Raw genomic sequence first — 112,388 nt, forward strand, 5'->3', positions numbered from 1 at the left:
CACCGTGGCGTAGGCGCGGCCGTCGCCGGCGTCGAGTCGGGCCACGAAGGACCGGTCGATCTTCAGCTCGGTGGCCGGGATGCGGTGCAGATAGCTCAGCGAGGAGTAGCCGGTGCCGAAGTCGTCGATGGCGATGTGGACGCCGAGCTCGCGGAGTTGGGCGAGGCGTTCCAGCACCGTCTCGCTGCCGTCGATCAGCGCGGATTCGGTGAGTTCCAGGGTGAGCGCGCGCGGTGGCAGGCCGGCGGCCCCGACCGCCCCGGTGACGGTGGCGATCAGGTCGGGGCGACGCAGGTGGGCGGCGGCGATGTTGACCGCGACGGTGACCTCGGGGCAGTGCTTCCGCCAGGTCGCGGCGGCGTGGCAGGCCTGCTGGATGACCCACCGGTCGATCGTCAGGATCAGCCCGGTCTCCTCGGCCAGCGGCAGGAACTTGGCCGGGGTGAGCACCCCGAGGCGGGGGTGCCGCCAGCGGACGAGGGCCTCGGCGCTGCGGACCGTGCCGGTGGCCAGGTCGACGATCGGCTGGAATTCCATGAGCAGTTGGTCCTCGTCGACCGCGCGGCGCAGGTCGGCGATGAGCTCGGCCCGGCTGACCGCCGATTCGCGCAGCTCGGCGGTGCAGGTCCGGTACGCCGACTTGCCGGCCGCCTTGGCCGCGTACATGGCGATGTCGGCGTCGCGGAGCAGGTCGGTGTGCGAGGCGTGCTGCGGGCCGTACTCGGCGATGCCGATGCTGGCGGACGGGTGCACGCCGAGGTCGTCCTCGCCGGGCAGCGGCTGGAGGGCGGCGAGCAGCCGCTCGGCGAGCCGCTCGGGGGGCACCGGCCGGCCCCGGTCGACCAGCACGGCGAACTCGTCACCGCCGAGCCGGGCGATCATCCCGTCGGCGGCGACGGCCTCGCGCATCCGGTCGGCGATGGTGGTCAGCAGCCGGTCCCCGGAGGCGTGCCCGAAGCGGTCGTTGACCTGTTTGAAGCCGTCCAGGTCGAGCAGCAGCACGGCGACCGGGCCGCCGTCGCGCAGGGCCCGGCGCAGCCGGCGGGTGAAGGTCAGCCGGTTGGGCAGGCCGGTGAGCTGGTCGCAGAACGCGAGCCGGCGCAGCCGGGCGACCAGCCGCAGGTTCTCGTTGGCGGCCAGCCCCTGCCGCAGCGCCAGGACGCCGAGCAGGGTCATCATGCCGATGAAGATGAGGTGCGGGGTCTGGCCGGTGGGCCGCCGAGCGAGCACGACGGCGACGATCGCCCCGCCCACCGGCAGGTACGGCATGGCCACCCGCCACCAGGGCGGCAGCGGCGACTCCGCGGTCTCCTCGTCCCCGTCGGACTCGGCGGGCGGCCGGCATCCGGTGGCGGCGCCCAGCAGCAGGTAGCTGAGCGGCCAGCAGACGTCGATCGGGTGGCCGGGGGCGTAGGAGCCGCGCGCGACGAGGGAGACGTAGATCGCGTCGGCGACGGCCCGGGTGGCGAGGCTGGCGCCGATGAGGGTGAGCGGCCGCCACATCGGGCGGGCCGGCCCGGAGACCGCCACCAGGATGGTGAGCTGCATCAGGTCGAACATCGGGTAGAGCAGCCCGAAGGTGCGCAGCGGGTCGGCCAGGTCGGCGGCGGCGATGTCGCGGAACACCACCACCCAGCCCATCGGGATGAGGGCCAGCGCGACGATCACCCCGTCGAGCAGGGTGCGGGCCTGCTTGACCAGGCTGCGCGGGGCGGCGAGGGAGCAGAGCAGCGCGGCCGTCCCGGTGACGATGCCGGCGGTGAAGAGCCCGCCGACCAGCGGGGTGTGCGGCAGCGCGTCCCCGGCCAGCCGTTCGATCGTCCACACCGTGCGGCCGAGCGCGGCGAGCGCCATGGTGACCGCGAGGAGGACCCAGAACCGCTGCAGCGACGCCGGGTGCCGGCGGGTCACCCGGACGCAGGACACCGCCGCCCAGCTGGCTACGGCCACCGCGCCGAGGTCGCTGATCAGGGCGGCGTGCGGCAGGCCGGCGTTCAGCCAGCAGGCTTCGGCGAGTACGACGAACGCGGCCGCGACGAGCCCGACGCGGCCGGAGAGCGGGGAACGGACCCGCGCCGTGACGGCCCGGTTCACGTCCTGCTGGGGCACAACGATTCGCTCCGGCTCTCTCTGAGCGCACCCTCGACGAGGCGGACCGGTTGCGGACGGCGAACGGCGCCAGCCTAGGCCAGCGCGGGGGCCACCGCCAGAGGCGATCGGCGTACGTCGCCGGCGGATCAGGTGGCCGCCGGCGCGTCGCCCCCGCGGTAGAGGGCGACCAGGACGCCGTAGCGGGGCTCGTCGGGGCCGGCTTCCTGGGCGTCGCCGACCAGGTCGTCCAGGGTGGCCCGGAGCCGGTGCGCCTGCGCGGGGGTGAGCCGGAGGTGGCGCAGGTGCAGCAGCGGGTCGGGGTCGACCGCCAACTCCTCGGCGACCGCGCCGAGCAGCGCGGCGGTGGCGTTCGCGTCGCCGGCCCCGCCCACCAGCCGGCGGAACGCGCGTTGGTGGTACTGCTCGGTGCCACCGCGGACGTGCCGGGTGTGGGCGGTGCGGACCATGCCGGCCTCGGTGAGGACCTTGAGGTGGTGGGCGACGGTGCCCTTCGCCGCGCCGAGGCCGGTGGCGAGCTGGCTGATGGTGGCGGGGCCGGCGCCGAGCGCGAAGAGCAGCCGGTGGCGGAACGGGTGCGCGAGCGCCTTGAAGTGGGCCGCGGTGCGGACCTCCAGCGCATCGGGGATGTCGTCGGTCACGACGAAAGCGTCCAACTCTCTTGACGCTTTGTCAATCGGCTGCTCTACTGCCCTCACTCACAGTGGACAACCGGACGGGGGCACTCCGATGCGACAGGACGAGATCACCGGGATCGTCGAGCGGTCCGCGAAACTGGTCGCCGAGCACTACGTCTTCCCCGAGGTCGCCGAGCGGATCGCGGCCCACCTGGGCGACCGCCTGCGCGCCGGCCGGTACGCCGAGGTCACCGACCCGGCGGCGCTGGGCGCGCTGGTCACCGAGGACCTCCAGTCGGTCAACCGCGACCTGCACCTGCGACTCAAGCATCACCCGACACCGCTGGCCGAGGTCGACGACGACCCGGCCGACGAGCAGTTCACCCGGCTCGCCGAGACCACCATGGGCGGCATCGCCCGGGTGCAACGCCTCCCCGGCAACGTCGGAGTGCTGGACATCAGCCCGTGCCTCTTCCCGCCGCAGCTGGCCGGCGACGCCATGACGGCGGCGCTGCGGCTGCTCGTCGGCACCGACGCGCTCCTGCTCGACCTGCGCGGCAATCAGGGCGGCAGCCCCGACATGGTCGCCCTGATCTGTGGCTGGTTCTTCGTCGAGCCGGTGCACCTGCACACCATGTACGACCGGGCCGGTACCGGCCGCCAGTTCTGGAGCGCCGCCCACCTGCCGGTCCCCCGGTACGCCCCCGACAAGCCGGTTCACGTGCTGACCGGCCCGAAGACGTTCTCCGGCGGCGAGGAGCTGGCGTACGACCTCCAGCAGCTCGGCCGGGCCACGGTGGTCGGCGAGCGGACCGGCGGCGGCGCGCACCCCCGGGTCGGCTTCCGCACCCATCCGCACCTGGAGCTGACCGTGCCGGTGGCCCGGCCGGTGCACGCGGCGACCGGCACCAACTGGGAGGGGTGCGGGGTGGTGCCCGACGTCGAGGTGCCGGCGGCCGAGGCGCAGGACACGGCGTACCGGACGGCCCTGGAGAGCCTGCTCGCCGCGGACCCGCAGCGGCCCACGGCGGACGAGGCGCGGGAGGCCCTGGCGACGCTCTCCTGACCCGAGCCTCAGGACCATTCCTCGGCCGGGTCGCCGTCGACGACCGGGACCGGTTCGGCCGCCGCGGCGGCGGGCGGGCCGCCGTGCGTCCACGGGGTCTCCTCGGGGGCGGGGAAGTTCCCGGCCGGCAGGTACGCGTCCGACAGGGTGGTGAAGCAGAGCCGCTCCCCCACCTCGGGCACGCTGCCGGGCGCCGCGGTCAGCCCGCGGCCCATCCCGCCGGAGAGCTCGAGGACCACCTCGGTCTTGCCGTCCGCGCCGGGGGTCACGAAGACCACCTTGGCCTTCTGGCTCGGCCGGGCCGGCGAGTACAGGGTCGCGCCGACCGGCACCAGCACCGGTTCGGTGGTGACCACCTGGATGCGGGGGCGCAGCACCGGCCGCTTGCCGGTGTCGTCCACCCGCTTCGGGTCGGCCAGGGTCACCTCGCCGACGAACGCCTCCCCGGTCAGCCGGTGCTCGGCCATCACCAGCGGGTCGTCGTAGGCGCGCTGGACGGCGTACGAGGCGAGGGCCCGCTCCAGCCGGTGCAGCCGCACCGCCGCGGCCACCGCCCCGTCCCGGCGCGGCTGCGGCGCACCCCCGGCGTCGACGTGCTCGGCATAGCCGGTGAAGGCGTCCCGGTCGCCGTCCCAGCGGCCGGCCACCCGGGCCCCGGGCGGCAGCGCGCGCAGCAATCCCACGCCGCGCCACATCAGCTCCCAGGTGGGCGCGAGCTGGTCGCGCAGCAGCCCTTCCAGCTCCGCGTACGCCCCGGCGCGGGCGACCGGGTCCGCCTCGGCCTCGGCGTACGCGGCGACGGCCGGGGCGAGCCGGCGGTTGTCGAAGTCGGGGTCGGTGGCCGGGCCGGCGGGCGGGCAGACGTCCGGGTCCTCCGCGCGGGCGGCCGCCTCGGCGCCGGTCAGCCCGGCCGGCGGGTCGATCCAGCCGAGCAGCGCCGGCAGGTGCAGGTCCTCCACCGCGCTCTGCCCGGTCGCCCAGTGCAGGGTCAGCGCCTCGGTCATCGCCAGCAGCGCCGCCGCGCCGGGATGTTCGGCCCGCTCGGCGAAGAAGGTCAGCCAGCGGCCGAGCAGCGGCACCGACGGGTGCACCGGGTGCTCGCCGTCCGGGCGGCGGAACCGGGTGGAGCGGCCGAACAGCCGCAGGAAGGTGATCCCGGCCGGGTTGGGCACCAGCAGCTGCGGGGCGTCGACGTAGCGGTGGCGCACGTCCCGGCCCCGGTCGACCGGCACCGCCTCGGTCGCCCCGCGGAACTCGTCCAGGTAGGGCAGCACGATCCCGGCCAGCTCGGCGGCGAAGCGGAACCGCTGGTCGCGGTTGCGGGGCTGCGGCACGATCAGCAGCCGCGGCTGGTCGGCCGCGGTGCCGACCATGGCGGCGAGCGGGGCGTTCGCCTCGCCGGCCAGGGCGAGGGGCACCAGCACCAGCGGGCGCTCGGACAGGTGCAGGTGCCGGACGGTGGCGACCGGCTGGGCCACCCCGGCGGCGAGCGCCTGCGCCTTGGCGAGGGCGCGCAGCGTGCTCACGAGCTGCTCCCGGGAAGGCCGGCGGGTCGGGGCGTACTCATGCGGGGTGTCCGGCGAGGGCGTCGGCGCGCAGGCGCGCGGCGGCGCGCAGCAGCGCGGCGGCCTCCGCCTGCTCGGGCTCGGGGGCCCGCTCGCCGGCGGCGAGGGCCAGCACCTCGTCGACCTCGGCGACACCGCCCAGCGCCTCCCGCACCGGCCGGCCCAGCGCGGCGGTCTGGTCACGCGCCTCGTGCCGGCAGAAGTACGCCAGCTCGCAGGCGGCCAGGCACTCCGGCGCGTAACGGGCAGCCACGGTGGACAGCGCGGCGGTCAGGGTCGCCGGGTCGGCGGCCAGGTCGGCGGTGAAGTCCGCCGGCACCGAGGCGAGCAGGTCGTCGATGCGGGCCATCCGGTCGAGCTGGCGGCGCAGCACCAGCAGCTGCCGGCGGACGTCGACCAGGCTGGCCACCGGACGGTTGGCGAAGTCGCGCGGGCAGACCAGCACCACCTCGGGCGACACCAGGTCCGGGTCCCGCCCCTCGGCGGCCAGCAGCTCGCGCAGGGCCAGCACGTAGACGGCGGACTGGATGGCGGCGGCGGAGACCTTCGCCGGGTCGGCCTGGCCGTCGATCACGGGGAAGGACTTGATCTCCACGACGTGGAACCGGCCGCCGAGCCGGGCGGCGACCAGGTCCGGTTCCAGGTACACCCGCCGGCCGGCCACCGCCAGGCCGAGCAGCGGGTGGTCGAAGAGCGCCGCGCCGTCACCGGCGGCGGTGAGCACCGCCCGGGACCGCTCCTGGCGGTCCGGCAGGTCGTCCGCGCCGCCCAGGTCCGTCCAGCTCGCGCCTGCCGGCACCGGTACGCCCAACCGCTCCGCGACCAGCCGCAGCAGCTCCGCCCCGCCGTCGGCCTTCACCTGCGCCTCGAACGCGTTGCCCCGGGTGATGGCGAAGCGGGACTGGCCGAACCGGGCCGGGAAGCCGATCCGCTCGGCCAGCTTCGGCTTGTCCACCCCGGCGCCGTCCAGCACGGCCCGGCGGGTGCAGCCCGGGTTGCCGGTCAGCGCGGCGATGGTCCGGGCGTTGTGCCGCCGGGGCGGCACGCCACCCCGGATCTCGGCCAGGCGGTGCGCGGTGTCCGTCACGACAGGCCACGATAGCGGCCCTCATCGCGAAGCCGACCGGGCGACGCTGTCAGGGGCGCACGAGGAGCCGGATCGGTTTCAACCCGCCGGAGCTCCTTCCGGTTCGCGGACCCTGGCCCGCCGGACCAGCACCGCGGTGGCCGCGGCGGCGGCCGCCGCCAGCCCGGCCATCGACCAGAGGACCGTACGCAGCCCGCCGGTGAAGCCCGGGTCGGCGAGTCGACCGGCGGTGGTGCTGGCCAGTACCGCCCCGACCACCGCGATGGCGACCGTCTCGCTGGTCAGGCGTGCCGTATTGATCATCCCGGCGCCGGTGGCCGCCCGGGCCGGCGCGACGCTGCCGATCGCGATGGCGTCCAACAGCCCGATGGACAGTCCCACCCCGACGCCGATGGTGAGCAGCGGCCCGGCCAGGGTGGCGGTGTCCGCGTCCGGGCCGAGCACGGTGGCCCAGGCCGCACCGACGGCGACCACGGCCACCGAGACGACGGTGACCGCCGTGGCCGGGACCAGCCGGGTCAACGCCCCGCTGAGCAGCGGAAGCACCAGGGTCGGGGCGGTCAGCAGGATCAGCGTGGCACCGGCCGCGCCTGGGCTGAGTCCGACCACGGTGGTCAGGTACGCCGGGAGGTACACCAGCAGCGGTACCAGCACCGCGACGATGGTGGCCGCCGCCAGGCAGATGCCGAGGAACCGGGGGCTCGCCAGCAGGGTCAGGTCGAACATGGGGTCGGCCCGGCGGCGCTCCACCCGGACGAAGGCCACCAGCAACGCGACGGCGGCGGCGAACGCGGCGAGGATGACCGGAGCGCTCCAGCCGTACGCGGGGCCCTGCACGAAACCGAAAATGAGCAGCAGCAGCGCGGCGGTGAACGAGACGGTGCCCGGCCAGTCGAGGCGCCCGGGATGCGGCTGGCGGGACTCCGGCAGCAGCGGGACGAGGGCGAGCACCGCACAGGTGGCCAACGCCGGGGCGGCGAACACGGCTCGCCACCCGAAGCCTTCGATGAGCAGCCCGGCGATCGACGGGCCGAAGGCCAGGCCGACGCCGATCGCCGTACCGAAGAGGCTGAACGCGCGGGCCCGGGCGCGACCCTGGAAGGCCCCGGCAAGCAGAGCGGAGGCGCTGGTCGCGGCAGCGGCCGCGCCGACACCCGCGAGCGCCCGGGCCAGGTCGAGCAGCAGCACGTTCCCGGCGAACGCGGCAAGCAGCCCGCCGACGGCGAAGACGGCGACGCCCACGGCATACACCCGGCGGCGGCCGAGCAGGTCGGCGAGGGCACCGGTGGCGAGCATGAAACTGGCGAAGGTGGCGTTGTAGGCGTTCACCACCCACTGCACGCCGGCCAGGCTGGCGTGCAACTCCCGACCGATGTCGGGCAGCGCGACGGATGCGCCGGTCAGCGAGACCGGCAGCGCGATGGTGGACAGCAGGACGGCCACCAGCACAACAGCCGGGTGATTGCGCACGATTCTCCCCGTTCGGACGGCGGCCCCAGCGTAATTGCCGCAGGTGGGGACGGGTCCGATAGCGGGGTGAAGATCACACGGTCAGCGGCCGGCGGAGCGGTTCCAGGGCGAGCGGGGAGACAGGGCGCCCGCCGACGGCCGGCGGCGGCGACGGTGCCTGCGGCCGGGCGTGCAGGGCGGGCGGGAGACGGAGTGCAGCGGGGCGGGCGGCACAGTGGCCGGCTGGCGGCCGATCAGCCAGCACAGGAAGCGGGCCATGCTCAGCCGACCGGGAGGCGCTCGGCCTCGGCGCGGGAGAGGTCGTACTGGGCCCCGCAGAAGCTGCACTGCTTCGTCCAGCGGGTACGCACCGGGATCAGCGGGACGAAGAAGAGGGTGAATTTCGTGGCCCGCCGGGTGATGACCTGGGCCGCCTGGCTGCCGCAGGTGCGGCAGACCTCGGTGACGACGCCGGACCGGGCGACCTTGGTCCGGAGCCCGAAGATGAAGAACATCGCCCGGCAGTACCCAATGACGCCGCGAATATCACCTGCCACTTCTTCACCTTCCTGCCACCATGGCCGCGTGCCCGACCTGCCCTCCGTACATCCGCCGTTCCGCTGGGACCTGGTGACGCCGGCCAATCTCGGCACGCTGCTGGACGGCTGCGGGGAGCCGAACCTGCCGTACCTGGACGACCTGGTGGAGTGCGCGGCCAAGGTGGTCGCCCGCTCCGGCGGCGGCGACCTGGTCTTCGTGGGGCGCTCGGCCGATTCGCTCTTCGACCTGCTCAGCGGAGTGTTCGCCGACGACGAGCGGCGTGGGCGGCTGCACCGCCTCGCCTTCTCGGCGCGCTTCCCGCTGGGGCGGCTCCCGCACCGGGAGCTCACCGCAGCCCGCGAGTTGCTGCGCGGGGTCGGCCTCACCCCGCACCGGCTGGCCCGTGCCGCCGAGCCGGTCGCCCTGGTCGACCTGGTCTACGAGGGCGGCACCTTCGGCAATCTCTTCCACCTGCTCCGCCGCTGGGTCGACGAGGAGCGGGAGCCGTGGGACGTGGTCCGCCGCAAGCTCCGCTTCGTCGGGGTCACCGCCCGCCGCAAGACCAGCCCGCACGCCTTCCGCTGGCAGCAGGAGGCCGAGTGGACCCGGGAACTTCCCACGCCGGCGGTGGTGAACGTGTCGCTGCCGGCGTGGTGGAGCTACTTCGCCGACCAGCAGCGCAAGCTGACCAGGTCGTTCCGGCTGGCGGAGTGGACCGCCGAGGAGGGGGCGGGGCCCGGGCACGACGAGGAGACCCGGGCCGCCCTGGCGGAGGCGGTGTCGTTGGTCGCGTACGGACGGGAGCCGTCGACCCGGCGCCGGGTGGCCGCGCTGATGGCCACCGAGCCGGCGTACGCGCACCGCTGGTTGCGCAGCCTTGTGGGCCGGCTCTGAAAATTCTGCGAGATTGTCCGCACCGGGCTGTCCGGATCCGGGTCGGCTGTTCGTCAGGCTGGACAGGACCACGACAACGAGGAGCGCCCCATGAAGTACATGATGCTCGTCTGCACCGACACCGAGCCGGACAAGAACCCTGACGCCGCGCCCGACATCGAGAAGTGGGTGGCCGAGCGGGACGGCAGCGGCCAGCGCGTGACCGGCAGCCGGTTCGCGCCCCCGGCCGCGGCCACCACCGTCCGGGTACGCGACGGCGAGCTGCTGCTCAGCGACGGCCCGTTCGCCGAGACCAAGGAGGTGATCGTGGGCTTCGACCTGCTGGAGTGCGCCGACCTCGACGAGGCGATCGAGGTGGCCCGCGCCCACCCGATGGCGTACGCGGGGCGCATCGAGCTGCGCCCGCTGGTGGACTGACCGGATGACGGACGCGGTCGGGGTGGTCGCCGCCGCGGGTGCCGAGGCGTACCCGCGGATCGTGGCCACCCTGATCCGCGTCACCGGCGACTGGACCCTCGCCGAGGACTGCGCCCAGGAGGCCCTGGCGGCGGCGCTGGAGCGGTGGCCCCGGGACGGCGTACCGGGGAATCCCGGCGGCTGGCTGATGACGACCGCCCGGAACCGGGCCGTCGACGTGCTGCGCCGGGCCACCGTGGAACGCCGCAAGCTGCGCGACCTGGCGCTGCTCACCGACCCGGAGCCGACGCCGACGGAGGGGGACGTGGTGGACGACCGGTTACGGCTCATCTTCACCTGCTGCCACCCGGCGCTGGCCCTGGAGGCCCGGGTCGCGCTGACCCTGCGCACCGTGGCCGGCGTCCCCACCGCCGACATCGCCCGCGCCTTCCTGGTCAGCGAGTCGACCATGACCCGCCGGCTCACCCGGGCCAAGACGAAGATCGCCGCGGCCGGCGTCCCCTATCGGGTGCCGACCGGGCCCGCGCTGGTCGAGCGCCTCCCGGGTGTCCTGGCCGTGCTCTACCTGCTCTTCACCCGGGGGTACGACGCCGACGGCGAGCCGGCCTTCGCCGCCGAGGCGGTCCGGCTGGCCCGGCTGCTCGACCAGCTCATGCCCGAGCAGCCGGAGGTGGCCGGCCTGCTCGCCCTGGTCCTGCTGCACCACTCCCGCCGGGCGGCCCGCCGCGACGCCGACGGCAACCTGCTCACCCTCGACGAGCAGGACCGCGCCCGCTGGGACCGGACCGCCGTGGCGGAGGGCGTCGCGCTGCTGGACCGGGCCGGCCACGGCCCGTACGCCCTCCAGGCCCGGATCGCCGCCTGCCACGCCACCGCCCCGACCGCCGCCGACACCGACTGGCCGGCCATCGCCGGCTGCTACGACGAGTTGGCCCGACTCCGTCCCACCCCGGTCGTCCGGCTCAACCGGGCGGTGGCCCACGGGTACGCGTACGGTCCCCGGCCCGGCCTGGCCCTGCTCGCCGAGGCCCGGGCGGGCGGCGCGCTGGACGGCTACCCGCCGGCCCTGGCTGCGGAGGCCGAGCTGACCGCCCGCCTCGGCGACCGGGTACGCGGCGCGGCGCTGTTCCGGTCGGCGGCCGAGGCGGTGCGCTCCGAACCGGAACGGCGGGCGCTGCTGCGCCGGGCCGCCGACCTGGCGTGACGGGTCAGCCGCCGGAGCCGCTGGCCGCCACCAGTCGGCGCTGCCACGGCCGGCCGGTGGCGGGCGGAGCGCCCGGGTCGTCAAGCTCGGTCCGGGACCGGCGGGACGGGCGCGAAGGCTGGGACCGGCGGGTGGGCCGAGCCGCCGGACGGCTGCTGATCGGCGGGAACGGGCGGCGCGGCCGGGACGGGCGCGACGCCGGTGGGGCGGCTCATCATGTCGGTCATCGGGTCACCGCCCGGGCGAGCCGGTCGGCGCCGGTGAGCAGGGTCGCCCGTTCGTCCTCGACCGGCGGGGATGGCGGCCGGGTGCGCCGGCGGTGACAGGCGACGAGGTGGCTCGCCAGGATGGTGGTCGAGCCGGCCCGGACGCAGACGTCCGCTCCGGCCTGGAGCACGTCGGCGATGGTGGCGGCGTTCGCGTCCTGGTCGACGAGGACCGCCAGGACGCACCCCGCGGGCATCCGCCGGTGGGTACGCCGCACGGCCGCCACGTCCGGGCCGACCAGCAGCACCAGCTCGCCGGCCTGCACGTACTCGATGCCGGGCGTGTGCAGCACCCGCCAGGCGGCCGGCAGCTGGCGGGCGAGCCCGGTGACCCGGGTGGCGTCGCCGAGCACGGCGACGGCGGGGGCGGTCAGGTCGATGGTGGGCTGCATGGATCCCTCCTCGCTTCGGTGACGCATCCACCGTCGCGCGGGGATCTGGGGCTGGCTTGTGCCCTTCCTGTGGAAATCCGGGGAAGCCGTCGCCGCCCGTCGACCGGTCGGCCGGCGGCGGCCGATGCGAGCACCGCCGCCGGCGCGGGCAGGTCGAGGTCAGGCGCTGGTCGGTAGCTCCTCGGACAGCCAGATCGGCTGCCAGTCCGGCACCTCGTGGAAGCGGCGCAGCTCGTACAGCCCGGCCACGGTGCCGGTCCACGCCGCGTACGGGGGGTTGCCCTCGTCGAACCCGCTCTGCACGAGGGTCAGCCGCGTCTTCCCGCCGGACCCGGCCAGCTCCCAGTTGCTGACGCCGGTCGGTCCCCAGTCGACGGAGATCTTCCGGCCGGGCTCCAGGTCGATCACCTTGGCCGCGTACCCGGACTCGAAGCCGCCCATGGCATATCGGCCGCCGACCCAGGGCTCGATGCCGATCGGGAACCCGAACCAGGCGCTGGCCTGCTCCGAGTCGGTCAGGGACGTCCACACCCGCTCCACCGGAGCGTCGATCAGCAGCTCGGCGCGCAGCTCGGCGGAGGTGAAGTCGGTGCGGGGCAGCAACGGCTTGCCCTCGACGTGGGCGGCGAGGTTGGCGATCGACAGCGCCCAGAAGGTCTGCAGCGCGCCGCGGATGCTGCTGCCGCTCATCGCCTCGGCGAAGTCGAAGTGGCTCTGCCGCAGGGTGAGCACGGTGTCCTCCCCGCCGGGCGTCAGCTCGAACTCGGTGGTGGTCTCCACGCCGTCGAGCGTCCAGGCGAAGCGCAGCGTGCGCTCGTCGGCGTGGCGCAGCCGCTGGTGCGGGGCGTCACCCTCGGGGGTGTAGCGGCCCCAGAACTCGTAGCGGTCCGGCAACTCGACCTCGGCATGCTCGGCGAGCCAGACGCGCAGCTCGGCGGGGTCGGTCAGGGCGCGGCGTACGGCGTCCACCGGGGCGGCGAGACGGGCACGGACGGTCAGCGGTTCACTCACGGTCGTCACCTTTCGGATAGCACGCCACGGCGAGTTTGAAGGCGTCCCCCTCGGCGCCCCCGTAGCGCGTGAACAGGTCCTGCAGCGTCGTCTGCAGGTCGTGCAGGAACTCCTGCCGGCGCTCGGCCGGCACCCGGATCTCGCCGGACACCCCGATCGAGGGCAGTTCCGGCGCGCTGCGGTCCAGCGCGGCGATGTCGGCCTGGACCTCCTCCATCAGGTCGAGCAGGTAGCCCAGGCTCAGCTCGTCCTGCGCGCGGCGGGCCCCGCCGATCCGCCCGACGAGGCGGGGCGAGAGCCAGTACGACCGGGCGGCAGCCTGGTAGATGCCCTCGCTGATGCCGCGCACCTTGCGGGTCGAGACCTGCTCGACCAGGCCGGCCGCGACCAGTTGCTTGACGTGGTAGTAGACGCGCTGCGGCGTCTGGTCCAGCCGGGCGGCGATCTCGGTGCAGGTGCGGGGCTCGGCGAGCTGCCGCAGCACCTCGATGCGCTGCGGCTTGAGCAGGGCTTCGGCCTGCTGGCGCTCTTCCAGGTACAGGACGTCTCTCATGGCAAAATCAGTTTGTACGTACAAAACTTCTTTGTCAATGGGTTCGACGAAAGGCCGCGCGATGGCGCGGCCTTTCGTCATCGGTCAGCGGTCAGGGCGTCCAGTCGGGCCGCAGCGGGTAGCCGTTCACCCCCTGCGGGCCGTTCTGGGTGGCGAGCACCTGGTGCAGCTGGATGTCGTTGCGCTCGAAGGCCATCCGGGAACCCGCCATGTAGAGGCCCCACACCCGGGCGGTGCCCGGCCCGACCTCGTTGACGCAGAAGTCCCAGTGCTCCACCAGGTTGCGACACCAGCCGGCCAGGGTCAGCGCGTAGTGCTGGCGCAGGTTCTCCTCGTGGTGCACCTCCAGCCCGGCGTCGTGGATCTCGCTGATCAGCCGGCCCGGCCCGGCCAGCTCGCCGTCCGGGAAGACGTACCGGTCGATGAACGCGCCGGACCGGTGCGGGGCGCGGTTGTCGGCGCGGGTGATGCAGTGGTTGAGCAGCCGCCCGCCCGGCTTGAGCCGGCCGCGCAGCGCCCCGAAGTACGCCGGGTAGTTGCGCACCCCGATGTGCTCGGTCAGCCCGATCGAGGAGATCGCGTCGAACTGCTCGCGCGGGGCGTCCCGGTAGTCCAGGTGCCGCACCTCGGCCAGGTCACCCAGCCCCTCCCGCTCGATGGCCGCCCGCGCCCACTCGGCCTGCGCCTTCGACAGGGTCACGCCGAGCGCCTTGACGCCGTACTCGCGGGCCGCGTGCCGGACCATGCCGCCCCAGCCGCACCCGACGTCGAGCAGCCGCATCCCCGGCTTGAGCGCGAGCTTGCCGGCGACCAGGTCGTACTTGGCCCGCTGCGCCTCCTCCAGGGTGTCGTCCGGGCTGTGGAAGACCGCGCAGGTGTACGTCATCGACGGGCCGAGCACCTTCTCGTAGAAGGCGTTCGAGACGTCGTAGTGGTGGGAGATCGCGCTGCTGTCCCGGGACCGGGAGTGGCGCAGCCCGTTCAGCACCCGCTTCCACCGCGGCGCGGCCTCCTGCGGCGGGGGCGCCGGCGGCATCAGCCGCTCCCAGCCGAGCCCCCGGACCAGGGTCAGCGCCTCGCCCACCGACGGCATGCGCAGCTGCAGCTCGTCCTTGAGCACCTTGAACGCCTCGTACGGGTCGCCCGGGTGCACGCCCTCCAGGCCCAGGTCGCCGCTCACGTACGCCCGGGCCATGCCCAGGTCACCCGGGGCGGTGAGCAGGTAGGACAGGCCCCGCTCGGAGTGGATCGCCAGGGTGATCCCGGCGTCGGCCGGGCCGACGGCGCTGCCGTCGTACCCGGTGATGCGAATGGGGAGGTCGCGGGTGGTGACCGCGCGGACCACGTCCGCCACGGTCGGCCCGCTGCGCCGGCCGCCCGCCGGCGGGGTGGCCGGGGCGCCGGCCGCCCCCTGTTCTCGGTCGGTCAAACTCATTGTCGCGCTACCGCCTTCTCGTACAGTCCCGTGAGCCGGTGGTCCGGGTCGCAGCGGTCCTTCACGGCGCGCCAGGTCTCCCCGCCGTAGAGCCGGTCGAACGCCTCCCGGTCGTAGTACGCGTCGGAGTAGAGCGACTTGTGCCCGCCCACCTCCGACACCGCGCGCTCGATCTCCCGGTTGACGTCGCCGTCGGCGGCGCCGTCGGCGATCGGCACGCTCCCCCAGAAGCCGATGTTCACATAGGTTTCGCCCGGTTGGAGGGGATACAGCGGCCAGGCCCGGGCGGATCCGGGACCGGCCGGCTCGCGCAGCCGCAGCGGGCAGAGCCACACCGGGGTCATCCCCACCCGCCCCGCGAACCAGCGCAGGAACTCGGCGGTGCCGTCGAGCGGGATCTCCACGTCCTGCACCACCCGCTCCCGGGCCGGCCGGCCCCGCCAGCGGTCGATCCGGGCGGCCACCTGATGCCGGTGCTCCAGGCGGACCAGGCGGTGGTAGAAGTCGCTGCGCCGGTAGCGCTGCGGCCACAGCCGGCGGACCACCGGATGCTGCACCCCGAACGCCGCCGAGCACCAGAACCAGTCGGTGTCCCAGCGCCACAGGTAGTCGTACCCGGTGAGCACGTCGTGGGTGCGGCGGCGCAGCGAGCGGTAGTAGATGTCCTGGCCGGTGTAGTCGCTGGGCTGTCCGGCGGCGTCATCGGTGAAGGTGCCGAGCACCAGGTACGCCTCGCCGGGGCTGAACATCACCCCGTCCATCGTGTCGACCGGGTCGCCCTCCCAGGAGCCCTTGGCGACCACCTCGGCGACCGCGTCGGTCAGCTCCGCCAACCGGCTGAACCGGATGTTGCGCAGCGCCACGTACCGGCGGATCGGCTGCAGCTCGATGCGCAGCCGGGTCGCGTACCCGAGGCTGCCGAGCGAATTGGGGAAGGCCCGGAACAGCTCGGCGTGCTCCCCCACCGGCCGGGCCGTGACGATCTCCCCGGCCCCGGTGAGGATGTCCAGCTCCTGAACGGACTCGTGCGGCAGGCCGTTGCGGAACGAGGTGGACTCGATGCCCAGCCCGGTCACCGCGCCGCCGAGCGTGATGGTGCGCAACTGCGGCACGACCAGCGGCATCAGCCCGTGCGGCAGGGTCGCGTCGACCAGGTCCTCGTAGGTGCACATGCCCTGCACGTCGGCGGTCCGGGCGTCGGGGTCGACCGACAGCACCCCGGTCAGCCCGCTGACGTCCAGCCCGGGCGCGCGGGGCGCGGCCCGGGGACGGAACAGGTTCGAGGTTTGCTTGGCCAGCCGTACGGGCTCACCGGCGGGCACCGCGGCGTACGACCGCCGCAGCGTGTCCACCGCCCGTTCATGATCACGGACAGCGCGCATGAGATCACCTTACGCCTGGGCACGACGGTTCGTGGGATCACCACAGTGGCGGTTTCGCGTCCGGTCCACGACAACCGGGTTACCGTGGCGGGCATGTCCAGCCCCGCCATCGCCGCCCTCGACACCGCCGGACTGCCCTACCGGGTGATCCGGCACGGCCCGGTCCGCAGCCTCGCCGAGGCCGCCGAGGCCCGGGGCGTCGCGGTGCCCGACGTGGTGAAGACCATCGTGGTCCGCCGGGGCGAGGACGACCACCTGTTCGTGCTCACCCCCGGCGACCGGGTCATCTCCTGGCCCAAGCTGCGCGCCCTGCTCGGGGTGAGCCGGATGTCCATGCCGGACGCCACCGCCGCGAAGGCGGCCACCGGCTACGAGCGCGGCACCATCACCCCGTTCGGCTCGACCACCGCCTGGCCGGTCATCGCCGACGAGCGGCTGCGCGGCCGGGAGATCACCCTCGGCGCGGGCGAGCACGGGGTGGCCGTGGCGGTCGACGCCGACGCCGCCATCGCCACGCTCGACGCGACCATCGCCGACGTCACCGACCCGGAGCCCGACCGCTGAGCGCTGGCCGACGACTCGCCGGCGGGCATAGCGTGGGGGACATGCCGAAAGCCGTCTGGAACGACCTGATCGTCGCGGAGAGTGACGACACCGTGGTGGTCGAGGGCAACCACTACTTCCCCCGTACGGCGTTGCGCGACGACCTGATCCGCGACTCCGCCACCCACACCGTCTGCCCGTGGAAGGGCACCGCCTCCTACTACAGCCTCGAACACGCGGGCGGGACCAGCGAGGACGCCGTCTGGTACTACCCGGACCCGAAGCCGGAGGCGGAAATGGTCCGCGACCGGGTGGCCTTCTGGAAGGACGTCCGGGTCGTCGACTGAGTCACCCCGGCGCCGGGGCGGCTGGCGATCGACCATCGCCGTGGGTCAGGATGCCCCCATGTCCGACCCGCGCACCGACCCGCCCGGCACCGTCTACGCTGCCCGCCGTACCGGCCGCCCCGGCCTGCCGCAGGACCCGCTGATGCGGATCGCCCTGGGCGTGGCGGTGCTCGGCGTACTCCTGGGGGTCTTCTTCGCCACCGGCGTGCTCGGTGGCGGCAGCGACCAGCCGGTCGTGCCCGCGGCGGCCGTGCCCACCCCGGCGGCGAGCGAGTCGAGCGCGGCCGCGCCCACGACGGCGGCCGGCCCGACCACGCCGACCGCGCCGTCACCGACCGCCGCACCCACCACCCCGCCGGCCCCGGTGAACGGGCCGAAGGTGTTCCACTCGGTGCCCTCCGGGCTCTGCCTCGGCCTGGAGAGCGACCAGCAGCAGGCGAAGGCGCAGCTCGCCCCCTGCACCGGCGGTCCGGAGCAGCAGTGGGTGGCCAGCCAGCTCGGCCCGGACGTGGTGGCGCTGACCGTCGCCGCCTACGGCCAGTGCCTCGACGTCGAGGGCGCCAGCACCGACGACGGCGCGAAGCTGCAGCAGTACCCCTGCCACGGGCAGGGCAACCAGCAGTGGCGGCTGACCCCGGTGGGCAACGGCGCGGTGCTGCTGGTCGCCGGGCACAGCGGCAAGTGCGCGCAGGCCGAGGGGGCCGGCACCCAGCCCGGCACCAAGCTCGTGCAGGCCCCCTGCACCGGCGCCCCCGAGCAGCAGTGGAACCTCGGCTGACCGGTCAGCCCCGATAACTCCAGGCCCGGCCGCCGGCGGCGACCGGAACCGCGAACGACGGCTCTTCCTCCCGGCGGCGCAGCAGCAGGGAGAGCCCGGCCGCCCCGATCGACAGCGCGCCGGCCGCGTACCAGGCCGGCGCGTAGTCGCCGAGCTGGTCCCGGACCAGGCCGGCGCCGGTCGCCGCGAGGGCCGCGCCGACCTGGTGGGCGGCGAACACCCAGCCGAACACCACCGCGCCGGAGGCCCCGAACCATTCCCGGCACAGGGCCACGGTCGGCGGCACGGTGGCCACCCAGTCGAGGCCGTAGAAGATGACGAAGACCAGCATGCTCGGCTGGGCGCTGTCGGCGAAGAGGCTCGGCAGCACCAGCAGCGACCCGCCGCGCAGGGCGTAGTAGGCGCCGAGCAGCAGCCGGCTGTCCACCCGGTCGGTCAGCCATCCGGAGGCCACGGTGCCGGCGATGTCGAAGAGCCCCACCAGGGCGAGCAGCCCGGCCGCCGTGGTCTCCGGCATGCCGTGGTCGTGCGCGGCCGGCACGAAGTGGGTGCCCACCAGGCCGTTCGTCGTCGCGCCGCAGATCGCGAAACCCCCGGCGAGCAGCCAGAACGGCCGTGTCCGCGCGGCCGCGGCGAGCGCGCCGATCGCCCGGGCCGCCGCCCCGCCTGCCGGCGGCGTCGCGGGCACCACCTCGGTCGCGCCGTAGGCGGGCAGGCCGAGATCCGCCGGGTGCTCGCGCAGCAGCCATCCCACCAGGGGTACGACGGCCAGCGCGGCCCCGGCGACGACCAGCGCCGCGACCCGCCAGCCGTGGTCGCGGACCAGCACGGCGACCAGCGGGAGGAAGACCAGCTGCCCGGCCGCCCCGCCCGCGGTGAGCACCCCGGTGACCAGGCCACGGCGGTGCACGAACCAGCGCCCGGTCACCGTCGCCACGAACGCCAGCGCCATCGAGCCGGTGCCGAGCCCGACCAGCACGCCCCAGCAGAGGACGAGCTGCCAGCTCGCGCTCATCATCACGGTCAGCCCGCTGCCGAGGGCGACCAGGACCAGCGCGGCGGTCACCACCCGGCGGATGCCGAAGCGGTCCATCAGCGCGGCGGCGAACGGCGCGGTGAGCCCGTAGAGCATGAGGTTGACCGAGACGGCGGCGGAGATGGTCGCGAGCGGCCAGCCGAACTCGGCGTGCAGGGGGTGCAGCAGCACGCCGGGAGTGGCGCGGAAGCCGGCCGCGCCGACCAGCGCGACGAAGGAGACCCCGGCCACGAGCCAGGCCGGGTGCAGACGCTGTCGGGTCACGCTACGAGTCTCCGGGGCCCGGCCCGCCACGACGAGTGGCCGGAAAGCCATCATGCGCAATAATCGAGCCATGACTGTCGTGCCGCACCGGATCGCGGTGCTCGCCCTGGACGGAGTGGTCGGGCTCGACCTGGGCACCCCGGCCCAGGTCTTCGGCACCGCCCGGACCGGCGACCTGACCCCGCTCTACAGCGTCGCGACCTGCACCCCCGGCGGTCGGCCGATCCGCTGCACCGCCGGCTTCCAGGTCCTCCCCGACCACGGTCTGGAGCTGCTGGAGTCCGCCGACACGGTGATCGTCCCCGGCGTCCACGAGGGCCCGGCGCTGACCGACGGGACGGTGGACCCCGAGGTGGCGGCGGCGCTGCGGGCCGCCCACGAGCGCGGCGCCCGGGTCATGTCGATCTGCACGGGCGCCTTCGTGCTGGCCGCCGCCGGCTTGCTCCACGGCCGCCGGGCCACCACCCACTGGGCGTACGCGGACCGCTTCCGGCGGCTGCACCCGGGGGTGGACCTCGATCCGGAGGTGCTCTTCCTCGACTCCGGCGGGGTGCTCACCTCGGCCGGGGTGGCCGCCGGCCTCGACCTCTGCCTGCACGTGATCCGCACCGACCACGGCAGCGAGGTGGCCAACCGCTCCGCCCGCCGCTGCGTGGTCCCGCCCTGGCGCGACGGCGGGCAGGCCCAGTACATCGAGCGCCCGGTGCCCCGGACGGCGGACACCGGCACCGCCGCCACCCGCGAGTGGGCCCGGCAACGGCTGCACGAACCGGTCGCCCTGCGCGACCTGGCCGCGCACGCCCGGATGAGCGTACGGACCTTCACCCGGCACTTCCGCTCGGAGACCGGGCTCAGCCCGGCGCAGTGGCTGCTCCAGCAGCGCACCGAACACGCCCGGCTGCTGCTGGAGACCACCGGCCTGACCGTCGACCAGATCGCCCGCCACGCCGGCTTCGGCACCACCGCCGCGCTGCGGCAGCACTTCCACCACCGGGTCGGCGTCGCCCCGACGGCGTACCGGCGTACCTTCCGGCGGTCTCCCGACCCTGCCTGAACGAGTAGCTGCGAAACTGCCGGAGTAGTGGATCCGCCCTAACGGAGGACGGCTTCGCCGAGGGGCGTACGCCGATAGCGGATCTCGTGCCGGTGTCGTTCCCCGGCAACGAACCCGGCGTCGCGCAGCACCGACAAATGCTCGGAGACCGTCCCGGCTGCCAGCGCGTGGCGGTGGGCCAGCGTCGTCGTGCTGGCCGGCTCGTCGAGGCTGAGCAGCAGCACCGCCCGGGTTTTGCCGATCAACCGGCCCAGAGCCACATGCCGATCGGCGGAAAGGGGCTGCCAGAGCGTGCCGAGCCCGCGCGCCGGATAGATCACGGTGGGCTGCCAGGGCGGGTCCACGATGACGACGACCTGATCCCACTTGAATGCGCTGGGCACCAGGACAAGCCCCTCGCCGCGCAGATCGCGGCGCTCGTCGTCGCCGTACTCGCGGGTCAGCACGCCGTTGTTCCAGCGGAGTCGTGGATGCAGCTCGGCGAACAACCGGTCCAGACCGCCTTCGGCGAGACGTCGGGTCTGGAAGCCCACATCGGCGTCGAGCAGCCCGCGTACCTGCGGCCAGACCGGTTCGACCAGGACCTCCCACGCCCGCTTCACGAGTGAGACCAGCGTCTGAAGAACAACAGCCGGGTCGCCCAGCAGGAGCCGTCCGGTCGCCGACTCGGCCGCCCCTGGGTTGTCCGCCAGGGACCGTCGCAGCTCTGCGCGTACCCGATCGTGGTCAGTGGCCGCCACCGCCGCGAGCTCGTCCTCGAACCGGACGTGCGGGCTGACCGGAGGCGGCGAGAGGAAGTCGGGGGTGTAGCCGCGACGCGGCTGGAGCAGGGTGATCGGCCGCAGGTCGAGTTCCCGCGTGTCGATGGTGTCGAACCAGCGGCGGTGCGGGCCGACGCCTTCGCGTGGGGAGAGCAGGCGCACCGCGGACAGCGTCTCGAGCATGGGCGAGATGGCGAAGCGGCAGCGCAGCAGGTCGGCAGGGCTGAATCGCAGCGCGACCGGCATCCGCACCACCTTCCCAAGGAGAAGAGATTCGGCCGTTGCCGAATCACTGGCGGCCACGGTACCCGCGCTCGCAGAGTGTCTCCCGTCTGAACCGACGATCATGAGGAGAACAAGATGAACCCGAACGCCGACTGGGAGCAGCGCAGCGCGGACCTGTGGGCGGCCTTCAACGCGGCACCCGACGACTGGGACGGAGCGGACTTCCGCGAGCGGGTCGGCGCCCTCGCCGACGAGTTGGGGGCGGATCATCCGGTGGCGGCGTTCGAGCGGGCCTCCGCCTGGGACTCGACCGGTCACTCGGACAAGGCGCTGCCGCTCTACCGCAAGGCGCTGGAGCTGGGCATCGACGGCATCCGCCGGCGGCGCTCAGTGATCCAGATGTCCAGCTCGCTGCGGAACATCGGGCAGCCCGGGGAGAGCGTCCGGCTGCTGACCGAGGAACGTGAGCGCGGCTCCGACGAGCTCGACGACGCGGTCAGCGCGACGCTCGCGCTGGCTCTGACCAGCGTCGGCCGGGAGCGGGAGGCAGTGTCGATCGCCGTCGGGGCGCTCGCCAAGCACCTGCCCCGCTATCAGCGGTCGATGGCCAACTACGCCCGGCTCCTGGTCCAGCCCGACTGATTCGTCGACTGGACGGGTGCCTGCGCTCAGGCGAGGTGCGGCTGCCGGCGCAGGGCGCGGAGCTGGGCCAGGTGCATGGGCAGGTGGACGCGGGTGTGCAGGTCCATCACCCGCCCCCAGGGCAGCGAGTCGTCCACGTCCAGGTCGAAGCCCTCCCGCAGCACCGTGTCGACGGAGGTCTCGGCGGCCGGTCCGAGCCGCTCGGCAAGCGTGCAGAGCTTCTGGCTGGTCCCCCGGAGCAGGGCGGCGAGCCCGTCCAGCCCGCCGCACTCGGCGACCAGCGCGTCGAGCTGCGGTCGGTGGATGGTCTCCAGGTCGTAGTAGGCGAACGGCGAGCCGGCCAGCACCGCCTCGGTCGCCTCGCTCATCAGCTCGTCGTTGGCGGCCAGGTGCGCCACGATCTGGTCGGCGCCCAGCTCCCCGTCCTCGGGTGGCCCGAACCCGCCCGCGTCCACCTCCGCGAGCACCGTTTCGTACGCCCGCCGCAGCGCCGCGGCGTCCACCTCGTCCATGCCCGCATCCAACCCCCGCGCCCGGCGACCGCACCGCGACTACCCCGCCCGGTTCACCCGGACGGGGTCCTGTCCAGGATCCGGAGACGCCGCTGGCCGGCACCCGTGTTCGGGTGCCGGCCAGCGGCTTGTTCACGCTTTGCGTCAGCTGTTCCAGTGCTGGGCGACGAGGTCGGCGGCCTGCTGCTCCCACTGGGCGTAGGCGTCCGGGTAGGCCGAGACCTGCACGGTCTGGGCGGCCTCGGTCAGCGGCATGTCCTGCCACCCGTCGACCTGCTTCAGACCCTTCTCGAACGCAAGCGTCGAGTACTCGGGGTTGGTGATCTGCTCCGGCGTACCCCAACCACTGGACGGGCGCTGCTGGAACAGACCCAGCGAATCGTGGTCGTTGGCGTCACCCAGGTGGCCCAGGTTCTCCAGCTTCGACTCCTGCAGCGACGTGGCGATCGAGATGACCGCGGCCCGCTCCGGCAGACCCGCCTTCTTCGTCGCCGCAATGATCGCCTTCGCATTCGCCACCTGCTCATCGTTCAGAGCGATGCGCGACTGCTTGCCCTGCACACCGTGCGGGATCAGCTTGCTGGTGTCCGGCTTGTCGGCCTGCACCGCGACCGGCTTGCCCTCGACGGGACGGGCGTCGGCGTGGGCGGCGATCGGACCGGCGAACACACCACCGGTGAAAGCCAGACCAGCAATACCCAGCACGCTCTTACGCAGCATCGTGTTCATGACAAAGCTCCATTCGGGGGTCGACGCCCGCGCCGATGGGGGTCAGCAGCAGACGCAAGCACCGTCAGGCGCTCAAAGGGGGGAAGTCTTGTCCGGCTCGCGGGGCTTGGCCTCTTCGCGGCGCCGGGACCATGTGTAACGACCCGCGACCCACCCACATTCCGGGGGCCCGCACCCCGCCGAGCGGGGCGTCTTCCTCGGCCGTTCACCCGTGTTCAACGACCCCGACCCACCCACGATTCCGCCACCCGGATGCCGCCGGTCACACCCCGAAACCGGATATCCGGTCGCACAGAGGACGCCAACGGGCAGGGCCCGCACGGCCCGGGCGACGGCGAACGCCAACCGGACAGCCCGGCGTATCCGGGACGCCGACGGGCGCAGGCCGTACGGCCCGGGCGACGTCGGGACCATGCGCGAAAATGAGCCGGTGCCGGCGGGCGACTAGACTCGCACTCTCCAAACGGCGTGGTGACGGCCCGATGCGGCAGCGACTAGCGGTGGCGGTGTGGATGGCGGGCGTGCGGCAGCGGCGCGGCTACGGCGATCTCGCCCAGGCGGCCCTGGACGTCCTGGGAGAGGCCTCCGAGTCGATGACCCCTGCACAGGTTCGCGACGTTCTCGGTGGCGACCTCGCCTACACCACGGTGATGACGGTGCTGGTGCGGCTGTGCGACCAGGGTCTGCTGAGCCGCAAGCGAATCGGTAGGGCGTACGAATACACCCTGGTCCGGGATCCGGCGCAGATCACCGCCCGACGGATGCACCGACTGCTCGCTGTCGATGCGGACCGAGCCGGGGTGCTGGCCCGCTTCGTGGACGGCCTGACCGGCGAGGATGAGCAGGTGTTGCGGGACCTGCTGGGCCAGATCATCGCGACCCCTGAGCCACGATCCGACCAGTCTTGAGCCGGGTGGGGGTGCGACCGTGGACGCCGCAGTGATCGGCACGCTGCTCGCGTGTGTTGCGCTGGCCGCTGCCGGCCCGCCCCTGGCCGACCGGCTACCTCCGGCGAGCGCGGTGCGGCTGCTGGTTCCCGCGGCGCTGCTGGGCGCCGTGGCGACGGTCTTCGTGCTGGCGACGGTGACCTTCACCTGGCTGGGCCAGCTCGGCGTGGTGGCGAGGTTGGGTGCCTGGTCGCCGCGGGCGCTCCGCCTGCTGGACCCGATCCCGGTGCCGGCAGCCGTCACGGCTGGGGCGCTGCTGGTGCTGGCCTGCCTGTGGGGGGCGATCAGTGGGGTACGCATCGCCCGGGCGCTGGTGGCGGTTCGGCGCGCGGACCGCGACCTGACCCTGTATGCCTCCCACGACGCGACCCAGACCTACGGCGGATCGCCGGTCGTTGTCGTCGACAGCGAAACCATCGAGGCTTTCACCACGCCCGGCCCGCATGCGCGGATCGTGGTTACCACGGGCATCCTGCAGGCCCTGGATGCCGAGGGTCGGCAGGTGTTGCTGGCCCATGAGCAGTCCCACCATCGCCACCGCCATCCCTGGTGGAATTTGGCCGCCGACCTGGCTGCCGGGCTCAATCCGCTGCTCCGTCCCACCGCCGTCGCCGTCCGGCAGGCCACCGAACGGTGGGCCGACGAGGACGCGGCGCTGACGTGTGAGCGGCGGTGTGTGGCGGCAACGATCGCTCAGGTCGCGCTGCTGAGCATGGAGTCGAGGAGACCTGCGGCGGCCGCGGCTGCCGGAGGGCTGGTGCCGGCGCGAGTTCAAGCTCTGCTGCGTCCGCCGCCCCGACTGCGGGTCCGCCACCTTGCCCCGGCGCTCACGCTCGTGCTCGCCGTCGTCGTCGGCTCGCTCACCGTCTGGCACGACGGGGAATGCCTCTTCGAGCAGGCCGCACAGGCCCCGGATGCGGTCCGGGTCGTCTCGCCTGCGGCACGTTAGCTCTAGGGAACTACGACGTCTCAACGTAGGATTATTTGCGTGGCGTTCACTCTCGCGTTGGTTGCGCGCCCAGTCGCCGGGTGCCATCGCGGTTAGCGTCAGCCAGTCCACTCATCTCGCTCATGGAAGCAGTTGACATGCGACGCACCGCTATCGTCAGCGCCGCCACCGCCCTTGTGGTGGTCGGTGCAATCACCCTGTCCGCCGGCTCGTCGCCGGCGGCTGCGGGCGAGATGGCTTCCCGGCCGCTCGGCCGGTACCAGCATCTCGTCGTGATCTACGAGGAGAACCACAGCTTCGACAACCTGTACGGGCTGTGGGGCAAGGTCGGCAACCAGAAGGTCAACGGCCTGCCGCAGGCGTCCGCCGGCACGACCCAGGTGGACCAGTCCGGCAACCCGGTCGCCTGCCTCGTGCAGAACGACGCCAACCTCGTCACGACCACCACCCAGGTCAAGTGGCTGGACGGCACGAGTCATCCCGGTCTGCAGTCGCCGTCGTGCTCGAGCACGACCTCCCGCGGCGCGACCTTCGACAGCCACTTCTCGTCGAGCTCCCCGTTCTCGATCAACGACTACATCACGCCTGGGGACAAGACCTGCGCACCGCCCACGGCATTCGCCGCGAACGGTGTCGAGAAGGGTGACCCGCAGGGGCTGCCGGGCGGATGCACCCGGGACATGGTGCACCGCTTCTACCAGGAGCAGTACCAGCTCGACTCCGGCAAGCAGGACCGCTACTCCACCGGCAGCGACTCCGCCGGGCTGACCCAGGGGTACTACGACACCACGCAGCTGCCGGTCTACCAGTACCTGCACGGCTCCGGCGCGCCCAACTACGTGGTCGCGGACAACTTCTTCCAGGCGGCGTTCGGCGGATCGTTCCTCAACCACCAGTTCCTCATCGCCGGGCAGGCACCGCAGTGGGACACCGCGCAGAAGCCGGTGCCGGCGGGTAAGAACAGCGTCCTCGACGCCGCGGGCTTCCCGAACAAGACCTATCCGCTGTACCAGCCGGATCCGGCGGTGGCCTACAACGACGGGGTGCTCACGCAGGCGTGCGGCCAAGCCACCACGGTCGCCGGTTTCGCCTGCGGCAACTACGCGGTCAACACCATGCAGCCGTCATGGCAGCCGAGCGCCGGTGGTGCGAACGTGCTGCCGGGCATCAACGACGTCGACCCGGCGAAGCCGTACTACGAGACCAACATCGGTGACGAGCTGTCCGCGAAGAACGTCTCGTGGAACTGGTACGCCGGCGGTTGGGATGCCGCGAACGCTGGTCACCCGGATCCGCTGTTCCAGTACCACCACCAGCCGTTCAACTACTTCCAGAACTACGCGCCGGGTATGCCCGGTCGCCAGCACCTCAAGGACGAGAAGGACTTCCTCGCCGCGGCGGGCGCAGGCACGCTGCCGGCGGTGTCCTTCGTCAAGCCGGCCGGCGAGGAGAACGAGCACCCGGGCTACGCCAGCACCGACAACGGTGAAAGTCACCTCGTCGACCTGCTCAAGGCCATCCTCGATGGTCCGGACGGCAAGGACACCCTGGTGGTCGTCACCTACGACGAGTTCGGTGGTTCGTGGGACCACGTCGCCCCGCCCGGCCAGGGCACCAACGGCGCTGAGGGCCCGTCCGACCAGTACGGTCCCGGCACCCGCATCCCGGCGCTGATCATCGGCGGTGGCTTCGAGCGTTCCGGCGTCGACCACCAGGCGCACGACACCACGTCGATTCTCGCCACCATCGAGCGCAGCTACGGGCTTGCCCCGCTGAGCGGCCGGGACGCGCAGGTCACCGACCTGCGGCACGCGCTGCTCGTCGGCGGTGACCGTCCGGGCAACTGACAGCACAGCGTTCTGACGTTGGGGGCCGCTGACTCGATCGGGTCGGCGGCCCCTCAACGCTATGCGGAAGCCTCCGCCGAGCCGTGACCCGACCGAGAACCCCGAGGGGCCGTTCTCACCCGGTCGCTCGGGCATTACGGACTGTCCGGCTGGCCGTGGCGATGAGCGCGAGCAGCACGAGCCAGGCAGCCAGGGCGTACGTCAGCGTGCGGGCGCCGAGAAGTGCGATGAGCGCGCCGCTGCCGATGGTGCCGACGGCGGAAGCGCCGGTGGTGAGCGTGTTGATCGCGCTGGTCACCCGTCCTCGGAGGGCATCCGGGGTCACGGTGAGCCGATAGGTGTCGAGGGCGACGTTGTAGATCGGTGAGACGACCGACTCGGCGAACGCGACGACCAGCAGGAGCCACCACGTCGGGGCCAGGGCGTAGCAAGGGAAGGCCAGCCCTTCCACCCACAGCATCACGATCGACAGGCGGCCGAGGGGAAAGCGTCGAGCCAGCGCCGGCGCGGCGAGGCTGCCCAACAGCGCGCCGCCACCTGCGCCGCTGAACACGATGCCGACCTGGGTCGGGTTCGCGTGCAGCTGCTGAGCCAGCATGATGATCAGGAGGTAGCCGGCACCGAAGCGCAGGCTGTCGCCGGCATCGAGCAGCGCCAGAACCCGGATCACCCGCTTGCGCCACAGCCACGCCAGCCCTTCGCGAATGTCGGTCAGCAGCTCCCGGGGCGAGGCGAGCGCACTCTTCCGCTCCTCCTGGAACTCGGCCCGGATGGCGCGCAGCGAGACCGCCGAGGCCAGGAACGAGACCGCGTTGAACGCGAACGGTACGACGCGGCCCAGCGCGAAGGCGGCTCCGGCCACGGAGGCACCCACGATCCTGAGCCCGTTGGACATCGCTCCGAGTGCACCCAACGCCGCGGGAAGCTCCGCCTTGCCGACGATGTTCGGCAACGCCGAACTGTTTGCCGCGGTGAACAGGGTGCTCAAGACACCGGTCAGGATCGCGACGATGTAGAGCTGGGGCATACCCAGCACACCGAGCGCGGCCGCGGCCGGGACGGTAGCTGCGAGAAGGCCACGACCGATGTCGCAGATGATCATCGTCGCTTTACGGTCCCAGCGATCGACCAGTGCGCCGGCGACCAGGCCGAACACGAGAAAGACGATGGTCTGGAGCCCGAGGACGAGCCCGGCTTGGGTGGCTGATCCCGTTAACGCGACGACCAGGAGCGGGAGGGCGAGGAACTGGAGTTGATCACCCAGTTGGGATACGAGCCGGCCGCCAAGGAGAAGCTGAAAGTCCAGGTGGCGCCAGACGCTCCGGGACCGGGCCGAGGTGAGGGTGTCCATGGTGAAGTCCTGTCGACTAATGCGCCATCCGGCGCGCTGCCATGACGGTCGACAGACACGCGGCTCCCGCGCCACGACGGGCGCCAAGGGAGGGGATCGTTCACCGCGGAGTCACCTGAAAAAGGGCAGACTCCAACCGCGTGCCGGGGCGGGGCAGCTAGGACTTACGCGGGTGGGACATGGCCCGGGAGCATACCGGTCCCCGGGCCACCGCCACCAGCGGTCAGCGGCGGCCGTGGCGGGCGCGGAGGTAGTCGGAGACCACGTACTCGCCGAGGTCGTCGAGGTCGGGGGTGAACATCCGCCCCTTCGAGCGGCGGGCCACCGCGTCCACGAACCGGCGCAGCCCCGGGTCGTCACCGAGCATGAACAGGTTCAGCGTCGCCCCGTACCGGGTGAGCTTGTCCACCTCCCGGACGGTCGCCTCGATGGTCTCCGGCAACGGCGGCCAGTGGAAGTACGCCTCACCGTCCTCCGGGTCCAGGTGCGCGGTGGGCTCACCGTCGGTGACCACCAGCACCACCGGCTCGGCGCCCGGGTGCCGGCGCAGGTGCCGCCCGGCCAGCCGCAGCGCGTGCTGGAGGTTGGTGCCCTGCTCCAGGTCCGGTTCCACCGCGGCCAGCTCCTGCTGGGTGAGCGGCATCGCCTGCCGGCCGAAGCCGATGATCTGCAGCGCGTCCTGCGGGAACCGGGTGGCCATCAGGTGCGACAGCGCCAGCGCGGTCTGCTTCATCGGCCCCCAGCGCCCCTGGGAGATCATCGAGTACGACAGGTCGACGCAGAGCGCCACCGCCGCCGACGCCCGCCGCTCGGTCTCCACCACCTCGAAGTCCTCGACCGCGAGCTGCACCGGCACGCCGGGCCCGGCGCGGCGGACCGCGCGGGTGAGGGTGCGCACCACATCGAGGGGCTGCTCGTCGCCGTACTCCCACTGCCGGGAGGCGCCGCTGACCTCGCCGGCCGCGCCGGCCGAGCGCAGGTCGTGCTGGCCGCGCGGACCCGCGGTCAGGTCGGCGAAGACCCGCCGCAGGGCGGTGCCGGCGAGCCGGCGCAGCGCCTTCGGGCTGAGCGTCAACCCGTCCGCGTCGCGGGTCACCCAGCCCTGCCGGCGCAGTTCCCGCTCCAGCTCCCGCAGCCGGCGTACGTCGTCGGCGGCGTCCCGGCCCAACGTCCGGGCCACCGCGTCGACGTCGACGTCGTCCAGGGTGGCGCCCGGGTGGTCCTGGTCGAGGGAGTCCAGCAGCTCGTCCAGCTCGGCGAGCTCGCCGAGCGCGCCGGTCGCCTCGCCGTAGCCGAGCGGCTGGTCGCCCCGGATCCGCTCGCCCCGCTGCCAGTTCAGGTCGGGGCGCAGCGCCCGCAGGTGGGCGTCGAGCTGGGACAGTTCCCCGGCGAGTTGCTCGCCGAGGGACTGGCGCATCAGCCCGGCCAGCTCCGCACGCTGCCGGTCCGACAGCGACCGCATCAGCCGCTCCCCGGCGGCCGCCCGGCGAGCCAGCACGTCGATCAGCTCGTCGACGTCCTTCGGCCGTTCCGGGAAGAACTCGCCGTGCCGGCGCATGAACTCGGCGAACGCGTCGGTGGTGTCCTCCGAACGCGCGTGCCGGGCGAGCAGGTCGTTGAGGTCGCCCATCATCTCGGCGAGCTGCCGCTGGGCGGCCGGATCGCCGGCGGCCCGCGCCGCGTCCCGCAGCCCGGCGAAGCGCTGTTCCAGCACGTCGCCGCGCAGCCCGTCGAGGATCCGCTGGTAGGTCTGCCGTGCCTCGTCGCTGGCCCAGTCGTAGCCGGAGAGCTCCTCGACGGCGCGGGCGGTCGAGCGGGGCAGGTTGTCCAGCACCGCCTCGGCGAACCGGGCGTCGTCCCCGTCGCGGCCGCGCAGCTCCTCGCGCTCGGCGGCCAGGGCCTGGTCGAGCAGCGCCCGCGCCCGGGTCACCGCGCCGTCCAGGTCGCCCCGGCGCAGCGCCTCCCGGCGCAGCCGGCGGGCCCGGGCGGCCAGGTCGTCGAGGCCGCCGCGCCCCTGCGGGCCGCGCCGCAGCAGGTCGCGCAGCGCCTCCCGGAGGCTGCCACCGGCGAGGACCTCCGCGCCGACCGCGTCCACCGCGGCACGCACGTCGTACGGCGGGGCGAGCGGGTCGGGCCCGCCGCGCCACTGCCCGTACCGGAACCGGTTGCCGGCCACGGTCAGCCCCGACCGCCGTAGACGGTGCGTCCGGACTCGGTGACGTCCTTGCCGAGCCGGCGGGTCAGGTGCAGCCCTTCGAGGACGAACTCGATGCCGGCGGCGGCCTCCTCCGGGGTGGGCGCGTCGCCCAGCCCGAGCCGGTCGAGCGCCTTGGCCAGGCCGGGCACGGTGCCGACCTGGCGCAGCAGCTCGGTGGACGAGACCAGCTCGCCGGTCTCGATCACTCCGCCCTCGCCGACCAGCGCGGTGAACCCGGACAGGTCCAGCCCGGCCAGCCGGGCCAGGAACGTCTCGGCGGTGGCGGTACGCAGCAGGTGGGCCAGGATCTCGATCTCCCGCCCCTCCTCGCCGCTCTCGAACTCGACCTTGCCGCGCAGGGTGGAGGTCACCGAGGCGGCGTCACCGACCCGGGCGACCGGCTCCTCCGCGCGTACGTCGGACGAGGCGAGCAGGCCGGCGCGGCGCAGCGCGGCGGCGGCGACGGTCTCCGCGGCGGCGATCGCGAACCGGGCGGAGACGCCGGAGCGCGGGTCCACCGACGGCGACTCCCGGACGGCGCGGGCGAACCGGGCGAGCACCTCCAGCACGTGCTCGGGGACGCCGGCGACCAGGTCGGCCTCCTGCCGGATCAGCGCCAGCTCCAGGTCGAGGTCGACCGGGTAGTGGGTACGGATCTCCGCGCCGAAGCGGTCCTTGAGGGGGGTGATGATCCGGCCCCGGTTGGTGTAGTCCTCCGGGTTGGCGCTGGCCACCAGGAGCAGGTCCAGCGGCAGCCGCAGCTGGTAGCCGCGGACCTGGATGTCCCGCTCCTCCAGCACGTTGAGCAGCGCCACCTGGATGCGTTCGGCCAGGTCGGGCAGCTCGTTGACGGCGAAGATGCCCCGGTTGGTGCGCGGGACCAGTCCGAAGTGGATGGTCTCCGGGTCGCCGAGGGTACGCCCCTGGGCCAGCCGGATGGGGTCGACGTCACCGATCAGGTCGCCGACGCTGGTGTCCGGGGTGGCCAGCTTCTCGCCGTAGCGCATCGAGCGGTGCAGCCAGCCGATCGGCAGCTCGTCGCCGTGCTCGGCGACCAGGGCGCGGGACGCGGGGGTGAGCGGGTGCATCGGGTGCTCGTTGAGCACCGAGCCGGGGATCACCGGCGTCCACTCGTCGAGCAGTGCGCCCAGCGAGCGGATCAGTCGGGTCTTGCCCTGGCCGCGCTCGCCGAGCAGCACCATGTCGTGGCCGGCGAGCAGGGCCCGCTCGACCTCGGGCAGCACCGTGTCCTCGTACCCGACGATGCCGGGGAAACGCTCCTCGCCCGAACGCATCCGGGCGAGGAGGTTGTCGCGGATCTCCTGCTTCACCGTGCGGTAGTCGTGGCCGGACGCCCGCAGTGCGCCGAGCGTGCCGGGCAGGTCGGCGGGCGGGACCGGGGGAACCTGGTTGGGAGCGGTCACCCGCCCCACGCTATCTCGGCCGGGTGACGTTTCGCCCATCTTCGCCGGGCCGGTCGGTCACGGTCGGGAAACGGGGCCGGGCCAGGGCCGCCGGCAGTGGCCGCAGGCCCGCCGCCGGCGCAGGTGGTAGGCCAGGGTCGCCGCGCCCAGCGCCGGCCCCCACAGCGGCCAGAGCAGCATCGGGGCGGTGGCCGCGCTGAACCCCCCGATCGTCACCCGCCAGAACTCGGGGGCGCCCAGTTCCCCGAGGGTGCCGGCGGTCACCGCGATCGCCACCAGGGTGCCCGGGACGACGGCGAGCAGCGGCGGCACCCGCCGGCCGCCCAGCCGGGGCAGCCAGCGCGGCAAGACCTCACCCCAACGCTGGACGAGGCCGAGGGTGAGCACCGCGCCGACCGTGGCGAACGCGCCCAGGCCGGCCCCGGCCCAGACCGCTCCGGTCTCGTGCAGGTCGGTGAGGAACTCCCGGGAGATGCCGAGCGGGATGCCCACCACCCAGGCAAATCGGGTGCCGGCGTAGACCAGGGGAATGGCGGCGGCGGTCCACGCCGCCCAGCGGCCCCAGCGGGCGGCGGCCGCCGGGGTGGTCCAGCCGGCCTCGTCGCCGTCCCGGCCGCACACCGCGCACGCCCCGCCGGTACGGCGCTGCCAGGCCAGCACGGCGGCGGCGAGCAGCACCCCGGCGGCGACGGCGGAGAACTTCGCCGCGAGGGTCCAGTCGAAGATCCGGGCGTAGTCGACAGGCGGCCAGCCGAACGGTGCCCCGATGATCAGCATCGGCAGGTAGCCGAGGGTGACCAGCACCCGCACGTCCGGCACCACCACGGCCAGCGCGACGGCCACCGTCCAGCCATAGCCGAGCAGCAGGTTCCGCGCCGGCCGGGACGGGTGGGCGTTGCCGACCATGGCGAGCACGGCGACCGCCGCGCCGAGCAGCGCGGCGGCGAAGACCGGCGGCCCGTACCGGACCGGCAGCAGCCGCAGCAGGCTCGCCTCGCCGTACGCGTCGTTGTCGCCGAGCGGGTAACCGCGGCCGGTGAGCGTGCCGACCAAGGCGACCACGCCCCACAGCCCGAGCCAGCCGGCGGCGAGGGGAGCGATCCGGTCCGGCCGGCGTATCGATGTCGTCGTCATGACTCCACCCTCGGCCGGCCGGGCCCGGGATCCTTCCCGTGCCGCGGGGAACCCGCTCCCCCGGCCGGGGGACGGATCAGCCGGTCGGCACCACGAAACCCGACTCGTACGCGGCGATCACCGCCTGGGTCCGGTCCCGCACGCCCAGCTTGGCCAGCACGTTGCCGACGTGGGTCTTCACCGTCTCCACGCCGACCACCAGCCGCTCGGCGATCTCCGGGTTGGACAGGCCGGTGGCCATCAGGCGCAGCACCTCGGCCTCCCGTTCGGTCAGCCGCGCGGCCCGCAGCCCGTCCCCGCCCCGCCCCCCGTACGCGCCGACGAGCTGCCGGATCGCCGCCGGGAAGAGCAGCGACTCCCCGGCCGCCACCACCCGGATCGCCTCCACCACCTCGGCCGGCCGGGCCCGCTTGAGCAGGAAGCCGCTGGCCCCGGCGCGCAGCGCGTCGTAGACGTACTCGTCGTTGGCGAAGGTGGTGATCACCAGGACCCGGGGCGGGTCGGCGGAGGTGGCGAGCAGCCGCCGGGTGGCCTGGATGCCGTCGATGGCCGTCATCCGCACGTCCATCAGCACCACCCGCGGGCGCAGCTTCGCCACCAGCGGCGGCACCTCCGCGCCGTCCGCGGCCTCGCCGACCACCCGCAGGTCGGGCTGCGCGTCGATGATCGCCCGCAGCCCGACCCGGATCAGCTCGTCGTCGTCGACGATCAGCACGTCGACGATCATCCGCGCTCCCCTCTCGGCACCGGCAGCGACGCCCGTACCCGCCACCGGTCGCCGTCCGGGCCGGCGGCGAGCCGCCCACCGAGCAGCAGCACCCGCTCCCGCATCCCGTCCAGGCCGCGCCCGCCGCCCCGCGGCCCGGTCGTCCCGCGCAGCGCGTTGACCAGCTCGATCTCCAGACCTTCCGCGGGTACGTCCACCCGCAGCGTCACCGGGCCGCGGCCGTGCCGGGCCGCGTTGGTCAGCCCCTCCTGCACGATCCGGTAGCCCTCCCGGGAGACCGCCGCGGGCAGCTCCCCGACCGCCCCGCTGACCCGCGCGTCCACGTCGAGGCCGGCGGCGCGGGTGTCGGCGACCAGCCCGTCCAGCCCGGTCAGGGTGGGCTGCGGCGCGGTCGGGGCGGAGCTCCCGCCGCCGTCGCTCTCCCGCAGCAGGCCGAGGACGTGATCCAGGTCGTCCATCGCGCGCCGGCTGGTCTCCTCGATGGCCCGCAACGCCCGGCGGGTGAACTCGGGTTCGACGTCGAGCAGCTCGCGGGCCGCCCCGGCCTGGAGGGTGGCCACGGTCAGCGCGTGCCCGACCGAGTCGTGCAGCTCCCGGGCCAGCCGGTTCCGCTCGGCCAGCCGGGCGGCCCGGGCCTCCAGGGCGGCGATCCGCTCGCCCTGAGAGGGGCCGAGCAGCACCGGCGCCATGGACGCGGCGAGCGCGCCCAGCCCAGCCACCGCGTACCCGAGCCCGACCAGGATCGCCACCCCGGCCAGCGCCGCGCCGACCGGGTTGTCGAGGGTCAACGGGCCGAACCCGTCGTCCCGGGTCACCCCGGTGTCGAGGCCGAACTGGCCGGCGATGAAGACCAGCGCCATCGGGAACGCGCTGATCGCCGCGAACAGCACCAGCCCGCCGGTGACCAGGTGCAGAGCGATCCAGAGCGCGGCGCGCAGCCGGGTCTCCCGGTCGATCCGGTGGCCCGCGGCCGGTTCCGGCAGGTCGACCGCGAGCAGCGCCCGGGCGGCGGCGATCTCCAACGTGCGGCTGCCCGCGAGGAACACCGGCACCGCCGCCAGCACGGCGCCCACCAGCAGCAGCCCGGTCCCCATCGGCCGGGGTACGTCGTCGTTGCCGAGCAGTTGGACGAAGGCCGTCGCGAGCAGCGCATACGGCAGCACGAGCACCCCGCCGAGCAGCAGGAACACCCCGCGCCGCCAGGTGCTCCCCCGCACCAGCGGCCCCAGCACGCCCCGGACCGTCACCCGGCCATTGTCCCGCCCCGGCGGGCAGCACCAACTCCCCCACGATGGGGAGATCCGCACCGGCGTCAGTCAGCGGTGGTGGCGCACGTACCCGGACGGGTCCTTGTCGAGGAACGGCAGGTTGCGACCGTTCTTGTGCTCGCCGTAGAACTTCAGCCAGCGGGCCCCCAGCTCCGCGCGCAGCTCGACGCTGGCGTGCTTGCGGAAGTCGGGCAGCGCCTCGTCCTCCTCCTCGGCCAGGTGCTCACTGTTCTCCCGGCGGGCCCGCCACACGGCCGCCCACCACTGGTCGGAACCGACCTCGTGCTGCTTCGACTCGGCGATGGCGTCCCGGATCTTGTTGTGGTCGCCGATCGCGTCCTCGGTCTCCTCCTCGCCGTCGTCGCCATGCCTGACCAGGTGTGGATAGAGGATGGCCTCCTCCGCCTCGGCGTGGATGTCCAGGTGCAGGGCGAGCGCGTCCCAGACGGCCAGCATCTCGTCCGGGTCGCGGGCGTCGTCGAGCCGGGCGAACCCCCGCCGGAAGGCGGCGTGGTCGTCGAGGATCAGGGCGGTGATGTCGTCCATGATGGTCACCTTCCGGTGCGGGCGCGGATCAGCTTGGGTACGGCGGCCAGCCCGGTGACCGGGTGGAACGCGTGGGCGGCGGTGACCAGGGCGGCGTACTCGTCCTCGGCCAGGTCGAGCTCGGCGGCGGCCGCGTTGCGCTCGAGCTGCGCCACGCTCGACGCACCGGGGATGGCCACCACGTTCGGGTGGCGCAGCAGGTAGGCCAGGGCGATCTGGCTCGGGGTGGCGTCGTGCGCGTCGGCCACCTCGCGCAGGGTGGCGATCAGCTCGGCGCCGCGTTCCAGGTTCTCCGGCAGGAAGTACGGGTTGGCCCGGCGGATCGCCCCGCCCGGCCGGCTCCCGGCGCCGTAACGGCCGGAGAGGAAGCCCTGCGCGAGCGGGCTGTACGCGATGACGATCCGGCCGGCCTGCTCCGCGTACGGGATCAGCTCCTGCTCGGGGCCGCGGTCGACCATGCTGTAGCGGACCTGGTTGCTCAGCACCCGGCGGCCGAGCGCCGCCTCGGCGAACACCCAGCGGCGCAGCCGGTAGTTGCTGACCCCGACCTCGCCGACCAGTCCGACGTCCTGCAGGGCGCGCATGCCGCGCATCGTGGTGGTGTCGGCGACCACCGGGTTAGGCTGGTGCACCTGGTAGAGGTCGATGCTGGTCACACCGAGCCGGGCGGCGGAGGCGACCGCGCGCTGCCGCACCACCGGGGCGACCGGCAGCACCGGGAAGACCTTGCTGGCCACCACGACCTTGGCCCGGTCCTCGCCGAGCGCCGCGCCGAGGATGCGCTCGCTACGACCGAACCCGTAGATCTCGGCGGTGTCGAAGAGGGTGACGCCGAGGTCGAGCGCCCGCCGCACGATGTCCGCCGCCCGGCGCTCGTAGTCCGGGCCGTAGCCCCATTCCTTCGAGCCGAACTGCCACGTGCCGAGACCGATCTTGGAGATCGGCTTGGGGGTGTCGAGCGGGACGTAGCGCATGGCCTCGAAGCTACCCAAGCCGGCCGGCCGGCACGCCCGTTCCGCCGCGCCGGCACCTCCGCGCGGGCCACTCCGGCCTCCCCGTCCACCGGCCGGGAGCTGCCCCGCCTCCGCCCCGACCCGCAGACCACGCGGGACTAGGGTCGGGGCGTGACCTACCTCGCCAGCGAAGACCGATACGACGCGATCACCTACCGGCGCAGTGGGCGGAGCGGGCTGCGGCTGCCCGCCATCTCGCTCGGGCTGTGGCACAACTTCGGCCCGGACCGGCCCTACGAGCGGCAGCGGGACATCGTCCGGCGCGCCTTCGACCTCGGGATCACCCACTTCGACCTGGCCAACAACTACGGCCCGCCGCCCGGTACGGCGGAGGAGAACTTCGGCCGGATGCTCGCCACCGACCTGAAGCCCTACCGGGACGAGCTGGTGATCTCCAGCAAGGCGGGCTACCTGATGTGGCCCGGCCCGTACGGCGAGTGGGGCTCGCGCAAGTACCTGATCTCGTCGCTCGACCAGTCGCTGCGCCGGATGGGGCTGGACTACGTCGACATCTTCTACTCGCACCGGTTCGACCCGGAGACGCCGCTGGAGGAGACGATGGGCGCGCTGGACGCCATCGTCCGCTCCGGGAAGGCGCTCTACGTCGGCATCTCCAACTACAACTCGGAGCAGACCGCCCGGGCCGCGGCGATCCTACGCGACCTGGGCACGCCGCTGCTGATCAACCAGCCGTCGTACTCGATGCTCAACCGCTGGACGGAGACCGACGGGCTGCTGGACACGTTGGAGCAGGTCGGGGCCGGCTGCATCGCGTACAGCCCGCTCGCCCAGGGCCTACTCACCGACCGCTACCTGGGCGGCATCCCCGAGGACTCGCGGGTGCGGACCAGCATCTTCCTCACCGAGAGCGACCTCACCGACGAGCGGATGGCGACCATCCGCGGGCTGGGCGAGGTCGCCGAGCGGCGCGGGCAGACCCTGGCCCAGCTCGCCCTGGTCTGGGCGCTGCGGGACCCGCGGATGACCAGCCTGATCATCGGGGCGAGCAGCGTGGCCCAGCTGGAGGGCAACGTCGCCGCCCTGGACAACCTCGAGCTCTCCGCCGAGGAGCTGGCCGAGATCGACCGCCACCTGGGCTGACCTCTGCCGTCCCGACCCGGGCGCCGCCCGGGTCGGGACCGCCGGTCACCAGATCCGGCGGCGGCCGGCGCGGTGGTTGCGGATGCCGCAGGGGCGGCCGACGGGCGCGCTGCCGGCCCGGCGCAGCCGCAACCCGACGGTGGCCGCCAGCAGCGCGGTAACCGCCACCGCCGCGCCCACCACCAGAGGGCGGCGGACGCCGCCGGTGTCGGTCACCGCCGCCACCGGCACCCCCTCCGCCGGGACGCCGCCCCCGCTCTCGGCCGGGGCCTCGGCGACGGTACGCGGGCCGACCGGCGACGCCGACCCGCCGGTACGCGCCCCCGAGGCGCTGCCCGCCGCCGGCTGGAACACCACGTCCGAGCAGGAGTAATAGGTGTCCTGGGTGTCGGAGTTCTGCCAGATGATGTAGATGATGTGCCGCCCGATCTTCCCCGCCGGCAGCCGCCCCGACAGCTGGTAGGCGCCGTCGCGGATGGGCGGGTCGGTGACCGCCAGGAACGGCTTGGTCTCCAGGGCCGCCCAGGTCAACCGCTTGCTCGGGTCGTACGAGCCGGTGGTGGCGTAGAGCCGGAAGGTGCCCCGGTGCGGGATCGTGGTCCGGTACCGGAAGGTGAACCGGGAGCCGGCGGTGAGCGTGGTGGCCGGCCAGTCGGCGCGCGCCAGATCCAGCCCCCGGTACGCGGACAGCCCGCCGCTGCACAGCTCCCCGTCCGGGATGCGTTCCCGATCCCGGCCGTCGATCCGGGCGACCCGGATGTTGTCCCACTCCCGGACGGCGGCCCCGGCGGCGACGGCCGCCCGGCAGGCCGGCGCATCCGCCTGACCACCCTCCGGGCCGCAGGCCGCCGCCCGGCTCAGCGGGCTGGTGGGAGCGCCGTGCGCGGACGCCGGCACGGCGGTGAGCAGCAGGGTCGCGGCGGCGGCCGCGACCGCGGCGAGCGTTCGGCGTACGGCCATGTGATCGACCTCCCGGCCACAGGTACGGGCGCGAGACGGCAAAGGTTCGACGGCGTGGCGGCCCACACCGCGGTAGATTGCCCTGTGTGGATGCCTCCACCTCCCACCGCTGAGGGCCGGAAGAGGGACATCGATGTCACGTCTCGCCCGCACCCGCCTGCTGACCGCTCTCCTGCTCGGTCTGGGTTCCGTCGTCGTCAGCGCCCACCCGGCGCGGGCGGCCGGATCGGTCGACGTGTTCGTCGACGTCTCCGGCGCTCCGGACCCGGTCTGGGCCGGCGGAAGCCTCTTCTACTCCGTCGCCATCGGAAACCGTGGCCCCGACTCGGCCACCGGGACGCTGGTGACCGCACCGCTGCCCGCCGGAGTCTCGTTCGTCTCCAGTTCGGACGCCCGGTGCGGTGCCCCGTCGAACCTGGTCACCTGCGACCTGGGCACGCTGGGCGCGTCCGGCGCGTTGCCGCTGATCATCGAGGTCCGGCCGACCGAGGCGGGGCTGCTCTCGATGACCTTCACCGCGTCCGCCGCCGAGCCCGACGCCGATCCATCGGACAACACGGCGACGGTGACCACGACCGTCGCCACTACCACCGAAGCCGACCTCGCGCTCCGGGTGAACCCGCCCACGACGCCGGTCCACGCGGGTAGCACCTTCTTCGTTGGCATCGAGATGCACAACGGCGGTCCCGCCCCGGCCACCGGCGTCACCACCACGCTACGGGTGCCGGCCGGCCTGACGATCGGCTCGGCCGCGTCGTGTGTGCCGGACGGGCCCGCCAACCTCTGCACCATCGGTGGCCCGACGTCACTCCCCCCGGCCACCGGTGTCGCGGGGCCGATCGCGGTGACCGCCACCGCGCCGGGCGACTGGACGATCACCGGCTCGGTCACCGCGGACCAGCCGGACCCGCAGCCGGCGAACAACGTCTCATCCGGCACGGTCACCGCCCTGCCCGCCGCGGACCTCTCGGTCACGATCGGCGAGTCCGCCGACCCGACGCCGCCCGGCCGCCCGCTCACCTGGTCGCTCACGGTCACCAACCACGGTCCATCCCCCTCCGTCGCGCACCTGGCCCACGAGTGGTCGACGACCGTGCCCGGCGGCCTCGCGTTGCTCTCCGTCGAGCCGAGCCAGGGCGTTGCGGAACGCCGACCACCGGCCGGGTGGAGTGCGACCTGGGCCTTCTGGCGAGCGGCGCGAGCGCGACCGTGATGGTCGTGCTGCGCCCCCAGGGAACGGGCACCATCACCAGCCGGGCCCAGGTCACGGGCAGCGAGTACGACACCGACCCGACCGACAACCTCGCCGCGGAGACCACCACCGTGAAGTGAGTGGACACCCAACTGCTGGGGGCTGGCAGCTGCTGAACATCACCGCGGCCCCCACCATCGGCAACCTCACCCGCCGTCGAGCCCGCCGGCGGAGCCACCGGCCCGGCCCGGGCCTGCTGACCGAACGGGCCTGGACGCCCGAGCGGGGCAACGCCCGACACCATCGTGGCCCTACAGTGACCGCACCCCCGCGCGACCAAGGAGCGTGCCGTGTCCGAGCCGCAATCGGCGCCAGACTCACCCCCGACCGCCCCCGCGGCAGGTGACACCCCGCCGTACCTGCTCGTCATGCCCACCATGGAGGGAGCGCCACCCGCCGTGGCGTGGCCCGGCCAGGAGGGCCAGCCCGCCTGGGCGATCCCGGTCGTCGTGCCGCCCGGCACGCGCGGCTACGCGCTCTTCGTGCCGCTGGTGCCGGCGGGCGAGGGCCAGCCGGTCGCGGTCCCCGACCAGTCGGCCGCCCCGCGCGTCACGGTGCCCGCGCCGGGCGTACCCACCCAGGCGACCCCGCCGGCCGTCGAGGGCACCGCCGCTCCGACGCCGCCCGACGCGACCGGTCAGCCAGCCTCGCGGACCACGGCGGAAGAGCCGTCCGCCCCGCCAGCACCGACGGGAGCCGGCACCACCGACCCGGCGACGCCAGTTGGACCGGCGGCCGCCCGGCCGACCACGAAGGTGCCGGATGCGGGAACGCCGGGCGCCGAGACCACGCCACCGTCGTCCGGGACCGCCCCGCCCGCCGCCGCACCCGGCCAGCCCGCGCCCTGGTCGGCGGGGCCGCCGCCCGGCCACCCGGCCGCGCCGCCCTACGCCGGGCCACCTCCGGTGCCGCAGCCCTGGGGGCACTACCCGCCCGGGACCGGCTGGACGCCCCGCCCGGCCACGCCCCGGACGTCGTTCCTCGGCGCGCGCTGGCCCGGCCCGAAGCCGGCCAACGGGCGGGCGGTGCCACTCGCGGTCCTGGCCGGCGCGCTGGGCACCGCGTTCTTCGTGCCGCTGAGCCGGGTCGGCGTCGGCTGGTTCCTCGGCTGGCTCACGCTGACCCTCGGCGTGCTCGTCGCGGTACGCCGGCGCAGCGCCGGGCTGCCCCGCACCGAGCGGCTGATCCGGGGCGGCTGGGCAGCGGCGGCCCTGGCGCTGCTCGCCGTCCTCGCCTTCCGCAACGCCTGGTGGCTGGTCACGTTCTGCGTGCTCGGCGCGCTGGGCTGCGCGACCCTGGCCATCGTCGGCGGCCGGCTCGTCCGGTCGATCCTGTTCGGGCTGGTCGCGACGCCGTTCGCGGCGTTCCGCGGCCTGCCCTGGGTACGCCGGCACGTCACCGCGTCCCCCGACGCCGGCACGGTCCGCCGGGTCGCCGGCTCGGTGATCGCCACGGTGCTGGTGCTGCTGGTCTTCGGCGCCCTGCTCGCCTCGGCCGACGCGGCGTTCAACGAGGTCCTCGGCGCGATCGTCTCCAAGATCAACATCAGTACCGTGTTCCGCTGGATCTTCCTGGCGGCCGTCGGCGGGCTGATCGCGGTCGCGGCGGTCTACACCCTAGCCGCGCCGCCGGACCTGTCCACGGTGGACCGGCCGACCAGCCGCCGCCTCGGCCTGCTGGAGTGGGCGCCGGCCATCGGAGCGCTGACGCTGCTCTTCGCCGGCTTCGTGGTCGTGCAGTTCACCGTGCTCTTCGGCGGCCAGCGCCACGTCCAGAAGGTCGCCGGGCTGAGCTACTCCGAGTACGCCCGCAGCGGCTTCTGGCAGCTGCTCTTCGTCACCCTGCTGACCCTGGCGGTCCTCGCCGGGGTGAGCCGCTGGGCCAGCCGGGAGCGGCCGGTGGATCAGACCCTGCTGCGCGTCCTGCTCGGCCTGCTCAGCGTGCTCAGCGTGGTGATCGTGGTGTCGGCGCTGTCCCGGATGTGGACCTACCAGAAGGTCTACAGCTTCACCGGCGAGCGGATCTTCGTGATGGCGTTCGAGTTGCTGCTCGGGGTCGTCTTCCTGATGGTCCTAGCGGCGGGTGTCCGGTGGCAGGGCCGGTGGATCCCCGGCACGACCGTGGCCCTGGCCGTGGTGATGCTGCTCGGCCTGGCGGTGCTCAACCCGGAGGACTACGCCGCGCACCGCAACATCGCCCGCTATCAGCAGAGCGGCAAGATCGACGCGTGGTACCTGCGGGCCCTCTCCGCCGACGCCACCCCCGCCCTGACCCAGCTCCCCGATCCGGTACGCCGCTGCACGTTGAGCTGGATCGCCGAGGACCTCGACGAGTCCGACCCCTGGTACGCGTGGAACCTGGGCCGGTACCGGGCGCGGCAGGCCCTCGACCGGGTCGGGCCGGACGCGGTCGGCGGCCCGAAGGACTGCCGCCGGGCCGACCAGTTCGACCTGCCCAAGACCCGCGGTACGAGGTGACGCCCGGGGCCGGGCCGTGGGACAACGCACGGCCCGGCCCCGCGTACCCCTGAGCGTCCGCGAACGTTCACGGCTCTCTCACGCCAGGGCCACGACGGGCACCGACCCCGCACCTAGCTTCGGCGACGCGAACGTCATCCGAGCAAGCGGGAGGTATTCCCATGTCCGTCCGTCGTCTCATCGCGGTGCTGGCCGCCGGGGCGGTGCTGGCCTGCCCGACGGCCGCGCACGCGGCCGCCGGCACCGGCCCCGGCGTGCTGCCGCAGAAGACCCAGTTCGACCTCCAGGCGCACCGGGGTGGCATCGGCCTCACCACCGAGGAGGCCCTGGCCGGCTTCGCCAAGGCCATGCGGCTGGGCGTCAGCACGCTGGAGCTGGACACCCAGGTCACCCGGGACGAGAAGGTGGTCGTCACCCACGACCGGCAGGTCAGCGCGCAGAAGTGCCGCGACACGGCGCCGGTGACCCCCGGTGACCCGTGGTACCCGTACGTCGGGAAGTACATCAAGGACCTGACCCTGGCCCAGATCAAGACCATGGACTGCGGGTTCCAGCAGCTCCCCGGCTTCCCGGAGCAGGAGCAGATCGCGGGCGTCCGGATGGCCGAGCTGCGGGACGTCCTGGACCTGGTGAAGAGCTGGCACGCCAACCAGGTCACGCTGAACATCGAGACCAAGGTCGAGGCCGGAGCGCCGGAGCAGACCGCGCCGCGCGAGCTGTTCGTCCGCCGGGTCTTCGAGGAGATCCGCGCCTCGGGCATCGAGGACCAGGTCACCATCCAGTCCTTCGACTGGTGTGCGCTGCGGGTGATGCACCAGCTCGCCCCGAGCTGGCCGCTGGTGGCGCTGACCAACTACGACTTCCTTCAGGTCGGCAAGCCCGGCGCCTCCCCGTGGCTCGGCGGCCTCGACGCGGACGACTTCGGCGGTGACTTCGTCAAGGCGGCGGAGGCCATCCCCGGGGTGACCACTCTCTCCCCGAACTACGGCTTCCCGCAGAACGGCACCGTCGCGGACCCGGGCTTCCGCTTCTACCCGGACGCCACGATGGTGGCCGAGGCGCACGCCCGTGGCCTGAAGATCGTCCCGTGGACCTGTGACGACCCGGCGACCGTGTCGGCGCTCATCGACATGGGCGTCGACGGAATCATTACCAACTACCCGAACCGGGTACGCGAGATCATGGCCGAACGGGGCATGCGCCTGCCGAAGGCGTACGAGCCGCGCTGAGCCGCGGTGCGGCGGGCGTCCGTCATCTCCGGCGGACGCCCGCCGCCGCGGCACCGACCAGCCCGTCCAACAGGGAATCAGGCGAAGTCGAACACGAGCGGGAAGGCGAGGACGACCGTCCAGGCCCAGGCGGCGTACACGAACACGTATCGGGTCTGCCAGCGTTCCAGGCCGGCGAAGGGCAGGCGGCCACGCAGGAAGCCGAGGAACAGCCAGGCCGACCACGCCAGGTTGGTGAGCAGGATGACGTTCTCGCCCAGTGCCGCGGTCTTGTTGGCGCTGAAGCCCCATTCGGTGATCCGGCCGGTGATCGCCACCAGCACCATGACGTCGATGATCAGAGCGCTGACGACGAGAGCGAGCTGCAAGCGGTCGAAGAGGCCGGGCCGGGCCGTCAGATCACGGGCGGAGATGGCGTACAGCAGCAGGCCCAGCACGACGACGAGCAGCAGGTCGAAGAGGATGAGCACGTTGCGCTCGACGTCGATGCCGTTGGTGGTCCAGATGACGGCGACCAGGAAGGCCAGCAGCGTGGCTGCGAACAGCGGGGTGAAGACGCGGGTCAGCACCGGCGCCATGTTCTCGATGACGCTCTGCTTGGCCTCCACCAGCCAGGCCGAGACGACGACCGCGGCCATGGCGCCGCAGGGCAGCAGCCACGATTCGATGAACTTCCCGGCGTCGAGGCCGATGGCGTTGAAGGTGCCCGCCGTGAAGGCCGTGAGCACGCCGCCGCCCAGTCCGAGCAGGGCGTAGTAGATCAGCCATTCCCCGGTGAACCGGATGAAGTCCATCCGCCGCCGGTCTGACCGCCAGTGACCGCCCACGTAGGCGACGCCGACCACCAGCCACAGCGCGATCGGCAGGTGGATCGCCGTGAGCACGACGCTCTGCGAGTCATTGGCCAGCGGATACGCGTTCGCGGCGACCGCGCCGAGAATGAACAGCGCGGCGAGCACCCCGATGACACGCGGACCGAGCCGGCGTTGCCAGGCGAAGTACGCGGCCAGCGCCGGCAGCGCGAAAAGGCTGATGTTGCGCAGATAGAAGGTGCCGTCGTCGTCTGACAGGTCGCGCCCGAACCAGCCCGGCACCTTGATCGCGAGCGCCGCGACGGCCGCACACAGCACCATGACGGGCAACTCGCGACGGGAACGGGCGGCGGTGGGCGCGTCGGGCTCGCCGGGCAGCACGAGCTGCTTCCACAACCGCTCGGAATGCTCGCGGGCGAATTCCCGCGACAGCTCGTCGAGGCTGCCCATGCGTTTGACCGCGATGAGGAAGGCCTCGTCGTCGCGCAGGCCGCCCTCGGTCAGCTCGGCGATCCGGCTGCGGAGATGGTCTTCCAGCTCCTCGGCGTCGGTGTGGTGCAGCTCCCGGCGGCGGTGCATGTAGGCCCGCCATTCGGCAATCTGGCCTTCCAGGTTGTTGTCGCGGTCGACGGTCATCGTCCCGCCTCCCATGCCGGTGCCGTGATCGGTTTGATGGACTGGGTCGTGCTCCAGACGCCCCGTAGGGCGTCGACCACGGTGGCCCACTGGCGGCGCTGCTCGGCGAGCTCGGCTCGGCCCTGCTTGGTGATGCGGTAGTACTTGCGGCGGCGCCCGCCGGGCGGGGTTTCCCAGGCCGACTGGACGTGGCCGAGCCGCTCCAAGCGGTGCAGCAGTGGGTAGAGCAGGCCGTCGGTCCACTCCAGCTGCCCGCCTGACAGGTCGTTGACCTGCTTGAGGATGGCGTAGCCGTAGCTTTCACCCTCGGCGAGGATCCCCAGCACGAGCGGCGTCGCCGATGCTGCGACCAGGTCCTTGGTGATGTACATCGTGACCACCTAACCCTAGAACTGCAATGCATTGTAGTTCTAGGTATGGCGACCGCGCCATCCCCACCGGAAGCCGCCGCACCGTGATTTCATCGGTCGGATCCAGCCCACCGAGCGGATCGTGCTTCGCGGGGCGCGGCTGATGCGCAGCTCTACGCCGACGATCGCGCAGCCGGCCAGCGACGAAGCCCTCGGGAAAAGGGGGCGCTCACCCGGCGGCCGGCAACTCGGCGATCCGTGCGCCGAGGTCCAGCTCCAGCGGGCCCCGGGTCTGAAGGCCCCGGCCGAACAACTCCTTCGACCGGTCCTGCACCTCCGGGGCGGCGACCAACTCCTGGAACCGGCGGCCGTCGGCCCGTACCGCGTCGGCCGGCGGCACTGTCAGCTCGTTGATCGCCCGCTTCGTGGACTGAATCGCCGCCGGGGGAAAGGACGCGATCCGTCGGGCCAGCGTGGCCACGAACTCATCGAGCTCGGCGTCCGGCAGCGCCCGGTTGATCCACCCATACCGCTCCGCGAGGTCAGCGTCCGCGTCCTGCGCGCCGAGGATCATCTCCATGGCCCGCCCTCTGCCGAGCAGGCGCGCCAAGTGCTGAACGCCACCGGCCCCGGGTGCGACGCCGAAACCGCACTCGGGCTGGCCGAGCAGCGCGTTCTCCCGCGCCGCGAAGCACATGTCGCAGGCGAGCACGAACTCGCTGCCCGCTCCCCGAGCCCGTCCACGCAGCTTCGCGATCGTGACGACCGGCACCTCGCTCAGCTTGCGTAGCACCATGCCGAGGAAGGCGTCCTGCGGACCCCCGCCCGCCTTGGCCGCCTCGGCCGAGTACTCGGCGACCTTGGCCAGATCGACGTGAGAGATGAAGAACTCCGGGTCGGCACTGTCGAAGACGGCTACCCGCACCTCGGTGGTCCTGGTCAGTCGGCCGAGCAGGGTGACCAGGTCCCGTACCAACTCCGGGCCGATCATGTTGATCGGAGGCGCGTCCAGCGTCGCCGTCAGGACGCCGTCGGTCAGCTCCGTACGCAGGGTCTCGAACGAGGCGTTCACCCACCTGCTCCTCTCCGTGGCGCGGCCGGGGCCATGGGCACCGGCGGTGGGATCCGCGGGGCGACCAGCGCTGGAGCACCCGGGCACCGGGACGGACCGGCAACCGATGGTCGCTGTCGATCGTAAGGACCCCCTCCGCCCGGCCGTGGCGCTTCGCCGGATCCCGAGCCGGCGGGGTAGGCATGCCGCCAGCCGCTGATTGGCTCTCGACTTGGACGGCGCGCCAGGGAAGCTTGAGATCTGATGCCGTGTTCAGGGGAGTCGTGATGCAGGTAGCCGTGGTCACCTTCGACGGGTTCAACGAGCTCGACAGCTTCATCGCCTCCGCGCTGATCAACCGGTGCCGTAGGGACGGCTTGGAGGCCTTCATTACGACGCCGACGCCGGTGGTCACGTCGATGAACGGCGTCGAGGTGAGCGGGCAGCGCCCGATGGAGTTCGTTACCGAGGCCAGCGTCGTGCTGATCGGTAGCGGAGTGAAGACACGCGACGTGGTCGCCGACGACCGGCTGCTCTCCATGTTGCCGCTCGACCCGTCGCGACAGCTGATCGGTGCGCAATGCTCCGGCGCGCTGGTGTTGGCGCACCTCGGGCTGCTGGAAGGCATGCCAGCTTGCACGGACATGACGAGCCGGCCCTTTGTCGAAGCCCGTGACGTCACCGTGCTGGACGCGCCGTTCCACGCCGAGGGGAACATCGCCACGGCGGGCGGCTGCCTGGCCTCCCAGTATCTCGCCACCTGGGTGATCACCCGAATGCTCGGGGAGAGCGCCGCGCGCGACGTCATCGGCTACGTGGCTCCGGTCGGCGAGAACCAGGGGACTGTCGAGCGCGCCATGCGTGCGGTCCGCGCGGGCGAGGTCGCACTGCGCTGAGTCTTGGCGACGAAAGCGCGCGATCGCTTGTAGGTTTCTGGGCGCTTCGTCCGGCGGGGTCAGTCCGCATCGGCGACCTCGGGCGATAGCCTGCGCGCGCCCACTGGCCGCTGCGGGTACTCGGGTGGCTACTCGACCCGCACCCCGGCCGACTTGGTTGGGCGATGAACTGTCGCGGGGTCGGCTGGTTGGCAGAGTGGGGGCCGTGCGGGGATCCGGTCGACTCCAGCTTGCCCAAGGGGAGAGCAGTGTTACCCGGCTCGAGCTGTTCCTGGACCTGATTTTCGTGTTCGCTTTTCTGAACGTCACCGGTGTGACCGCCGAGCAGCTCAATCCGGCCGGCCTGCCTCGCGGTCTGCTGCTGCTTGTGCTGTTGTGGGGTTGCTGGGCACCGTACGCGTGGCTGGGCAACATCCTCCGGCTGGACCGGGGCATCATGCCGGTGTTCATGTTCGGGCTCAGCGCGACGCTCTTCGTGATGGGTCTGACAGCCCGAGAGGCCTTCGTCGACCGCCCCGGCGGGCTCTCCGGGCCGGTGGTTTTCGCGGTCTGTTACATGATCGCGCGAAGCGGCGCCCTCGTGTTCGCCACCGCGGCCGGCGTGGCGGAACCGGGGACCCGCCGTCGGCGGTGGAAAGCCTGGCCCTTGATCGTGTCCGGCCAGCTGGCAATGCTGGCTTCTGCCCTCGTGCCGTCGTATGAGCACAGTGAGCAGGCGTTCATCGGGGATGTGGCGGCCCGCGAATGGATCCGGTTCGCTCTGGTCGCTTGCGCGATCGTCGCCGGGTACGGCGGCACTTTCCTGCTGGGTGCCGGAACCTGGCAGATCAGATCCATCCGCTACTGGGCGGAGCGGCACAGCCTGATCATCCTGATCGGTGTTGGCGAGGCCATCATCTCCGTCGGGCTGGGTCAGGGAGTCGCCGTGGCGCACCCGCTCACCCTGGAGGTGCTGGCCGGCGCGCTGCTCGGCGTCGCACTTGCCGGGCTGCTGTGGTGGACCTACTTCGACGTGGCCCGGTTCGCCGCGGAGCTGGCGCTGGAACGGGTATCGGCGGCCCGACGAACGCTCCTTGGGCGCGACGCGTACAGCTTCCTGCACCTACCGATGATCGCCGGGCTCATCTTTGTCGCTCTCGGCGTCCAGCACACACTGTCCGAGCTGCGCGTGCCGTCGGAAACGTCGGTCGAGATACGGCTGCTGGTGCTCTACGGCGGGGTGATCCTCTATCTCGTCGGCCTGATCCTGTTCGAGGTGCGCACCCTGCGCCTGCTCGGTCGGTCACCCATCCTCGGAATCCTCCTGGTCGCATCCCTGGCGGCGATCGCTCCTCAGGTGCCGGTGCTGGCTCAACTGGCGCTGTTGACGGCGGCGGTGAGTGCCATGGCGCTGGCCGACGCCACTGTCTTCCGGCACCGCCATCGCCGGCTGCACGCTGAGATACAACCCGTCATGAAGCAGGCCGGGGTGACGCCGAAGGAGCTCTTCTTCGATCTGGTCTACGTGTACGCGTTCCTGCAGGTCGCCGCCCTGATGGCCGACGACCCGACCTGGCACGGCGTGGTACGGGGGCTGCTGGTGCTCATCGTCCTCTGGGTTGCCTGGTGCGCCTACACCTGGCTGGGCATCGCGGTCCGCTCGGAGCACCCGGTGGTACGCCTGGTGGTGCTGCTCGTCGTCACGCTCACCGCGTTGATCACCCTGGCCAGCCCGGAAGCGTTCAGCGCCGACGGTAGTGGCCTGCCCGGGCCGCTGGTCTTCGTGACCTGCTACGCGCTGATCCGGCTGCTGTTCCTCGGCGCGTTCTGGCTCACCGTCCGGCAAGAGCCGACGCAGCGGGCCGCCGTGATGCGCAGCGCCGTGCCGACCCTGCTGGCGCTCGCCATCCTGTTCGCCGTCGCGTTGATGCCGCAGCCGGTTGGCGATATTCGGCTGCTGGCCCCCGCGCGCGCCGGGCTCTGGATCACCGCCATCGCCGTGGACCTGGTCGGCAACCGGCTCGCCGGAGCGCGCCACTCGTGGACCTGGTCCACCGAGCACTGGGCCGACCGATACAGCCTCATCATCATCATCGCGCTCGGTCAAGCGGTCATCTCGATGGGCATCGCCGTGGTCTACACGCCCATCTCCGCACGCATCATCGTCGCCGCGGCAGTCGGCACGGCCCTGCTCGCCGCACTCTGGTGGATCTACTTCAGCACGACCGCCATCCATGGCAAGCGGGCTCTGGCCGCAACCCCCAGAGACCAGCGTGCGGCGCTCGCTCAGGACGCCTACGCGCTGCTGCACCTGCCGATGATCGCCGGCATCGTGTTCGTCTCTCTAGGGCTCGGCAAGACGATGTCCGTACTGGGCAGCCGCGGCCTGTTCGAACTCGGCGTCCCGCTCTACCTGCTCCCGCACCTCGCTCTCTTCGGTGGCGTGACCATCTACCTGCTCGCAGACCACGCAATCCGCTGGCGGCTGGCTCGCCGAGTCCACCCCCAACGGATCACCCAAACCGTGGTGATCTCTGCGCTGGCACCCGCCACCGTCCACCTACCGGCGCTGAGCGCGCTCGCCGTACTGGCCGCAGTCTGCCTCGGGTTCATGACGATCGAGGTGAAACGCCGAGGTCCACTGGCCCGACCAGCAGCCCGCTGGGGGTCCGGTGCTCAGGCGCGCCGAAACGAGGTTCTCGACTGAGCTACCCGAACATGTTTACGCGTAGGCCGAACTGGTACTCGCAACGTGAGCCAACGCTGCACCCCGTAGGGAAGGAAGTCACATGAATGGCCGACCGAACATCGTTCTCGTCCACGGCGCATGGGCTGACGGCTCCTGCTGGGCCGGCGTCGTCGAGCGCCTGCAGACCGACGGCTACCACGTGACGGCCCCGCAGTTCCCGCTGACCTCGATGGCCGATGATGTTGCCCGGCTGCGCCAGGTCCTGACCTTGCAGGACGGCCCGACGATCGTGGCCGGACACTCCTACGGCGGCCACATCATGACCGCCCTCGGCACCGACGCGCCGAACGTGTCCGGGCTGGCGTACATCGCGGCCTTTGGCCTGGATCAAGGTGAATCGCTCGCAGCCCTGCTGTCGCAGGGACCCACACCCCCGGCGCTGGCGCACGTGTTCACCGACCAGCAGGGCTTCATGTGGCAGCCGCAGGACGACTTCATCCAGCACTTCGCCGCTGACGTGGACCCGGTCCGGGCCAAGGTGATGCACGCCGCACAGCAGCCCATCGCCGGCGCCATCTTCTCGGAAGCGATGGGCGTCCCGGCCTGGAAGGCCCTGCCGTCCTGGTACCTGGTCGCCACGCAGGACCAGGCGATCCCACCGGAGGCGCAGCGCATGTTCGCCAGCCGCATGAGCGCGACCACCAGCGAGGTCCCGGCCAGCCACGTCGCGATGGTTTCTCACCCCGACGAGGCGGCACAGCTCATCAAGGCGGCAGCCGAAGCACGGACCGCACTGCCGGCAGGTCAAGCCCGCAGATGACACAACCGCCTGCACCGCGGCGGTGGGGTGTCCGTCATGTCCGACGAACGCCCTGATCGTGAAGGGTTGGAGCCGGGGTGACGCGCTCGTCCGACGGGCCGGGAGTGAAGCCCAACCCCGCTCGATCACGAAAGGCGGATGTGCGCGCCTGACAGCCAGTCGCCGCCAGGCGCGCACACGCCATCGGTCAGCAGCAGCTCGACGTGGCCCCGATGGTGGCCGGCTCCTTCTCGGCGGCCGGGGTGCAGCAAGCGCCCTCGGTGGCCTTGTCCAACTGCGGCGAGTCGGCCTTGACCGTGTAGACCTCCCATGGCTCGTTGCCGGGGCCACGCACCCACACCTTGTCCTGCAGGGCGTAGCAGCACTCGGTGTTGTTCTCCTCCAGCGTGATGAGGCCGGAGTCGGTCAGGCGCTTGGTAGCCGCGTTGACCTCGTCGGTGCTGAACACCTCGACGCCAAGGTGGTCCATGACGGTAGGCTGGTCGGCCTCACCCTCAAGGAGCACGAGCTTCAACGGCGGGTTCTCGACGGCGAAATTGGCGTAGCCGGGGCGACGCTTGGCCGGCTCGACGCCGAACAGCTTGGCGTAGAAGGCGACGGAGCCTTCGAGGTCGGACACGCGCAGGGCGAGCTGGACGCGGGACATAGTCATTCCTCCTGAGGTTCAGCGGACGTAGGTGGCGAGAGCCGTGGTGCGGTTGCGCTCGTAGCGGGCGTCGGCGCGGCAAGCCACGGTGCACACCTGCCCGCAGGACTCGCACAGCGTCACGCCCTGGTCGTCGACGGGACGACGACGGAACAGCTTGATCATCGCTTCGGTCCTTGCCTAGATGTTTTTCGAAGCAGGTCCCACGTTGCACCCTGTTTTGAGGTCTGTCAAGCTAGAGGTATGTCGAAACAAGAGCTGCCGGTGGTGGACCTCAGCGCGGTCGCCTGCTGCTCCCCGATCGCGGCCAGTCCGATGGACGCCGATCAGGCGGCGGTGGTCGCGCCGATGTTCAAGGCCCTCGGTGACCCGGTCCGGCTGCGGCTGATGTCGATGATCGCCTCGGTGCCCGAGATCTGCGTCTGCGATCTGACCCCGGCGTTCGACCTGTCCGGGCCGACCATCTCCCACCACCTCAAGGTGCTGCGCGAGGCGGGCCTGGTCGACTCCGAGCGGCGCGGGACCTGGGTCTGGTACCGGGTGAAGCCGGAGGCTTTCCGGCAGCTCGGGGCGCTGCTGGAGGTCTCCGCCGCCCCCGCCGGGGGCACCGCGTGACCCTCGCCCTGCCCCGGCGGGCATCGGCGGAGTTCGCCGGCACTGCCCTCCTGGTCGCCGCCGTCGTCGGGTCCGGGATCGCCGCCGCCCGGCTCTCCCCCGGCGATGTCGGGCTCCAGCTCCTGGAAAACGCGATCGCCACCGCCCTCGCACTGGGCGCGCTGATCCTGACGTTCGGGCCGGTGTCCGGGGCGCATTTCAACCCGATCGTCTCCGCCGTCGACTGGTGGCTCGGCCGCCGCGCCGGCACCGGCCTGACCGGACGGGACCTCCCGGCCTACGTCGCCGCCCAGGTCGGCGGCGCGATCATCGGGGCTGTCCTGGCTGACCTCATGTTCGACCTGCCGGCCGTGACCTGGTCGCGTACCGGCCGGGTCGGGGGGAACCTGTGGCTCGCCGAGGTGGTCGCCACCGCCGGCCTGGTCGTCCTGGTCTTCGCCCTCGCCCGCTCCGGCCGCACCTCCGCCGCCCCCGCCGCGGTGGGCGCCTACATCGGCGCGGCGTACTGGTTCACCTCGTCCACCTCGTTCGCGAACCCGGCAGTCACCATCGGCCGGGCCTTCACCGACACCTTCGCCGGCATCGCCCCGGCCTCCGTGCCCGGCTTCATCGCCGCCCAGCTCGTCGGCGGCGTGGTCGCCATCGCCGCCATCGCCGCCTGGTACCCCCATGCCGCCGACACCGCCGGCGCCGTGGTGGTGCCCCACCTCACTCAGGAGACCGAAGCTCGATGAGCGACACGCCCAGCGTCCTGTTCGTCTGCGTGCACAACGCCGGCCGCTCCCAGATGGCCGCCGGCTGGCTGCGCCACCTGGCCGGCGACACCGTCGAGGTCCGCTCCGCCGGCAGCGAACCCGCCGACCAGATCAACCCCGTCGCCGTCGAAGCCATGCGCGAAGTCGGCATCGACATCACCGACCAGACCCCCGCCAAGCTCACCTGGGACGCGGCCGAAGCCAGCGACGTCATCGTCACCATGGGATGCGGCGACGCCTGCCCCGTCTTCCCAGGCAAACGCTACGAAGACTGGAAGCTCACCGACCCTGCCGGTCAACCCATCGAGGTTGTCCGCGAGGTTCGAGACGACATCAAGAAAAGGGTCACCGCGCTTGTGGCCCGCCTGCGGGCCGAAGGCTGAACGCGGTCAGACGCTGAAGCGGAACCGCGGTGGGCGGTGACGTTCAGCCGGTTACTGAGGAGCGCTTCACCACCTGGTACATGGCGTGGTCCTGCCACCGGCCGGCGATGTTGAGGTACTCCGGCGCCATGCCGAACTGCACGAACCCGTTGCGTTCCAGCACCCGCTGCGATCTGACGTTGTGCAGCAGGGTCTCTGCCTGCACCCGATGCAGTCCCAACTCCTCGAAGGCCACCCGCACGATCTCGCGCACCGCCTTCGTCGCGAACCCCCGGCCATTGTGGCTGGCGCCTACCCAGTAGCCCATGGCGCACGACTGGAACGGGCCCCGCACGATGCCGTTGAGCGTGATGCGACCGATCACCCGACCGGAGTCGCCGAGGATGACGTGGGGCAGCTTCGACCCCTGTTCGTGCTGCTGGAGATCGGCTTGGATGACGCCGTGCTGGCCGTCTGCCGTGAAGTAGTCCTCGCTCCGGATCGGGTCCCACGGCGCGAGAAACTCACGGTTGACGCGGAGCAACTCGGCCAGGGCTGGCGCATCCTCCGAGCTGATGAGTCGAGTGATCTTCACCCACCCATCGTCCCAGGCAGGCATGCCCCCTTCCAAGGCGTGCCCGGCCCGCGTGCTCATGGAACTCCTTGGTCACTCGGGGATCGGCGTCAACATGAACATCTGCAACCACGTCATGCCCACGCAGCTCGTGGGAAACGACAAAGGGCGCTCGTCATCTCTGACGAACGCCCTGATCGTGAAGGGTGGAGCCGAGGGGACTCGAACCCCTGACCCCCACACTGCCAGTGTGGTGCGCTACCAGCTGCGCCACGGCCCCTTGCTGTCGTCCCCGGTCGCCCGGGCACGGAGAGAACTATACACACGCCGGCCGGCATGGTCATATCGCGGGGGTACCCCTCGCGGCTCAGTTCAGGGCCACGTCCGGCGGGAAGTGGGCGACCGCCGCCATCATGCCGCCCTGCCGCCGCAGCACCATCGGCCAGAGATCGTCCGGCCGGTCGACGAAGGCGTCCCCCGGCAGGGCGTCCAGGACGAACCAGGACCCCTCCTCGATCTCCCGTTCGAGCTGGCCGGCACCCCATCCGGAGTACCCGGCGAAGACCCGGATCCCGCCCACGGCGTCCCGCAGCCGCTCCGGATCGACCGACAGGTCGATGGTGCCCACCGCGCCGGAGACCCGGTGGAACCCCTTCACCGGCTTGATCGGATGACGCATCCGGGCCAGGCAGATGGCCGAGTCGGGCTGCACCGGCCCGCCCTCGAAGAGCACCGCCGGGTGTCGGGCCAGGTCGCTCCAGTCGCCCAGGACCTCGGCGACCGGGACCTCGGTGGCCCGGTTCAGCACCACGCCCAGGGCACCGCCGGGCTCGTGGGCGACCAGCAGCACGACCGTACGGTCGAAGTTCGGATCCTTCAGCGTGGGAGTCGCGACCAGGAGCCGCCCGGTCATCGACTCCATGGCTCGGCCACCGATCGCCTGTTCCTCACCCTGCATGTCCCGACACCCGTCAGCCGTACGCCGGTGGGGCGAACCCGACCTCGTCCACCACCCGCCCTGTCAACGCCATGCCACGCACCATAGCCTGCGTCTCGCCTGCTGGTTAAGGTCTGACCGGCGGGTGATCGCGACAGGATCGAGGGAGGGCCGGATGGGTCCCACGGCGGAGCTGGCGGTGATCGGCGGGTCCGGTCTCTACGCGCTGCTCGACGGCGCCACCGAGCACGAGCTGGAGACACCGTACGGCGCACCGTCGGACCGGGTCACGATCGCCGAGGTGGGTGGCCGCCGGGTGGCGTTCCTACCCCGGCACGGCCGGGACCACCGCTACCCGCCGCACCTGATCCCCTACCGGGCGAACCTGTGGGCGCTGCGCTCCCTCGGCGTGCGCCAGGTGCTCGCCCCGTGCGCGGTGGGCGGGCTCCGGCCCGAGCTGGGGCCGGGCACCTTCGTGGTGCCGGACCAGCTGGTCGACCGCACCAGTGGCCGGGCGCAGACCTACTACGACCAGGGCGCGGTGCACGTGTCCTTCGGCGACCCGTACTGCCCGACCGGGCGCCGCACGCTCCTCGACGCGGCGGCCGGGCACGGCGTGACCGCGGTGGACGGCGGGACGGTGGTGGTGGTCGAGGGGCCGCGCTTCTCCACCCGGGCCGAGTCGCGCTGGTTCGCCTCGATCGGCGGCACGGTGGTCAACATGACCGGCCATCCGGAGGCGGTGCTCGCCCGCGAGCTGGCCCTCTGCTACACGTCGATCGCGCTGGTCACCGACCTGGACGCGGGCGTGGCGGCCGGCGAGTCGGTGACCCAGGACGAGGTCTTCCGGGTCTTCGCGGAGAACACCAACGTGCTGCGCGCCGTGCTGCTGTCGGCGGTCGCCGCGCTGCCGAGCGAGCGGGACTGCCCGTGCGGGCACGCGCTCGACGGGATCAAGCTGCCCTTCCCGCTACCCTGACGCGGGAAGCGCCCGAAAAGTCAACCGAGGACCGATAAATTCGGTTAGTCGGGGGGCTGATCGCCGAGCCGCCTCCGGCAACACGCGGGGGACGGAGGCGGTGGGCGATGGCGACGGTCCGCGACACCACGTACGCCCTCCTGCGCGATCTTGGGCTGACCACGATGTTCGGCAATCCCGGCTCCACCGAGGAACCCTTCCTGCAGGACTTCCCGGCCGACTTCCGCTACGTGCACGCGCTGCACGAGGCGTCGGCGGTGGGCATGGCCGACGGCTACGCGCAGGTCACCGGCCGGCCCGCGCACGTCAACCTGCACACCGCTCCGGGCACCGGCAACGGCATGGGCAACCTGGTCACCGCCTGGCACAACAAGACCCCGTTGATCGTCACCGCCGGCCAGCAGAACCGGGAGATGCTGCTGATCGAACCCCGACTGGCCAGCCGCCGGGCGGCCGAGCTGACCCAGCCGTACGTCAAGTGGTCCCACGAGCCGACCCGCGCGCAGGACATCCCGGCGGCCTTCATGCGGGCGTACGCCACCGCGGTCCAGCCCCCGGCCGGGCCGGTCTTCCTCTCCCTGCCCATGGACGACTGGGACCAGCCCGCCGATCCGCCCCCACAGGTGCGTACCGTCGCCACCCGGATCGCCGCGGACCCGGACCGACTGCACGCTTTCGCCGCCGCGCTGGCCGCTAGCCGCGCCCCGGCGCTGGTACTCGGCGCGGCGGTGGACCGGTCCGGCGCCTGGCCGGAAGCCGTCGCGCTGGCCGAGCGGCTGGCCGCCCCGGTCTGGTCCGCCCCGGCACCTGAGCGGGCCGTCTTCCCCGAGAACCACCCGCACTTCCGGGGCGTGCTGCCGTACGCGATCGGTCCGCTCGCCGAGGCGCTGCGCGGACACGACACGGTGCTGGTAGTCGGCGCCCCGGTCTTCCGCTACTACCCGTACGTGCCGGGCGACTACCTGCCGGCCGACGCCCGGCTGCTGCACGTCACCGACGACCCGGACGAGTCGGCCCGCGCCCCGGTCGGGGAGAGCCTGCTCGGCGACGCCGGGCTGACCATGGCGGCCCTGGTCGAGCTACTGCCGCAGGCGGACCGGCCGGCCCCGCCCGCCCGGCCCGATCAGTCGCCGCCCGAACCGACCGACCCGCCGAGCGCCGACGCGCTCTTCGCCGCGCTGGCCCGGCACTGGCCGGCCGACGGGGTGCTGGTGCAGGAGTCACCGTCCAACCTGGCCGCACTGCGCCGCCGGCTCCGGGTCGACCGGCCCCGGTCGTACTTCACGATGGCCAGCGGCGGCCTGGGGTTCGGCCTGCCGGCGGCCGTGGGGATCGCCCTGGCCGAGCGGGACACCGGGCGCGGCCGGCCGGTGGTGGCGGTGATCGGCGACGGCTCGCTGCACTACTCGGTGCAGGCGCTCTGGACCGCGGCGCAGCTCCGCCTGCCGCTCGCCGTCGTGGTCCCGGTCAACCGGCAGTACGCGATCCTCAAGGCGTTCGCCGAGTTGAAGCACACGCCCGGGGTGCCCGCACTGGATCTGCCGGGACTGGACGTGACCGCCATCGCGCGGGGCTACGGCTGCGCCGCCACCGTGCTGGAGTCGCCGGACGCGCTCGGTCCCGCATTGGCGAGCGCGCTCGCCGCCGACCGGCCGACGGTGCTGCCGGTGCCGATCGACACCGACGTGCCCCGGATCCTGTAACGGCGGTCAGCGCCGGACGACGGTGAGCGGGGTGACGCCGGCCACGTCCAGCACCGCCCGGTCGCCGAGCGGGGCCTTCAGCGTGACGCTCACCGGCTTCAGCACCAATTGCAGGGTGCAAGGCCCCGTCGACCGCGTCACCCCGGCCCCGAGCACCACCACGTCGTCCCGCTCCAGCACCAACGGCGTGACGCCGGTGTCGCAGGCGCCCACGCCGACCCGGTAGTCGAGCCGGGTGCCGTCCACCCCGTCCAGGCTCTGAACGCTGACCACCCCGTCGGTCAGCGGCCGGTCGGTGCCCACACCCTCCGGCACGGCACCGATGGCGCCCGCGGCGACCGCGAGCCGCGCCACCGGCACCCGCATTCCCTCCACGGTGAACAGCCAGGCCGGCACCTCCGCCTGACCCCGGCTGGTCCGGACCGGCGCGCTGCCGAGCGTCACCCCGGTGACCGTCAGCGGCACGCAGGGAGTGTCGACCGCGGTGGACACCGGGCCGTCCGGCCCCGGCTGGATGGTCGGGCCACCGGGCTTGGCGACACCGCCGCCGGGCGCCGGCGGGGGCGCCATCGGCCGACCCTCACAGGGCGGCGGGTCCCCCTTGTCCAGTTGGGCGTACGCCTCGGCGGCGCTGACCAGCGGCACCCGCAGCGTGCCGTCGGGGAAGCGGATGGTGCCGTCCGGCGGCGTGGCGGTCGGCATCGGGATCTGGTGCCGGAACCAGCCGTTGGTGAAGACCAGCTTGGTCTCGCCCGTGAAGCCCGGGTCGCCGGTCAGCACGGTGGCGTCCTCGAGCGGCACGTAGCCGCTGCGCCACGCCTGGCCGGGCCGCCAGGCGTCGGCCACCTCGGCGGCCCGCTGGTCGAAGGCCGCCCAGCGCTGGTCCGGGGTGGCGCCGGTCGGCGCGGCGGGGCCGGAGCCGGGCGTGGCGCAGCCAGCGAGGACCAGGAGCGGCAACCCCAACAGGGCGAGTGAGCGACGCATGCCGGTTGGACGCCGCGCCCGCCCCGCCGGTTCCCGGGTCAGTTCTCCCCGCCCAGGTCGGCCTGGTACGCCTCCCAGAGCAGGTCCGCGCCACGCCGCCGATGCCGGTCGAGGGCCCGCAGCAGGTGCCCGGCCTGGGCCCGCACCTCCTCCGCCGGCACGGCGGGCAGCACCGCGGCGTGCTGGAGGGCGGCGATGGCCGCGGCGATGGCGGTGTGCTCGCCGGCCAGCAGCCGCACCCCCCGGTCCAGCCGGGGAGCCTGATACAGCAGTTCGGCGTAGAGGCCGGTGGGACCCTCGGTGACCCGGACGTGCTCAGCGAAGCCCTGCCGGACCGGGCCGAGGTGCACGATCAGGCGTTCCCGCCAGCGCGGCTCCCCGGGCGGCACGGCGAGCGCCCGGGCGAGGGCCTGCACGTCGCCGAGGAGGGTGCCCCGGGGCCGGCGCGCGGCGGCCGGGCGGGCGACGGTGGACGGCTGCTGGATCGGACCGGTGACCATGGGCACCTCCCGCACTGCTGCGCTACCGCGTACAGCGATGGTGAACCCGGGCCTCCGGCCTGTCCAGGCCCGGCCGGCGCCTCATCCGTGCCATCCGTCCCAGTTGTCACACCAGCCCCTACCGGCCCAGGGGATTGCCCGCCATGGTGCGCAGCTGGCCGGCGAGCACGTGCGCGTCGGCGTCCCGGCCGTGATCCGGCCGGCCCGCGGTGATCGCGTCCGCCAGCGCCCGCAGCTCGTACGGCGGCAGGGTGTCCAGCCCCATCCCCTGCAACGGGATGGTGACCTGCCGGCCGGTGTCCCGGTCCCGGGCCACCACGGTCGGCACCCGCACCACGGCGTCGTCGCCGACCCGATGGGCCACCGCCCCGCCCCGCACCTCGGCGGTGGCCAGGTCGACGGTACGGGTGCCGAGGGCGCCGCGAACCGAGGCGCGGGTCCCGTCCAGCCAGGCGGCGGTGCGCAGCACCCGCAGCAGCAGGTAGAGCCCGAGCAGGACGAACGGGAGGCCGCAGAGCCCGACGAACCGCAACCCCGACGGCGGGGTGGCGGAGCCGCCGCCCAGCTCCGGGGGAAGCATGCCCGGGGGCAGGTCCCGCGCGTCGTCGTACGACGGGAAGGGGTCGCCGGTGCCGGTGATCCGGGCCAGCAGGCGGTCGGCGAACACCGGCAGCAGCACGAAGACGGCCCCGACGGCGGTGAACAGGACGCCCACCGCGGCCGCGACGGCGCGTTGGGCGGGCGCGGCGCCCACGGAGAGCCGGACCTTCTCGTTCGTCACAGGCGGCAGCTTAGATCGCCCGGGCAACGGCCGCGGGCTCGGCCTTGACGACCATCTGCCCGATGTGCGGCGATGCATCAGCTTCGGTCAGACATCGGCCAGATTCACCAGCAGGTTCGCCTGACCGACAATTCGCGGCAAGCCAGCGGGCTGGAGATGTGCACGCGCGGCGAGGACGCTCCGGCTGATCTTGTTCCTTCGCCAACTGGAGCTGCAGACATGAAAAGCATCTGGCGAGGTGCGATCGCGGCGGCGGCAGCAGCCGCGATCGTCAGTGGCATCACGGGCGCGGGCATTGCCTACGCCGACCATGCCGACACCGTGGGCGGAGCCGCCAACGGACGCACCTACACCGTCGGCCTCTTCGGCGACATGCCGTACGGCACCAAGGGCCGCGTCGAGTACCCGCGCCTGCTCGAGGACATGAACAACTCGGACATCAAGTTCTCGATCTTCGACGGTGACCTCAAGGCCGGCGGCGACGGCGCCTGCACCGACTCGCTCTACACCCAGTCGCGCGACTGGTTCAACAGCCTCGACCGCCCCGTGGTCGTCGTGCCCGGCGACAACGACTGGACGGACTGCTGGGGACGGTACGGCCCGGGCACCGGCGGCTATGACGCCCTCGAGCGGCTCGACCACGAGCGTCAGGTCTTCTATCCGACCGAGCAGACTCTCGGGCGTCACACGATGACCGTGACGCGGGAGAGCGCGGAGCCCGGCTACGAGAGCTACTGCGAGAACGTCCGCTGGGTCTACGGCTCGGTCATGTTCATCACCCTCAACGTCCAAGGGTCGAACGACAACCTTCCGCACGCGGGCGTCGACGGCGAGAGCCGGCCGGCCGGCGAGATCGCGCGGATGACGGCCGAGCACCAGGCACGTGAGGCGGCCAACATCCACTGGCTGCAGGAGTCGTATGCCGAGGCCACCCGGCTCGGGCTCAAGGGCGTGCTCGTGGACTGGCAGGCCGACCCGAACTTCAACAACGAGCAGAAGCTGCAGCCCCTGCAGTACGACGGCTACAACGAGATCCTTCCTGAGCTGCGCAAGCAGGTTCTCGCGTTCCCGGGTCAGTCGGCGCTCGTCCACGGCGACAGCCACTACTTCAAGGAAGACAAGCCCCTGAAGTACGACAACGGCCAGGTGGTGGCGAACTTCACCCGGGTGGAGACGTTCGGCGACGGCAACACCCACTGGGTGGCGGTGACCATCGATCCGAACGACCCGAACGTGTTCGAGTTCAGCCCGCGGATCGTGGCCGCCAACGTCAACGACCGCTGATCCCTGGACGTAGCTGCACAGACGCCGGCGGCCCCACCCGATGGGTGGGGCCGCCGTCCTGTGGAGGTGCCGGGAATCGAACCCGGGTCCTTCGCCGGTTTGTCAGGGCTTCTCCGAGCGCAGCTCGCTGTGCCTCTACTCGGCCCCTCCGATCACGCGAGCGAGTCGGTGTGACGGGCCCAGTCGCTGATTGATCTCGCCGCACGGACCCCGCGACCGGGTCCGGTTGGCCAGCCTTCTAGCTGATGCCGGCTAACTGGGTCGAAGGCGCTCCCAGGCCGACAGACTTGCTACTCGCCTCAGGCGGCGAGAGCGAAGTCAGCGCGATTGTTCTTGGCGCTTATTGGTTTCCGACGAACGATTCTCGAGACGACGTCGGCTTCCTCGGCTCGCTTCCCCTGCCGCAACGTACGAAGTCGAAACCAGTCACCCCCTCGAAGGGCTGCCCCTGTCGGCAGCATCACCAAGCCTAACGCCTGGCGCAACCGGATTCATTCCGAGGCCGGCCATGGGCCGACACCCGGACAAAACGGATGTTTCAGTCGCCCATACCCTTGCCGCGCCGGCCCGCCGCCCGGGCGATCTCCCGCTCGGCGTCCCGCTTGGCCAGGTCCTGGCGCTTGTCGTACGTCTTCTTACCCTTGGCCAGGCCGATCTCCACCTTTGCCCAGCCGTCGGAGAAGTAGACCTGCAACGGCACCAGGGTGAGACCGCTCTCCCGGGTCTTGCCGATCAGCCGGTCGATCTCCAGCCGCTTGAGCAGCAGCTTCCGGGTGCGCCGGGGCTCATGGTTGGTCCAGGTGCCCTGGGTGTACTCCGGGATGTGCATGCCGTGCAGGTAGAGCTCGCCGTTGCGCTCCTGGGCGAACGCGTCGACCAGCGACGCCCGCCCGGCCCGCAGCGACTTGACCTCGGTGCCGGTCAGCGCCATGCCCGCCTCGTACGTGTCGAGGATGGCGTAGTCGTGGCGCGCCTTCTTGTTGGAGGCGACCACCTTGCGACCCTTTTCCCGTGGCATCGGCGCCACCTCCTTCCGATGAATCCGGCGACCAGCGGCCGCGGAGCGGGATCATGCTACCCGAATGACAAGGGCCCACCCGCGCCGTTTATTCCGGCGCGGGCGGGCCCTTGGAGAGCCGTCGCGGGAGGCTAGACCCGCAGGTAGAAGCGGAGCGTGACCCAGGCGGTGATCGCGCTGACCAGACCACCGACGGCGGCCATCAGCGGGAACGTGAGGAGGATCTCCGACCACGAGATCGGGGTGATCAGGCCCTCCAGGGCGGCCAGCGAGCCACCGCCAGCGACGAGTTTGACGCCGGTCAACGCCAGCAGGCCGAGGATCGAGCCGAACAGGCCGGCGACCACCGCCTCCAGCACGAACGGCGCCTGGATGAACCAGTTGGAGGCGCCGACCAGCTTCATGACCGCGACCTCGCGCCGCTTGCTGTACGCGGCCACCTGGATGGTGTTCGCGACCAGCAGGAGGGCGGCGACCGCCATCACGATCGCGATGGCCAGGGCGAAGTTCTGGATCCCGGTGAGGACGCCGAAGACCTTGTCGAGCAGCTTGCTCTGGTCGACGATCTCGTCGACTCCCTCGGTGTCCTTGTACTGGTCGTAGATGTTCTTGTACTGCTCCGGGTTCTTGAGCTTGAGCCGGAACGACTCGGGCAGCTGGTCCGGCTTGACGGCGTTGACCAGGTCAGGAGCGTCGGCGTACATCTGCTTGAAGCGGTTGTACGCCTCGTCCTTGTTGACGTAGGTGACCTCCTTGACCAAGGGGTCACCCTTCAGCTTCGCGTCCAGGTCGGTGCGCTGCTGCTCGTTGACGTCGGTCTTGAGGAAGATCGAGACCTCTACGTTCTCGTAGTAGAGGTCCTTCATGTCCCCGACCTTCTGATAGAGAAGGCCGCTGCCGCCCAGCATGAACAGCGACACCGCCATCGTGATGATCATCGCGATGGTCATGGTGACGTTGCGCCACAGTCCGACCAGTACCTCGGACAGGACGTACTTCATCCGCATCGGGAAATTCCTCCGGCTCTCCGGCTGAGGTGTTCGTCGTCAGGGTCTACGGATCGTCAGCGGGGACGGCTCAGCCGTAGACGCCGCGAGCCTGGTCGCGCACGATGCGGCCGCTCTCGATCTCAACGACGCGACGGCGCATCTGGTTCACGATGTTGGAGTCGTGCGTGACCATCACGACGGTCGTGCCGGTGCGGTTGATCCGGTCCAGCAGGCGCATGATCTCGATCGACGTGTCCGGGTCCAGGTTTCCGGTCGGCTCGTCCGCCAGCAGGATCAGCGGCCGGTTCACGAACGCCCGGGCCACCGCCACACGCTGCTGCTCACCACCGGAGAGCTCGTGGGGGTAGCGGTGCTCCTTCCCACCGAGGCCGACCAGCTCCAGCACCTCCGGAACGACCCGGCGGGCGACCGCCTTGGTCTTGCCGATCACCTCCAGGGCGAACGCCACGTTCTCGTAGGCGGTGCGGTTCGGCAGGAGGCGGAAGTCCTGGAAGACGCAGCCGATGGAACGCCGGAAGTGGGGTCGCTTCCAGGAACGCATCGACGTGACGTCCTTGCCGTTGACGACGACCCGCCCCTTGTTGGGGGTGACCTCGTGCAGCAGCATCTTGATGATCGTGGACTTGCCGGAGCCGGATGGACCGATGAAGAAGACGAACTCGCCCTTCTCGATCGAGACGGACACGTTGTCGAGCGAAGGCCGGGACGCCTTCGGGTACGTCTTCGTCACTTGCTCAAGCTGAATCACGGGTCGAGAGTCTACGCGGTGTAACGGGAGAGCCAAGCCCCCCGCCCCACCCTTGCGCATCGCGTCATCGATTCAGCCGGTCAGACGGAGATCGATGACGCGCTCCGTCGGAGGCTGATCACGCACCGTCAACGGTGAGCTGCTGCTGCTTCCGCCAGCGAATACCCGCCTCGATGAAGCTGTCGAGATCCCCGTCGAAGACCGCGGACGGATTGCCCGTCTCCTGCTCGGTCCGCAGATCCTTCACCATCTGATAAGGGTGCAGGACGTACGAGCGCATCTGGTCGCCCCACGAGCCGGCGGCGTCGGTCTTCAGGCCCTGGAGCTTGGCCTGCTCCTCCTGCCGCTTGCGCTCCAGCAGCCGGGCCTGGAGCACGCGCAGCGCGGAGGCCTTGTTCTGCAGCTGGGACTTCTCGTTCTGGCAGGTCACCACGATGCCGGTCGGGATGTGGGTGATCCGGACCGCCGAGTCGGTGGTGTTGACGCTCTGCCCGCCCGGGCCGGACGAGCGGTAGACGTCGATCCGCATCTCGTTCTCGGGGATCTCGATGTGGTCGGTCTGCTCGACGACCGGCAGCACCTCGACCCCGGCGAAGCTCGTCTGCCGGCGACCCTGGTTGTCGAACGGGCTGATCCGGACCAGCCGGTGGGTGCCGGACTCGACGCTGAGCGTGCCGAAGGCGTAGGGCACCTTGACCGTGAAGGTGGCCGACTTGAGGCCCGCCTCCTCGGCGTACGAGGTCTCGTAGACCTCGGTCGGGTAGCCGTGCCGCTCGGCCCAGCGCAGGTACATCCGCAGCAGCATCTCGGCGAAGTCCGCCGCGTCCACGCCGCCGGCCCCGGCCCGGATGGCGACCAGCGCCTCCCGGGAGTCGTACTCGCCGGAGAGCAGGGTGCGGACCTCCATCTCCTGGATGGCCTTGGTCAGCCCGGTGATCTCCGACTCGACCTCGGCAAGGGTGCCGGGGTCCGACTCGGCCTGGGCGAGCTCCAGCAGCACCCCGGCGTCGTCGAGCCGGGAGCGGAGGGTGCCGAGCTTGGAGATCTCGCCGTTGACGTACGACAGCTGCGACGTCACCTGCTGCGCCTTGGCCTGGTCGTCCCACAGGTCGGGCGCGGAGGCCTCCTGCTCCAGGCGGGCCTTCTGCTCGCGCAGCTTGTCGAGGTCGAGGACGGCCTCGATGTTGCGCAGGGTGGCGTCGAGTTCCTTGAGCTGTTCGGCGTAATCGGCAGCGGTCACGACAGACAAGCGTACTGCGCTGCCGGGCCGGCTCAGCCGACCGGGGCGGTCTTGAGCCAGGACAGCGCCGCCTTGTGGTAGGCGACCGCGAACTCCAGCGCGCTGGCGTCGTAGTTCTCGCCTTCCTTCTTGGCGTTCTTGACCTGCTCACGCACCGACGCCAGGGCCTCGGTGTGGTACTCGTTCGCGGAGGCGTAGAGGTTCTTGAGCTGGCTGGCCGAGTGCAGGTTGCCGAAGGACATCCGTAGCGCGATCGGGTTACGGATGGTGTCCTTGCCGGGATTTTCCGCCAGCCAGCGGGAGAATGTCCGTTTCCCGGCCGCCGTCAGCGCGTACGGCTGGCTCATCCGCGGCCCGGGCTTGCCGAGCCGCACCAGACCCTTCTCCGCCAGCACCGGAAGCTCCCGGTAGACCTGGCTGCGGGTCATCGACCAGTACGGCGCCAGCCGCCGCTCGGCGGCGGCCATCAATTGGCCGCCTGTCATCGGGCCGTCGTGCAGCAGGCCCAGCAGGGCCGCCGCCGTCGGGTTGACTCCGGATTCCGCCATGCCCTCTAAGCTGCCACTTTGTCGGACCTGGCGTCCAGGATTTGCCGTTTTAGCCACCCGTTGGGCGGTCCGATGTGCACTGTCGGCGGACGACAGTCCGCCGGGGACGGCGAACCCCTCCCCCGGCCGGCCGGTCGCCGGTGACGCTGCGTGCGCCACCGGCGACAGACGCCGAGGTCAGCCCATGTGCGGGTACCCGTGCTCGGTCGGCGGGACGAAGGTCTCCTTGATCGTCCGCGGCGACGTCCAGCGGACCAGGTTGTGCCAGGAGCCCGCCTTGTCGTTGGTGCCGCTGGCCCGGGCGCCGCCGAACGGCTGCTGCCCGACCACGGCGCCGGTCGGCTTGTCGTTGATGTAGAAGTTGCCGGCCGCGTACCGCATCTTCTCGGCCACCTGGTCGACCACCCGGCGGTCGGTCGCGAAGATCGACCCGGTCAGCGCGTACGGGGCGATCGACTCGGCCTGGTGGACCACCTCGTCGAAGCGGGCGTCGTCGAAGACGTGCACGCCGAGGATCGGGCCGAAGTACTCGGTGGTGAAGGTCTCGTGCGCCGCGTCGGAGCACTCGAAGAGCGTCGGCCGGACGAAGTAGCCGACCGAGTCGTCGGCCGTGCCGCCGGCCAGGACCGTGCAGCTGTCGTCGCCCTTGATCAGCTCCAGCGCGGCGAGGTGCCGACCGAACGCCTTGTCGTCGATGACGGCGCCGCCGAAGTTGCTGAAGTCGGTCACGTCGCCGTAGGTCAGCGAGTCGGCGGTGGCGGCAAGCCGATCGCGCAGCCCACCCTCCCAGAGGGACCGCGGCACGTACGCCCGGGACGCGGCCGAGCACTTCTGTCCCTGGTACTCGTACGCGCCACGGATCAGCGCGGTGTGCAGGGCGTCCACGTCGGCGCTGGAGTGGGCGACCACGAAGTCCTTGCCGCCGGTCTCGCCGACCAGGCGCGGGTAGCCCCGGTAGCGGGCGATGTTGTCGCCGACGGTCTTCCACAGGTGCTGGAAGACCTTGGTCGAGCCGGTGAAGTGGATGCCGGCCAGGTCCGGGTCGGCGAGCACGACGTCGGAGACCTCCTCGCCGCGCCCGGTGACCATGTTGATCACGCCGGGCGGCAGGCCGGCCGCCTCGAAGAGCCGCATGGTGAAGTGCGCGGCGAACTGCTGCGTCGGGCCCGGCTTCCAGACCACGGTGTTGCCGAGCAGGGCCGGCGCCGAGGGCAGGTTGCCGGCGATCGCGGTGAAGTTGAACGGGGTGACCGCGTAGACGAAGCCCTCCAGCGGCCGGTGGTCGAAGCGGTTCCACACGCCGGGCGAGGACATCGGCTGCTCCGCCAGGAGCTTGCGGGCGAAGTAGACGTTGAACCGGAGGAAGTCGATCAGCTCGCAGGCCGAGTCGATCTCGGCCTGGACCACCGTCTTGGACTGGCCCAGCATGGTGGCCCCGTTGAGGGTGTCCCGCCACGGGCCGGAGAGCAGGTCGGCGGCGCGCAGGAAGATCGCGGCGCGCTCCTCGAAGGGCAGCGCCCGCCACATCGGCGCGGCGTCCTTGGCGGCCTTGACCGCGGCCCGGGCGTCGTCGTGGGTGGCGTGCCCGGTGACGCCGAGCACGTGGGCGTGCTTGTGCGGCTGCACCACGTCGATCGGGTCGCCGGCGGCCATCCGCTGCTCGCCGGCGATGGTCATCGGCAGGTCGATGCGCTCCGCGGCCAGCTCGGTCAGCCGCCGCTGGAGCCGCTCCCGTTCGGCGCTGCCGGGCTCGTAGGTGTGGACCGGCTCGTTGCGCGGCTCGGGTACGGAGAACACGGCGTCCATCACGGCTCCTGTGCGATCTCGACGGCGGTGGCGAAATCGGACCCGCGGGCACCGACCGGGCGGCCGGGTGCCGGACGCCGCGCGGCGGACCGGTGGCGGCGGCGGGACCTCGGCCAATTCTTCCATGCGACACCCCTCGCCACCCCTGCTGGTACCCACTCCATCGCTGGTTGCCGGACACAGCCGGACGCAACGGACCGTAGGCCGGAAGCCGCTCCCACCGACCAACCGTTGGCCGGGACGCCTTTCCGCCTCCGATCCGTCACCGGCCGGGCGGGGCACGGCGACCCACCCGGCACTCGCGGGCGGGTCCGGAGCGGCCCCTGCGGCGACGCGTAGGCTGGAGGACCGGTGACCTGCCCGGCCCGCGCGGCCGATCCGGCGTCCGTCGAAAGGGAGACGATGAGCAAGCAGCCCGGCAGCTCCACGGCCGCGGAACCGGACCAGCCCGAGGCCGCCCCGGCCGAGGCGGCGGAGCAGGCCACGACCGTCCCGGCCGACGAGGCGGCCCCCGCGGCCGACCGGCCGGCGTACGCGCCCGGCGCGATCGTGCTGGCGGTCGTGACGGTCGGCTGGCTGGCGGCGATGCTCTGGTCCACCCGGGCGGCGATCACCTCGGCCGCGGCCGGCGTCACCGCGATCAGCCTCTCCGCGTACGCGCTGCCGGGCGTGATCACCGCCGCGCTGGTCGCCGGCGCCGCGGTCGCGCTGGCGGTGACCAACCCGCTCGGCCGGGCCACCCTGCGCTTCCTCGCCGCCGTCGGCACCGGCCTGCTCGTCGGGCTCGCCGCCGCGGTGGCCGTCAACCTCACGTACGCCGACAACGCGACCACCAACACGATCGCCGGCACCACCGCGGCGGCCGCCATCATCGGCGGGGCCGTGGCCGGCGCGCGCAACGCCCGCGTGGTGGGTGGCCTGGCCGGCGCGACGCTGGCCGCGCAGCTCTTCGTCGTGCTGTTCAGCCGTGCCCGGGATCCGCTCTCCGACCTGTTCGGGGCCGGGGACACCCAGCAGTCGATGCTCGACGCCGCGAAGTGGGTGTCCCGCACGGAGTCGCTGCTCGCCGGGCTGATCGCCGGCCTGGTCGCCTTCGGCTACCTCGCCTGGACGCGCCGTCGCGCCGCTCGCCGGGAAGGGGTCGCGCCCGAGCTGCGCTGGCCGGCGTACCTGGTCGCCGGGGCCGGGCCGGGCCTGCTTCTGCTGCTCACCGAGGTGATCATCCGGGTCGGCGGGCACGGGCTGCTCGACCTGGCCGCCGCGCTCAGCGAGGCGGACCAGGTGGCGCAGACCGCCCTCGGCACCTCGCGGGTGGACAACGGCATCTGGGTGCTCTTCGTGGGGGCGCTGACCGCGCTCATCGCGTTCGGCCGCACCCTGGGCCCGCGCCCCGTCGCCGACGACGACGAGCCGGCCGCCTGACCCCCGCCGCGAGCGTCAGGAGACCTCGCCCAGCAGCAGGTCCAGCTCGGTCACGTCGTACCACTCAAGCTCGTGGTCCTCGGCGCCGTCGACGGTGAACTGGGCGTCCGGGTCGCCGGCCTGCGCCTCCACCACCACCTGGGCGGCGGCGGCCACGTCGTCCACCGCCTCCGCCCCGTCCACGTGGATCGCGGCCACCGCCTTCACCGGCGCCGGCCCCGCCAACCGCACCACGCTGGACCCCAGCTCGCCGTCGACCCGGGCGACCGCCCGGGCCGGCAGGTCCACCGAGACGACCACCCGGCGCCGGGGCGCGCCCGGGTCGGCCCGGAGCAGCAGCAGCGCGTCCTGGGCGGCCCGGGTGAAGGCGACGTACTCCAGTTCCTCCTCGTCGCCCTCGGCGTACCACTCGCGCAGCTCCGGGGTCACCGCGTGCGCCTCACCGGCCGGGAGCCCCTCCTCGCGCAGCCGCGCGAGCATCGGGACGGTGGCCGGCACGTACACCCGGACAAGCTCGTCGGTCACCGTTCTCTCCCCTGCTCAGACCCGGGCCGGCGGGCGCCGGCTCCGGGCGCCGATCATGCCGTACGCCGAGACCGTCATACACCTCGCACCCGCCGGGGAGAAGTTCCCCCGCCGGTGAGTCCGAAGCCGGAGCGACGCGTCGGGCGCTGGGGCCGGGCGACGACTGATGGCAAACTGAGCCAAACGAAACCAACTCCGGGAGTCGTCGTGGAGCCCAGGTTCCTGCTGCTGTCCGACGTGGCCGCCGAGCTGAACGTGTCGGACTCGCAGGTCTACCACATGGTGCGCAGCGGCGAGCTGCCCGCCATCAAGATCGGCGGGCGCGGCCAGTGGCGGGTCGAGCGCGCCCGCCTGGAGGAGTACATCCAGCGGAAGTATGCCGAGACCGCCGACTGGGTACGCGGCAACCCGCTCACCGACCGCGACGGGGAGTGACCCTCTGATTCCACACCGGCATTGACGGTCGGCGTTGCCCTGCCCGAGAATGAAGCCAGTCGGAGGCAAACAAAGGCAAACGCAAGGAACAGGGGTTGTGGCCGCCGAGCTCACCCGGGCGTCCCGACGGGTCGTCCCGGCCCGCCGCCGCGCCACCCGGCCGGCCCTCCAGCTCCGCCGACTGCGGGTGTGCGAGCCCCGCCCCGGGGCGGTCGAGGCCGCCGCCGTGCTCGCCGGGGCGGGCGGCGCGAGCTGGGCGATCGCCCTCCGCCTGGAACACCGTCGCGGCACCTGGCTCTGCACCGTCCTGGACGTCCTCTGACCGGCCGGGTGCGGGAGACCTCGGACGGAGATGGCCCCGGTAGGGGCCGAATCCCACCAGGATCTCTGGGCGGTGCGGTGATGCGGACGGGCCCCGGCCGTGGTCGGCCGGGGCCCGTCGGGGCTGGTGCGGGCGGGGTCAGTTGCCGCCGTTCGGAGCGCCGTGGCAGCGCTTGTACTTGCGGCCGGAACCGCACGGGCAGGGCGCGTTGCGGGACGGGCCCTCCCCGCCGTCCACCTGGCCCGGCGCGGCCCGCCGGGCGGTGCTGGCCGCGATCGCCTGGCCGCTCATCCCGGCCGGGGCCCGGCGCGGGCCCGCGGTCGCGGGACGCTCCGACCCGTTGCGACCGACGCCCAGTGCGGGCGCCTGCTGCTCGACGGGCTCCATGACCGGGCCACCCCGGCCGGCCTCGCCGTCGACGGAGGGCGCCGAGTATTGCAGGCCCTGCTGCTGCGGCGCGCGGTTGAGACCCTTGGCGCGGACCTCCACCGGCTTCTCCAGCAGCTGCACCTCCTCGGCCTCCGGCTCGGGCTCCTCGACCTGCACCTCCAGGTTGTACAGGAAGCCGACCGTCTCCTCCTTGATGCCGTCCATCATGGTGGCGAACATGTCGAAGCCCTCGCGCTGGTACTCGATGACCGGGTCGCGCTGGGCGTAGGCCCGCAGACTGATGCCCTCCTGGAGGTAGTCCATCTCGTAGAGGTGCTCGCGCCACTTGCGGTCGATCACCTGGAGCAGGACCATCCGCTCGAGCTGGCGGACCGCCTCCTCGCCGAGCTGCTCCTCGCGCCGGTCGTACGCGGCGTGCGCGTCCTCCTTGAGGCGGGCGAGCAGGAAGTCCTGGTCGAGACCGGCCCGGGAGCCGACCTCCTCCTCCAGCTCCTCGATGGTGACGCCCACCGGGTAGAGCTGCTTGAGGCTGGACCAGAGCTGCTCGAGGTCCCAATCCTCGGCGTAGCCCTCGCTGGTGGCGCCCACCACGTACGCGCCGACCACGTCGTCGATCATGTTGCGGACCTGCTCGGAGAGGTCCTCGCCGTTGAGCACCCGGAGGCGCTCGGCGTAGATCACCTGGCGCTGCTTGTTGAGCACCTCGTCGTACTTCAGGACGTTCTTCCGGATCTCGGCGTTCTGGCCCTCGATCTGGGCCTGCGCGCTCTTGATCTGGCGGGTGACCATCTTCGACTCGATCGGCACGTCCTCCGGGATGTTGAAGCGCTCCATCACCGCCTCGACCGCGCCGGCCCGGAAGCGCTTCATCAGGTCGTCCTGCAGCGACAGGTAGAAGCGGGACTCGCCCGGGTCGCCCTGCCGGCCGGCGCGGCCGCGCAGCTGGTTGTCGATGCGGCGCGACTCGTGCCGCTCGGTGCCCAGCACGTAGAGACCGCCGGCGGCGGCGACCTCCTCCGCCTCGACGTCGCAGGCCTGCTTCCACGTGGGCAGGACCTCCTCCATCGCCTTGGCGTACTCCTCCGGCTGCTCAACCGGATCGAGGCCGCGCTGGCGGAGTTCGTTGGCGGCGAGGAACTCGGGATTGCCGCCGAGCAGGATGTCCGTACCGCGGCCGGCCATGTTGGTGGCGACGGTGACCGCGCCCTTGCGCCCGGCCTGGGCGACGATCTCCGCCTCCTTGGCGTGGAACTTCGCGTTCAGCACGGAGTGCGGGATGCCCCGGCGGCGCAGCAGCTGGGAGAGGATCTCGGAGTTCTCCACCGAGACCGTGCCGACCAGCACCGGCTGGCCCTGCTCGTGCCGCTCGGCGATGTCCTCGACGACGGCGTTGAACTTGGCCTTCTCGGTCTTGTAGATGACGTCCGCCCGGTCGAGGCGGACCATCGGCCGGTGCGTCGGGATGGTCACGACGCCGACCTTGTAGACCTTGTTGAACTCGCTCGCCTCGGTCTGGGCGGTACCGGTCATGCCGGAGAGCTTCTCGTAGAGGCGGAAGTAGTTCTGGAGGGTGATGGTGGCCAGGGTCTGGTTCTCCTGCTTGATCTCCACCCCCTCCTTGGCCTCGATCGCCTGGTGCATGCCCTCGTTGTAGCGGCGGCCGTGCAGGATGCGGCCGGTGAACTCGTCGACGATCAGGACCTCGCCGTCGCTGACGATGTAGTCCTTGTCGCGCTTGTAGAGCTCCTTGGCCTTGATCGCGTTGTTCATGTAGCCGACCAGCGGCGTGTTGACCGACTCGTAGAGGTTGTCGATGCCGAGCCGGTCCTCGATCTTGGCGACGCCGCGCTCGGTGATCGCGATGGTCCGCTTGGCGTGGTCGACCTCGTAGTCGCCCTCGCCGTCGGTGCCGGGCTGGAGGCGGGCCACCACGGCGGCGAACTCCTGGTACCAGCGGGCGGAGTGCTCGGCCGGGCCGGAGATGATCAGCGGGGTCCGGGCCTCGTCGATGAGGATCGAGTCGACCTCGTCGACCACCGCGAAGAAGTGGCCGCGCTGCACCAGCTCGTCCCGCGACCAGGCCATGTTGTCGCGCAGGTAGTCGAAGCCGAACTCGTTGTTGGTGCCGTAGGTGATGTCGCACTCGTACGCGGCGCGGTGCTCGCTGGCCGGCCGGTTGGGCAGCACCACGCCCACGGTGAGGCCGAGGAACTCGTGCACCCGGCCCATCCAGGCGGCGTCGCGCTCGGCCAGGTAGTCGTTCACCGTGACCACGTGCACGCCCTCGCCGGCGAGCGCGTTGAGGTAGACCGGCATGACCGAGGTCAGGGTCTTGCCCTCACCGGTCTTCATCTCGGCGATGTTGCCGAAGTGCAGCGCCGCGCCGCCCATCACCTGGACGTCGTAGGGCCGCTGGCCGAGCACCCGCGAGGCCGCCTCCCGGCACACCGCGAACGCCTCGGGCAGCAGGTCGTCGAGGGTCTCACCGTCGGCGAGCCGCTCCCTGAACTGCTCGGTCATGCCGCGCAGCTCATCGTCGGTGAGGTTGACGTAGTCGTCCTCGATCGAGTTGACGGCGGCGGCGATGGCCTTCAGCCGGCGCACCATGCGGCCCTCGCCCGCGCTAAGGACCTTTTCCAGAATCGACACGGATCAACGCTCCCCTAGACAGTCTCGAACCATCGTAGGCGCTCCATCGCGGCGATGGTCACTGGTGGCGGCGGTCCGGGGCGGGGAACCCGACATAACGCCCCGGGCGGGCGCTGACCGGCGGTTATCCGGTTACGCCCAACGCGAACGATCCGGCACGATGACCCGATGGAGCCCGTGGAGATCATCGAGGACGGCCTGCTGCTGCGACCGTGGCACGCCGAGGACGCCGACGCGGTGTACCGCGCCTGCCAGGATCCGGACATCCAGCGCTGGACCACCGTACCTCGCCCGTACCTGCCCGAACACGCCCTCGGATTCGTGACCGCGATCAGCGGGCAGGCCTGGGCCGACGGCACCGGGGCGCCGTTCGCCGTCTGCGACGCCGACACCGGCGAGCTGCTCGCCTCGTGCGGTCTCGTGTCGATCGACCGGGCCCTGGACTCCGCCGAGGTGGGCTACTGGACGGCGCCCTGGGCCCGCGGCCGGGGTGTGGCGGTCCGGGCCACCCGCGCGGTCGCCCGCTGGGCGTTCGACGCGCTCAAGCTGCGCAGGGTGATCTGGCAGGCCGAGGTCGGCAACCACGCCTCCCGGCTGGTCGCACTGCGGGCCGGGTTCCGGATCGAGGGCGAACTGCGGCTCGCCCACCCGGCCGTCGACGGCCGCCCGGAGGGCTGGCTCGGGTCGCTCTTCCCACACGAGCTGGCCGCGCCCGGCGAGCCCGTGCCGTTCGGACCGGACACCCTGCCGGCCCGCCGGGCCGCCGTGTTCGGCCGTCCCCAGCCCGTTCTCTTCGCCACCGCGGCGGGCACCGAACTGCGGCTGCGCCCGCTGGCAGAGCACGACCTCGACGCGGTGATCGAGACCTGCCGGGACGAGGACACCGTCCGCTGGACCACCGTCCCGCACCCCTACCTGCCGGAGTACGCCGAGGGGTTTCTGCGGGACGTCGCACGGGCCGCCTGGGCCCGGGGCACCGGCGCCACCTTCGCCATCGCCGACGCCGACGACCGGTACGCCGGCACCATCGATCTGCGGATCTCCCCCGCCTCCCCGCTCGTCGCCGACGTGGGCTTCATGACCGCCCCGTGGGCCCGGGGGCGCGGCTGGATGCCGGCCGCGCTCGGCGCGCTGAGCGCCTGGGGATTCACCACGCTCGGCCTCGCCCGGATCGAGTGGCGGGCCAACGTGGGCAACACCGCCTCCCGGCGCGCCGCCGAGAAGGCCGGCTTCGTCTTCGAGGGCACCGCCCGGGCCGGCATCCAGCACCGGGGGGAACGCGTGGACGTCTGGGTGGCCGGGCTGCTGCCGCAGGATCTGGCGTGACGCCTGAGACGATCGAGGCGTACGGGGTGCGGCTGCGGCCGTCCCGGCTGGCCGATGTGGCGGACACCGTGGCCGCCTGCACGGATCCGCTGACCCGGCGGTTCATGACCGGCCTGCCGGACCCCTACACCGAGGAGAGCGCCCGCTGGTGGATCACCGAGGGCGCGCCTGCGGCCTGGGCCACCGGCGGTGCCGCGTACGCGATCGCCGACCCCGCCACCGACCGGCTGCTCGGCGCCGTCGGGCTCAGCAACCCGGTGCCGGCCCGCCGGCAGCTGGAGATCGGCTACTGGGTGGCGCCGTGGGCACGCGGTCGGGGCGTGGCCACGGCGGCCACCCGGGCGCTGGCCGAACGGACCTTCGCCGCCGACACCGCCCGGCTGGAACTGCTCGCCGCGCCCGAGAACGTGGCCAGCCAGCGGGTGGCACTCGCCGCGGGCTTCCGGCACGAGGGGGTACGCCGCGCGGCCGGCACCGCGCCCGACGGCGGCCGGTACGACCTGGTCGCCTGGGTACGCCTCGCCGACGACCCGCCCGGGCCGACCGCCCGGCCGCTGCCGGACCTGCCCGGGGGCCGGCTCACCGACGGGGTGGTCGCCCTGCGCCGGCTCGGGCCGGCGGACGTGGACCCCCTGCACCGGCTGCACACGCTGCCGGAGGTGGTGGCGAACCGGGTGCCGCCGGTCCCGCCCACCAGGGAGTCGATCGAGCGGCGCTGCCGCCTGGCGGAGAGCCACTGGCTGGCCGGCCGCTCCGCCGATGTCGCCATCGTCGACGCGGGCACCGGCGCGGTGGCCGGCGGGTGCGCGCTGGTGTACGACGAGCCGTCCACCGGCCAGGCCATGCTCGGCTACAGCCTGCTGCCCGAGGCGCGGGGCCGGGGGCTGGCCACCCGGACGGTCGGCCTCGTGGCGGGCTGGGCGTTCGACATCGGGCTGGCCCGGCTCTGGGCCGGCACCCGGCCGGAGAACGTCGCCTCGCAGCGGGTGCTGGAGAAGGCCGGATTCCGGCGCGAGGGGCTGCTGCGCGGCCGGCTGCCCGGCCCGGCCGGCAGCCGCCTCGACTCGGTGCTCTACGGCCTGCTGGCCGCCGACCGCGCCAGGCCCCGCTGACGGCGGGAGCCGTGGTGGTGGTCCACCACGGCTCCCGCCGGTCGTGCTCGCGGTGGTCAGGGGTCAGGCGTCGAGCGAGATGATCCCGTAGTCGTAGGCGTGCCGGCGGTAGACGACGCTCGGGCGGCCGGACTCCTTGTCCTGGAACAGGTAGAAGTCGTGGCCGACCAGTTCCATCTGGAACAGGGCGTCGTCGACGGTCATCGGCTCGGCGGGGTGCACCTTCTCCCGCGCGATGTGCCAGGGCTGGTCGTCGTACTCCTCGTAGCCGTCCTCGTCGGGCCGTTCGGCGACCGCGGTGGCCGTCCCGTGCCCGTTCAGCACCGCCAGTCCGGGCCCGTCCAGGTCGGCGACCGGCAGGTCCGCGGTGGCGGCGGCGACGGAGAGCGGCGCGTGCCGCCCACGGTGTACCCGACGCCGGTCGGCCGCCCGGCGGAACCGGGTGTCCAGCTTGGCTATGGCCGCGTCCAGCGCGCTGTAGAAGTCATTCGTGCAGGCCTCGGCCCGGATCACCGGACCGCGCGTCACGCAGGTGATTTCCACCCGCTGGCAGTGATCGGCCTGGCGCGGATTGCGCTCGTGGAACAACTCGACGTCCACGCGAATGAGCTTGTGGTCGTAGCGTTCGATCTTCGCGAGCTTTTCAGCTACGTGCACCCGGTAATGGTCCGGCACTTCGACGTTACGGCCCTTGACCACGATGTCCACGTGACCTCCCTTGTTCGGACGGTCGTTCGGTTCGATATCTCCGGTCGACGTGCCCTGGGAGTGCCCCGCTCGGCGTCGACCGGTTGCGTGCGGCTACGCCTCCTTCCAGTGCCGGGAGAAGGTTGGAACGCCTCCTACCCCCGACACGAAGACGCTAACTCCTGTTCGGCCACCAGTCACCCCAAGTTGCCGGGAGAGGCCGCGAAATTTAACAGCTCATACACCATGGGGTGAAACGGAAACACGAAGCGTCACTGATGGTGCCGCTTTTGCGTTGCGGCGAGCACGGCCGCGGCCTTTGGCGTCATTCCCGCCGCGCGCAAGACCCGGCTTACGGCCGCCAGCGTCGCCCCGGTGGTGACGATGTCGTCGAGCAGCACCACCGGCCCGTCCACCGGCGCCCCGCCGACCCGGCGCAGCCGGAAGGCGCTGTCGGCCGCGGCGGCCCGGCCCGCGCTGTCCAGTTCGACCGAGTCCGGCCGGGGCAGCGCCCGCAGCGGCCGGAGCACCCGAACCCGCCAGCCGGCCGCCCGCAGCCGGGCCGCCGCCTGACCGGTCAACCGGCCCAGGTGGTCGCCGTAGCGGGCCCGGGCCGCCCGCGCGGTGTCCGGCACCGGCACCAGGGTCACCGGCCGGGCCGCGCCCGCCGCGGCGGCCACCACCTCGGCGAGCAGCGCTCCCAACGGCCGGGCCAGCCCGTGCCGGCCCCGCTCCTTGTACGCCAGCAGCCCCGCCCGCAGCGCCCCCGCGTACGGACCGAGGGCGACGCAGGGCGGCAGGTCCGGCGGGGCCGGGTCTGGACGGGTGGGCGCGGGACGCAGCGACGCCAACTCACCGACGCAGCCCGGGCAGAAGCCCTGCCGTAGGCCGGCGACGCGCTCGCCGCAGCCGGCGCAGCCCGAGGGCAGCACCGGATCGGTCAGGTCCGACCAGAGCCCGCCCAGGTCCGGCACCGGCACCTCTCAGTAGAGGAAGAACGGGGCGCTCGGGTCGGACGGCTTGGCTCCGGCCGCGACGTCCCGCACCTGCGCCCGCTCGATCTCGGTGAACGGGTTGTTCCGGTATGCCCTGGTGGCCTGGTACATGAACGAGTAGGACGGCAGCGCGCCGGACGAGCCGCCCGGGAAGGCGGCAAGGTGGGACACCGGCGCACCGGTGTCGCTGTTGAGCGGGAACTGCACCGCCCCGTCGACCGTGGTCTGGTAGATGGCCGGCTGGCGCCCGTCGTTGCCGGCGAAGACCAGATAGTTCTCCGCGTACCAGTCCACGGCGGTGAGCTTGGTGAGCCGGGTGGCCAGCCGGCGCGGCTTGCCCACGGTGACCACACCACCGTCGGCGCTCACCGGCGCGACGTAGAGCTCGCCGCTCATGATCAGCGCGATCCGGTGCCCGTCGAGCGAGGCGGCCACCGCGGTGACCGGACCGGACAGGTCGTCCACCGGGCTCATCCCGGCCGCGCCGTCGAAGCGGTAGAGCGTGCCGTCCGCCACCACCAGGCCGGACGGGTGCTGCACGTCGGCGGAGCGGAGCCAGACCGGGCGGCCGATCGAGCGGAAAAGCCGAGAGCTCCGGTTGTCGACGGTCACCTCACCGCGGCCGGAGCCGACCTGCAAGCGCTGCTTCTGGTCCGAGCGGGTCACCAGCGCCGCCAGCACCTCGTCGCCGGCCCGACTGAGCGCCGCCGACACCACGTTCCGGTTGTCGGCGGCCGCCACCGGCACCGCGCCGACCGGCTCGTTGCCGATGGCGAGCGGATGGATCGCCCCGCCGTAGACGCAGAACCGCTCCGGCGTTCGCAGGTTCGGGTAGAGCGGATGGGCCTCCCGCTCCTGCCCCAGGTCGACGGTGCGCCGCTGCTGGTTCTGGATCTTCAGGTCCAGCTGCCCGGTCAATTCCTGCAGGGACCAAGCCAGCTGGGTGGCGAGCTTGGCGAGCCGGTCGTCGTAGGCCGCCGGCATGGTGAGGTTGACCTCCCAGCGATCGTCGGAGCCGGTGACGTTGTTGATCAGCCCGGTGCCGTCGGGCACCTTGGTCACCCCGGAGGCCAGCCATTCGGACGGGCCGCCGGTCAGCCACCGCACCACCTCGGTGACCCGCCGTTCGGCGGGGACCGCGCTGGGCAGGTAGCGCCAGTCGGGCACCAGCTGGCTCTGGTCGGAGTTCCAGAAGTAGACGGTGTACGTACCGTAGTACTGGCGCAGCGCCTCGTCGGTGAGCAGCAGCACGTTCGGCAGGTCGGTGATCAGCAACCCCTGAGTGCCGGGATCGGCGCGACGGAGCTTGAACTTGTACTCGACGTCCCGGCCCGCCGGCTCCTCCAGGGTGCCGTCTGCGCGCAGCACCCCGACCTGCTGCGCCCGCACCGTCACCTGCCAGGTGCCCTGATTGGTCAGCAGTGTGGTCTCCGGGGACTCCAGCAGCCGGACCACGGTCAGCTCGACCTCGCTGCTCTGCTTCTTCCGCAGCCGGCCCTGGGCCTCCTTGGCGATGAACTTCTTGACCCGGTCGTACGCCTGCTCCCGCTCGCCCGCCGCCGCGGCCAGGTATTCGCGGATGAACTCCTTGGGGTCCTCGGTCGCGCTGCGGGTCGGCGGTTGGCCGCCACTGCCGTTGAGCGAGCCAGACTCGACCGCCGGCCCCCGGCCGTCGACCTGGACCTCGGTGCGGTCGGGGATGCCGCAGCCGGCCAGCCCGGCGGGCAGCAGCGCGCCGGCCAGCAGCACGGTCAGCAGACGGCGCCTCACGACGTCACCTCGGCCCGGTCCGCGCCCTCGGCCGGCCCGATGGCCAGTGTCCCGGCGCCGCTGCCCGGCCCGATGGCCAGCAGGCCGCCGTCGCGGGGGCCGCCGAACGGCAGCGCGGCGTCGGCCGGCACCAGCCGCAGCGGCGAGGTGGTCAGCCGATCGCCGGACCGGGCCGGCAGGGTCAGCCGGAACTGGGCGCCCTGGCCGGGGGCGCCCCAGGCCTCCAGCCAGCCGCCGTGCAGCCGGGCGTCCTCCAGGCTGATCGACAGGCCGAGGCCGGTGCCGCCGGTCTGCCGGGCCCGGGACGGGTCGGCCCGCCAGAACCGGTTGAAGACCAGCTTCTCCTCGCCCGGCTTGAGCCCGACGCCGTGGTCCCGCACGGTGATCGCCACCGCGTTCTGGTCCATCCCCAGCGTGATCCGGACCGGCTTGGCCTCGCCGTGCTCGACCCCGTTGCCGACCAGGTTGCGCAGCACCCGCTCGACCCGGCGCGGATCCACCTCGGCGATCACCGGCGTGTCCGGCAGGTCCAGCTCGAGGGCCACCCCGACCCGCTCGGCCAGCCCGCCCAGCCGCTCCGCCACCCGGTGCACCACCGGCACCAGGTCGGTCGGCTCGGAGTCCAGCACGGCGAAGCCGGCGTCGAAGCGGCTGATCTCCAGCAGGTCGGTGAGCAGCTCCTCGAACCGGTCCAGCTCGGCCTGGAGCAGTTCGGCACTGCGGGCCACCGCCGGGTCGAACTCGTCCCGCTCGGCGAAGATCAGGTCGGCGGCCATCCGGACCGTGGTCAGCGGGGTCCGGAGCTCGTGCGAGACGTCCGAGGTGAACCGGCGCTGCAACCGGGACATCTCCTCCAGCCGCAGGATCTGCCGCTGCAGGTTGGTCGCCATCTGGTTGAACGAAGCGGCGAGCAGGGCCAGGTCGTCCTCGCCGTTGACCACCATCCGCTGGTCGAGCAGGCCGGCCGAGAGCCGCTGGGCGGTCCGGGCGGCCACCCGGACCGGGGTCACCACCAGCCGGGTGACCAGGGCCGCCAGCAGGCCGAGCAGGAGCACCAGGGCCGCGCCGGTGGCGACCACGGTGGCCCGGGCGTCCGCCGCGGTGGCGTCCTGCCGGGCCAGCGGTACGAGGTAGTAGAGCTCCACCTGCCCGAACCGGGTCGGCACCGGCGAGCCGTACACGAGGTACTTGGTGCGCTCGCCGCCGAGCGTGCCGGTGCGGACCTGGTGGGCCACGTTGCCGGCGGCGACGGTGGCCCGCAGCTCCGACCCGATCAGCGGGCGCACCTGCACGTCCGGCGAGGTACGCGGCTGGATGGTCCCGGTGAAGTTGTCCGCGGTGATCGCCACTACCACGCCGTTGGTCTGCGCCGGGTCACCGCCGGCTAGGTAGTTGACCGTCCCGTCGATGGTGTCCTGGAGCTGGGCCTCCTGCGGCTGGCTGTAGAGGCTGAACTGCTTCGACGCGTACTCGCTGCCGTTGCGCAGCCGCCCCAGGACGTCGGTTTCGGTGTTCTCCAGCAGGATGCTGGTGATCTTGTCGGCGATCAGGTAGGCGAACCCGCCCACCAGCAGGCTGGAGGCGACCAGCGTGATGGTCACCACACGCACCTGCAGCGACCGCCGCCAGGTCTGGTGGACGGCGCCGGCCAGCCCGGCGACGTGCGCGGCGAGGGCGCGCCACAGCGCCCGCGCGGCGCGCCACAGCGCCCGCGCGGCGCGCAGCCAACGGGACGCGGGGGTCGGGGAGTCGGGGGGCGGGGAGGTCACCACAGTGTGACCAGGCTATCCGGTACCAGCCTTGTAGCCCACGCCCCGCACGGTGAGGATGATTTCCGGTCGCTCCGGATCCGGCTCGATCTTGGCCCGCAGCCGCTGGACGTGCACGTTGACCAGCCGGGTGTCGGCGGCGTGCCGATAGCCCCAGACCTGCTCCAGCAGCACCTCGCGGGTGAAGACCTGGCGCGGCTTGCGGGCCAGCGCGACCAGCAGGTCGAACTCCAGCGGGGTGAGCTTCACCTCCTCGCCGTCCCGGGTGACCGTGTGCGCCGGCACGTCGATGGTGATCTGGTTGCCGGGCGGGCCGATGGTGAGCAGCTCCGGCGCCACGTCCTCGCCCCGGCGCAGCCGGGCCCGCATCCGGGCCACCAGCTCCTTGGGCTTGAACGGCTTGACCACGTAGTCGTCGGCCCCCGACTCCAGGCCGAGCACCACGTCGACGGTGTCGCTCTTGGCGGTGAGCATGACGATCGGCACGCCGGACTCGGTCCGGATCGCCCGGGCCACGTCGATGCCGCTCATCCCGGGAAGCATCAGGTCGAGCAGGACGATGTCGGGCCGACTGTCACGGAACGCGGCCAGTGCCCGTTCCCCGTCCGCGACGAAGGAGGGCACGAAGCCCTCGCTGCGCAGGACGATGCCGAGCATCTCGGCGAGCGCGGGGTCGTCGTCGACCACCAGTACCCGGGCTCTCATGGGGTTTATCGTTCCATCCCCGTTCGGTTAGGAGGGTTCGGCGTTATCACGGCACGGTACTGCGGCGCGCGGTCCCGCACCACAGGTGCGGACCCGGACGCCCGCGTGGCGCGCCGCGGGCCCGCGGGTCAGCCGGCGCAGGACCGGCCGTGCAACCATGATCTCCCGGCGGTGCCCCCGCCCGCCACCACGAGCCCGCCCGCCAGGAGTACGCGTGCCCGACGTCGGCCCGACCGCCGTGCTCCCGCGCCGCCCGCTGACGGTGGGCGAGCTGCTGGACTCGGCCGTCCTGCTGCTGCGCGGCCAGGCCCGGCTGCTGGTCCCGCTCGGTGTCCTGCTGGCCCTCGGCGAGCAGGTGCTGCTCCACCCGCTGCGGCTGCTGGCCGGCGCGCGGCCGCCGGAGTGGCTGCCCGCCGACGACCGGTTCGGCGCGTACTGGCTGCTGCTCGCGGTGGGAGCCGGCACCGAGGCGTCGATCATCGCGCTGCTCGGCAACCCGGCCGCGCGGGGCGCCGGAGCGGCGCTGCTCGGCCGCCGGGCCGGCCTCCGGGAGCTGCTCCGCGGCGCCCGCTGGGGAGCCACCCTGCTGGTCGCGGCGGCGGTCGGGCTCACCGTGTTCCTCGCCGGGCTGGCCGGCCCGGCCTGGTTCGTCGCGTACGGGCTGCTCGGTGCCGCCGTGCCGGCGCTGGTCGTGGACCGGGTGCCGGCGTACCGGGTGCCGGGGCGGGCGCTGCGGCTGGCGGTACGCGGGGGCCTGCGGGCCGCCGCCATCCGGCTCCTCGGCTACCTCGGCTGGTGGCTGATCCGGCTCGGCATCGGTCTGGGCGGCTACCACGGCCTGGGGCTGCTGGGCCTGTTCGACGTCAGCGCGTGGGCGCTGCCGGTCGCCACCGTCTGCTGGGTGGGCGTGAACGCCGCCGCCTACCCGGCGCTGGCCTGTCTCGACGCGGTGCTGCACCTGGAGACCCGGATGCGCACCGAGGGGTTGGACATCCGGCTCTCCCGCGCTCCGGCCGACACCCCCGAGGCCGTCCTGCTGGCGGTCCCCCGGTGAGCCGGTGGTGGACCGAGGCGGTCGCCGCGCTCGGGGACGCCCTGCCGCTGCCGCTGGCCGCCCTGCTCCTGCTGCTCGCCGCGGTGCTGGCGGCGCTCGGCTGGTACTTCTTCCCGGCCTGGGTGCCCCGCCGGCTCCCCCGCCCGCACCTGCCCCGACTCCGCCTGCCCCGACTCCAGCGGCCTCGGCTGCGGCTTCCCCGGCTCCGGCTGCGGTTGCCGAGGCGGCGCCGGGCCCCGTCGGCGCAGACGCCGGCCCTGGTGCCCGCGCCCCGGGCGGCCGAGCCGGCGCCGGCTGGCCACACCGGCCTCGCCGACCGGCTCGCGGCCGAGGGCCGGTACGCCGAGGCGGTCCGGGAGCGGCTGCGCGACATGGTCCGCGAGCTGGTGACGCGGCGGGTGGTGGAGCCCCGTGCCGGGCTGACCGTCACCGAGCTGACCACGGCGGCCGCCCAGGTGCGGCCCGGGGTGCGCCCCGCCCTGCACGCCGCCAGCACGATCTTCTCCGACCTCTGGTACGCGCAACGGCCGGCCACTCCTGAGCACGACCGCCGGATGCGTGACCTCGCCACCGACCTGCACCGCGAACTGGCCGGAGACGGGGAGGGCCGGTGACCGCCACCCTCGACCGGCCCCGCCCCGCCGCCCCGGCCCGGCCCGGACGGCGCCGGCACCGGGTGCTGATCCCGCTCGGGCTGGCCGGGCTGCTCATCGTGGCCACCCTGGTGTGCCACGCCGTGGACCAGCCCGACCCGGCCGACCGCGGCTTCCTCTCCCCGGTCGCCACCGGCGACGACGGCGGCAGCCGGCTGGCCGAGGCGCTGCGTGGGCAGGGCGTGACGGTACGCCGGGAGAGCGACACCCTGCGGGCCCTCGCGGCCGCCGGGCCGGGCCCGACCACCCTCTTCGTCCCGGCCCCAGAGCTGCTGCGCCCGGCCACCGTCGCCGCCCTGACCGACGAGCTGCCCTCCGGCAGCCGGCTGGTGCTGGTCGACCCGTCCCGGCGGGTACTGGAGGGCCTCGGCCTGCCGCTGCTCCCGGCCGAGCGTCGCTGGGCGACCCGGGTCACCGCCCCCGACGCCGACGGCCGCCCGTGCCCGCTGGCCGAGGCGACCCGGGCCGGCACCGCCGCCGCCGACCGTCAGCGGTACGCCGCCCGGGGCAGCGGGACGGCCGGCCGCTGCTACGCCGGCGGCCTGGTCCGGGTCCCCTGGCGCGTCGAGGTGGTGGTGATCGGCGCCAGCGACCCGTTCCGCAACGACCGGATCGACGAGTGGGGCAACCGGGCCCTCGCGACCGGCCTGCTCGGCGGCCCCCGCCCGCTGGTCTGGCTCGACCTGCCCGGCCCGGCTCCGGGCCCGAGCTGGTCACCGACGCCGGCCGACGGCGGCCCGCATGAGCGAACCGGCGGCTCGGGCGGCACCCGGCAGGACCGGGCGGAGGCCCCGTCGAGCTGGGACAACCCGCTCTGGGACGCGTTCCCGGCCTGGTTCTGGGCGATGCTGGTCCAGCTCGCGCTGGCCGGGCTGCTGGTGGTGCTCTGGCGGGCCCGCCGGCTCGGCCCGCCGGTGGCCGAGCCGCTGCCGGTGACCGTCCGCTCCGCGGAGACCGTGCTCGGCCGGGCCCGGCTCTACCGGCGGGCGGGTGCCCGGGCAACGGTGGCCGAGACGCTGCGCACCGCCGCACGGGACCGGCTGCTGCCCCGGCTCAACCTGCCGCCCGACACCCCACCCACCGAGGTGACCGCCCGGGTCGCCGCGCACACCGGCGCCGACCCCGACCGGGTGGCGGAGCTGCTGCACGGCGCCGCGCCGACCACCGACCGGGAGCTGCTGGAACTGGCCCGCGACCTGGACACGCTGACCCGTACCGTCGTCCATCCGACCGAAGGAGACACCCGGTGACCGGACCCGTCATCGCCGCCGCGCCGGCCGTCGCGCAGCCCGACGCCCGTGCCGCCCTGCACCGGCTGCGCACCGAGGTGGCCAAGGCCGTCGTCGGGCAGGACGCGGTGGTCACCGGCCTGGTGATCGCCCTGCTCTGCCGCGGGCACGTGCTGCTGGAGGGCGTACCGGGGGTGGCCAAGACGCTGCTCGTCCGGACCGTGGCCACCGCGCTCGACCTGGCATCCAAGCGGGTCCAGTTCACCCCCGACCTGATGCCCGGCGACGTCACCGGCTCGCTGATCTTCGACCCGCACACCGCCGCGTTCACCTTCCGGGAGGGGCCGGTCTTCACCAACCTGCTCCTCGCCGACGAGATCAACCGGACCCCGCCGAAGACCCAGTCGGCGCTGCTGGAGGTCATGGAGGAGCGGCAGGTCTCCGTCGAGGGCGAGCGCCGCCCGCTGCCCGAGCCGTTCATCGTCGCGGCCACCCAGAACCCCATCGAGTACGAGGGCACCTACCCGCTGCCCGAGGCGCAGCTCGACCGGTTCCTGCTCAAGCTGACCGTGCCGCTGCCCAGCCGGGACGAGGAGCTGGGCGTGCTCCGCGCCCACCACGCCGGCTTCGACCCGCGTGACCTGCGGGCGGCCGGCGTACGCCCGGTGGCCACCGCGGCCGACCTGGCCGCCGCCCGGGAGGCGGTCCGCGCGGTGTACGTGGCCGAGCCGGTGCTCGGCTACATCGTGGACCTGTGCCGGGCCACCCGGCTCGCCCCGGCGCTGGAGCTGGGCGCCTCACCCCGCGGCGCCACCGCGCTGCTCAGCACCGCCAAGGCGTGGTCCTGGCTGGCCGGGCGGGACCACGTCACCCCGGACGACGTGAAGGCGGTCGCCCGGCCCACCCTGCGGCACCGGCTCCGGCTGCGCCCCGAGGTCGAGCTGGAGGGCATGACCGTCGACGCGGTGCTGGACGCGGTGCTGGCCACCGTGCCGACGCCGCGATGACCTGGCGGGCGGCGCTGCTGCTCGGGGCGGGCGCGGTCACCCTCCCGGCCTGGCCGGCGCCGTTCCTCGGCGTCGCGCTGATGACCGGCGCGGTGCTGCTGCTGGTCGCCCTCGACTGGGCCCTCGCCGCGCCGCTGCACGCGCTCACCGCCACCCGCACCGGGGACCGGGTGGTCCGGCTGGGCGGCACCGCGACCGTCACCGTGCACCTGACCAACGCCTCCGGTCGTACGCTGCGCGCCCAGGTGCGCGACGCCTGGGTGCCCTCGGCGGGCGCCCGGCCCGACGTACCGCCCGGCCGGCTGCTCACGGTCGAGCCCGGCGGCGTCGCCACGCTGCCGGTCCGCCTCACCCCGGTCCGCCGCGGCGACCGGCCGGCGCGGGTGCTGACCGTGCGCTCCCTCGGGCCGCTGCGGCTCGCCTTGCGGCAGCGCACCGGCCGCCCCGACACGCCACCGTGGACGCTGCGCGTGCTGCCCCGGTTCGACTCCCGCCGGCACCTGCCGGAGAAGCTGGCGAAGCTGCGGGTCATCGACGGCGTCCAGGTCACCCGGGGGCGTGGCCAGGGCACCGAGTTCGACACCCTGCGCGAGTACGCGATCGGCGACGACGTGCGCTCGATCGACTGGCGGGCCAGCGCCCGCCGCTGCGACGTGCTGGTGCGCACCTGGCGACCGGAGCGGGACCGGCGGCTGGTCTGCGTGCTGGACACCGGTCGCACCTCGGCGGTACGCGTCGGCGACGAACCCCGGCTGGACGCCGCGATCGACGCGGCGCTGCTGCTCACCGCGCTGGCCGCCCGGGCCGGCGACCGGGTCGACCTGCTTGCCGCCGACGCCACCCTCCGGGCCAGGGTGACCGGCAGCGGCCGGCCGGCCCTGCTGGCCCGGCTGGTGGACGCGGTCGCCCCGCTCCAACCGGCGCTGGTCGAGACCGACTTCGAGCTGATCGCCGGGGAGGTGCTGCGCCGGGAGCGGCAGCGCAGCCTGGTGGTGCTCTTCACCGCCCTGGAGGCGGGCGCCCTCGGCGAGGGGCTGCTGCCGGTGCTGCCCCGGCTGGCCGCCCGGCACCGGGTGGTGATCGCGGCCACCCACGACCCGGTGCTCACCGGGCTCACCGTCGCACCGCCGGCCGGCCCGGACGACCCGTACGCCGCCGCGGCGGCCTGGCGGGCCCTGGCCGAGCGGGACCGCATCCGGACCGCCCTGGCCCGGCACGGGGTGACCGTGGTGGACGCCCCCGCCGACCGTCTCGCCCCGACGGTCGCCGACACGTACCTCCGCCTCAAGTCCCTCGGCCAGCTCTGACCGGTTCCTGGGTGGGCGGCTCCGCCAGCGGCGGGCGGGTGGCGGCGCGGCGGCCGAGGAGGAGGGCGTACGCCAGGAAGCCGAGCCAGACCGTGGCGCCGACGGCCACCCGGACGGCGATCGGCAACGGCGCCGGGGTCACGAACGCCTCCAGCAGCGCGGAGATCGCGAAGAGCCCGACCAGGCCGACGGCCACCACGATCGCGGACCGGCCCGCCTCGGCGACCGCCCGGCCCCGGCTCAGGTGGGCCGGCGGCGCGATCCACGCCCAGCCGGTACGCAGCCCGACCCCGGCGGCCACGAAGATGCCGGTGAGCTCCAGCAGCCCGTGCGGGGTGATCAGACCGAAGAAGACGTCGGCCCGGCCGTACGAGATCATCACGCCGCCGACCACGCCGACGTTCAGCGCGTTCTGCCAGAGCAGCCAGAACACCGGCACCACCAGCACTCCGGAGGCGAGGCACTGCGCGGCGATCCAGGCGTTGTGCGTCCACAGGTGGAACGCGAAGGTCGGCGCCGCGTACTCGGTGTAGTAGCCGGCGAAGCCGGAGTCGACGAGGTCGGCGGCGGCGTCCTCGCCGATGAACGCGGCGGCGGTGTCCGGGTGGCCGGCGACGAACCAGATGAGGAAGCCGCTGAGCGCGCTGAACCCGGTGGCCACCGCGCACCACCACGGCCAGGCCCGGTAGAGGGCGGCCGGCAGGTCGGCGAGGAGGAACCGGCGTACCGCCGCCCAAGACGGCCGGGACCGGCCGGTGATCCGGGCCCGGGCGGTCAGCACGAGGTGCGACAGCCGGTTGACCAGCGCCGGGTCGGGCGAGCGGCTGCGCAGCACGGAGAGGTGGGTGGCGGCGTGCTGGTAGAGCGCGACCAGCTCGTCGACCTCGGCCGAGTCCAGTTTGCGCCGGCCGGTCAGCTGCTCCAGCCGCCGCCACTCGGCGCCGTGCGCTGCCACGTACGCGTCGAGATCCACACGTCCTCCCCCGTCCGGCGCCCATAGTGTTCACTGTCCGGGTGCGCGCGCAACCTCCCCCACCGGCGTCGTGGGCCGATGCCGGTCTGGTCAGCGGCGAGGCGGTCGAGCTCGACGTCCGAGCGGCCCGGCTGGGTTCCCGGGTGCTCGCCCTGCTGATCGACCTGCTGGCCCAGCTGGTGGTGGCGCTGCTGCTGTCGACCGTGCTGTCGACGCTGCTGCTCCTGCTGCCGGGCGGTCTCTTCGACGCCGCCCTGTCCGGGGCGTTGCAGACCGTGCTGCTGGTCCTCGTGCTGGTCGGCTACCCGGTGCTGATGGAGCGCTTCGTCGGCGGCCGGACGCTGGGCAAGCTGGCCGTGGGGCTGCGGGTGGTCCGCGCCGACGGCGGTCCGGTCGGGGTCGGCCAGTCGCTGACCCGGGCCCTGGTGGGGGTCGCGGTGGAGTGGCCGGGCCTGGTGCTGCCGCTGCTGAGCTGGGCGGCGAGCGTGACGGTGATGCTGAGCGACCCGCGCGGGCGCCGGCTGGGCGACCTGGTCGCCGGCACGCTGGTGGTGCACACCCGGGGCGCGGGGGTGTGGCGGCCCGTCCCGCCGGCCGTGCCGCCGCTGCTCGGCTGGGCGGCGACCCTCGACCTGAGCCGGGTCGACGACGGGTTGGCGTTGGCCGTCCGGCAGTACCTCGGCCGGGTGCACCAGCTCAGCGAGCCGGACCGGACCCGGCTGGGCCGGGAGCTGTGGGCCGAGGTCGCCGCGGTCACCTCGCCACCGCCTCCGTGGGCCGCGCCCGAGCCGGCGTACCTCGCCGCGGTGCTGGCCGAGCGGGGCCGGCGCGCGGCGTACCGGCTGGGGCGGACCCGGGCGGTCACCGCCGCGCTCTGGCCGGAGCTGGCCCCGCCGCTCGCGGTCGTGGCGCCGGTCGCCGTCCCGACCTCGGTGGCGTCGGCCCCGACGACGCTGCGGCCCGCCGCGCCGGCGGCCGCCGTCCCCACCTGGCCCGATCCGGTACGCGGACAGCGCGCACCGGTCGACGCGGAGCGCTGACGGTCAGGAGAAGAGCGCGCGGCCCCACCAGTCGGCCGCGTCGCGGACGCCGGGCGGGCAGGCGAAGATGCCGCTGGAGACGTGCCGCAGGTATTCGTTCATCGCGTCGTTGCGGGAGAGCCGGGTCTGAATCGGCACGAACTGCTTGCGCGGGTCCCGCTGGTAGGCGATGAAGAAGAGCCCGGCGTCGAGCCGGCCCAGCCCGTCCGAGCCGTCCACGAAGTTGTAGCCGCGGCGCAGCAGGTGCGCGCCGTTGTTCTGGTTCGGGTGGGCGAGCCGGACGTGCGCGGTCTCGGGGATCACCGGCTCCGCGTCGTCGCCCTTGGCGGCGAAGTCCGGCTCGTCGAACTCGGCGCGCTTGCCCAATGGCGCGCCGCTGCCCTTGGTCCGGCCGACGATCTGCTCCTGCTCGGCCAGCGGGCTGCGGTCCCAGGTCTCGATCAGCATCCGGATCTTGCGGGTGACCAGGTAGGACCCGCCGGTCATCCAGTCCTCCCCGTCGCCCGGCTGGGCCCATAGCTGCTCCCGGAGCAGGTCGGTCTCCTCGGCCTTGAGGTTAGCGGTGCCGTCCTTGAAGCCGAACAGGTTGCGCGGGGTGGCCTGGTCGCGCGAGGTCGACGAGGTACGCCCGAAGCCGAGCTGCGACCAGCGGACGCTGACCACACCCATGCCGATCCGGGCCAGGTTGCGGATGGCGTGCACCGCCACCTGCGGGTCGTTGGCGCAGGCCTGGACGCAGATGTCCCCGCCGGAGATCTCCGGCTGGAGCGCGTCCCCGGCGAAGTGCGGCAGGTCGGCCAGGCCGGCCGGACGCTTGCCGGCGATGCCGAACCGGTCCCGGCCCTGCGCGTCGCGGAACAGCGTCGGGCCGAAGCCGACGGTGATGGTGAGCTGCGACGGCGGCAGGCCGAGCGCCTCACCGGTGTCGTCCGGCGGGGCCTCCGGCACGCCGTCGACCGCGCCGATCAGGCCGGCGTCCTTGCCGGCGGTCATCCGGGCCGCGGCGGCGGTCCACTCCTGGAGGAGCTCGACCAGCTTCGCCCGGTCCTTGGTGATCACGTCGAACGCGACGAAATGCAGCCGGTCCTGGGCCGGGGTGGTGATGCCGGCCTGGTGCTCGCCGTGGAACGGCACCGCCCCGGCGGCCACGTCGTTCGCCGCGGCCTGGTCGCCGCCGCGGACCAGGGCGGTGGCCCCGGCCGCCACCCCGGCCACGCCGGCGACGCCGACCCCGGCCAGGGTGATGGCCCGCCGCCGGGACAGGCTGGTCCCGCGCGACGCCGGCGCGGTGCTCGGCTCGCTCATCGCGTCACCTCCGGTCCCGGTCGTCATCGCGTGACGGCCGCGGCCACCTTGCTGACCGGCTCGGCCAGCGCGTTGATGCTGTCCGACAGTTCCTTCAGCTCGGCCTTGCTGAGCTGGGTGTGCAGCTTCCAGCCGTCACCGGCCCGGTGCTTGCCGAGCGTGGTCTCGACGTTGGCGAACTCGGTGTCGAGCTGCTTGACCAGCTCGGGCGCGCGCTGCTCGAGGGCCGGACGCAGCGCGGCGATGGCCGCCTTCGAGCCCTCCAGGTTGGCGTTGAAGTCCCAGAGGTCGGTGTGCGAGTACCGCTCCTCCTCACCGGTGATCTTGCCGCTGGCGACCTCGTCGAGGAGCGCCTTGGCGCCGTTGGCGAGCTGCAGTGGGGTGAGCTTCTCGGCGTTGGCCTTGGCCACGATCGCCTTGACGTCGATGAGGAGCTGGTCGGCGATGGCGCCGTCCTTGCTGACGTCGCCGGTGGTCCACAGGTCCTTCTCGATCCGGTGGAAGCCGGTGAACTGCATGCCCTCCTCGACGACCTCCTCGCGGCCGTCGATCTTCGGGTCGAGGTCGCCGAAGCTCTCCGCGACCGGCTCGATCCGCTCCCAGTAGGTGCGGGCCACCGGGTAGAGCGCCTTGGCCTTGGCCACGTCGTTGGCCTTGACCGCGGCGACGAACTCCTCGGTCTTGGTCAGCAGCGCGGCGGTCTGGCTGTTGACGTAGCGCTGGTAGCTGTCGGTGGCCTGGCTGAGCACGGCGTCCGGCGCCACGGACGCGGCGGTGCCGCTGACCTTCAGCGCGCCCCGGATGCCCCGGCCGCTCATCCCCGGCTTGCAGGCCGTCTCGTACGTCCCGGCGGGCAGCTCGACGTGCAGCTCGCGGCTGAGCCCCGGGGCGATGTTCTCCACCTCGCCCATCACCCGGTCGCCGGCGGCGTAGACGTAGAACTCATTGACCTTCGACCCGGAGTTGGTGATCTTGAAGGTCACCTGGCCGGCGTCGATCGCGGTGCTGCCGACCTCGCAGGCGCTGTCGGTGGCCTTCACGACGATCGGCCCGCCGGCCGTCGCGTCCGGCTTGTCGTCACCGCCGCCGCACCCGGCGAGGCCGGCGACGGCGAGCATCCCGGCGGCGGCGGGCACGACGAATCGAGTGGTACGCATCGGTGCTGGGTCTCCTCAGGAAACGGGCGGTCAGGCGCGCTGCGGCGTGGTAGCCGGGGCGTCGGTGGCGGTCGGCTCGACGGGCTTGGCCGCCTCGGCCGGGGTTCCGGCAGACTCGGCGGCCGCGGGAGTGCGCTCGGCGTCGGCCGCCGGGGCGGCAGGGGCGGTCGGCGCAGCGGGGGTGGTGGCCGGCTTGGCGGGGGCGGCCGGCTTGCGCAGGAAGAGCAGCAGCACCGGCACCCCGTACGCCACCCAGGCCACCACCTCGAGCACGCTGGGCGTGGCGGTGATGTTGAACATGCCGCTGAGCAGGGCCGAGTACCAGGCGCTCGGGTCGAGGACCGAGGAGATGTCGAAGGCGTGGTTGTTCAGGCCGGGCAGCACGCCGGCCTCCTGGAAGTCGTGCACGCCGTACTTGAAGATGCCGGCCGCGACCAGGATCAGCAGCGCGCCGGTCCAGGTGAAGAACTTGCTCAGGTTGAGCTTCAGGGCGCTGCGGTAGAGCAGGAAGCCGACCACCACGGCGGTGGCAATGCCACCGACCAGGGCGAGAATGGCGTTGCGGCCGGCGCCACCGGCCGTGCTCTGTGCCGCCGAGTAGAAGATCAGCGCGGTCTCCAGGCCTTCCCGGATGACCGCGAGGAAGGCCATGCCCATCACCGCGAACGCGCCGACGGCCAGGGCGTCGGACAGCTTGCCCCGCAGCTCACCGGCGATGCTCCGGGCGGCCTTGCGCATCCAGAAGATCATCCAGGTGACGAAGACGACGGCGGCCACGGAGGTGATGGCGTCGAAGAGTTCGCGCGACTCCGAGGTCTGTAGCAGCGAGGTCGAGGTGTACTCGATCAGCCAGCCGAAAAGCACCGACAGCGTCACGGCCGCACCGACGCCGAGCCAGACGTGCGGCAGCCGGTTACGCCGGTCCGACTTGACGAGGAACGCGACCAGGATGCTGACCACCAGGGTCGCTTCCAGGCCTTCCCGCAGGCCGATCAGGTACGTGGCGAACATCGGTACTCCGTGGTTAGTTAGGCACGCCTCAGTTAACTTAGGGCAGCCATACCTTCCTCCCGATCCGACGGCACGTCAAGTTGTTCATGACAACGTTCACCTGGTCGTGGGGACATCTTTGCCGTCGACGCTGTGGAAAGATCCGGCAGACCCCCTCGGCAGACAGGACGACCGTGGCCGACGACCTCTTCACCCCCACCATCATCCCCACCGCGTACGTCGACGAGCGGCGGCCACCCTGGCGGCCCGGCTCGCTGGTCTATCCGGCGATCTTCGGCGGGGTGCTCGCCGGCACCACGCTGGCGTTGATCAACGCCAGCCGGCTCCGGCTGCCGACCCGGGCCACCCTGGCGATCGCCGGCACCGGACTGGTCGCCCTCGTCGCCCGGGTGCTGGTCACGGTGACGCTGCTCGACGGGCGCGTCTCCGGAACGGGTCGGCTCGTCGGGGCGCTCTGCGGCGCCCTGGTCGGGACCGTGGCCCACCTGGCGCAGCGGAGCCGGTTCCGCACCTGGGAGATGCGTGGCGGCGAGCCGGCCTCGCTGGTGAAGGCGGGCATCGCGGCGGCGCTCGGGCTCGGCATCCTCGAGGGCCTGATCATCGTGCTGGTGGGGGCCCGGTGACCGTCGTCCCCGAGCAGCAGTTCGCGCGGGTGGTCGCGCTGCTTGAGACGAGCCGGCCCGAGCAGGCGCTGGCCGAGTTGGGCCGGCTGGGCGGGCCGGCGGCCACCGATCGGCTGGCGTACCGGTTGCGGGCCGTGGCGCTGAGCGAGCTGGAACGCTGGGACGAGGTCGCCGAGACGGCCCGGCGCGGGCTGGCCGAGGTCGGGCCGGACGCCGAACTGCTCGGCCGGCTGGGCCGGGCGCTGCGCGAGCAGGGTGCGCTCGCCCCCGCGGAGCGGGCGCTGCTCGACGCGCTGGCCCTCGAACCGGAGGACCCCTGGCTCCTCTGCCAGTACGCCGACCTCTGCACCTCCGTCGGCCAGACGGACAAGGCCGGCCGGTTGCTCGATCGGGCCGCCGCCCTGGCGCCGGACGCGCCGGCCGTCCACGCCACCCGCGTCCAGCTCGCGTACGCCCGCGGCGACGACCGGGAAGCCGAGCGGGCCGCCCGGGAGTTCCTCGGCCAGCACCCGGACCACCCGGTGGCGCTGGCCATGCACGGCAGCATGGCCGTGACGGCCGGTCGGGTCGGCGAGGCGCACCGCTCGTTCGGCCGGGCGGTGGCGCACGACCCGGGTGACGCCGACTATGCCGAGGCGGCCTGGGAGTCCCGGGTCTACGCCCACCCGCTGCTGCTCCCGCTGCGCCCGCTCTACCGGCTCGGTATCCGGCTGTGGCTGCTCGCGGCGGCCAGCATCGCCGTGCTCAACCTGGCCGGACTGCAGGTCGCGGCGTTCGTCGTGGCGGTGACCTGGTTGCTCTACTGCGTCTGGTCGTGGGTCGCGCCGCCCCTGGTCCGCCGCCTGGTACGCGGCCGGTGGCGGGCATGAGGGGCCTGCTGCCCTGGCTCGCCGTGCTGGCGTTGGTGCTGCTGCTCGGCGCGCTGCGGCTGCGTCCGCTGGCCACCGCCGTGTCGCTGGCCTGGCTGGCCTGGTGCGTCTGGACCTGGATCCGCCCCACCCGACGCGGCCGGGACTGAGCCGCACGGCGCCGGAAAAACGGGACCGGGCCGACCGCGCTCGCGGCCGACCCGGTCCCGGTGTGTCGGTCAGTACCGGTAGTGCTCCGGCTTGAACGGACCCTCCTGCGCCACGCCGAGGTACGCGGCCTGCTCCTTGCTCAGGGTGGTCAGCTTGGCGCCGAGCGCGTCCAGGTGCAGCCGGGCGACCTTCTCGTCCAGGTGCTTGGGGAGCACGTACACGCCGACCGGGTACTCGTCGGTCTTGGTGTAGAGCTCGATCTGGGCGATGGTCTGGTTGGCGAACGAGTTCGACATCACGAAGCTCGGGTGACCGGTGGCGTTGCCCAGGTTCAGCAGGCGGCCCTCGGAGAGCACGATGATGGCGTGGCCGTCGGCGAACCGCCACACGTCGACCTGCGGCTTGATGTTCTCCCGGGTGACGTCCGAACGCTTCGCCAGGCCGGCCATGTCGATCTCGTTGTCGAAGTGGCCGATGTTGCCGACGATGGCCTGGTGCTTCATCCGGGCCATGTGCTCGTTGGTGATGACGTCGAAGCAGCCGGTCGCGGTGATGAAGATGTCCGCCTGCTCGACCACGTCGTCCAGGGTGGCGACCTGGTAGCCGTCCATCGCCGCCTGGAGCGCGCAGATCGGGTCGACCTCGGTCACCACGACCCGGGCACCCTGGCCGCGCAGCGACTCGGCGCAGCCCTTGCCCACGTCGCCGTAGCCGAGCACGACGGCCATCTTGCCGCCGATCAGCACGTCGGTGGCCCGGTTGATGCCGTCGATGAGCGAGTGCCGGCAGCCGTACTTGTTGTCGAACTTGCTCTTGGTCACCGAATCGTTGACGTTGATGGCCGGGAAGAGCAGGGTGCCGGCGCGGTGCATCTCGTAGAGCCGGTGCACGCCGGTGGTGGTCTCCTCGGTCACGCCCTTGATGCCGGCGGCGATCCGGGTCCAGCGCTGGCCGTCCTCGGCGAGCGAGCGGTGCAGCAGCTTGAGGATGACCGCGTACTCCTCGGAGTCGGCGGACTCGACCGGCGGCACGACGCCGGCCTTCTCGAACTCGGCGCCCTTGTGGACGAGCAGGGTGGCGTCACCACCGTCGTCGAGGATCATGTTGGGGCCCTGACCGTCGGGCCAGTTCAGCACCTGCTCGGTGCACCACCAGTACTCCTCCAGGCTCTCGCCCTTCCAGGCGTAGACCGGCACGCCGGCCGGGGACTCGGGGGTGCCGTTCGGGCCGACGACGATCGCGGCGGCGGCGTGGTCCTGGGTGGAGAAGATGTTGCAGGACGCCCAGCGGACCTGCGCGCCGAGCGCGACCAGGGTCTCGATCAGGACGGCGGTCTGGATGGTCATGTGCAGGGAGCCGGTGATGCGGGCGCCGGCCAGCGGCTGCGCGTCGGCGAACTCGCGCCGGATCGCCATAAGGCCGGGCATCTCGTGCTCGGCGAGCTGGATCTCCTTGCGCCCGAACGCGGCGAGCGACAGATCCGCCACCTTGTAGTCGCCCTCGGCGAGGGTGCTCGGCCGGGCGCCGGACGACGCGCCGCTGGGGGCCGCCGGGAGGGTGCTGGTCATGGAAGCTCCTGTCGGACGAAGTGCTGCGCAGCCTTCCACCTTACGCGCGCGGGCCCGTCGGTCCGTGGCCGGTCGGCGGATGGCGTACGACCCGGTCGGCGGACAGCGCACGGGGCGGTCGGTCGTGAACGGACTCTCCGTCCACGGCCCGGCCGCCCCGTGCATCCCCCCGGTTTGGTTCCGCGCGTTACCGGACCTTCGTCGCGACAACGCTGCGTACCCATAGAGTCACACTCGGCCCAGAGCGTGTCAAGCTATTTCGGAAAAGTCCGACTTGCGACGTGAGTCAGACTGACCCTCGGTTCAGCTCAGGCCGGAGGTGGCCACGTACGCCTCGCCCGCACCGCCGAAGACCAGCGCGCCGCCGGCCGCGGTGCCCACCGCCGCCTGCCCCGGCCCCAGGGTGACCGTCCCCACCCCGTCGTCCACGGTGAGCTGGCCGGCCCGGCAGAGCACCACCCGCGGGCCCGGCAGCGCCAGCCGCACCTCCGGACCGCCGGGCGTCACCTCGACCCGGTGCAGGGCGAAATCCTCGATCGGCACCGGCCAGGTCACCACCCCCGGCGCCACCGGCACCGCGCGGACCACCGGCTCGTCGAGCACCTCGAACCGCAGCACCCGCAGCAGCTCGTCCACGTCGATCCGCTTCGGCGTCAGGCCACCGCGCAGCACGTTGTCGCTGGCCGCCATGATCTCCACGCCGGTGCCCCGCAGGTAGGCGTGCAGGTTGCCGGCGGGCATCCAGATCGCCTCGCCCGGCGCCAGCCGGACATGGTGCAGCAACAGTGCCACCAGCACCCCCGGGTCGCCCGGGTAGTCGACCGCCAGCGCGCGGGCCAGCACGGCCTCCGGGCCGGCGGCGTCCGCCGAGAGCACGCCTGCCACCAGCCCGGCGCGCTCCGCCTCCGGCCAGCTCAACAGCAGGCGTACGGCCTCCCGCAGCCCGGCCGGCCCGGCGCGCAGCGCCGCCACCACCGGCTCCAACGCGGGTACGCCGAACGCCGCGAGCGCCGCCGCCGACACGGCCGGATCACGGAAGCCGCACAGCGCCTCGAACTCGCTCAACGCGACCAGCAGCTCCGGTTTGTGGTACGGGTCGACGTAGTTGACCCGGTCCACGTCCGCCGCGTACCCGGCCCGGGCCTGGTCGGCGTCCGGGTGCGCCTGCAGGCTCAGCGGGGCGTCCGCCGCGAGCACCTTGAGCAGGAACGGCAGGCGGGTGCCGAACCGGCCGACCAGCCGCTCGCCCAGCCAGTGCGCCGGCTCGGCGAGCAGCAGGTCGGTGAGGTCCACCGGGCTGCCGTCCCGATCCACCGTGGCCGGGGCACCCGGGTGGGCGCCGAGCCACAGCTCGGCCTCCGGCCCGGCGCTCGGCACCGGGCGCCCCTGCAGCTCGGCGATCGCCGTCCGGGAACCCCAGGCGTAGTCCCGGATCCGGCCCTGCAGCAGCTCCACCATCAGCTCCCGGGCCGTCCGGACGCCTCGTCGGGCTCCGGCCGTTCACCGCTGGCGACCTCCGGCGACGGCACCGCGGTGTGCGAGGCGGCACCGGTGCCCGCCCGGTCCGCCGCCGCGCTGTAGATGTCCGGCTCCAGGTAGATGACCTGGGCGATCGGGACCGCGGTGCGGATCCGCGCCTCGACGGCGTTGATGCCCCGGGCCAGATCCTCGGCCGTGTCGCAGGGCGACACCGCGATCTTCGCGGCCACCATCAGCTCCTCCGGCCCCAGGTAGAGCGTCTTCATGTGGATGATCCGCTCCACCTCCGGGCCGTCCGTGACGGCCCGCTCGATCGCGGCCACCTCGGTCGCCTCGGCGCCCTCGCCGAGCAGCAGGCTCTTCGTCTCGATGGCCAGGGTGATCGCGATGATCACCAGCAGCACGCCGATCATCGCGGTGCCGGCGGCATCCCAGATGCCGTTGCCGGTGATCAGGGTCATCCCCACCCCGAACAGCGCGAAGACCAGACCGATCAGCGCACCGAAGTCCTCCAGCAGCACCACCGGCAGCTCGGGCGCCTTGGCCCGGCGGATGAACCGCAGCCAGGACTGGTTGCCGCGGATGTGGTTGGACTCCATGATCGCGGTACGGAACGAGAAGCCCTCCATGACGATGGCGATCACCAGGACCGCCACCGGCACCCACTGCCAACTGGTGATCGGCTCCGGATGCTGCGCCTTGTGGTACGCCTCGTAGAGCGCGAAGAGACCACCGAGGCTGAACAGCACGATCGCCACGATGAACGCGTAGATGTAGCGCTCCCGGCCGTACCCGAAGGGATGTTCCGGGGTGGCCTCCCGCTTGGCCCGCCGGCCGCCGAGCAGCAGCAGGCCCTGGTTGCCGGAGTCCGCGACCGAGTGGATCGACTCGGCCAGCATCGACGAGGAGCCGGTCAGCAGGAACGCGATGAACTTGGTGACGGCGATGCCGATGTTGGCCGCCAGGGCGGCGATGATCGCCTTCGTCCCGCCGTTGGCGCTCACGCCGCCGCCTCGCTTCGCACCGCGACGGCGCGCGGCGCCGCGCTGCTGGACCGAATGGCTCGCTCGCTCCGCTCGCTCACTGGTTTGCCAGCTCCTTCATCTCCGTGATGGCCGGGACGGCCATCGGGTCCAGCCCGTGTGCCAGGGCGAGGTAGACCGAGGCGAAGTCGGGTACCGCGATCAGCGAGGCGAGCCGCTCCAGCGCCGACCCGCCTTCGGCGGTCACCACGTCGCAGCGCACCCCGCGCCGCTCGGCCAGGGTCTGCACCGCGTCGGCCCGGCGCTCCTCCACCGCCAGCGGCTCGTCGGTGTCGTCCTCCGCGTTGAGCCCGCCGTCGCGCAGCAGCACCAGCCGCAGCCGGGTGGCGTGATCGCCCTCGTCCGGGTCGGCGAAGATGTCCCGCTCCCCCTCGGCCAGGCCGCCGAACACGCCGTCCAGCAGGCCGACCCGGCCCCGGCCCGCCTCGCCCAGCGCCCCGGTGACGATCGGGTAGCGGGCGTTGGCCGAGAGGGTGTCGCCGAACCGGCGGGCGGCCACGGTGGCCACCGGGGACGAGCCCCAGACGATCGGGATCGACCCGGCCAGGCCCAGGGCGAGGGACTTCGCCGGGTTGACGAAGGACTCGGCGGTGGGCCGGCACCGGTCCGCGTCGGCGTCGAGCCGGGCCGCCGTCTCGGCCAGGTCCGCCTCGTTGACCTTCACCAGCCCGAGCGTACGGGCGGCCAGCAGGACCGGCACGGTGAGCGCCCAGAGGCTGGCCCGCGCCGGCGCCCGCCGGGGCACCGGGATGAACGGCGCCCGGGCCCGCTCGGCCACCGACTGGAGTTGGGAGTCCGGGGCGCCGACCGCGACCAGGCGGGCACCTCGCCGGTGCGCCGCCTCCGCGGCGCCCAGCGCCTCGGGGCTGCGGCCGGAGGCGCTCACCGCGATGACCACGTCCGCCGCACCGACCCAGCCCGGCACGCCGGCGCTGCGGTGCGGGATCACCGGCACCGGGCAGCGCGGCCCGGCCACCGTGGCCAGGACGTCACCGGTCCGCCCGGCGGTGCCGATGCCGGCGATGACGACGGCGCGCGGCCGCCCCTCGTCGGCCAGCACGGTCAGGTTCGCCTCGGCGGCGAGCGCCGCCGACTCGCGTACCTGGGCACCGGCGGAGGCGGTGAACCGGAGCATGCCGCCCGGGTCGTGCTCGGCCAGCAGGTCGGGGTTGTCGAGCAGCGACTCGTCGGCGTGCCGGTGCCCGCTGACCCCGGCCGTACCCTCCATCACGGCTGCGGCGCGGCCCCACCGCGCCGGTCGTCCGCCGCGGGCCCACCGCGCGCCTCGTCCAGCAGCAGCACCGGTACGTCGTCGCGCACCTCGAAGATCCGACCGCACTCCGTGCAGGTCAGCGTCTGTGCCTGCGCGTCGTAGTCCAGCGGGGCGTGGTGTGTGTCGGGACAGGCGAGGATCTCGAGCAACTGCGGGTCCAGGGCCACGGCGCGGCTCCTTCCACGTATGCGGTCTCACCGGCCGACGGTGCCGCCCGGCGCACGCGATCTTATCGGCGAACCGGCGGGGGCACCCGGCCAGATCTCAGCACCGGCGGCACGCGCGGGCCACCCCGACGGCGACTCCGGTCAGATCGTCGCCACACACCGTCACCGTAACCCCCGGCGCTCCGGCCGGGCTCCCGCTCAGCGGGGTGGGCGGGGCAGCACGCTGGTGGCGTCGCCACCGGCGGCGGCCGGCGGCTCACCACCCGGCCGGTCACCCGCTGCGGGGGCGCCGTAGACGTTGCCGCTCGGCCGGGACACGGGTGCGCCGTAGACGGTCGGGGGGGCCGGCTGCTGCCCGTACACATGCCCGGCCGGGGCGCCGGCGCGATACGTGGTCGGCCCGGTGCTGCGCGGCAGCGGCAGCTGCGGGTGGCCGGCGACCGCCTCGTCGACCTTCTCCGCGCGGTTCCGCCGGACCAGCAGCACGATCAGGGCGGCGCCGACGAGCACCAGCAGGATGCCGATCCACATGATGGGTGAACCTCCGGAGGACGTGTCGGCGGCGCCGGACCCGGCGGCCGGGTCGAGCGCGGCGGCCACCGCCGAGTTGGTGTCGTCGACGCCCGCCGGCGTGGTCGCCTCGGCGCTCGGGGTGGGCGAGGGCTTCCTCGTCGGCGTCGGCGACGGAGTCGCGGCCTTCGCCCCGCCCACCACCCGCGCCGACGCGGCGGCCCGGCCGAGCAACCGGCCGTTCGCGGTGGCCGCCTCGCCGACCACGTCCAACCGCCCGCCGGGCGCGCCGGCCAGGAAGGCGACCCGGTAGCGGACCGTCTTGCCCTTGCCCTTGCAGAGGGTCGGCTCCGCCGGGGAGGTACGCGCCGTGACGACCGTGCCCCCGCCGCCGGAGACGGGCACCGGCCACCACCGGCCACCGCTGTTGACCTGCACCTCGACCTGCTCGGGCCGGACGCCGTCGAGGCGCAGCCCCAGGCCGGTGCGGAGGATGACGCAGCCGTCGGTGCGCTTGCGCACCTCGACCGCCACCGTGCCGGGGGACCCGCCGACGGTGAAGCTGCTCGCCGACCGCACCTCCACCCGGTCGCCGTCGGCCAGCGCCGGGGACGCCGCGACGGCCAGCAGGCCGCCCAGCACCGCGCCGACCGTGGCCAGCCGCCCCGCGTGCCGCCTCACCGACATCTCCACCTCACCGTCTCCACCCCTGTCGGGTCCGCCGGTCAGGGTACTACCGGCGCGAACCGGCACCCGCTCATTGAGCGCTCCGCATGTGTGCCGCGACACGCCGGGCCACCCCGTCCATCCTCGACGCAGGTCGGAGTGCCTGCATGATCAACTACGGCGCCCCTCGCCGCGGTCGGCGCCACCCGGTGGGCGGTCAGGCGGGCGCGGTCGCCAGCGCCCGCCTGCACAGCCGGTCGGCCGTCCGGGTGGTCTCCGGCAGCCGGTAGCGCGGGCACAGCGCCAGCACCCGGTCCACGGCGTTGTCCAGGCTCACCCGGTGGCCGACGCTGACGAACACCGGCTTCACCCCGTCCCGGGTACGCAGCACCCGGCCGACCACCTCGCCGCCGTCCCGCAACGGGCTCCACGCGCCCCGCTCCGGACCCGGCTCCGCCCACTCGCCCACCAGCGGCGTCTTCCCCACCCCGATCGTCGGCAGGCCGGTGACCACGCCGAGGTGACAGGCCAGCCCGAACCGGCGCGGATGCGCCAACCCGTGCCCGTCGCAGACCAGCAGGTCCGGCCGGACGGTCAACCGGTCCAGGGCGTCCAGCAGCGCGGGCAGCTCGCGGAAGGCGAAGAGCCCCGGCACGTACCGGAAGGCCGGCCGGCCCACGCTCACCGCCTCGTCGACCACGGTCAGGGTGGCGGCGTCGAGCACCGTGACGGCCGCCGCGAGCCGGTCACCGCCCTCCGCGTACGCCACGTCCAGGCCGGCCACCGTCGCCGGCGCGGTGGGACCCGGCCCGACCAGGTTCACCCGCGAGCGCAACTCCTCCTGTACGCGCAGCGCCTCGGCGACGTCGGCGGGCGGCACGTACCGCACTCCCCCGGCCGTCACGACCGCCCGGACCCGCGTCCGGCGCGACTGAGGGCGATCCCGAAGGCCACCCCGAGGCCGACGCCCAACGCGACTCCGGCGACCCCGCCGATGGTGAGCCACCCGATCACCAGCCCGAGCAGGATCCCCGCCACCCAGACGGTGGCCTGCTGCCGCATCGGCGACTTCCTCATCAGCTCACCGTAGCCACGCGGAGGACGCGGGACAGGCATGTGCCCTGCGGCCGGGGTCAGACCGGCGTGCTTTCCTCGGCAGCGCTTTCTCCTCGGTCGGCGTGTTCTCTTCGGTCGGCGTCAGGCTGGTGAGTTCTCCTCGGCCGGCGTCAGGTCCGCCCGGGCCTCCTCGGCCCAGCGGACGATGCCGTGGGCACCCGACGACTCCGCGACCGCGGTCGCCTCGCCGACCAGTGCGACGGCCCGCTCCGGGTCACCCTCGTCGGCGGCGAGGTAGCCCAGGGCGAGCAGGTTCGCGGCCACCCCGGGCAGGAAGCCCACCTCCCGACGCAGCCGGGTCGACTCCTCCATGAGCTGCCGGGCGACGTCGAGCCGGCCGGCCGCCTGGTCGACGTAGGCGAGGTGCCGCAGGACGTACGACAGGGTCAGCTTGTCGTCGGCCTGGGCGGCCAGCTCGCGGGCGCGGGCGAGGGCCGGGGTGGCGGCCTCTTCATCGCCCCGGATCACCTGGTGCACGCAGCCCACCCAGAACCGGGCCTCACCCTCCCCGCGCGCGTCGCCGAGCTGCCGGTACAGCTCGGCCGCCCGCTCGAAGAGCTCCAGTTCGCGCGGGTCCTCGACCTCGTCCTCCAGGTAGCGGGCGTGCAGCACCCGGCCCCGGGCGAGCGCGAGATCCGCCTCGACCGCGTCCAACGTCCGGTCGGCCGTGGCCAGCGCGCCGCTGTCGCCGCCGAACACCGCCTTCTCGTACAGCTCCCGTGCCAGCTCGATCCGGTCTGCCGTCGCCATGCCCGCTCCTGTCCCTGTCCTCGGTTACTGACCCACCCGGCCGTCGATCCGCTCACGCAACAGGTCGTCCGTCCGTCAGTAGGTGGCGAGGGTCGGGTCAGCGCCCGGGTCACCAGCCTGCTGCAACTGCTCCTCGAACATCACGAACGTCCGCCGCCGGATCCCCGTGATCAGCGCCTGCTCTTCAGCTGTGGGGTAGCGCCGCTCTGCCCGGATCGTGTCTTGGAGCGCCCTCACGGTGCCGTACAGCGCAAAGACCGGCGCGTCTCCAGTCAGATGTCGACCACGTTCCTGCTCCGTAAGCCAGACGAAGTCATCGCGTGAAATCTCGTAAATCTCTTCCCCGCCAATGAAGACCGCTCTGTCGATCAGGTTGTGGGCCGGTAGCCAACCCCCGGTTCGTCCGACAGTCGCCACCCGGCAACGCCGCCGTCCGGCGTCTTGACCAGTTTGAGTGGCGAGCCGTAGTAGTCGAAGAACCTCGGAAGCCTCATACCGCTCGAGCCCGTCATCGTTGCGAAACCCGCCCGGGACGCGACGACGGCACCTGGTGAGCGCGGTCAGGGGCCGAGTTGCCGCGCCGCGTCCTCGTAGAACGACACGAGTTGCGCCAGCGGGATGGCCTTCCGGGAGACCACGGAGAGGTCCTTTCCCTCCTTGGTGAACGGGGGCGGCCAGGCGCTGAGCCCTTGATCGAGCGCGAGGGCCCCGACCTCCGCCTGCCAGCCGGGCCAGCGCAGGGTCTCGTAGAAGCGGGTGAGGGATCCGGCCAGGACGGCGTGCAGCCAGTCGGCGTACCCCTGTTCGAGGTCGAGCCAGCCGAGGTCGTCCGGCCCGAAGTAGTGCACGGTGGGCCGCGCCCCAGGTCCGCTCTGGGCCCAGACGAACTGGCCGCCCATCACGTCGTAGCCGATGACGACCAGGCCGGCCGGGTCGGACTCGGTGGCGACGTCGGGCAGGGTGTCGTGCCCGCTGCCGAGCACCCGCAGCCAGCCGTGGTCGACGAGCAGCCCCCCGGTGTTGGCGACCACCGCGCCGAGCCAGGACCGGGTGGTGATCTCCAGGGTGGCGAGGCAGGCGGACGCCCGCGCCGGCTCGGCCGGCAGCACTTCGACCGGGTACGGCGAGCCGGCGACGGCGGCCGCGACCTCGGACCATGCTGACTGCTCCACGCCGCGAGAGGCTACAGCGCCACCCCGGTCAGCACCATGACCCGCGGCTCGGTGTAGTCCTCCATCGCGCTGCGCAGCCCTTCCCGGCCGACGCCGGAGCCCTTCACCCCGCCGTAGGGCATCTGGTCGGCCCGGTACGACGGCACGTCCCCGACGATCACGCCGCCGACCTCCAGGGTGCGGGCGGCGAGGAAGGCGGTCTGCAGGTTGTGGGTGAAGACTCCCGCCTGCAGGCCGTACGCGGAGTCGTTGACGGCGGCGAACGCGGCCTGGTCGTCCTCGACCCGGGTGACCACCAGCACGGGCCCGAACACCTCCTCCGTGCAGACCTTGGCGTCCTTCGGCACCCCGGAGAGCACGGTCGGCGGGTAGGTGGCGCCGTCCCGCCGTCCGCCCACCTCGATGGTGGCCCCGGCGACGACCGCCTCGTCCACCCACGCCTCGACGCGCTCGGCCGCCTCGACCGAGACCATCGGCCCGACGTCGGTCAGCTCGGAAGCCGGGTCTCCGGTCCGCAGCTCCTCCACCGCGGTGACGAGCCGGGGCAGGAATCCGTCGTAGAGCCATTCGTGCACGTAGACCCGCTGGACCGCGATGCACGACTGCCCGGCCTGGTAGTTGGCGAAGGTGGCGATCCGGTGCGCGGCGAAGGTCAGATCCCCGTCGGAGGACCAGTCCTCGCAGATCACCGCCGCCGCGTTGCCGCCCAGTTCCAGGGTGACGTGCTTCTCCGGGGCGGCCCGGCGGATGGCCGCGCCGACCGGCCCGGAGCCGGTGAACGACACGACCGGCAGCCGGGGGTCGGCGACCAGCTCGGCGGCGCGCTCGTTGGGCAGCGGCAGCACCGAGAACATCCCCTCAGGCAGTCCGGTCTCGGCCAGGATCTCGCCGAGCAGCAGCGCCGACAGCGGGGTGGCCGGGGCCGGCTTGACGACGATGGGCGCGCCGACGGCGATGGCCGGGGCGACCTTGTGCGCGACCAGGTTGAGCGGGAAGTTGAACGGGGCGATGCCCAGCACCGGCCCCCTGGGCACCCGCCGGACCAGCGCCATCCGCCCTGTGGCCGCCGGATCGGTGTCCAGGCGTTGCAGCTCCCCGGAGAAGCGTCGGGCCTCCTCGGCCGCCCAGCGGAAGGTGGAGATCGCCCGGCTCACCTCGGCCTTCGCCCACTTGACCGGCTTGCCGTTCTCGGCGGTGATCAGCGTCGCGACCTCGTCGGCCCGGTCGGCGAGCCGCCGGGAGACGTGGTCCAGGGCCGCCGCGCGGACGTGCGCGGGCAGGGCCGCGGCTGCCGCGGCCACCCCGGCGGCTGCCGCGACGGCGGCTTCGACCTGGTCGGGCGCGGCGAGGGTGGTACGCCCCACCGTCCGGCCGTCGTACGGGTGGGTGACGGTCAGCTCGCCCTCGCCGTGGGCGGGGCGGCCGGCGACAAAGAAAGCTCTCGACTCCACGCTTCGGCAGCCTAGACCACGTTGGCTCACGCGGAAACAGTTGCTCAAGCCCTTGTCTGCCGCGAATTCAGTAGCCAAGATGGCAGTCAGATTGCGATAACCTCCGCTGACCTTCCCCCCCGGCCACCACTCGGAGACTTCTGATGAGCGATCAGCAGCAGCTGCGCAACTTCGTCAACGGCGAGTACGTCGACCCCGTGGACGGCGGCTACGCCGACCTGATCGACCCGTGCACCGGGGAGGTCTTCGCCCAGGCGCCGGTCTCCGGGGCGGCGGACGTGGACGCGGCGATGACGGCCGCCGCCACGGCGTTCGAGACCTGGCGGGACACCACGCCCGCCGAACGGCAGAGGGCCCTGCTCAAGCTGGCCGATGCGGTGGAGGCCCGGGCGGCCGAGCTGGTCGACGCCGAGGTGCGCAACACCGGCAAGCCGCGCCAGCTGACCGCCGACGAGGAGCTGCCGCCGGCCGTCGACGAGTTCCGGTTCTTCGCCGGCGCCGCCCGACTCCTGGAAGGCCGTTCGGCCGGCGAGTACATGGCCGGCCACACCTCGTACGTGCGGCGGGAGCCGATCGGCGTCTGCGCCCAGGTCACCCCCTGGAACTACCCGCTGATGATGGCGGTCTGGAAGATCGCCCCGGCGCTGGCCGCCGGCAACACGGTGGTGCTCAAGCCCTCCGACACCACCCCGGTGTCGACGCTGCTGCTGGCCGAGATCGCGGCCGAGTTCTTCCCGCCGGGCGTGTTCAACGTGGTCTGCGGCAACCGGGACACCGGCCGCGCCCTGGTCGCCCACCCGACCCCGCAGCTGGTGTCGATCACCGGCTCGACCCGGGCCGGCATGGAGGTCGCCGCGGCGGCCGCGCCGGACCTCAAGCGGACCCACCTGGAGCTGGGTGGCAAGGCCCCGGTGGTGCTCTTCGACGACGCGGACGTCGCCGCGGCGGCCGAGGCGATCGCGGTCGGCGGCTACTTCAACGCCGGCCAGGACTGCACCGCCGCCACCCGGGTGCTCGCCGGCCCCGGCGTCTACGACGACTTCGTCGCCGCCCTCGCCGACCAGGCCCGGAACACCAGGACCGGCGCCCCGGACGACGAGGACGTGCTCTACGGCCCGCTGAACAACGCCAACCAGCTCGCCCGGGTGCGCGGCTTCGTGGACCGGCTGCCGGACCACGCGAAGGTCGAGACCGGCGGCTCCCAGGTCGGCGAGCGCGGCTACTTCTACGCCCCGACCGTCGTCTCCGGCGTACGACAGGCCGACGAGATCATCCAGGACGAGGTGTTCGGGCCGGTCATCACGGTGCAGCGCTTCTCCGACGAGGACGAGGCGGTGCGCTGGGCCAACGGCGTGGAGTACGGCCTGTCCGCCTCGGTCTGGACCCGCGACCACGGCCGGGCGATGCGGATGACCCGTCGGCTCGACTTCGGCTGCGTCTGGGTTAACACCCATATCCCGTTCATCTCGGAGATGCCGCACGGCGGCTTCAAGCACTCCGGGCACGGCAAGGACCTGTCGGTCTACAGCCTGGAGGACTACACCCGGATCAAGCACGTCATGCACAACATCGAGGGCTGAGCCATGGCGTCCAGCGAGGAACTGCACAAGCGGCGCGGGGCGGCGGTCGCCCGGGGCGTCGGCAGCACGATCACCTCCTACGTGGACCACGCCGGTGGCGGCACGATCACCGACGTCGACGGGCGGGAGTGGATCGACTTCGCCGCCGGCATCGCGGTGGCCAACGTCGGCAACTCCGCCCCCCGGGTGGTGCAGGCGGTGCAGGCGCAGGTCGAGCGGTTCACCCACACCTGTTTCATGGTCGCGCCGTACGAGTCGTACGTGGCGGTGTGCGAGCAGCTCAACGCGCTGACGCCAGGGAACTTCGAGAAGCGCTCGGCGCTGTTCAACTCCGGCGCCGAGGCGGTGGAGAACGCCGTGAAGATCGCCAGGCACGCCACCGGGCGGCCGGCGGTGGTGGTCTTCGACCACGCGTACCACGGCCGGACCAACCTGACCATGGCGCTGACCGCGAAGAACATGCCGTACAAGCACCGGTTCGGGCCGTTCGCCGGGGAGATCTACCGGGTGCCGATGTCGTACCCGCTGCGCGACGGCGGGCTGGACGGGGCGACCGCGGCGGCGCGGGCGATCGAGCTGGTGGAGAAGCAGGTGGGCGCGGAGAACGTGGCCGCGCTGCTGATCGAGCCGATCCAGGGCGAGGGCGGTTTCGTGGTACCGGCGGAGGGCTTCCTGCCGGCGCTGCGGGAGTGGGCGACGGCGAACGGGGTGGTCTTCGTCGCCGACGAGATCCAGACCGGCTTCTGCCGGACCGGGGACTGGTTCGCCTGCCAGCACGAGGGCGTCGAGCCGGATCTGATCACCCTGGCCAAGGGCATCGCCGGCGGCCTGCCCCTCGCGGCGGTGACCGGCCGGGCGGAGCTGATGGACGCGGTCCACGTCGGCGGGCTCGGCGGCACGTACGGCGGTAACCCGATCGCCTGCGCGGCCGCCCTGGCGTCCATCGAGACGATGCACGAGCTGGAGCTGGCCGGCGCCGCGCGGCGGATCGGGCAGGTGATGGGCGACCGGCTGCGGGCGATCGCCGCCCGCGACCCGCGCGTCGCGGAGGTACGCGGTCGTGGCGCGATGCTCGCCTTGGAGATCGTGCGCCCGGGGACGCTCACTCCGGATCCGACCGCCACGGCGGCGGTGTCGGCGGCCTGCCACGCCGCAGGCCTGCTCACCCTCACCTGCGGCACGTACGGCAACGTGCTGCGTTTCCTGCCCCCGCTGGTCATCTCCGACGACGAGCTGGCCCGTGGCCTGGACATCCTGGACGCGGCCTTCGGCTGATCGACGGTCAGCCGGTGTACGTGGAACACCATGGGTCCCGATCCCCCCAGGAGCGACCCATGGTGTTCCACCCCGGCCCTCCCCAGGGCGCGTCACCAGCTGCCCTGATCAGAGGCAGATCCAGCAGTACGCGTGGACGCCGTCGGCAACCGCCCGGCGGGCCACCCGCCGCAACTCCCCCACGATCCCGGCGACGAGCTTCTCGTCCGGCTCACCCATCCACTCCTCGGCGGCCCGCCACACCGCGGCGACGTCGTCGATCCGCTCGTCCGGCAGCGCCGCAAGCTCGCTGACGAACGCCGGCTTGAGCCGGAGCAGGTACGGGCCCTCGTCGTCGTTGCCGTCGACCCGCGCCTCGCCGGTGGACAGGTCCTCCGCCGCCAGGTCCAGGCCGCCGTGCCGGATCGCCGCCCACAGCCTGCCGACCAGCACCGTCGGCTCGAGGAACTTGGACCGGAACGGGGCCAGGTCGTCGCCGGGCCCGGTGTCGGCGGCGGCCAGCGCCTGCTCCGGACGCGCCGCGAAGTAGTCGGTCAGGATGCCCACGGCCGAGACGGTCGGCCTCCCTCCGACACGTCCGATCCTCCACAGCGGTCCCGTCCACCGCCGTCCTGTTCTATAGTCCCACTGTCGTAGGACAATAGAAGGGCGTCGCGTGATCGAGTTCGTACTGGACGGCCGGTCCAAGGTGAACACCTATGTGCAGCTGATCCAGCAGGTCAAACAGGCCCTGCGGGTGGGGCTGCTGACGGCTGGCGACCAGTTGCCGAAGGTCCGCGACGTCGCGCAGTCGCTGGCCATCAACCCGAACACGGTGCTCAAGGCGTACCGCGAGCTGGAGATCGAAGGTCTGGTCGAGGGACGCCCCGGCGTCGGCACCTTCGTCCGCCGCACCCTCGCGGGCTCGTCGCTGGCCGATCAGGCCGAGCTTCGCGAGGAGCTGGTGGCCTGGCTGCACCGCGCCCGCGCCGCAGGACTCACCCCGGAAGACGTCACCGCCCTGGTCGAGACCACCATGCGGGCCGCGCTCGTCGCCGGCACGACGCGTGCCGAACCCGCCTCAGCAGGATGAGAGGACAGCTGATGGAGATCGCGCTGGAGGCCGAGCAGCTCGGCAAACGGTACGGAAGAACCTGGGCGCTGCGGGACTGCTCGCTGCGCCTGCCCGCCGGGCGGATCGCCGCCCTCGTCGGCCCCAACGGTGCTGGCAAGAGCACCCTGCTGCACCTCGCGGTCGGCCTGCTGCGGCCGGACGCCGGCGCGGTGCGGATCTTCGGCGAAGCGCCGTACGCCAACCCGTCGGTGCTGCCCGAGATCGGCTTCGTCGCCCAGGACACCCCGCTCTACCGGGACTTCACCGCGGCCGAGCTGGTGGAGCTGGGCCGCCGGATGAACAAGCGCTGGGATGCGGCGCTCGCCCGAAACCGGCTGGCCCAGCTCGGCATCCCGCCGAAGCTGCCCGTCGGCAAGCTGTCCGGTGGCCAGCGGGCCCAGGTCGCGCTGGCGCTCGCCCTCGCGAAGCGGCCCCGGCTGCTGCTCCTCGACGAACCGGTCGCCAGCCTCGATCCACTGGCGCGCCGGGAGTTCCTGCAGTCGCTGATGGGCAGCGTCGCCGACTCCGAGACGACCGTGCTGCTCTCCTCGCACCTGCTGGCCGACCTGGAACGGGTCTGCGACTACCTGGTCGTGCTGCAGTCCGCCCGGGTGCACCTGGCGGGCGCGGTCGACGACCTGGTCGCCGCCCACCGGCAGCTGGTCGGGCCCCGGCACGGCGGCGAACCGATCGAGGGGGTCGACGCCGTGGTCCGGGCGAGCCACACCGCCCGGCAGTCCACGCTGCTGGTCCGTACGACCGGCGATGTCCTCACCCCGGAATGGACGGTGCACGACGTGACGCTGGAGGACCTCGTGCTGGCGTACCTCGCCGAGGGCGAGACCACCACGAGCCACGCGGCCTGGGAGGTGCCGGCATGATCTGGCTGGCCTGGCGGCAGCACCGCAAGCAGCTGCTCTTCACCCTCCTCGGCTTCGCCGCGCTCGCGGCCCTGATGATCCCGATCGGCCTGTCGATGCGGCACAGCTTCACCGAGCTCGGGCTGCCGAACTGCATCAGTCAGCTGGCGCGTGCGGAGGTCGACCCGGTCACCGCGAACGGCTGTGACTCGGCGTTCCGCCAGTTCACCAACCGGTACCAGAGCCTGAACCTGGTGGCGGTCCTGCTCGTCGCCCTGCCGGTGCTCGTCGGTCTGTTCTGGGGCGCCCCGCTGGTCGCCCGGGAGGTGGAGCACGGCACGCACCGGTTCGCCTGGACGCAGGGCGTCGGCCGGACGCGGTGGGCCCTGGTGAAGTTCGGCCTGGTCGTCGTGGTCACGGTGGCCCTGGCAATCGGCTACGGACTGGGCATGGCCTGGTGGGTCAGCCCGCTGACCCAGGCCGCGCACGAGGGCCGCCTCGGCTTCATCGTCTTCGACCTGCAGGGCATCGCCCCGATCGGCTACACCCTCTTCGCGGTGGCGCTGGGCATCTTCGCCGGCACCCTCTGGCGCCGGATGCTGCCCGCCATGGGCGTCACCCTGGCCGCGTTCATCGGGGTCCGGGCGGCGGTGGCGATCCTGGCCAGACCGCACTACCAGCCCGCCCGCACCCTCACCTTCCCGATCGAGGGGGCCGAACCGCTGCAGGAGGGCCGGGGCAACTGGGTCCTCGCCAGCGGGGTGCGCAACGCCGACGGAAAGATGCTGGCGGCCGACACCCGGATCATGTGCCCGACGGGCGCCAAGGCCCCGGATGGCGGTCGCTGCGGGGCCGACATCGGCGCCGGACCCGGCGCCTACAACTGGGAGCTCTACCAGCCGGCGGACCGGTTCTGGCTGTTCCAGTGGATCGAGACCGGCATCTTCGTCGCCCTCGCCGCCCTCCTGCTCTACCTCGCCCTCCGCCGCGTCCGCCGCATCGCCTGAACCGCCCTCGGTGGAACACCATGGCGGTCACCGCAGCCAGCAGACCTTCACGGTGTTCCACCCGGGGCAGGGGCGCAGGGCGCGCCCCCTGACCCGGTGGCCCGCGCGCCGCCCGCCAACCCGGGGAACCGGCGGTATCGGGCGGTGTCGGCGCGCGGGGCGCGGCCGGCGGCTCAGCCGAGCAGTTCCACCACGTTGCGGCGGACCAGGTTCTTGCCGGGCTCGCGGATGAGGTCCATCGCGGCCGCGTTGAGCAGGACGCAGCTGCCCGAGGGGCCGGTCACCGTCACGGTCACCGCCCTGCCATTGTCCAGGTTGGTCACCCGCAACCGGGTCCCCGCCGGGAACTGGCCGCTGGTCGCCGTCGGAGCGCCGGCCTCGCCCGAGAACGTGATCGGACCGCCGCACACGGTCCGGCCGGCCGCGCCGCCCGGCTGAGCAGCGCCGCCCGGCTGAGCAGCGGTGGCCGGCTGAGCGTTTCCCGGCCGGGTCTCGCCAGCGCCCGGCCGGGCGGGCTGGGCGGGCTGCGCCGCCGGTCCGTCGAGGCGTTCGACCACGTTGCGCCGGATCACGTTCTTGCCCGGCTCCCGGACCAGGTCCATCGCGGCGGCGTTGAGCAGCACGCAACTGCCCGACGGACCGGTCACCGTCACCGTCGCCGCCTTGCCGTTGTCCAGGTTGGTCACCCGCAACCGGGTGCCCGCCGGAAACCGGTCGCTCGTCGCCGCCGGCGTCCCGCCCTCGGCCGAGAACGTGACCGACCCCTGGCACGCGCTCGGCCGGACCGGCGTGGTGTCGGCGAAGCCGAATCCGGTGCCGACCGCCACCACCGCCGCGGCGACCACCGCCACACCACCCGCCAGTACGTGCTTCCGCTGCACCCTCACCGCAACTCCCGTCGTCCGTTGGTCTGACGTACGGGGGTACGGCGTGGGAGCGCTGCATCGTTCAGCGCGCCCCCGCCCGGGTGCCGCTTTCCGTCTTTTCGCTACTGCGGGTGACACCACAGACCGGTCCGGGTGGTGGCGCCCGCCCCCGCCCGGACCGGTCCACCCGTCAGTCGCGCCGGATGCCCAGCGTGCTGCGGCCCGGCAGCATCCCGGTGGCCACCACCGCCCCGGTCACCGGGGCGACGAGCTGGGCGAACCGGCCGACCGCGGGACCGAGCGCCCGCCACGGCGCGGTGGCCAGTTCGTCCGTACGCCGCTCGACCTCGTCGCGGAGCCGGCGGCCGGCGTCGGTGGCGACGCCATCGGCGTCGACCAGGCCCCGGGCGGCGAGCCGGTCCCGGGCGGCGGCCCACTCCTCCCCGGTCCAGCGCCGGCTGGCGAAGACCTCCACCGGCGCGGCGCCGACCGCGGCGAAGGAGACCAGCGCCTCGGTCGGGTCGAGCCCGGCGGTGAGCAGCGCGGCGACGTGCCCGTCGCCGCGATGCTCGCGCAGGATGGTGGCGGCCTGCCAGAGCGCGAGGTGCGGCGCGTCCGGCCAGGGCAGGTCGGCGTTGGCCGCGGCCAGCGGACGCGCGGCCAGGTCGGCGGCGTGGACCGCGCGCCGGGCCAGCACGGCCGCCTCGGCGAGCTCGGGCGAGTCCACCCGGTCGCCGAGCAGCCGACGCAGTGCGCGGTCCACTCCGGACAGCCGGGCGGCGAGGACCTTCGCCGGCTCGGCGGTGGCCCAGACCGCCGGCACGTACTCGGCGACCATGCCGGGGCTGAAGCTGTAGTAGGTGGCGGTGACCAGCGCGGGCCCGGCCGCGCCAAGCGGCGCCGACCGGAGGGCGAAGTAGCCGGGCCACCGTTCGTCGGTCGCCAGGCCGAGCGCGGCGGCCTCCTCCGTGAGCTCGGGCGCGTAGTAGACCAGCGCGTGCACG

110 protein-coding genes, 1 tRNA gene, 1 other RNA gene and 1 pseudogene (2 of these 113 running past the window's edge) are annotated in these 112,388 nt (G+C 73.0%); 45 read left to right on the forward strand and 68 right to left on the reverse strand.

Annotated features, from left to right (window positions below):
• Both Q2K19_RS05595 and Q2K19_RS05600 read right to left on the reverse strand, forming a co-directional pair.
• Positions 1–2,109, reverse strand: partial view of a putative bifunctional diguanylate cyclase/phosphodiesterase gene (locus Q2K19_RS05595; protein WP_302768161.1) — the 5' portion only. The gene continues 186 nt to the left of window position 1, outside the view; 2,109 of the gene's 2,295 nt are visible here — the first part of the coding sequence; its start codon is at positions 2,107–2,109; its stop codon lies off the left edge, out of view.
• 128 nt (positions 2,110–2,237) lie between these two features.
• Positions 2,238–2,750 carry an ArsR/SmtB family transcription factor gene (locus tag Q2K19_RS05600; RefSeq protein WP_302768163.1) on the reverse strand — a complete coding sequence of 171 codons (513 nt, stop codon included), beginning with the start codon at positions 2,748–2,750 and terminating at the stop codon, positions 2,238–2,240.
• An 88-nt stretch (positions 2,751–2,838) separates the two neighbouring features.
• On the opposite strand from Q2K19_RS05600, the gene Q2K19_RS05605 reads away from it, so the two are divergent.
• A complete protein-coding gene (locus Q2K19_RS05605; RefSeq protein WP_302768164.1) occupies positions 2,839–3,792 on the forward strand; it encodes a S41 family peptidase in 954 nt (317 codons plus the stop codon).
• Between the two features lie 8 nt (positions 3,793–3,800).
• Here Q2K19_RS05605 and Q2K19_RS05610 read toward each other — a convergent pair whose 3' ends face one another.
• The 4 genes from Q2K19_RS05610 to Q2K19_RS05625 form a co-directional block, all read right to left on the reverse strand.
• Positions 3,801–5,318, reverse strand: a complete 1,518-nt coding sequence (locus tag Q2K19_RS05610; protein WP_302768165.1) for a hypothetical protein — start codon at positions 5,316–5,318, stop codon at positions 3,801–3,803.
• A gap of 37 nt (positions 5,319–5,355) precedes the next feature.
• On the reverse strand, positions 5,356–6,444 hold the full coding sequence (locus tag Q2K19_RS05615) for a hypothetical protein (protein ID WP_302768166.1): 1,089 nt from the start codon (positions 6,442–6,444) through the stop codon (positions 5,356–5,358).
• Positions 6,445–6,522: 78 nt separating this feature from the next.
• On the reverse strand, positions 6,523–7,914 hold the full coding sequence (locus tag Q2K19_RS05620) for an MFS transporter (protein ID WP_302768168.1): 1,392 nt from the start codon (positions 7,912–7,914) through the stop codon (positions 6,523–6,525).
• 260 nt (positions 7,915–8,174) lie between these two features.
• A complete protein-coding gene (locus Q2K19_RS05625; protein WP_302768170.1) occupies positions 8,175–8,450 on the reverse strand; it encodes a zinc-ribbon domain-containing protein in 276 nt (91 codons plus the stop codon).
• A 28-nt stretch (positions 8,451–8,478) separates the two neighbouring features.
• Between Q2K19_RS05625 and Q2K19_RS05630 the strand changes: the two genes are divergently transcribed.
• The 3 genes from Q2K19_RS05630 (at position 8,479) to Q2K19_RS05640 (ending at position 10,948) form a co-directional block, all read left to right on the forward strand.
• Positions 8,479–9,327: a hypothetical protein gene (locus Q2K19_RS05630; protein ID WP_302768171.1), complete on the forward strand. Its 849-nt coding sequence runs from the start codon at positions 8,479–8,481 to the stop codon at positions 9,325–9,327.
• A gap of 90 nt (positions 9,328–9,417) precedes the next feature.
• Positions 9,418–9,744: a YciI family protein gene (locus Q2K19_RS05635; protein WP_302768172.1), complete on the forward strand. Its 327-nt coding sequence runs from the start codon at positions 9,418–9,420 to the stop codon at positions 9,742–9,744.
• A gap of 4 nt (positions 9,745–9,748) precedes the next feature.
• Positions 9,749–10,948, forward strand: a complete 1,200-nt coding sequence (locus Q2K19_RS05640; protein WP_302768173.1) for an RNA polymerase sigma factor — start codon at positions 9,749–9,751, stop codon at positions 10,946–10,948.
• A gap of 223 nt (positions 10,949–11,171) precedes the next feature.
• Here the strand turns inward: Q2K19_RS05640 and Q2K19_RS05645 are convergent, their stop codons facing one another.
• From Q2K19_RS05645 to Q2K19_RS05665, 5 genes are all read right to left on the reverse strand, one after another.
• On the reverse strand, positions 11,172–11,606 hold the full coding sequence (locus Q2K19_RS05645; RefSeq protein ID WP_302768175.1) for a hypothetical protein: 435 nt from the start codon (positions 11,604–11,606) through the stop codon (positions 11,172–11,174).
• A gap of 159 nt (positions 11,607–11,765) precedes the next feature.
• Positions 11,766–12,617, reverse strand: coding sequence for an SRPBCC family protein (locus tag Q2K19_RS05650; protein ID WP_302768177.1), 852 nt, complete (start codon positions 12,615–12,617; stop codon positions 11,766–11,768).
• The gene (locus Q2K19_RS05655; RefSeq protein ID WP_302768179.1) at positions 12,610–13,170 is read right to left on the reverse strand and encodes a winged helix-turn-helix domain-containing protein; all 561 of its coding nucleotides are present in this window, start codon (positions 13,168–13,170) and stop codon (positions 12,610–12,612) included. The genes Q2K19_RS05650 and Q2K19_RS05655 overlap by 8 nt, the downstream gene beginning before the upstream one ends.
• Positions 13,171–13,261: 91 nt before the next feature.
• Positions 13,262–14,605, reverse strand: coding sequence for a class I SAM-dependent methyltransferase (locus tag Q2K19_RS05660; protein WP_302768181.1), 1,344 nt, complete (start codon positions 14,603–14,605; stop codon positions 13,262–13,264).
• On the reverse strand, positions 14,602–15,987 hold the full coding sequence (locus Q2K19_RS05665; RefSeq protein ID WP_302768182.1) for an FAD-binding oxidoreductase: 1,386 nt from the start codon (positions 15,985–15,987) through the stop codon (positions 14,602–14,604). The genes Q2K19_RS05660 and Q2K19_RS05665 overlap by 4 nt, the downstream gene beginning before the upstream one ends.
• Positions 15,988–16,080: 93 nt before the next feature.
• Between Q2K19_RS05665 and Q2K19_RS05670 the strand changes: the two genes are divergently transcribed.
• From Q2K19_RS05670 to Q2K19_RS05680, 3 genes are read left to right on the forward strand one after another with little or no spacing between them, the layout of a single operon-like run.
• Positions 16,081–16,551 (forward strand): aminoacyl-tRNA deacylase, encoded by a 471-nt coding sequence (locus Q2K19_RS05670; protein WP_302768183.1) that lies wholly within the window; start codon positions 16,081–16,083, stop codon positions 16,549–16,551.
• A 41-nt stretch (positions 16,552–16,592) separates the two neighbouring features.
• Complete coding sequence (locus tag Q2K19_RS05675) at positions 16,593–16,877, forward strand: DUF427 domain-containing protein (RefSeq protein ID WP_302768185.1); 285 nt, start codon at positions 16,593–16,595, stop codon at positions 16,875–16,877.
• Between the two features lie 58 nt (positions 16,878–16,935).
• Positions 16,936–17,655, forward strand: a complete 720-nt coding sequence (locus Q2K19_RS05680) for an RICIN domain-containing protein (RefSeq protein ID WP_302768187.1) — start codon at positions 16,936–16,938, stop codon at positions 17,653–17,655.
• A 4-nt stretch (positions 17,656–17,659) separates the two neighbouring features.
• Here the strand turns inward: Q2K19_RS05680 and Q2K19_RS05685 are convergent, their stop codons facing one another.
• Positions 17,660–18,955 carry an MFS transporter gene (locus tag Q2K19_RS05685; RefSeq protein ID WP_302768188.1) on the reverse strand — a complete coding sequence of 432 codons (1,296 nt, stop codon included), beginning with the start codon at positions 18,953–18,955 and terminating at the stop codon, positions 17,660–17,662.
• Positions 18,956–19,007: 52 nt separating this feature from the next.
• On the opposite strand from Q2K19_RS05685, the gene Q2K19_RS05690 reads away from it, so the two are divergent.
• Positions 19,008–20,009 carry a GlxA family transcriptional regulator gene (locus Q2K19_RS05690; protein WP_302768189.1) on the forward strand — a complete coding sequence of 334 codons (1,002 nt, stop codon included), beginning with the start codon at positions 19,008–19,010 and terminating at the stop codon, positions 20,007–20,009.
• Positions 20,010–20,047: 38 nt separating this feature from the next.
• Here the strand turns inward: Q2K19_RS05690 and Q2K19_RS05695 are convergent, their stop codons facing one another.
• Complete coding sequence (locus Q2K19_RS05695; RefSeq protein ID WP_302768190.1) at positions 20,048–21,016, reverse strand: ArsR/SmtB family transcription factor; 969 nt, start codon at positions 21,014–21,016, stop codon at positions 20,048–20,050.
• 114 nt (positions 21,017–21,130) lie between these two features.
• Between Q2K19_RS05695 and Q2K19_RS05700 the strand changes: the two genes are divergently transcribed.
• Complete coding sequence (locus Q2K19_RS05700; RefSeq protein WP_302768191.1) at positions 21,131–21,637, forward strand: tetratricopeptide repeat protein; 507 nt, start codon at positions 21,131–21,133, stop codon at positions 21,635–21,637.
• 26 nt (positions 21,638–21,663) lie between these two features.
• Here Q2K19_RS05700 and Q2K19_RS05705 read toward each other — a convergent pair whose 3' ends face one another.
• A complete protein-coding gene (locus tag Q2K19_RS05705; protein ID WP_302772289.1) occupies positions 21,664–22,140 on the reverse strand; it encodes a hypothetical protein in 477 nt (158 codons plus the stop codon).
• 153 nt (positions 22,141–22,293) lie between these two features.
• A complete protein-coding gene (locus Q2K19_RS05710) occupies positions 22,294–22,878 on the reverse strand; it encodes a hypothetical protein (protein ID WP_302768192.1) in 585 nt (194 codons plus the stop codon).
• Positions 22,879–23,360: 482 nt separating this feature from the next.
• Here Q2K19_RS05710 and Q2K19_RS05715 point away from each other — a divergent pair, with 482 nt between their 5' ends.
• From Q2K19_RS05715 to Q2K19_RS05725, 3 genes are all read left to right on the forward strand, one after another.
• On the forward strand, positions 23,361–23,786 hold the full coding sequence (locus tag Q2K19_RS05715) for a BlaI/MecI/CopY family transcriptional regulator (RefSeq protein WP_302768193.1): 426 nt from the start codon (positions 23,361–23,363) through the stop codon (positions 23,784–23,786).
• Between the two features lie 19 nt (positions 23,787–23,805).
• Positions 23,806–24,774, forward strand: coding sequence for a M56 family metallopeptidase (locus Q2K19_RS05720; RefSeq protein ID WP_302768194.1), 969 nt, complete (start codon positions 23,806–23,808; stop codon positions 24,772–24,774).
• A 137-nt stretch (positions 24,775–24,911) separates the two neighbouring features.
• A complete protein-coding gene (locus Q2K19_RS05725; RefSeq protein ID WP_302768196.1) occupies positions 24,912–26,621 on the forward strand; it encodes an alkaline phosphatase family protein in 1,710 nt (569 codons plus the stop codon).
• 115 nt (positions 26,622–26,736) lie between these two features.
• Here the strand turns inward: Q2K19_RS05725 and Q2K19_RS05730 are convergent, their stop codons facing one another.
• From Q2K19_RS05730 to Q2K19_RS05765, 8 genes are all read right to left on the reverse strand, one after another.
• Positions 26,737–27,972 carry an MFS transporter gene (locus tag Q2K19_RS05730; RefSeq protein WP_302768198.1) on the reverse strand — a complete coding sequence of 412 codons (1,236 nt, stop codon included), beginning with the start codon at positions 27,970–27,972 and terminating at the stop codon, positions 26,737–26,739.
• Positions 27,973–28,195: 223 nt separating this feature from the next.
• Entirely contained in the window at positions 28,196–30,148 is a 1,953-nt protein-coding gene (locus Q2K19_RS05735; protein WP_302768200.1) for a vWA domain-containing protein, read from the reverse strand.
• A 2-nt stretch (positions 30,149–30,150) separates the two neighbouring features.
• Positions 30,151–31,602 (reverse strand): sigma 54-interacting transcriptional regulator, encoded by a 1,452-nt coding sequence (locus Q2K19_RS05740; RefSeq protein ID WP_302768201.1) that lies wholly within the window; start codon positions 31,600–31,602, stop codon positions 30,151–30,153.
• A 48-nt stretch (positions 31,603–31,650) separates the two neighbouring features.
• Complete coding sequence (locus Q2K19_RS05745; RefSeq protein ID WP_302768202.1) at positions 31,651–32,727, reverse strand: hypothetical protein; 1,077 nt, start codon at positions 32,725–32,727, stop codon at positions 31,651–31,653.
• Positions 32,728–32,803: 76 nt separating this feature from the next.
• Positions 32,804–33,454, reverse strand: coding sequence for a response regulator (locus Q2K19_RS05750; protein ID WP_302768203.1), 651 nt, complete (start codon positions 33,452–33,454; stop codon positions 32,804–32,806).
• Entirely contained in the window at positions 33,451–34,701 is a 1,251-nt protein-coding gene (locus tag Q2K19_RS05755; protein WP_302768204.1) for a sensor histidine kinase, read from the reverse strand. The genes Q2K19_RS05750 and Q2K19_RS05755 overlap by 4 nt, the downstream gene beginning before the upstream one ends.
• A gap of 69 nt (positions 34,702–34,770) precedes the next feature.
• A complete protein-coding gene (locus tag Q2K19_RS05760; protein WP_302768205.1) occupies positions 34,771–35,268 on the reverse strand; it encodes a hemerythrin domain-containing protein in 498 nt (165 codons plus the stop codon).
• Between the two features lie 5 nt (positions 35,269–35,273).
• On the reverse strand, positions 35,274–36,242 hold the full coding sequence (locus tag Q2K19_RS05765) for an aldo/keto reductase (RefSeq protein WP_302768206.1): 969 nt from the start codon (positions 36,240–36,242) through the stop codon (positions 35,274–35,276).
• A 150-nt stretch (positions 36,243–36,392) separates the two neighbouring features.
• Between Q2K19_RS05765 and mgrA the strand changes: the two genes are divergently transcribed.
• Positions 36,393–37,382 (forward strand): L-glyceraldehyde 3-phosphate reductase, encoded by a 990-nt coding sequence (gene mgrA, locus Q2K19_RS05770; protein WP_302768207.1) that lies wholly within the window; start codon positions 36,393–36,395, stop codon positions 37,380–37,382.
• A gap of 45 nt (positions 37,383–37,427) precedes the next feature.
• Here mgrA and Q2K19_RS05775 read toward each other — a convergent pair whose 3' ends face one another.
• Positions 37,428–38,342 carry a lytic polysaccharide monooxygenase auxiliary activity family 9 protein gene (locus Q2K19_RS05775; protein ID WP_302768208.1) on the reverse strand — a complete coding sequence of 305 codons (915 nt, stop codon included), beginning with the start codon at positions 38,340–38,342 and terminating at the stop codon, positions 37,428–37,430.
• A gap of 133 nt (positions 38,343–38,475) precedes the next feature.
• On the opposite strand from Q2K19_RS05775, the gene Q2K19_RS05780 reads away from it, so the two are divergent.
• The 4 genes from Q2K19_RS05780 to Q2K19_RS05795 all read left to right on the forward strand — a co-directional run bounded on the left by Q2K19_RS05780 (position 38,476) and on the right by Q2K19_RS05795 (position 43,300).
• Positions 38,476–39,555 carry a DUF11 domain-containing protein gene (locus Q2K19_RS05780; protein WP_302768209.1) on the forward strand — a complete coding sequence of 360 codons (1,080 nt, stop codon included), beginning with the start codon at positions 38,476–38,478 and terminating at the stop codon, positions 39,553–39,555.
• A complete protein-coding gene (locus Q2K19_RS05785) occupies positions 39,507–39,674 on the forward strand; it encodes a hypothetical protein (protein WP_368046127.1) in 168 nt (55 codons plus the stop codon). Before Q2K19_RS05780 ends, Q2K19_RS05785 begins: the two co-directional genes overlap by 49 nt.
• A 210-nt stretch (positions 39,675–39,884) precedes the next feature.
• On the forward strand, positions 39,885–42,071 hold the full coding sequence (locus Q2K19_RS05790; protein WP_302768213.1) for a DUF4153 domain-containing protein: 2,187 nt from the start codon (positions 39,885–39,887) through the stop codon (positions 42,069–42,071).
• 161 nt (positions 42,072–42,232) lie between these two features.
• A complete protein-coding gene (locus tag Q2K19_RS05795; RefSeq protein ID WP_302768215.1) occupies positions 42,233–43,300 on the forward strand; it encodes a glycerophosphodiester phosphodiesterase family protein in 1,068 nt (355 codons plus the stop codon).
• 77 nt (positions 43,301–43,377) lie between these two features.
• Here Q2K19_RS05795 and Q2K19_RS05800 read toward each other — a convergent pair whose 3' ends face one another.
• The 3 genes from Q2K19_RS05800 to Q2K19_RS05810 form a co-directional block, all read right to left on the reverse strand.
• Positions 43,378–44,748: a permease prefix domain 1-containing protein gene (locus Q2K19_RS05800; RefSeq protein WP_302768217.1), complete on the reverse strand. Its 1,371-nt coding sequence runs from the start codon at positions 44,746–44,748 to the stop codon at positions 43,378–43,380.
• Positions 44,745–45,119, reverse strand: coding sequence for a PadR family transcriptional regulator (locus tag Q2K19_RS05805; RefSeq protein WP_302768219.1), 375 nt, complete (start codon positions 45,117–45,119; stop codon positions 44,745–44,747). Before Q2K19_RS05805 ends, Q2K19_RS05800 begins: the two co-directional genes overlap by 4 nt.
• 208 nt (positions 45,120–45,327) lie before the next feature.
• The gene (locus tag Q2K19_RS05810) at positions 45,328–46,170 is read right to left on the reverse strand and encodes an enoyl-CoA hydratase/isomerase family protein (protein ID WP_302768221.1); all 843 of its coding nucleotides are present in this window, start codon (positions 46,168–46,170) and stop codon (positions 45,328–45,330) included.
• A 266-nt stretch (positions 46,171–46,436) separates the two neighbouring features.
• Here Q2K19_RS05810 and Q2K19_RS05815 point away from each other — a divergent pair, with 266 nt between their 5' ends.
• The 3 genes from Q2K19_RS05815 (at position 46,437) to Q2K19_RS05825 (ending at position 50,533) form a co-directional block, all read left to right on the forward strand.
• On the forward strand, positions 46,437–47,045 hold the full coding sequence (locus Q2K19_RS05815) for a DJ-1/PfpI family protein (protein ID WP_302768222.1): 609 nt from the start codon (positions 46,437–46,439) through the stop codon (positions 47,043–47,045).
• Positions 47,046–47,250: 205 nt separating this feature from the next.
• Positions 47,251–49,731 (forward strand): low temperature requirement protein A, encoded by a 2,481-nt coding sequence (locus Q2K19_RS05820; protein WP_302768224.1) that lies wholly within the window; start codon positions 47,251–47,253, stop codon positions 49,729–49,731.
• Between the two features lie 82 nt (positions 49,732–49,813).
• Positions 49,814–50,533 carry an alpha/beta fold hydrolase gene (locus Q2K19_RS05825; protein WP_302768226.1) on the forward strand — a complete coding sequence of 240 codons (720 nt, stop codon included), beginning with the start codon at positions 49,814–49,816 and terminating at the stop codon, positions 50,531–50,533.
• A 187-nt stretch (positions 50,534–50,720) separates the two neighbouring features.
• On the opposite strand, the gene Q2K19_RS05830 is transcribed toward Q2K19_RS05825, so the two are convergent.
• On the reverse strand, positions 50,721–51,179 hold the full coding sequence (locus tag Q2K19_RS05830) for an ArsI/CadI family heavy metal resistance metalloenzyme (protein ID WP_302768228.1): 459 nt from the start codon (positions 51,177–51,179) through the stop codon (positions 50,721–50,723).
• 18 nt (positions 51,180–51,197) lie between these two features.
• Positions 51,198–51,344, reverse strand: a complete 147-nt coding sequence (locus Q2K19_RS05835; RefSeq protein ID WP_302768230.1) for a hypothetical protein — start codon at positions 51,342–51,344, stop codon at positions 51,198–51,200.
• A gap of 78 nt (positions 51,345–51,422) precedes the next feature.
• On the opposite strand from Q2K19_RS05835, the gene Q2K19_RS05840 reads away from it, so the two are divergent.
• The 3 genes from Q2K19_RS05840 to Q2K19_RS05850 are packed head-to-tail and all read left to right on the forward strand — an operon-like array spanning position 51,423 to position 52,932.
• Entirely contained in the window at positions 51,423–51,794 is a 372-nt protein-coding gene (locus Q2K19_RS05840; protein WP_302768232.1) for an ArsR/SmtB family transcription factor, read from the forward strand.
• Complete coding sequence (locus tag Q2K19_RS05845) at positions 51,791–52,528, forward strand: aquaporin (protein ID WP_302768233.1); 738 nt, start codon at positions 51,791–51,793, stop codon at positions 52,526–52,528. The genes Q2K19_RS05840 and Q2K19_RS05845 overlap by 4 nt, the downstream gene beginning before the upstream one ends.
• Positions 52,525–52,932, forward strand: a complete 408-nt coding sequence (locus tag Q2K19_RS05850; protein ID WP_302768235.1) for an arsenate reductase ArsC — start codon at positions 52,525–52,527, stop codon at positions 52,930–52,932. The genes Q2K19_RS05845 and Q2K19_RS05850 overlap by 4 nt, the downstream gene beginning before the upstream one ends.
• A 43-nt stretch (positions 52,933–52,975) precedes the next feature.
• On the opposite strand, the gene Q2K19_RS05855 is transcribed toward Q2K19_RS05850, so the two are convergent.
• From Q2K19_RS05855 to Q2K19_RS05865, 3 genes are all read right to left on the reverse strand, one after another.
• A complete protein-coding gene (locus Q2K19_RS05855) occupies positions 52,976–53,506 on the reverse strand; it encodes a GNAT family N-acetyltransferase (RefSeq protein ID WP_302772291.1) in 531 nt (176 codons plus the stop codon).
• Positions 53,507–53,692: 186 nt separating this feature from the next.
• Positions 53,693–53,765, reverse strand: a tRNA-Ala gene (locus Q2K19_RS05860).
• A gap of 87 nt (positions 53,766–53,852) precedes the next feature.
• Positions 53,853–54,443, reverse strand: a complete 591-nt coding sequence (locus Q2K19_RS05865; RefSeq protein ID WP_302768237.1) for a YqgE/AlgH family protein — start codon at positions 54,441–54,443, stop codon at positions 53,853–53,855.
• A 154-nt stretch (positions 54,444–54,597) separates the two neighbouring features.
• On the opposite strand from Q2K19_RS05865, the gene Q2K19_RS05870 reads away from it, so the two are divergent.
• Together Q2K19_RS05870 and mdlC are read left to right on the forward strand one after the other, a co-directional pair.
• Positions 54,598–55,401: an S-methyl-5'-thioadenosine phosphorylase gene (locus Q2K19_RS05870; RefSeq protein WP_302768238.1), complete on the forward strand. Its 804-nt coding sequence runs from the start codon at positions 54,598–54,600 to the stop codon at positions 55,399–55,401.
• Between the two features lie 107 nt (positions 55,402–55,508).
• A complete protein-coding gene (gene mdlC / locus Q2K19_RS05875; RefSeq protein ID WP_302768240.1) occupies positions 55,509–57,104 on the forward strand; it encodes a benzoylformate decarboxylase in 1,596 nt (531 codons plus the stop codon).
• 6 nt (positions 57,105–57,110) lie between these two features.
• Here mdlC and Q2K19_RS05880 read toward each other — a convergent pair whose 3' ends face one another.
• From Q2K19_RS05880 to Q2K19_RS05890, 3 genes are all read right to left on the reverse strand, one after another.
• Complete coding sequence (locus Q2K19_RS05880) at positions 57,111–58,088, reverse strand: hypothetical protein (RefSeq protein ID WP_302768242.1); 978 nt, start codon at positions 58,086–58,088, stop codon at positions 57,111–57,113.
• A 38-nt stretch (positions 58,089–58,126) separates the two neighbouring features.
• Positions 58,127–58,588: a hypothetical protein gene (locus Q2K19_RS05885; protein WP_302768243.1), complete on the reverse strand. Its 462-nt coding sequence runs from the start codon at positions 58,586–58,588 to the stop codon at positions 58,127–58,129.
• 118 nt (positions 58,589–58,706) lie between these two features.
• Entirely contained in the window at positions 58,707–59,369 is a 663-nt protein-coding gene (locus tag Q2K19_RS05890) for a hypothetical protein (protein WP_302768245.1), read from the reverse strand.
• A 72-nt stretch (positions 59,370–59,441) separates the two neighbouring features.
• Here Q2K19_RS05890 and Q2K19_RS05895 point away from each other — a divergent pair, with 72 nt between their 5' ends.
• A complete protein-coding gene (locus Q2K19_RS05895; RefSeq protein ID WP_302768247.1) occupies positions 59,442–60,653 on the forward strand; it encodes a hypothetical protein in 1,212 nt (403 codons plus the stop codon).
• 58 nt (positions 60,654–60,711) lie between these two features.
• Here Q2K19_RS05895 and ssrA read toward each other — a convergent pair.
• The 7 genes from ssrA to pruA form a co-directional block, all read right to left on the reverse strand.
• Positions 60,712–61,087, reverse strand: a transfer-messenger RNA (tmRNA) gene (ssrA, locus tag Q2K19_RS05900).
• A 104-nt stretch (positions 61,088–61,191) separates the two neighbouring features.
• Positions 61,192–61,671 (reverse strand): SsrA-binding protein SmpB, encoded by a 480-nt coding sequence (gene smpB / locus Q2K19_RS05905; protein WP_302768249.1) that lies wholly within the window; start codon positions 61,669–61,671, stop codon positions 61,192–61,194.
• 131 nt (positions 61,672–61,802) lie between these two features.
• Positions 61,803–62,678, reverse strand: coding sequence for a permease-like cell division protein FtsX (gene ftsX, locus Q2K19_RS05910; protein ID WP_302768251.1), 876 nt, complete (start codon positions 62,676–62,678; stop codon positions 61,803–61,805).
• 70 nt (positions 62,679–62,748) lie between these two features.
• On the reverse strand, positions 62,749–63,429 hold the full coding sequence (gene ftsE / locus Q2K19_RS05915) for a cell division ATP-binding protein FtsE (RefSeq protein ID WP_091670783.1): 681 nt from the start codon (positions 63,427–63,429) through the stop codon (positions 62,749–62,751).
• Between the two features lie 118 nt (positions 63,430–63,547).
• A complete protein-coding gene (gene prfB / locus Q2K19_RS05920) occupies positions 63,548–64,669 on the reverse strand; it encodes a peptide chain release factor 2 (protein WP_302768254.1) in 1,122 nt (373 codons plus the stop codon).
• Positions 64,670–64,701: 32 nt separating this feature from the next.
• Complete coding sequence (locus Q2K19_RS05925; protein ID WP_302768256.1) at positions 64,702–65,217, reverse strand: PadR family transcriptional regulator; 516 nt, start codon at positions 65,215–65,217, stop codon at positions 64,702–64,704.
• A gap of 177 nt (positions 65,218–65,394) precedes the next feature.
• Positions 65,395–67,023 (reverse strand): L-glutamate gamma-semialdehyde dehydrogenase, encoded by a 1,629-nt coding sequence (pruA, locus tag Q2K19_RS05930; protein WP_302768257.1) that lies wholly within the window; start codon positions 67,021–67,023, stop codon positions 65,395–65,397.
• 402 nt (positions 67,024–67,425) lie between these two features.
• On the opposite strand from pruA, the gene Q2K19_RS05935 reads away from it, so the two are divergent.
• The gene (locus Q2K19_RS05935) at positions 67,426–68,445 is read left to right on the forward strand and encodes a hypothetical protein (protein ID WP_302768259.1); all 1,020 of its coding nucleotides are present in this window, start codon (positions 67,426–67,428) and stop codon (positions 68,443–68,445) included.
• Positions 68,446–68,460: 15 nt separating this feature from the next.
• Here the strand turns inward: Q2K19_RS05935 and Q2K19_RS05940 are convergent, their stop codons facing one another.
• Positions 68,461–68,970: a DUF6912 family protein gene (locus tag Q2K19_RS05940; protein WP_302768261.1), complete on the reverse strand. Its 510-nt coding sequence runs from the start codon at positions 68,968–68,970 to the stop codon at positions 68,461–68,463.
• Positions 68,971–69,177: 207 nt separating this feature from the next.
• Between Q2K19_RS05940 and Q2K19_RS05945 the strand changes: the two genes are divergently transcribed.
• Positions 69,178–69,405: a helix-turn-helix transcriptional regulator gene (locus Q2K19_RS05945; protein WP_302768262.1), complete on the forward strand. Its 228-nt coding sequence runs from the start codon at positions 69,178–69,180 to the stop codon at positions 69,403–69,405.
• Between the two features lie 97 nt (positions 69,406–69,502).
• Positions 69,503–69,727, forward strand: a pseudogene (locus tag Q2K19_RS05950) (Rv3235 family protein); the annotation flags it as partial.
• 138 nt (positions 69,728–69,865) lie between these two features.
• Here Q2K19_RS05950 and secA read toward each other — a convergent pair.
• Positions 69,866–72,766, reverse strand: coding sequence for a preprotein translocase subunit SecA (gene secA / locus Q2K19_RS05955; protein WP_302768264.1), 2,901 nt, complete (start codon positions 72,764–72,766; stop codon positions 69,866–69,868).
• A gap of 168 nt (positions 72,767–72,934) precedes the next feature.
• Between secA and Q2K19_RS05960 the strand changes: the two genes are divergently transcribed.
• Both Q2K19_RS05960 and Q2K19_RS05965 read left to right on the forward strand, forming a co-directional pair.
• Complete coding sequence (locus Q2K19_RS05960; protein WP_302768265.1) at positions 72,935–74,092, forward strand: GNAT family N-acetyltransferase; 1,158 nt, start codon at positions 72,935–72,937, stop codon at positions 74,090–74,092.
• A complete protein-coding gene (locus Q2K19_RS05965) occupies positions 74,089–75,204 on the forward strand; it encodes a GNAT family N-acetyltransferase (RefSeq protein WP_302768266.1) in 1,116 nt (371 codons plus the stop codon). Before Q2K19_RS05960 ends, Q2K19_RS05965 begins: the two co-directional genes overlap by 4 nt.
• 63 nt (positions 75,205–75,267) lie before the next feature.
• On the opposite strand, the gene hpf is transcribed toward Q2K19_RS05965, so the two are convergent.
• The 5 genes from hpf to mtrA all read right to left on the reverse strand — a co-directional run bounded on the left by hpf (position 75,268) and on the right by mtrA (position 81,130).
• A complete protein-coding gene (gene hpf, locus Q2K19_RS05970; RefSeq protein WP_302768267.1) occupies positions 75,268–75,912 on the reverse strand; it encodes a ribosome hibernation-promoting factor, HPF/YfiA family in 645 nt (214 codons plus the stop codon).
• Between the two features lie 251 nt (positions 75,913–76,163).
• Entirely contained in the window at positions 76,164–76,865 is a 702-nt protein-coding gene (locus tag Q2K19_RS05975) for a ComF family protein (protein WP_302768269.1), read from the reverse strand.
• A gap of 9 nt (positions 76,866–76,874) precedes the next feature.
• On the reverse strand, positions 76,875–78,656 hold the full coding sequence (locus Q2K19_RS05980; protein ID WP_302768270.1) for an LpqB family beta-propeller domain-containing protein: 1,782 nt from the start codon (positions 78,654–78,656) through the stop codon (positions 76,875–76,877).
• Entirely contained in the window at positions 78,653–80,380 is a 1,728-nt protein-coding gene (gene mtrB, locus Q2K19_RS05985) for an MtrAB system histidine kinase MtrB (protein WP_446839766.1), read from the reverse strand. The genes Q2K19_RS05980 and mtrB overlap by 4 nt, the downstream gene beginning before the upstream one ends.
• A 60-nt stretch (positions 80,381–80,440) precedes the next feature.
• Complete coding sequence (gene mtrA / locus Q2K19_RS05990) at positions 80,441–81,130, reverse strand: MtrAB system response regulator MtrA (RefSeq protein WP_302768272.1); 690 nt, start codon at positions 81,128–81,130, stop codon at positions 80,441–80,443.
• Between the two features lie 214 nt (positions 81,131–81,344).
• On the opposite strand from mtrA, the gene Q2K19_RS05995 reads away from it, so the two are divergent.
• Genes Q2K19_RS05995 through Q2K19_RS06015 form a run of 5 tightly spaced genes read left to right on the forward strand, consistent with a single transcriptional unit; the run spans position 81,345 to position 86,380 of the window.
• Complete coding sequence (locus tag Q2K19_RS05995) at positions 81,345–82,184, forward strand: hypothetical protein (RefSeq protein ID WP_302768273.1); 840 nt, start codon at positions 81,345–81,347, stop codon at positions 82,182–82,184.
• On the forward strand, positions 82,181–82,798 hold the full coding sequence (locus Q2K19_RS06000; protein ID WP_302768274.1) for a DUF4129 domain-containing protein: 618 nt from the start codon (positions 82,181–82,183) through the stop codon (positions 82,796–82,798). Before Q2K19_RS05995 ends, Q2K19_RS06000 begins: the two co-directional genes overlap by 4 nt.
• Entirely contained in the window at positions 82,795–84,087 is a 1,293-nt protein-coding gene (locus Q2K19_RS06005) for a DUF4350 domain-containing protein (RefSeq protein WP_302768275.1), read from the forward strand. Before Q2K19_RS06000 ends, Q2K19_RS06005 begins: the two co-directional genes overlap by 4 nt.
• A complete protein-coding gene (locus Q2K19_RS06010; RefSeq protein WP_302768277.1) occupies positions 84,084–85,073 on the forward strand; it encodes an AAA family ATPase in 990 nt (329 codons plus the stop codon). The genes Q2K19_RS06005 and Q2K19_RS06010 overlap by 4 nt, the downstream gene beginning before the upstream one ends.
• On the forward strand, positions 85,070–86,380 hold the full coding sequence (locus Q2K19_RS06015) for a DUF58 domain-containing protein (protein ID WP_302768278.1): 1,311 nt from the start codon (positions 85,070–85,072) through the stop codon (positions 86,378–86,380). Before Q2K19_RS06010 ends, Q2K19_RS06015 begins: the two co-directional genes overlap by 4 nt.
• On the opposite strand, the gene Q2K19_RS06020 is transcribed toward Q2K19_RS06015, so the two are convergent.
• Positions 86,358–87,353 carry a stage II sporulation protein M gene (locus Q2K19_RS06020; RefSeq protein WP_302768279.1) on the reverse strand — a complete coding sequence of 332 codons (996 nt, stop codon included), beginning with the start codon at positions 87,351–87,353 and terminating at the stop codon, positions 86,358–86,360. The two genes, Q2K19_RS06015 and Q2K19_RS06020, sit on opposite strands and share 23 nt — an antisense overlap.
• Positions 87,354–87,394: 41 nt before the next feature.
• On the opposite strand from Q2K19_RS06020, the gene Q2K19_RS06025 reads away from it, so the two are divergent.
• Positions 87,395–88,393 (forward strand): RDD family protein, encoded by a 999-nt coding sequence (locus Q2K19_RS06025; RefSeq protein WP_302768281.1) that lies wholly within the window; start codon positions 87,395–87,397, stop codon positions 88,391–88,393.
• Positions 88,394–88,396: 3 nt separating this feature from the next.
• On the opposite strand, the gene efeB is transcribed toward Q2K19_RS06025, so the two are convergent.
• Genes efeB through efeU form a run of 3 tightly spaced genes read right to left on the reverse strand, consistent with a single transcriptional unit; the run spans position 88,397 to position 91,866 of the window.
• Positions 88,397–89,698 (reverse strand): iron uptake transporter deferrochelatase/peroxidase subunit, encoded by a 1,302-nt coding sequence (efeB, locus tag Q2K19_RS06030; protein WP_302768283.1) that lies wholly within the window; start codon positions 89,696–89,698, stop codon positions 88,397–88,399.
• Between the two features lie 23 nt (positions 89,699–89,721).
• On the reverse strand, positions 89,722–90,855 hold the full coding sequence (gene efeO / locus Q2K19_RS06035; protein WP_302768285.1) for an iron uptake system protein EfeO: 1,134 nt from the start codon (positions 90,853–90,855) through the stop codon (positions 89,722–89,724).
• A gap of 30 nt (positions 90,856–90,885) precedes the next feature.
• Positions 90,886–91,866 (reverse strand): iron uptake transporter permease EfeU, encoded by a 981-nt coding sequence (efeU, locus tag Q2K19_RS06040; protein WP_302768287.1) that lies wholly within the window; start codon positions 91,864–91,866, stop codon positions 90,886–90,888.
• A 173-nt stretch (positions 91,867–92,039) separates the two neighbouring features.
• Here efeU and Q2K19_RS06045 point away from each other — a divergent pair, with 173 nt between their 5' ends.
• From Q2K19_RS06045 to Q2K19_RS06055, 3 genes are read left to right on the forward strand one after another with little or no spacing between them, the layout of a single operon-like run.
• Entirely contained in the window at positions 92,040–92,489 is a 450-nt protein-coding gene (locus Q2K19_RS06045; protein ID WP_302768289.1) for a hypothetical protein, read from the forward strand.
• Complete coding sequence (locus Q2K19_RS06050) at positions 92,486–93,358, forward strand: tetratricopeptide repeat protein (RefSeq protein ID WP_302768291.1); 873 nt, start codon at positions 92,486–92,488, stop codon at positions 93,356–93,358. The genes Q2K19_RS06045 and Q2K19_RS06050 overlap by 4 nt, the downstream gene beginning before the upstream one ends.
• Positions 93,355–93,507, forward strand: a complete 153-nt coding sequence (locus Q2K19_RS06055) for a hypothetical protein (RefSeq protein WP_302768293.1) — start codon at positions 93,355–93,357, stop codon at positions 93,505–93,507. Before Q2K19_RS06050 ends, Q2K19_RS06055 begins: the two co-directional genes overlap by 4 nt.
• A 69-nt stretch (positions 93,508–93,576) precedes the next feature.
• Here the strand turns inward: Q2K19_RS06055 and ahcY are convergent, their stop codons facing one another.
• From ahcY to Q2K19_RS06115, 12 genes are all read right to left on the reverse strand, one after another.
• On the reverse strand, positions 93,577–95,076 hold the full coding sequence (gene ahcY / locus Q2K19_RS06060; protein ID WP_302768295.1) for an adenosylhomocysteinase: 1,500 nt from the start codon (positions 95,074–95,076) through the stop codon (positions 93,577–93,579).
• 303 nt (positions 95,077–95,379) lie between these two features.
• The gene (manA, locus tag Q2K19_RS06065) at positions 95,380–96,531 is read right to left on the reverse strand and encodes a mannose-6-phosphate isomerase, class I (protein WP_302772295.1); all 1,152 of its coding nucleotides are present in this window, start codon (positions 96,529–96,531) and stop codon (positions 95,380–95,382) included.
• Between the two features lie 2 nt (positions 96,532–96,533).
• Positions 96,534–97,559: a cation diffusion facilitator family transporter gene (locus Q2K19_RS06070; protein ID WP_302768297.1), complete on the reverse strand. Its 1,026-nt coding sequence runs from the start codon at positions 97,557–97,559 to the stop codon at positions 96,534–96,536.
• A 76-nt stretch (positions 97,560–97,635) separates the two neighbouring features.
• Complete coding sequence (locus Q2K19_RS06075; protein ID WP_302768299.1) at positions 97,636–98,829, reverse strand: SIS domain-containing protein; 1,194 nt, start codon at positions 98,827–98,829, stop codon at positions 97,636–97,638.
• Positions 98,826–99,038: a Trm112 family protein gene (locus Q2K19_RS06080; RefSeq protein ID WP_302768301.1), complete on the reverse strand. Its 213-nt coding sequence runs from the start codon at positions 99,036–99,038 to the stop codon at positions 98,826–98,828. The genes Q2K19_RS06075 and Q2K19_RS06080 overlap by 4 nt, the downstream gene beginning before the upstream one ends.
• A 198-nt stretch (positions 99,039–99,236) precedes the next feature.
• Complete coding sequence (locus tag Q2K19_RS06085; protein WP_302768303.1) at positions 99,237–100,235, reverse strand: RAD23 family protein; 999 nt, start codon at positions 100,233–100,235, stop codon at positions 99,237–99,239.
• Between the two features lie 196 nt (positions 100,236–100,431).
• Complete coding sequence (gene nfi, locus Q2K19_RS06090; RefSeq protein WP_446839765.1) at positions 100,432–101,103, reverse strand: deoxyribonuclease V; 672 nt, start codon at positions 101,101–101,103, stop codon at positions 100,432–100,434.
• A gap of 11 nt (positions 101,104–101,114) precedes the next feature.
• Positions 101,115–101,291, reverse strand: a complete 177-nt coding sequence (locus Q2K19_RS06095) for a hypothetical protein (RefSeq protein WP_302768307.1) — start codon at positions 101,289–101,291, stop codon at positions 101,115–101,117.
• Between the two features lie 120 nt (positions 101,292–101,411).
• Positions 101,412–102,080, reverse strand: a complete 669-nt coding sequence (locus Q2K19_RS06100; protein WP_302768309.1) for a tetratricopeptide repeat protein — start codon at positions 102,078–102,080, stop codon at positions 101,412–101,414.
• A 75-nt stretch (positions 102,081–102,155) separates the two neighbouring features.
• A complete protein-coding gene (locus tag Q2K19_RS06105; protein WP_302768310.1) occupies positions 102,156–102,497 on the reverse strand; it encodes a hypothetical protein in 342 nt (113 codons plus the stop codon).
• Positions 102,498–102,640: 143 nt separating this feature from the next.
• Positions 102,641–103,252 (reverse strand): DUF2625 family protein, encoded by a 612-nt coding sequence (locus Q2K19_RS06110; RefSeq protein WP_302768312.1) that lies wholly within the window; start codon positions 103,250–103,252, stop codon positions 102,641–102,643.
• Positions 103,253–103,263: 11 nt separating this feature from the next.
• Positions 103,264–104,703 carry an aldehyde dehydrogenase family protein gene (locus Q2K19_RS06115; protein WP_302768314.1) on the reverse strand — a complete coding sequence of 480 codons (1,440 nt, stop codon included), beginning with the start codon at positions 104,701–104,703 and terminating at the stop codon, positions 103,264–103,266.
• Positions 104,704–104,846: 143 nt separating this feature from the next.
• Here Q2K19_RS06115 and Q2K19_RS06120 point away from each other — a divergent pair, with 143 nt between their 5' ends.
• A complete protein-coding gene (locus Q2K19_RS06120) occupies positions 104,847–106,283 on the forward strand; it encodes a gamma-aminobutyraldehyde dehydrogenase (protein WP_302768316.1) in 1,437 nt (478 codons plus the stop codon).
• Between the two features lie 3 nt (positions 106,284–106,286).
• On the forward strand, positions 106,287–107,558 hold the full coding sequence (gene gabT, locus Q2K19_RS06125; protein ID WP_302768318.1) for a 4-aminobutyrate--2-oxoglutarate transaminase: 1,272 nt from the start codon (positions 106,287–106,289) through the stop codon (positions 107,556–107,558).
• A gap of 108 nt (positions 107,559–107,666) precedes the next feature.
• On the opposite strand, the gene Q2K19_RS06130 is transcribed toward gabT, so the two are convergent.
• Positions 107,667–108,104, reverse strand: a complete 438-nt coding sequence (locus Q2K19_RS06130) for a hypothetical protein (RefSeq protein ID WP_302768320.1) — start codon at positions 108,102–108,104, stop codon at positions 107,667–107,669.
• 109 nt (positions 108,105–108,213) lie between these two features.
• On the opposite strand from Q2K19_RS06130, the gene Q2K19_RS06135 reads away from it, so the two are divergent.
• The 3 genes from Q2K19_RS06135 to Q2K19_RS06145 are packed head-to-tail and all read left to right on the forward strand — an operon-like array spanning position 108,214 to position 110,518.
• The gene (locus Q2K19_RS06135; protein WP_091313583.1) at positions 108,214–108,630 is read left to right on the forward strand and encodes a GntR family transcriptional regulator; all 417 of its coding nucleotides are present in this window, start codon (positions 108,214–108,216) and stop codon (positions 108,628–108,630) included.
• A gap of 11 nt (positions 108,631–108,641) precedes the next feature.
• Positions 108,642–109,532 (forward strand): ABC transporter ATP-binding protein, encoded by an 891-nt coding sequence (locus tag Q2K19_RS06140; protein WP_302768322.1) that lies wholly within the window; start codon positions 108,642–108,644, stop codon positions 109,530–109,532.
• Positions 109,529–110,518 carry a transporter gene (locus Q2K19_RS06145; protein WP_302768323.1) on the forward strand — a complete coding sequence of 330 codons (990 nt, stop codon included), beginning with the start codon at positions 109,529–109,531 and terminating at the stop codon, positions 110,516–110,518. Before Q2K19_RS06140 ends, Q2K19_RS06145 begins: the two co-directional genes overlap by 4 nt.
• A gap of 173 nt (positions 110,519–110,691) precedes the next feature.
• On the opposite strand, the gene Q2K19_RS06150 is transcribed toward Q2K19_RS06145, so the two are convergent.
• Positions 110,692–111,405 (reverse strand): RlpA-like double-psi beta-barrel domain-containing protein, encoded by a 714-nt coding sequence (locus Q2K19_RS06150; RefSeq protein ID WP_302768324.1) that lies wholly within the window; start codon positions 111,403–111,405, stop codon positions 110,692–110,694.
• Between the two features lie 169 nt (positions 111,406–111,574).
• Positions 111,575–112,388: the 3' portion of an SCO6745 family protein gene (locus Q2K19_RS06155; protein ID WP_302768325.1), read on the reverse strand. 44 nt of this gene lie beyond the right edge of the window; only the last 814 of its 858 coding nucleotides appear in the window; its start codon lies beyond the right edge, outside the window — the gene reads right to left on this strand; it ends in the stop codon at positions 111,575–111,577.

The sequence above is a fragment of the Micromonospora sp. NBRC 110009 genome (genome assembly GCF_030518795.1).
GTDB lineage: Bacteria > Actinomycetota > Actinomycetes > Mycobacteriales > Micromonosporaceae > Micromonospora.

What these genes read in the sequence shown, in the direction of transcription:
- Q2K19_RS05605 (WP_302768164.1), top strand. Translation starts at nt 2,839, where the DNA reads ATGCGACAGGACGAGATCACCGGGATCGTCGAGCGGTCCGCGAAACTG.
- Q2K19_RS05635 (WP_302768172.1), top strand. Translation starts at nt 9,418, where the DNA reads ATGAAGTACATGATGCTCGTCTGCACCGACACCGAGCCGGACAAGAAC.
- Q2K19_RS05640 (WP_302768173.1), top strand. Translation starts at nt 9,749, where the DNA reads ATGACGGACGCGGTCGGGGTGGTCGCCGCCGCGGGTGCCGAGGCGTAC.
- Q2K19_RS05645 (WP_302768175.1), bottom strand. Translation starts at nt 11,606, where the DNA reads ATGCAGCCCACCATCGACCTGACCGCCCCCGCCGTCGCCGTGCTCGGC.
- Q2K19_RS05655 (WP_302768179.1), bottom strand. Translation starts at nt 13,170, where the DNA reads ATGAGAGACGTCCTGTACCTGGAAGAGCGCCAGCAGGCCGAAGCCCTG.
- Q2K19_RS05660 (WP_302768181.1), bottom strand. Translation starts at nt 14,605, where the DNA reads ATGAGTTTGACCGACCGAGAACAGGGGGCGGCCGGCGCCCCGGCCACC.
- Q2K19_RS05665 (WP_302768182.1), bottom strand. Translation starts at nt 15,987, where the DNA reads ATGCGCGCTGTCCGTGATCATGAACGGGCGGTGGACACGCTGCGGCGG.
- Q2K19_RS05670 (WP_302768183.1), top strand. Translation starts at nt 16,081, where the DNA reads ATGTCCAGCCCCGCCATCGCCGCCCTCGACACCGCCGGACTGCCCTAC.
- Q2K19_RS05675 (WP_302768185.1), top strand. Translation starts at nt 16,593, where the DNA reads ATGCCGAAAGCCGTCTGGAACGACCTGATCGTCGCGGAGAGTGACGAC.
- Q2K19_RS05680 (WP_302768187.1), top strand. Translation starts at nt 16,936, where the DNA reads ATGTCCGACCCGCGCACCGACCCGCCCGGCACCGTCTACGCTGCCCGC.
- Q2K19_RS05690 (WP_302768189.1), top strand. Translation starts at nt 19,008, where the DNA reads ATGCGCAATAATCGAGCCATGACTGTCGTGCCGCACCGGATCGCGGTG.
- Q2K19_RS05695 (WP_302768190.1), bottom strand. Translation starts at nt 21,016, where the DNA reads ATGCCGGTCGCGCTGCGATTCAGCCCTGCCGACCTGCTGCGCTGCCGC.
- Q2K19_RS05700 (WP_302768191.1), top strand. Translation starts at nt 21,131, where the DNA reads ATGAACCCGAACGCCGACTGGGAGCAGCGCAGCGCGGACCTGTGGGCG.
- Q2K19_RS05710 (WP_302768192.1), bottom strand. Translation starts at nt 22,878, where the DNA reads ATGAACACGATGCTGCGTAAGAGCGTGCTGGGTATTGCTGGTCTGGCT.
- Q2K19_RS05715 (WP_302768193.1), top strand. Translation starts at nt 23,361, where the DNA reads ATGCGGCAGCGACTAGCGGTGGCGGTGTGGATGGCGGGCGTGCGGCAG.
- Q2K19_RS05725 (WP_302768196.1), top strand. Translation starts at nt 24,912, where the DNA reads ATGCGACGCACCGCTATCGTCAGCGCCGCCACCGCCCTTGTGGTGGTC.
- Q2K19_RS05730 (WP_302768198.1), bottom strand. Translation starts at nt 27,972, where the DNA reads ATGGACACCCTCACCTCGGCCCGGTCCCGGAGCGTCTGGCGCCACCTG.
- Q2K19_RS05745 (WP_302768202.1), bottom strand. Translation starts at nt 32,727, where the DNA reads ATGACGACGACATCGATACGCCGGCCGGACCGGATCGCTCCCCTCGCC.
- Q2K19_RS05750 (WP_302768203.1), bottom strand. Translation starts at nt 33,454, where the DNA reads ATGATCGTCGACGTGCTGATCGTCGACGACGACGAGCTGATCCGGGTC.
- Q2K19_RS05760 (WP_302768205.1), bottom strand. Translation starts at nt 35,268, where the DNA reads ATGGACGACATCACCGCCCTGATCCTCGACGACCACGCCGCCTTCCGG.
- Q2K19_RS05765 (WP_302768206.1), bottom strand. Translation starts at nt 36,242, where the DNA reads ATGCGCTACGTCCCGCTCGACACCCCCAAGCCGATCTCCAAGATCGGT.
- Q2K19_RS05775 (WP_302768208.1), bottom strand. Translation starts at nt 38,342, where the DNA reads ATGGCCGTACGCCGAACGCTCGCCGCGGTCGCGGCCGCCGCCGCGACC.
- Q2K19_RS05780 (WP_302768209.1), top strand. Translation starts at nt 38,476, where the DNA reads ATGTCACGTCTCGCCCGCACCCGCCTGCTGACCGCTCTCCTGCTCGGT.
- Q2K19_RS05795 (WP_302768215.1), top strand. Translation starts at nt 42,233, where the DNA reads ATGTCCGTCCGTCGTCTCATCGCGGTGCTGGCCGCCGGGGCGGTGCTG.
- Q2K19_RS05800 (WP_302768217.1), bottom strand. Translation starts at nt 44,748, where the DNA reads ATGACCGTCGACCGCGACAACAACCTGGAAGGCCAGATTGCCGAATGG.
- Q2K19_RS05805 (WP_302768219.1), bottom strand. Translation starts at nt 45,119, where the DNA reads ATGTACATCACCAAGGACCTGGTCGCAGCATCGGCGACGCCGCTCGTG.
- Q2K19_RS05815 (WP_302768222.1), top strand. Translation starts at nt 46,437, where the DNA reads ATGCAGGTAGCCGTGGTCACCTTCGACGGGTTCAACGAGCTCGACAGC.
- Q2K19_RS05825 (WP_302768226.1), top strand. Translation starts at nt 49,814, where the DNA reads ATGAATGGCCGACCGAACATCGTTCTCGTCCACGGCGCATGGGCTGAC.
- Q2K19_RS05830 (WP_302768228.1), bottom strand. Translation starts at nt 51,179, where the DNA reads ATGTCCCGCGTCCAGCTCGCCCTGCGCGTGTCCGACCTCGAAGGCTCC.
- Q2K19_RS05835 (WP_302768230.1), bottom strand. Translation starts at nt 51,344, where the DNA reads ATGATCAAGCTGTTCCGTCGTCGTCCCGTCGACGACCAGGGCGTGACG.
- Q2K19_RS05840 (WP_302768232.1), top strand. Translation starts at nt 51,423, where the DNA reads ATGTCGAAACAAGAGCTGCCGGTGGTGGACCTCAGCGCGGTCGCCTGC.
- Q2K19_RS05850 (WP_302768235.1), top strand. Translation starts at nt 52,525, where the DNA reads ATGAGCGACACGCCCAGCGTCCTGTTCGTCTGCGTGCACAACGCCGGC.
- Q2K19_RS05865 (WP_302768237.1), bottom strand. Translation starts at nt 54,443, where the DNA reads ATGCAGGGTGAGGAACAGGCGATCGGTGGCCGAGCCATGGAGTCGATG.
- Q2K19_RS05870 (WP_302768238.1), top strand. Translation starts at nt 54,598, where the DNA reads ATGGGTCCCACGGCGGAGCTGGCGGTGATCGGCGGGTCCGGTCTCTAC.
- mdlC (WP_302768240.1), top strand. Translation starts at nt 55,509, where the DNA reads ATGGCGACGGTCCGCGACACCACGTACGCCCTCCTGCGCGATCTTGGG.
- Q2K19_RS05880 (WP_302768242.1), bottom strand. Translation starts at nt 58,088, where the DNA reads ATGCGTCGCTCACTCGCCCTGTTGGGGTTGCCGCTCCTGGTCCTCGCT.
- Q2K19_RS05885 (WP_302768243.1), bottom strand. Translation starts at nt 58,588, where the DNA reads ATGGTCACCGGTCCGATCCAGCAGCCGTCCACCGTCGCCCGCCCGGCC.
- Q2K19_RS05895 (WP_302768247.1), top strand. Translation starts at nt 59,442, where the DNA reads ATGCATCAGCTTCGGTCAGACATCGGCCAGATTCACCAGCAGGTTCGC.
- smpB (WP_302768249.1), bottom strand. Translation starts at nt 61,671, where the DNA reads ATGCCACGGGAAAAGGGTCGCAAGGTGGTCGCCTCCAACAAGAAGGCG.
- ftsX (WP_302768251.1), bottom strand. Translation starts at nt 62,678, where the DNA reads ATGCGGATGAAGTACGTCCTGTCCGAGGTACTGGTCGGACTGTGGCGC.
- Q2K19_RS05925 (WP_302768256.1), bottom strand. Translation starts at nt 65,217, where the DNA reads ATGGCGGAATCCGGAGTCAACCCGACGGCGGCGGCCCTGCTGGGCCTG.
- pruA (WP_302768257.1), bottom strand. Translation starts at nt 67,023, where the DNA reads ATGGACGCCGTGTTCTCCGTACCCGAGCCGCGCAACGAGCCGGTCCAC.
- Q2K19_RS05935 (WP_302768259.1), top strand. Translation starts at nt 67,426, where the DNA reads ATGAGCAAGCAGCCCGGCAGCTCCACGGCCGCGGAACCGGACCAGCCC.
- Q2K19_RS05960 (WP_302768265.1), top strand. Translation starts at nt 72,935, where the DNA reads ATGGAGCCCGTGGAGATCATCGAGGACGGCCTGCTGCTGCGACCGTGG.
- mtrA (WP_302768272.1), bottom strand. Translation starts at nt 81,130, where the DNA reads ATGAGAGCCCGGGTACTGGTGGTCGACGACGACCCCGCGCTCGCCGAG.
- Q2K19_RS06015 (WP_302768278.1), top strand. Translation starts at nt 85,070, where the DNA reads ATGACCTGGCGGGCGGCGCTGCTGCTCGGGGCGGGCGCGGTCACCCTC.
- efeB (WP_302768283.1), bottom strand. Translation starts at nt 89,698, where the DNA reads ATGAGCGAGCCGAGCACCGCGCCGGCGTCGCGCGGGACCAGCCTGTCC.
- efeO (WP_302768285.1), bottom strand. Translation starts at nt 90,855, where the DNA reads ATGCGTACCACTCGATTCGTCGTGCCCGCCGCCGCCGGGATGCTCGCC.
- efeU (WP_302768287.1), bottom strand. Translation starts at nt 91,866, where the DNA reads ATGTTCGCCACGTACCTGATCGGCCTGCGGGAAGGCCTGGAAGCGACC.
- Q2K19_RS06055 (WP_302768293.1), top strand. Translation starts at nt 93,355, where the DNA reads ATGAGGGGCCTGCTGCCCTGGCTCGCCGTGCTGGCGTTGGTGCTGCTG.
- ahcY (WP_302768295.1), bottom strand. Translation starts at nt 95,076, where the DNA reads ATGACCAGCACCCTCCCGGCGGCCCCCAGCGGCGCGTCGTCCGGCGCC.
- Q2K19_RS06085 (WP_302768303.1), bottom strand. Translation starts at nt 100,235, where the DNA reads ATGTCGGTGAGGCGGCACGCGGGGCGGCTGGCCACGGTCGGCGCGGTG.
- Q2K19_RS06095 (WP_302768307.1), bottom strand. Translation starts at nt 101,291, where the DNA reads ATGAGGAAGTCGCCGATGCGGCAGCAGGCCACCGTCTGGGTGGCGGGG.
- Q2K19_RS06100 (WP_302768309.1), bottom strand. Translation starts at nt 102,080, where the DNA reads ATGGCGACGGCAGACCGGATCGAGCTGGCACGGGAGCTGTACGAGAAG.
- Q2K19_RS06120 (WP_302768316.1), top strand. Translation starts at nt 104,847, where the DNA reads ATGAGCGATCAGCAGCAGCTGCGCAACTTCGTCAACGGCGAGTACGTC.
- gabT (WP_302768318.1), top strand. Translation starts at nt 106,287, where the DNA reads ATGGCGTCCAGCGAGGAACTGCACAAGCGGCGCGGGGCGGCGGTCGCC.
- Q2K19_RS06140 (WP_302768322.1), top strand. Translation starts at nt 108,642, where the DNA reads ATGGAGATCGCGCTGGAGGCCGAGCAGCTCGGCAAACGGTACGGAAGA.
- Q2K19_RS06145 (WP_302768323.1), top strand. Translation starts at nt 109,529, where the DNA reads ATGATCTGGCTGGCCTGGCGGCAGCACCGCAAGCAGCTGCTCTTCACC.